The organism is Rhizobium sp. NXC24 (assembly GCF_002944315.1).
GTDB lineage: Bacteria > Pseudomonadota > Alphaproteobacteria > Rhizobiales > Rhizobiaceae > Rhizobium.
In genome coordinates this window covers 3879389-3994341 of sequence record NZ_CP024311.1, presented here as the reverse complement: position 1 = coordinate 3994341, position 114953 = coordinate 3879389, and the positions used below count along the sequence as shown (strand labels likewise).

The 114953-nt window shown below is 60.9% G+C and carries 104 protein-coding genes, 2 pseudogenes and 1 riboswitch (2 of these 107 running past the window's edge); of the genes and pseudogenes, 42 read left to right on the top strand and 64 right to left on the bottom strand.

The features are described 5' to 3' along the window. The 4 genes from NXC24_RS19585 to NXC24_RS19570 all read right to left on the bottom strand — a co-directional run. A protein-coding gene (locus tag NXC24_RS19585; protein WP_104824804.1) for a VWA domain-containing protein crosses the window boundary here: on the bottom strand, positions 1–490 show its 5' portion. The gene continues 698 nt to the left of window position 1, outside the view; only the first 490 of its 1188 coding nucleotides appear in the window; it begins with the start codon at positions 488–490; the stop codon falls past the left edge of the window. Between the two features lie 2 nt (positions 491–492). Then, positions 493–1419 (bottom strand): homoserine O-succinyltransferase, encoded by a 927-nt coding sequence (metA, locus tag NXC24_RS19580; protein WP_104824803.1) that lies wholly within the window; start codon positions 1417–1419, stop codon positions 493–495. Positions 1420–1466: 47 nt separating this feature from the next. Continuing rightward, positions 1467–1544, bottom strand: a riboswitch (SAM riboswitch). Between the two features lie 78 nt (positions 1545–1622). Further along, a complete protein-coding gene (locus NXC24_RS19575; protein ID WP_104824802.1) occupies positions 1623–2045 on the bottom strand; it encodes an NUDIX domain-containing protein in 423 nt (140 codons plus the stop codon). Then, positions 2045–2887 carry a MoxR family ATPase gene (locus NXC24_RS19570; protein WP_104824801.1) on the bottom strand — a complete coding sequence of 281 codons (843 nt, stop codon included), beginning with the start codon at positions 2885–2887 and terminating at the stop codon, positions 2045–2047. The genes NXC24_RS19575 and NXC24_RS19570 overlap by 1 nt, the downstream gene beginning before the upstream one ends. 168 nt (positions 2888–3055) lie before the next feature. On the opposite strand from NXC24_RS19570, the gene NXC24_RS19565 reads away from it, so the two are divergent. Further along, positions 3056–4909: an ABC transporter ATP-binding protein/permease gene (locus NXC24_RS19565; RefSeq protein WP_104824800.1), complete on the top strand. Its 1854-nt coding sequence runs from the start codon at positions 3056–3058 to the stop codon at positions 4907–4909. A gap of 131 nt (positions 4910–5040) precedes the next feature. On the opposite strand, the gene efp is transcribed toward NXC24_RS19565, so the two are convergent. Then, complete coding sequence (gene efp, locus NXC24_RS19560; RefSeq protein WP_104824799.1) at positions 5041–5610, bottom strand: elongation factor P; 570 nt, start codon at positions 5608–5610, stop codon at positions 5041–5043. A gap of 151 nt (positions 5611–5761) precedes the next feature. Here efp and epmA point away from each other — a divergent pair, with 151 nt between their 5' ends. The 7 genes from epmA (at position 5762) to NXC24_RS19525 (ending at position 14092) form a co-directional block, all read left to right on the top strand. Beyond that, positions 5762–6826 carry an EF-P lysine aminoacylase EpmA gene (gene epmA, locus NXC24_RS19555; RefSeq protein WP_104824798.1) on the top strand — a complete coding sequence of 355 codons (1065 nt, stop codon included), beginning with the start codon at positions 5762–5764 and terminating at the stop codon, positions 6824–6826. Beyond that, positions 6823–7875: a lysine-2,3-aminomutase-like protein gene (locus NXC24_RS19550; RefSeq protein WP_104824797.1), complete on the top strand. Its 1053-nt coding sequence runs from the start codon at positions 6823–6825 to the stop codon at positions 7873–7875. The genes epmA and NXC24_RS19550 overlap by 4 nt, the downstream gene beginning before the upstream one ends. Positions 7876–8227: 352 nt before the next feature. Continuing rightward, positions 8228–8479 carry an acyl carrier protein gene (locus tag NXC24_RS19545; RefSeq protein ID WP_104824796.1) on the top strand — a complete coding sequence of 84 codons (252 nt, stop codon included), beginning with the start codon at positions 8228–8230 and terminating at the stop codon, positions 8477–8479. After that, entirely contained in the window at positions 8479–9672 is a 1194-nt protein-coding gene (locus tag NXC24_RS19540) for an acyl-CoA dehydrogenase family protein (RefSeq protein ID WP_104824795.1), read from the top strand. Before NXC24_RS19545 ends, NXC24_RS19540 begins: the two co-directional genes overlap by 1 nt. 5 nt (positions 9673–9677) lie before the next feature. Then, complete coding sequence (locus tag NXC24_RS19535; RefSeq protein ID WP_104824794.1) at positions 9678–10586, top strand: amino acid--[acyl-carrier-protein] ligase; 909 nt, start codon at positions 9678–9680, stop codon at positions 10584–10586. 8 nt (positions 10587–10594) lie between these two features. Continuing rightward, positions 10595–11554: a DUF1839 family protein gene (locus NXC24_RS19530; RefSeq protein ID WP_199773589.1), complete on the top strand. Its 960-nt coding sequence runs from the start codon at positions 10595–10597 to the stop codon at positions 11552–11554. A 66-nt stretch (positions 11555–11620) separates the two neighbouring features. Next, positions 11621–14092 (top strand): glycoside hydrolase family 2 protein, encoded by a 2472-nt coding sequence (locus NXC24_RS19525; protein ID WP_104824792.1) that lies wholly within the window; start codon positions 11621–11623, stop codon positions 14090–14092. Positions 14093–14400: 308 nt separating this feature from the next. Here the strand turns inward: NXC24_RS19525 and ugpC (NXC24_RS19520) are convergent, their stop codons facing one another. The 6 genes from ugpC (NXC24_RS19520) to NXC24_RS19495 form a co-directional block, all read right to left on the bottom strand. After that, a complete protein-coding gene (ugpC, locus tag NXC24_RS19520; protein ID WP_104825267.1) occupies positions 14401–15480 on the bottom strand; it encodes a sn-glycerol-3-phosphate ABC transporter ATP-binding protein UgpC in 1080 nt (359 codons plus the stop codon). Between the two features lie 44 nt (positions 15481–15524). Beyond that, positions 15525–16595 (bottom strand): Gfo/Idh/MocA family oxidoreductase, encoded by a 1071-nt coding sequence (locus NXC24_RS19515; protein WP_104824791.1) that lies wholly within the window; start codon positions 16593–16595, stop codon positions 15525–15527. Positions 16596–16602: 7 nt separating this feature from the next. Then, positions 16603–17628, bottom strand: coding sequence for a Gfo/Idh/MocA family oxidoreductase (locus NXC24_RS19510; protein ID WP_104824790.1), 1026 nt, complete (start codon positions 17626–17628; stop codon positions 16603–16605). A 70-nt stretch (positions 17629–17698) separates the two neighbouring features. Continuing rightward, positions 17699–18472, bottom strand: coding sequence for a carbohydrate ABC transporter permease (locus tag NXC24_RS19505; RefSeq protein WP_245463999.1), 774 nt, complete (start codon positions 18470–18472; stop codon positions 17699–17701). 103 nt (positions 18473–18575) lie between these two features. Then, complete coding sequence (locus NXC24_RS19500) at positions 18576–19487, bottom strand: sugar ABC transporter permease (RefSeq protein ID WP_245463998.1); 912 nt, start codon at positions 19485–19487, stop codon at positions 18576–18578. A gap of 61 nt (positions 19488–19548) precedes the next feature. Then, on the bottom strand, positions 19549–20832 hold the full coding sequence (locus NXC24_RS19495; RefSeq protein ID WP_104824787.1) for an ABC transporter substrate-binding protein: 1284 nt from the start codon (positions 20830–20832) through the stop codon (positions 19549–19551). A 182-nt stretch (positions 20833–21014) separates the two neighbouring features. On the opposite strand from NXC24_RS19495, the gene NXC24_RS19490 reads away from it, so the two are divergent. The 4 genes from NXC24_RS19490 to NXC24_RS19475 all read left to right on the top strand — a co-directional run bounded on the left by NXC24_RS19490 (position 21015) and on the right by NXC24_RS19475 (position 26238). Then, positions 21015–21710 carry a TetR/AcrR family transcriptional regulator gene (locus NXC24_RS19490; protein WP_104824786.1) on the top strand — a complete coding sequence of 232 codons (696 nt, stop codon included), beginning with the start codon at positions 21015–21017 and terminating at the stop codon, positions 21708–21710. A gap of 165 nt (positions 21711–21875) precedes the next feature. After that, positions 21876–23021 carry a Gfo/Idh/MocA family oxidoreductase gene (locus NXC24_RS19485; RefSeq protein WP_104824785.1) on the top strand — a complete coding sequence of 382 codons (1146 nt, stop codon included), beginning with the start codon at positions 21876–21878 and terminating at the stop codon, positions 23019–23021. 267 nt (positions 23022–23288) lie between these two features. Then, entirely contained in the window at positions 23289–24710 is a 1422-nt protein-coding gene (locus NXC24_RS19480; protein WP_104824784.1) for a mandelate racemase, read from the top strand. A 262-nt stretch (positions 24711–24972) separates the two neighbouring features. Continuing rightward, positions 24973–26238, top strand: coding sequence for a Gfo/Idh/MocA family oxidoreductase (locus NXC24_RS19475; RefSeq protein WP_104824783.1), 1266 nt, complete (start codon positions 24973–24975; stop codon positions 26236–26238). Positions 26239–26278: 40 nt separating this feature from the next. Here NXC24_RS19475 and NXC24_RS19470 read toward each other — a convergent pair whose 3' ends face one another. The 4 genes from NXC24_RS19470 to NXC24_RS19455 form a co-directional block, all read right to left on the bottom strand. Next, positions 26279–26866, bottom strand: coding sequence for a hypothetical protein (locus NXC24_RS19470; protein ID WP_104824782.1), 588 nt, complete (start codon positions 26864–26866; stop codon positions 26279–26281). Positions 26867–26967: 101 nt separating this feature from the next. After that, complete coding sequence (locus NXC24_RS19465; protein ID WP_104824781.1) at positions 26968–27993, bottom strand: hydroxyacid dehydrogenase; 1026 nt, start codon at positions 27991–27993, stop codon at positions 26968–26970. Then, on the bottom strand, positions 27990–29846 hold the full coding sequence (locus tag NXC24_RS19460) for a DUF2264 domain-containing protein (RefSeq protein WP_104824780.1): 1857 nt from the start codon (positions 29844–29846) through the stop codon (positions 27990–27992). Before NXC24_RS19460 ends, NXC24_RS19465 begins: the two co-directional genes overlap by 4 nt. Positions 29847–29888: 42 nt before the next feature. Then, complete coding sequence (locus tag NXC24_RS19455; protein WP_104824779.1) at positions 29889–30911, bottom strand: LacI family DNA-binding transcriptional regulator; 1023 nt, start codon at positions 30909–30911, stop codon at positions 29889–29891. A gap of 161 nt (positions 30912–31072) precedes the next feature. On the opposite strand from NXC24_RS19455, the gene NXC24_RS19450 reads away from it, so the two are divergent. Further along, positions 31073–32368 carry an ABC transporter substrate-binding protein gene (locus NXC24_RS19450; protein WP_104824778.1) on the top strand — a complete coding sequence of 432 codons (1296 nt, stop codon included), beginning with the start codon at positions 31073–31075 and terminating at the stop codon, positions 32366–32368. Positions 32369–32549: 181 nt separating this feature from the next. Here NXC24_RS19450 and NXC24_RS19445 read toward each other — a convergent pair whose 3' ends face one another. From NXC24_RS19445 to NXC24_RS19380, 14 genes are all read right to left on the bottom strand, one after another. After that, on the bottom strand, positions 32550–32993 hold the full coding sequence (locus tag NXC24_RS19445) for an SRPBCC family protein (RefSeq protein ID WP_104824777.1): 444 nt from the start codon (positions 32991–32993) through the stop codon (positions 32550–32552). A 160-nt stretch (positions 32994–33153) separates the two neighbouring features. Next, complete coding sequence (locus tag NXC24_RS19440; RefSeq protein ID WP_104824776.1) at positions 33154–34884, bottom strand: ABC transporter substrate-binding protein; 1731 nt, start codon at positions 34882–34884, stop codon at positions 33154–33156. Between the two features lie 126 nt (positions 34885–35010). Beyond that, positions 35011–35298, bottom strand: coding sequence for a DUF2160 domain-containing protein (locus NXC24_RS19435; RefSeq protein WP_104824775.1), 288 nt, complete (start codon positions 35296–35298; stop codon positions 35011–35013). 12 nt (positions 35299–35310) lie between these two features. Next, the gene (locus tag NXC24_RS19430; protein WP_199773500.1) at positions 35311–36234 is read right to left on the bottom strand and encodes a carbohydrate ABC transporter permease; all 924 of its coding nucleotides are present in this window, start codon (positions 36232–36234) and stop codon (positions 35311–35313) included. Continuing rightward, positions 36231–37103 carry a sugar ABC transporter permease gene (locus NXC24_RS19425; RefSeq protein WP_104824774.1) on the bottom strand — a complete coding sequence of 291 codons (873 nt, stop codon included), beginning with the start codon at positions 37101–37103 and terminating at the stop codon, positions 36231–36233. Before NXC24_RS19425 ends, NXC24_RS19430 begins: the two co-directional genes overlap by 4 nt. A 2-nt stretch (positions 37104–37105) precedes the next feature. Then, positions 37106–38176: an ABC transporter ATP-binding protein gene (locus NXC24_RS19420; RefSeq protein ID WP_104824773.1), complete on the bottom strand. Its 1071-nt coding sequence runs from the start codon at positions 38174–38176 to the stop codon at positions 37106–37108. A 15-nt stretch (positions 38177–38191) separates the two neighbouring features. Further along, complete coding sequence (locus NXC24_RS19415) at positions 38192–39274, bottom strand: ABC transporter ATP-binding protein (protein WP_104825265.1); 1083 nt, start codon at positions 39272–39274, stop codon at positions 38192–38194. Positions 39275–39843: 569 nt separating this feature from the next. After that, positions 39844–40077 carry a hypothetical protein gene (locus NXC24_RS19410; RefSeq protein WP_245463910.1) on the bottom strand — a complete coding sequence of 78 codons (234 nt, stop codon included), beginning with the start codon at positions 40075–40077 and terminating at the stop codon, positions 39844–39846. A gap of 122 nt (positions 40078–40199) precedes the next feature. Then, a complete protein-coding gene (locus NXC24_RS19405) occupies positions 40200–40646 on the bottom strand; it encodes an OsmC family protein (protein WP_104825264.1) in 447 nt (148 codons plus the stop codon). Positions 40647–40648: 2 nt separating this feature from the next. After that, complete coding sequence (locus NXC24_RS19400) at positions 40649–41317, bottom strand: GntR family transcriptional regulator (RefSeq protein WP_245463909.1); 669 nt, start codon at positions 41315–41317, stop codon at positions 40649–40651. Positions 41318–41494: 177 nt separating this feature from the next. Beyond that, on the bottom strand, positions 41495–42538 hold the full coding sequence (locus NXC24_RS19395; RefSeq protein ID WP_104824771.1) for a CorA family divalent cation transporter: 1044 nt from the start codon (positions 42536–42538) through the stop codon (positions 41495–41497). 220 nt (positions 42539–42758) lie between these two features. Next, positions 42759–43400, bottom strand: a complete 642-nt coding sequence (locus NXC24_RS19390) for a ThuA domain-containing protein (RefSeq protein ID WP_104824770.1) — start codon at positions 43398–43400, stop codon at positions 42759–42761. 24 nt (positions 43401–43424) lie between these two features. Continuing rightward, positions 43425–44525 carry a Gfo/Idh/MocA family oxidoreductase gene (locus NXC24_RS19385; RefSeq protein ID WP_104824769.1) on the bottom strand — a complete coding sequence of 367 codons (1101 nt, stop codon included), beginning with the start codon at positions 44523–44525 and terminating at the stop codon, positions 43425–43427. A 42-nt stretch (positions 44526–44567) separates the two neighbouring features. Then, on the bottom strand, positions 44568–45773 hold the full coding sequence (locus NXC24_RS19380; RefSeq protein ID WP_104824768.1) for an ROK family transcriptional regulator: 1206 nt from the start codon (positions 45771–45773) through the stop codon (positions 44568–44570). Positions 45774–45992: 219 nt separating this feature from the next. On the opposite strand from NXC24_RS19380, the gene NXC24_RS19375 reads away from it, so the two are divergent. From NXC24_RS19375 to ugpC (NXC24_RS19360), 4 genes are all read left to right on the top strand, one after another. Further along, positions 45993–47303, top strand: a complete 1311-nt coding sequence (locus NXC24_RS19375; RefSeq protein ID WP_104824767.1) for an extracellular solute-binding protein — start codon at positions 45993–45995, stop codon at positions 47301–47303. A 72-nt stretch (positions 47304–47375) separates the two neighbouring features. Continuing rightward, a complete protein-coding gene (locus tag NXC24_RS19370) occupies positions 47376–48314 on the top strand; it encodes a sugar ABC transporter permease (RefSeq protein ID WP_104824766.1) in 939 nt (312 codons plus the stop codon). After that, the gene (locus NXC24_RS19365) at positions 48307–49155 is read left to right on the top strand and encodes a carbohydrate ABC transporter permease (protein ID WP_104824765.1); all 849 of its coding nucleotides are present in this window, start codon (positions 48307–48309) and stop codon (positions 49153–49155) included. The genes NXC24_RS19370 and NXC24_RS19365 overlap by 8 nt, the downstream gene beginning before the upstream one ends. 122 nt (positions 49156–49277) lie before the next feature. Further along, positions 49278–50348, top strand: coding sequence for a sn-glycerol-3-phosphate ABC transporter ATP-binding protein UgpC (gene ugpC, locus NXC24_RS19360; protein WP_104824764.1), 1071 nt, complete (start codon positions 49278–49280; stop codon positions 50346–50348). Positions 50349–50363: 15 nt separating this feature from the next. Here ugpC (NXC24_RS19360) and NXC24_RS19355 read toward each other — a convergent pair. Both NXC24_RS19355 and NXC24_RS19350 read right to left on the bottom strand, forming a co-directional pair. After that, positions 50364–50720, bottom strand: a pseudogene (locus NXC24_RS19355) (DUF427 domain-containing protein); the annotation flags it as partial. A 116-nt stretch (positions 50721–50836) separates the two neighbouring features. Next, complete coding sequence (locus NXC24_RS19350; RefSeq protein WP_245463908.1) at positions 50837–51460, bottom strand: TetR family transcriptional regulator; 624 nt, start codon at positions 51458–51460, stop codon at positions 50837–50839. Positions 51461–51775: 315 nt separating this feature from the next. Here NXC24_RS19350 and NXC24_RS19345 point away from each other — a divergent pair, with 315 nt between their 5' ends. From NXC24_RS19345 to NXC24_RS19330, 4 genes are all read left to right on the top strand, one after another. Further along, positions 51776–52243: a (2Fe-2S)-binding protein gene (locus tag NXC24_RS19345; protein WP_199773499.1), complete on the top strand. Its 468-nt coding sequence runs from the start codon at positions 51776–51778 to the stop codon at positions 52241–52243. Then, positions 52240–53223 carry a xanthine dehydrogenase family protein subunit M gene (locus tag NXC24_RS19340; RefSeq protein ID WP_104824762.1) on the top strand — a complete coding sequence of 328 codons (984 nt, stop codon included), beginning with the start codon at positions 52240–52242 and terminating at the stop codon, positions 53221–53223. The genes NXC24_RS19345 and NXC24_RS19340 overlap by 4 nt, the downstream gene beginning before the upstream one ends. Beyond that, positions 53220–55508 carry a xanthine dehydrogenase family protein molybdopterin-binding subunit gene (locus NXC24_RS19335; protein WP_104824761.1) on the top strand — a complete coding sequence of 763 codons (2289 nt, stop codon included), beginning with the start codon at positions 53220–53222 and terminating at the stop codon, positions 55506–55508. The genes NXC24_RS19340 and NXC24_RS19335 overlap by 4 nt, the downstream gene beginning before the upstream one ends. Positions 55509–55778: 270 nt before the next feature. After that, a complete protein-coding gene (locus NXC24_RS19330; RefSeq protein ID WP_104824760.1) occupies positions 55779–56702 on the top strand; it encodes an SMP-30/gluconolactonase/LRE family protein in 924 nt (307 codons plus the stop codon). On the opposite strand, the gene NXC24_RS19325 is transcribed toward NXC24_RS19330, so the two are convergent. The 3 genes from NXC24_RS19325 to NXC24_RS19315 form a co-directional block, all read right to left on the bottom strand. Beyond that, positions 56699–57127, bottom strand: a complete 429-nt coding sequence (locus NXC24_RS19325; RefSeq protein ID WP_104824759.1) for a GFA family protein — start codon at positions 57125–57127, stop codon at positions 56699–56701. The genes NXC24_RS19330 and NXC24_RS19325 overlap by 4 nt on opposite strands. A gap of 172 nt (positions 57128–57299) precedes the next feature. Continuing rightward, positions 57300–59129: a M23 family metallopeptidase gene (locus NXC24_RS19320; protein WP_104824758.1), complete on the bottom strand. Its 1830-nt coding sequence runs from the start codon at positions 59127–59129 to the stop codon at positions 57300–57302. A gap of 132 nt (positions 59130–59261) precedes the next feature. After that, positions 59262–60617, bottom strand: a complete 1356-nt coding sequence (locus tag NXC24_RS19315; RefSeq protein ID WP_104824757.1) for an Nramp family divalent metal transporter — start codon at positions 60615–60617, stop codon at positions 59262–59264. Between the two features lie 200 nt (positions 60618–60817). Here NXC24_RS19315 and mntR point away from each other — a divergent pair, with 200 nt between their 5' ends. Then, on the top strand, positions 60818–61273 hold the full coding sequence (gene mntR / locus NXC24_RS19310) for a manganese-binding transcriptional regulator MntR (RefSeq protein ID WP_104824756.1): 456 nt from the start codon (positions 60818–60820) through the stop codon (positions 61271–61273). A 19-nt stretch (positions 61274–61292) separates the two neighbouring features. On the opposite strand, the gene NXC24_RS19305 is transcribed toward mntR, so the two are convergent. Continuing rightward, on the bottom strand, positions 61293–62045 hold the full coding sequence (locus NXC24_RS19305; protein WP_104825262.1) for a tryptophan 2,3-dioxygenase family protein: 753 nt from the start codon (positions 62043–62045) through the stop codon (positions 61293–61295). A gap of 136 nt (positions 62046–62181) precedes the next feature. Here NXC24_RS19305 and NXC24_RS19300 point away from each other — a divergent pair, with 136 nt between their 5' ends. Then, on the top strand, positions 62182–62670 hold the full coding sequence (locus NXC24_RS19300) for an Lrp/AsnC family transcriptional regulator (protein WP_104824755.1): 489 nt from the start codon (positions 62182–62184) through the stop codon (positions 62668–62670). A gap of 34 nt (positions 62671–62704) precedes the next feature. Here the strand turns inward: NXC24_RS19300 and NXC24_RS19295 are convergent, their stop codons facing one another. The 7 genes from NXC24_RS19295 to NXC24_RS19265 form a co-directional block, all read right to left on the bottom strand. Further along, entirely contained in the window at positions 62705–63112 is a 408-nt protein-coding gene (locus NXC24_RS19295) for a type II toxin-antitoxin system VapC family toxin (RefSeq protein WP_104825261.1), read from the bottom strand. Between the two features lies 1 nt (position 63113). Next, entirely contained in the window at positions 63114–63347 is a 234-nt protein-coding gene (locus tag NXC24_RS19290; RefSeq protein ID WP_104824754.1) for an AbrB/MazE/SpoVT family DNA-binding domain-containing protein, read from the bottom strand. 177 nt (positions 63348–63524) lie between these two features. Continuing rightward, positions 63525–63779 (bottom strand): hypothetical protein, encoded by a 255-nt coding sequence (locus NXC24_RS19285; protein WP_104824753.1) that lies wholly within the window; start codon positions 63777–63779, stop codon positions 63525–63527. A 112-nt stretch (positions 63780–63891) separates the two neighbouring features. Next, on the bottom strand, positions 63892–64668 hold the full coding sequence (locus NXC24_RS19280; protein ID WP_104824752.1) for a molybdopterin-binding protein: 777 nt from the start codon (positions 64666–64668) through the stop codon (positions 63892–63894). Continuing rightward, entirely contained in the window at positions 64665–65522 is an 858-nt protein-coding gene (locus NXC24_RS19275) for a cytochrome b/b6 domain-containing protein (protein ID WP_104824751.1), read from the bottom strand. Before NXC24_RS19275 ends, NXC24_RS19280 begins: the two co-directional genes overlap by 4 nt. Positions 65523–65708: 186 nt before the next feature. Next, positions 65709–66332, bottom strand: coding sequence for a hypothetical protein (locus tag NXC24_RS19270; protein WP_104824750.1), 624 nt, complete (start codon positions 66330–66332; stop codon positions 65709–65711). Between the two features lie 207 nt (positions 66333–66539). Further along, positions 66540–67124: a TetR/AcrR family transcriptional regulator gene (locus NXC24_RS19265; RefSeq protein ID WP_104824749.1), complete on the bottom strand. Its 585-nt coding sequence runs from the start codon at positions 67122–67124 to the stop codon at positions 66540–66542. Positions 67125–67303: 179 nt separating this feature from the next. On the opposite strand from NXC24_RS19265, the gene NXC24_RS35140 reads away from it, so the two are divergent. Further along, entirely contained in the window at positions 67304–67456 is a 153-nt protein-coding gene (locus tag NXC24_RS35140) for a hypothetical protein (RefSeq protein WP_158704499.1), read from the top strand. A 109-nt stretch (positions 67457–67565) separates the two neighbouring features. Here NXC24_RS35140 and hutC read toward each other — a convergent pair whose 3' ends face one another. Further along, on the bottom strand, positions 67566–68285 hold the full coding sequence (gene hutC / locus NXC24_RS19260; protein ID WP_104824748.1) for a histidine utilization repressor: 720 nt from the start codon (positions 68283–68285) through the stop codon (positions 67566–67568). A gap of 83 nt (positions 68286–68368) precedes the next feature. Beyond that, positions 68369–69712: a formimidoylglutamate deiminase gene (locus NXC24_RS19255; protein ID WP_104824747.1), complete on the bottom strand. Its 1344-nt coding sequence runs from the start codon at positions 69710–69712 to the stop codon at positions 68369–68371. 101 nt (positions 69713–69813) lie between these two features. On the opposite strand from NXC24_RS19255, the gene hutI reads away from it, so the two are divergent. The 7 genes from hutI (at position 69814) to NXC24_RS19220 (ending at position 77649) form a co-directional block, all read left to right on the top strand. After that, entirely contained in the window at positions 69814–71070 is a 1257-nt protein-coding gene (hutI, locus tag NXC24_RS19250; RefSeq protein ID WP_104824746.1) for an imidazolonepropionase, read from the top strand. Then, the gene (hutH, locus tag NXC24_RS19245) at positions 71067–72602 is read left to right on the top strand and encodes a histidine ammonia-lyase (protein ID WP_104824745.1); all 1536 of its coding nucleotides are present in this window, start codon (positions 71067–71069) and stop codon (positions 72600–72602) included. The genes hutI and hutH overlap by 4 nt, the downstream gene beginning before the upstream one ends. 1 nt (position 72603) lies before the next feature. Further along, positions 72604–74289: a urocanate hydratase gene (gene hutU, locus NXC24_RS19240; RefSeq protein WP_104824744.1), complete on the top strand. Its 1686-nt coding sequence runs from the start codon at positions 72604–72606 to the stop codon at positions 74287–74289. Between the two features lies 1 nt (position 74290). Then, positions 74291–74854 carry a HutD family protein gene (locus NXC24_RS19235; RefSeq protein WP_104824743.1) on the top strand — a complete coding sequence of 188 codons (564 nt, stop codon included), beginning with the start codon at positions 74291–74293 and terminating at the stop codon, positions 74852–74854. A 77-nt stretch (positions 74855–74931) separates the two neighbouring features. Then, complete coding sequence (locus tag NXC24_RS19230) at positions 74932–75594, top strand: sulfite oxidase-like oxidoreductase (protein ID WP_104824742.1); 663 nt, start codon at positions 74932–74934, stop codon at positions 75592–75594. A 203-nt stretch (positions 75595–75797) separates the two neighbouring features. After that, on the top strand, positions 75798–77237 hold the full coding sequence (locus NXC24_RS19225) for an MFS transporter (protein WP_104825260.1): 1440 nt from the start codon (positions 75798–75800) through the stop codon (positions 77235–77237). A 103-nt stretch (positions 77238–77340) separates the two neighbouring features. Beyond that, on the top strand, positions 77341–77649 hold the full coding sequence (locus tag NXC24_RS19220) for a hypothetical protein (RefSeq protein WP_104824741.1): 309 nt from the start codon (positions 77341–77343) through the stop codon (positions 77647–77649). 16 nt (positions 77650–77665) lie between these two features. Here NXC24_RS19220 and NXC24_RS19215 read toward each other — a convergent pair whose 3' ends face one another. Both NXC24_RS19215 and NXC24_RS19210 read right to left on the bottom strand, forming a co-directional pair. After that, positions 77666–78061, bottom strand: coding sequence for a type II toxin-antitoxin system VapC family toxin (locus NXC24_RS19215; protein WP_104824740.1), 396 nt, complete (start codon positions 78059–78061; stop codon positions 77666–77668). After that, positions 78061–78285 carry a type II toxin-antitoxin system VapB family antitoxin gene (locus NXC24_RS19210; RefSeq protein ID WP_104824739.1) on the bottom strand — a complete coding sequence of 75 codons (225 nt, stop codon included), beginning with the start codon at positions 78283–78285 and terminating at the stop codon, positions 78061–78063. The genes NXC24_RS19215 and NXC24_RS19210 overlap by 1 nt, the downstream gene beginning before the upstream one ends. 193 nt (positions 78286–78478) lie before the next feature. Here NXC24_RS19210 and NXC24_RS19205 point away from each other — a divergent pair, with 193 nt between their 5' ends. Continuing rightward, entirely contained in the window at positions 78479–79669 is a 1191-nt protein-coding gene (locus tag NXC24_RS19205) for an acetyl-CoA C-acyltransferase (protein WP_104824738.1), read from the top strand. 38 nt (positions 79670–79707) lie between these two features. Here NXC24_RS19205 and NXC24_RS19200 read toward each other — a convergent pair whose 3' ends face one another. The 3 genes from NXC24_RS19200 to NXC24_RS19190 form a co-directional block, all read right to left on the bottom strand. Next, positions 79708–80025, bottom strand: a complete 318-nt coding sequence (locus NXC24_RS19200; protein ID WP_104824737.1) for a hypothetical protein — start codon at positions 80023–80025, stop codon at positions 79708–79710. Positions 80026–80471: 446 nt separating this feature from the next. Then, a complete protein-coding gene (cueR, locus tag NXC24_RS19195) occupies positions 80472–80858 on the bottom strand; it encodes a Cu(I)-responsive transcriptional regulator (protein ID WP_104824736.1) in 387 nt (128 codons plus the stop codon). A 91-nt stretch (positions 80859–80949) separates the two neighbouring features. Then, on the bottom strand, positions 80950–83460 hold the full coding sequence (locus NXC24_RS19190; protein ID WP_104824735.1) for a heavy metal translocating P-type ATPase: 2511 nt from the start codon (positions 83458–83460) through the stop codon (positions 80950–80952). Positions 83461–83631: 171 nt separating this feature from the next. Between NXC24_RS19190 and NXC24_RS19185 the strand changes: the two genes are divergently transcribed. From NXC24_RS19185 to NXC24_RS19165, 5 genes are all read left to right on the top strand, one after another. Further along, positions 83632–84738 carry an RHE_PE00001 family protein gene (locus tag NXC24_RS19185; RefSeq protein WP_104824734.1) on the top strand — a complete coding sequence of 369 codons (1107 nt, stop codon included), beginning with the start codon at positions 83632–83634 and terminating at the stop codon, positions 84736–84738. Positions 84739–84838: 100 nt separating this feature from the next. Next, entirely contained in the window at positions 84839–86002 is a 1164-nt protein-coding gene (locus tag NXC24_RS19180) for an amidase (protein WP_104824733.1), read from the top strand. A gap of 369 nt (positions 86003–86371) precedes the next feature. Then, complete coding sequence (locus NXC24_RS19175; protein WP_104824732.1) at positions 86372–87880, top strand: efflux RND transporter periplasmic adaptor subunit; 1509 nt, start codon at positions 86372–86374, stop codon at positions 87878–87880. After that, the gene (locus tag NXC24_RS19170) at positions 87877–90996 is read left to right on the top strand and encodes an efflux RND transporter permease subunit (RefSeq protein ID WP_104824731.1); all 3120 of its coding nucleotides are present in this window, start codon (positions 87877–87879) and stop codon (positions 90994–90996) included. The genes NXC24_RS19175 and NXC24_RS19170 overlap by 4 nt, the downstream gene beginning before the upstream one ends. Beyond that, on the top strand, positions 90993–94100 hold the full coding sequence (locus NXC24_RS19165) for an efflux RND transporter permease subunit (protein WP_104824730.1): 3108 nt from the start codon (positions 90993–90995) through the stop codon (positions 94098–94100). Before NXC24_RS19170 ends, NXC24_RS19165 begins: the two co-directional genes overlap by 4 nt. 129 nt (positions 94101–94229) lie before the next feature. Here NXC24_RS19165 and NXC24_RS35740 read toward each other — a convergent pair. The 4 genes and pseudogenes from NXC24_RS35740 to NXC24_RS19140 all read right to left on the bottom strand — a co-directional run bounded on the left by NXC24_RS35740 (position 94230) and on the right by NXC24_RS19140 (position 100215). Further along, positions 94230–94489: pseudogene (locus NXC24_RS35740) on the bottom strand (plasmid stabilization protein). A gap of 97 nt (positions 94490–94586) precedes the next feature. Next, a complete protein-coding gene (locus NXC24_RS19150; RefSeq protein WP_104824729.1) occupies positions 94587–95609 on the bottom strand; it encodes a zinc-binding alcohol dehydrogenase family protein in 1023 nt (340 codons plus the stop codon). Positions 95610–95749: 140 nt separating this feature from the next. Further along, positions 95750–98896, bottom strand: coding sequence for an efflux RND transporter permease subunit (locus NXC24_RS19145; protein ID WP_104824728.1), 3147 nt, complete (start codon positions 98894–98896; stop codon positions 95750–95752). Between the two features lie 8 nt (positions 98897–98904). Continuing rightward, complete coding sequence (locus NXC24_RS19140; protein WP_104824727.1) at positions 98905–100215, bottom strand: efflux RND transporter periplasmic adaptor subunit; 1311 nt, start codon at positions 100213–100215, stop codon at positions 98905–98907. A gap of 85 nt (positions 100216–100300) precedes the next feature. Here NXC24_RS19140 and NXC24_RS19135 point away from each other — a divergent pair, with 85 nt between their 5' ends. Next, a complete protein-coding gene (locus NXC24_RS19135) occupies positions 100301–100984 on the top strand; it encodes a TetR/AcrR family transcriptional regulator (protein ID WP_104824726.1) in 684 nt (227 codons plus the stop codon). Between the two features lie 134 nt (positions 100985–101118). Here NXC24_RS19135 and NXC24_RS19130 read toward each other — a convergent pair whose 3' ends face one another. The 7 genes from NXC24_RS19130 to NXC24_RS19100 form a co-directional block, all read right to left on the bottom strand. Further along, positions 101119–101361, bottom strand: coding sequence for a hypothetical protein (locus tag NXC24_RS19130; protein WP_104824725.1), 243 nt, complete (start codon positions 101359–101361; stop codon positions 101119–101121). A gap of 132 nt (positions 101362–101493) precedes the next feature. After that, on the bottom strand, positions 101494–102219 hold the full coding sequence (locus NXC24_RS19125) for a TfuA-like protein (RefSeq protein WP_104824724.1): 726 nt from the start codon (positions 102217–102219) through the stop codon (positions 101494–101496). After that, positions 102216–103469: a YcaO-like family protein gene (locus tag NXC24_RS19120; protein WP_104824723.1), complete on the bottom strand. Its 1254-nt coding sequence runs from the start codon at positions 103467–103469 to the stop codon at positions 102216–102218. Before NXC24_RS19120 ends, NXC24_RS19125 begins: the two co-directional genes overlap by 4 nt. Before the next feature lie 25 nt (positions 103470–103494). Then, positions 103495–103791 (bottom strand): hypothetical protein, encoded by a 297-nt coding sequence (locus tag NXC24_RS19115; protein WP_104824722.1) that lies wholly within the window; start codon positions 103789–103791, stop codon positions 103495–103497. A 28-nt stretch (positions 103792–103819) separates the two neighbouring features. After that, positions 103820–105733, bottom strand: coding sequence for a DNA-binding protein (locus tag NXC24_RS19110; protein WP_245463907.1), 1914 nt, complete (start codon positions 105731–105733; stop codon positions 103820–103822). A gap of 378 nt (positions 105734–106111) precedes the next feature. Continuing rightward, complete coding sequence (locus NXC24_RS19105; RefSeq protein ID WP_104824720.1) at positions 106112–106570, bottom strand: helix-turn-helix transcriptional regulator; 459 nt, start codon at positions 106568–106570, stop codon at positions 106112–106114. Between the two features lie 196 nt (positions 106571–106766). Beyond that, complete coding sequence (locus NXC24_RS19100) at positions 106767–107069, bottom strand: hypothetical protein (RefSeq protein ID WP_104825259.1); 303 nt, start codon at positions 107067–107069, stop codon at positions 106767–106769. A gap of 900 nt (positions 107070–107969) precedes the next feature. On the opposite strand from NXC24_RS19100, the gene NXC24_RS19095 reads away from it, so the two are divergent. From NXC24_RS19095 to NXC24_RS19085, 3 genes are all read left to right on the top strand, one after another. Further along, positions 107970–108983 carry an ABC transporter substrate-binding protein gene (locus NXC24_RS19095; RefSeq protein WP_104824719.1) on the top strand — a complete coding sequence of 338 codons (1014 nt, stop codon included), beginning with the start codon at positions 107970–107972 and terminating at the stop codon, positions 108981–108983. A 109-nt stretch (positions 108984–109092) separates the two neighbouring features. Beyond that, positions 109093–109911 (top strand): ABC transporter ATP-binding protein, encoded by an 819-nt coding sequence (locus tag NXC24_RS19090; protein WP_104824718.1) that lies wholly within the window; start codon positions 109093–109095, stop codon positions 109909–109911. A 13-nt stretch (positions 109912–109924) separates the two neighbouring features. Then, positions 109925–110806, top strand: coding sequence for an ABC transporter permease (locus NXC24_RS19085; RefSeq protein WP_104824717.1), 882 nt, complete (start codon positions 109925–109927; stop codon positions 110804–110806). 86 nt (positions 110807–110892) lie between these two features. Here NXC24_RS19085 and NXC24_RS19080 read toward each other — a convergent pair whose 3' ends face one another. After that, positions 110893–111483, bottom strand: coding sequence for a sugar O-acetyltransferase (locus NXC24_RS19080; RefSeq protein ID WP_104824716.1), 591 nt, complete (start codon positions 111481–111483; stop codon positions 110893–110895). Positions 111484–111831: 348 nt separating this feature from the next. Here NXC24_RS19080 and NXC24_RS19075 point away from each other — a divergent pair, with 348 nt between their 5' ends. Next, complete coding sequence (locus NXC24_RS19075) at positions 111832–112545, top strand: DNA helicase (protein WP_104824715.1); 714 nt, start codon at positions 111832–111834, stop codon at positions 112543–112545. Positions 112546–112585: 40 nt separating this feature from the next. Here NXC24_RS19075 and NXC24_RS19070 read toward each other — a convergent pair whose 3' ends face one another. The 3 genes from NXC24_RS19070 to NXC24_RS35735 form a co-directional block, all read right to left on the bottom strand. Then, positions 112586–114001, bottom strand: coding sequence for a sensor histidine kinase (locus NXC24_RS19070; protein ID WP_104824714.1), 1416 nt, complete (start codon positions 113999–114001; stop codon positions 112586–112588). Next, positions 113991–114659, bottom strand: coding sequence for a response regulator (locus tag NXC24_RS19065; RefSeq protein ID WP_104825258.1), 669 nt, complete (start codon positions 114657–114659; stop codon positions 113991–113993). Before NXC24_RS19065 ends, NXC24_RS19070 begins: the two co-directional genes overlap by 11 nt. Positions 114660–114721: 62 nt before the next feature. Then, positions 114722–114953, bottom strand: partial view of an alpha/beta hydrolase gene (locus tag NXC24_RS35735; RefSeq protein WP_104825257.1) — the final stretch only. 1562 nt of this gene lie beyond the right edge of the window; the window shows 232 of its 1794 coding nt (coding positions 1563–1794); its start codon lies off the right edge, out of view — the gene reads right to left on this strand; it ends in the stop codon at positions 114722–114724.

The following is a 114953-nucleotide window of genomic DNA, read 5'->3' as shown; positions in this document are numbered from 1 at the left end:
GGTGACGGGACGCGTCCTGGCCGATGCGCACGCCTTCGGGGTTATAGCCATACGCGCCGAACGGCGACGTGCCCGCCGTACCGATCCATTTCGAGCCGCCCTGGTGCCGGCCCTTCTGTTCGGCAAGACGCTGACGCAGCGTCTCCATCAGCTTTTCGAAGCCGCCGAGCGCCTCGACCAGCTTCTTTTCCTCGTCCGTCAGATGTTTTTCAGCGAGTTTGCGCAGCCATTCCTCGGGGATCGCGACCTGCTCGGCCGGCGGCGCATCGCTGCCGACCGCCTCGACACCGCGGAAGTAATCGGCAAAGACCTGATCGAAACGGTCGATGAAGCGCTCGTCCTTGATCAGCGCCGCACGGGCCAGATAGTAGAAGGCCTCGACGTCGTAATCGGCGATCCCTTCTTCCATCCCCTCCAGAAGCGACAGGAATTCCCGGAGCGTCACCGGAACCTTCGCTTCCTTCAGTTTCAGGAAGAAGGGAATGAACAAGCTCAGAACCTCTCTTGGCCGATCTCCTCGAGATCATAGGGCGTGGTCTGGTAGATCTCGTTGATCCAGTTGCCGAAGAACAGATGCGCATGGCTGCGCCAGCGGTTCTGCGGCGCGATTTCCGGGTCGTTATGCGGGAAATAATTGTGCGGCATCTTGATCGGCACGCCCGCGTTCACATCCCGAAAATATTCGTCCGCCAGCGAGGTGGAATCATACTCCACGTGATTGAACATGTAGAGCCGGTTGCAGGCCTGCTCGTGGACCAGACAGACGCCCATCTCGCTGGAGTCCATCAGGATCTGTAGCCCCGGCACCTTTTCGATGTCGGCACGGCGCACTTCCGTCCAGCGCGAGACCGGAATGGCGAAATCATCGGAGAAGCCGTTGAGATAGACCGAGGACGGCTTCAGGTTTTGGTGGCGATAGACCCCGAAGGCTTTTTCCTTCAGCGTATATTTCGGCACCCTATGGAAATGATAGGCAGCCGCCATCGCGCCCCAGCAGACGTTCATTGTGGAATGGACATTGGTCGCCGTCCAGTCGAAGATCTGCTGCATCTCGTCCCAGTAGGTGACCTCCTCATAATCCAGCAGCTCGATCGGCGCGCCGGTAATGATGAAGCCGTCGTATTTGCGGTGCTTCACCTCCTCCCAAGTCTGGTAGAAGGCGAGCAGATGCTCTTCCGATGTGTTCTTGGCCTTGTGGCCGCCGACGCGGATCAGCGAGAATTCCACCTGCAAGGGCGAGGCGCCGACAAGGCGCGCCATTTGCACTTCGGTCTTGATCTTGTTCGGCATGAGGTTGAGAAGCCCGATCTGAAGGGGGCGGATATCCTGCCGGATCGCCACCGTTTCGGTCATCACCCGCACACCCTCGCTCTGGAGGGCTTCGAACGCGGGCAGCGTATCGGGAATCTTGATGGGCATCGTTATCACTCGACAAAAACAAAAAACCGGCCGCGATAAGAATCGCTACCGGTCCGCACGCGGCCCTTTAGCGACTTTTTTAACGTGGCTGCAAGCCGGCCGGCCAAATCACCACGGGAGAAATTCAATAGACCTGCTGCCCCTGCGGGTCAATGGGCAAGCTTTTCCGGGAAAAGCGGGCGGTTGCGTATGTCGGTTGTCGCCTACAGATGACCAAGGAGCGCCTGCATGCCATAGCCGAGGCGTAGCCTGGCGTCCTCGATCGGCAGCCAGAAGAAACGGAAGCCAATCGGATCGCCGCCGCCGAACGGCGTCATTTCATAGTGAAGCCAGGTGGCGGGCGCCGTCTCGGAGATGCGGCAGCGGAAATAGTGCCGTTGGTGATGGTGCTGGCGCCCATCCTTTTCGAACCGATAGTCATGAATGCCGAGCGGATGGAGTTCGTCCGGCGCAAAACCGGTTTCCTCCTCGAATTCGCGCGCCGCCGCCGTTGCGATGCCTTCGCCGGGTTCGACAGTGCCGCCGGGAACCTGGAGTTCGACGGTGGGAAAATCCGGCTCGTCGAATACCAGCAAATGCCGACCGCTCAGCGCGTAGATCAAGACCTTCACGGCATCCGGCTGCATCATTTCCCCTGCCCGCGCGCCATGAAAGCAAGGCGTTCGAAGAGATGGACGTCCTGCTCGTTCTTCAGCAAAGCCCCATGCAGCTTCGGCAAGACGCTCTTTGCGTCGCCGCGCAGCGTGGCGGGATCGACGTCGTCGGCGACGAGGAGGCGGATCCAGTCGAGCGCTTCGGAGGTGGAGGGTTTCTTCTTCAGCCCCGGCACATCGCGGATCTCGAAAAATTGGGTGAGGGCCGCCCGCACCAGTGTCTGCTTGATGCCGGGATAGTGCACTTCGACGATGCGCGTCAGCGTTTCGGCGTCGGGGAAGCGGATATAATGGAAGAAGCAGCGGCGCAGGAAAGCATCCGGCAGCTCCTTTTCATTGTTCGAGGTGATGATGACGATCGGCCGGACGGCGGCGCGGATCGTTTCGCCGGTCTCATAGACATGGAACTCCATGCGGTCGAGTTCCTGCAGCAGATCGTTCGGGAATTCGATGTCGGCCTTGTCGATCTCATCGATCAGCAGCACGCATTTCTGCGAGGCCGTAAATGCCTGCCAGAGCTTGCCTTGGCGGATGTAGTTCCTGACGTCATTGACGCGCACGTCGCCCAACTGGCTGTCGCGCAGGCGCGAGACGGCATCATACTCGTAGAGACCCTGCTGCGCCTTCGTGGTCGATTTGATATTCCACTCGATGAGGTCGAGACCGAGGGCTGCGGCGACCTGACGAGCCAGTTCCGTCTTGCCCGTCCCAGGCTCGCCCTTCACCAAAAGCGGTCGTTCCAGCCGAATGGCGGCGTTGACGGCGACCATCAGATCCTTGTCGGCGATATAGTCCGCGGTGCCCTGAAATTGCATTGGAAGGCTTTCATCAATCTTTCGGGCGCAAGCTATCCCTTGGTCTAATTCGGTTCAAGGCGTGAAACGGTGTATATACCGAACGTGATCACGCTGATGTATCGCATGGATGGACATGTGAGCAGGTCATGATTAACTGAGGATTAAGTGCGTCGCAGGGAAGTGTTGATGGCAGTTGAAACGCAAGCCAAGCCGAATAATGAGGGAGCGGACCGGGTCGGATACGACTTCAGCGTTCTCTATCGGCTGCGCATGATGTTTTCCGCCTTTTGGAATTCGGCGGTACGCATCAAGATTATTTCTCTTACGATTGCTTTGTTCGCGATTATTCTTGTCACGGCCTATGTCCAGGTTCTGCTCAACAACTGGAATGCGCCGTTTTATGATTCGCTGGCGCGGCGCGATACGGGAGCGTTCTTCCATCAGCTCGGCGTCTTCGGCATTATTGCCGGCCTGCTTTTGGTCCTCAACGTCGTGCAGGCATGGCTCAATCAAATGACCGCGCTTTATATGCGCGAGGGCCTGGCGCGCGATCTCGTCGACCAGTGGCTGCAGGCCAAGCGCGCGCTTCGTCTGGCCTCCTCCGGCCTGATCGGCGTCAATCCGGACCAGCGGCTGCACGAGGATGCGCGTAATCTTGCCGAAAGCACGACGGGCCTTGCGATCGGTCTGGTACAGGCGACCATCCTGCTCCTGAGCTTCATCGGCGTGCTCTGGGAGCTGTCCAGCGGCATGGTCTTCAATTTCAAGGGCATGAGCTTTTCCATTCCCGGCTACATGGTCTGGGCGGCAATCATCTATGCCGGCTCTGCCTCGTTCCTGAGCCAGCTCGTTGGCCGCCGGCTGGTGCGGCTGAATGCCGACCGCTATTCCAAGGAAGCCGAGCTGCGCTTTGCCCTGATGCATGCCAACGAGCATATGCCGGCGATCACCATTGCGGGCGGCGAGGAGAATGAGCGCCGGCGGATCAATCTCGATATTTCCGCCGTGCTTGCCGTCATCCGTCAGCTCGCCATTGCCAACACCAATCTCACCTGGGTTTCGGCCGGTTATGGCTGGCTGGTGCTGATCATTCCGATCCTGGTGGCCGCGCCCGCCTATTTCTCCGGCGGGCTGACCATCGGTCAATTGATGGTGGCGGTCGGTGCCTTCAACCAGGTCAATACCGCCTTGCGCTGGTATGTCGCCAATTTCGGCCCGATCGCGGAATGGCGCGCCACGCTGATGCGTGTCACCGATTTCCGCCAGGCGCTGACCGAGATGGATGACGGCAAGGTCATGCCGCATACCATTGCTTTCGACCATGCTGCGCCCGGTGAAATGGTCTGGACGGATATGGAGATTTCCACCAAGACCAGCGAGGATATCATCGAGAACGGCTTCCGTATCCGCGAGGGCACGGTGACGATTGCCGCCGGCGAGCACATCATGGTCAACGGCGACCATGGCGTGAACCGCAGGCTGCTGTTCCAATCGCTGGCGCATCAATGGAATTGCGGCTCCGGAAAGATCAGCCTGCCGCTGATGGAAGACATGCTGTTCATGCCGCACACGCCCTATGTGCCTGGCGGTACGCTACGCGAAGCGATCAGTTTTCCCGAGGATCGGGATACCTATGACGATGCCGCCGTCGAGGCTGCGATGGACAAGGTCGGCCTCGGCCGCCTGAAGAGCCGGCTCGATACGCAGGCGCGCTGGGACCGGCTCCTTGACAATGACGAGCAAAAGGCGCTCGCCTTCGCGCATCTGCTGCTGGCGCAACCGAAATGGATCATCCTCGATGAAGTCATGGAAGGGCTGGAGCCGGATATTCAGGCCAAGTTCTCGGCGTTGCTGACGGAGTTCACTGACGCCACCGTGATTTATATCGGCCGGTCCGAAGCCTATCTTCAGGCAATGTCGCCACGCGTCCTGCATCTTCAGGCGCTGGTGCAACATGAGGAGGTCGTTGCCGCAGTCGTGCCGCGGGCGGCGGTGGTACCGGACGTAAGCCCCAAGAGGGCGAATGGGCCGTCGCGGTAGCTTTGTGGCGGAGCCCTATCTCGCCCGGGCGAGATAGGCCCGAATTCGCTCAGCATGCGAGATCATGCACAAAACAAAAACGCCCCATCCGTGAGGACAGGGCGTTTTCCGTGAAACGATAGGCTGATTCCTCAGTCCTTGGCGCGCTCGACGTAGGAGTTGTCTTCCGTGGCGATGACGACGCGGGTGCCGGCGTTGATGTGCGGCGGAACCATGGTGCGTACGCCGTTCGACAGCATGGCGGGCTTGTAGGACGAGGATGCCGTCTGGCCCTTCACGACCGGTTCGGTCTCGGTGATTTCCAGCGTGACATGGCGCGGCAGTTCGAGTGCCAGTGGAACGCCTTCGTGGATCGACAGGATGCAGGTCATGCCTTCCTGGAGATAGGCCTTTTGGTCGCCCATGGTCTCGACGTCGACGACGACCTGGTCGTAGGTGGCCGGGTTCATGAAGTGGAAGCCTTCACCGTCTTCGTAGAGGTACTGGAAGTTCACGTCTTCGACGAAGGCGCGCTCGACCTGCTCGGTGGTGCGCCAGCGCTCGGACACCTTCACGCCGTCAACGATGCGGCGCATGTCGACCTGGGTGACCGGCGTGCCCTTGCCCGGATGAAAGTTCTGAGCGGTGAGAACGACGTAGAGTTTGCCGTCGACATCGAGAACGTTGCCCTTGCGGACTGAAGAGGCGATGACCTTGACCATAAGACTTCCTTGTAACGCTGCCCTTTGCGTCGTAGAGGGACTGTCGAAATGCACCTCGAGACGCAGCTATTGTTTGCTTGGGGGCGCAAGTACCCTAAATCAGCAGAAATAGCCACCCCCATCCCCGGCGATCCCGAGAAGAAAGCGCGCAATGGAGCCAACGAGCAGCAAAGCGTCCCCCTGGTGGACCCGCAGCGTGCACGCGGACCGGCGGCCGTTCCTGATTGGCCGCAATGCCATCCAGGCGGCGCTGCGTGAATTCTTCATCCGCAACGGTTTTATCGAGGTCGACACGCCAACGCTGCAAGTATCGCCGGGCAACGAGGCGCATCTTCATGCCTTCGCCACCGAGGCGCTGACGACGGACGGCCAGAAGGCGCCCTTCTATCTCCACACCTCGCCGGAATTCGCCTGCAAGAAGCTGCTGGCTGCCGGCGAGGAGCGCATTGCCTGTTTCGCCCACGTTTATCGCAACCGCGAGCGCGGTCCGCTGCACCATCCGGAATTCACCATGCTGGAATGGTATCGGGCGGGCGAGACCTATGAGACGCTGATGGCCGATTGCGCCGCTCTGCTGGCGCTGGCGGCGAAGACGGTGGGGGCAAAGAAACTCAGCTATCGCGGCGCCGAAACCGATCCGTTCCTCACACCGGAGCGTATCAGCGTCGCTGCGGCCTTCGAACGTTATGCCGGGATCGACCTGCTCGGTTCGATCGGTCTCGACGGTTCGACGGATCGTGAGCATCTGGCGGCCGAGATGCGGCGTGTCGGCATGCGCGTTGCAAACGACGATCACTGGCCCGATCTTTTCAGCCGCGTGCTGGTCGAGAAGGTCGAGCCCTATCTCGGCTTCGGCCGGGCGACGATCCTCGACGAATATCCGGTCTCGGAGGCGGCTCTTGCTCGGCCTTCGGCTAGGGATCATCGGGTGGCCGAACGCTTCGAGCTCTATGCTTGCGGTGTCGAGCTCGCCAATGCTTTCGGCGAACTCACCAATGCCGTCGAGCAGCGGCGGCGGTTCGAGATCGAGATGGCCGAGAAAGCCCGTATCTATGGCGAGACCTATCCGCTGGACGAGGAATTTCTTGAAGCTCTCGCAGCCATGCCGGAGGCGAGCGGTATAGCGCTCGGCTTCGACCGGCTGGTGATGCTAGCGACCGGGGCCTCGCGGATCGAACAGGTGCTCTGGGCGCCGGTTTCGGAGTTCGGTTCATGAATGTGATGCGCCCGATCAGAAATGTCGACGACCTCGAACAGGCCGGTCTGATCGATGCCGGCGAGGCTCTTTCCCTACAGGCGGTGGCGGAGCGTTACGCCATCGCGCTGACGCCCACCATGGCAAAGCTGATCGACCGCAGCGATCCCGCCGACCCCATCGCCCGGCAATTCGTACCCGACACGGCCGAACTCATCGTCACGCCGGAAGAGCGGGCCGATCCGATCGGCGATCATGCCTATAGTCCGGTCGACGGCATCGTCCATCGCTATCCTGACCGTGTGCTGCTGAAGGCCGTGCATGTCTGCCCGGTCTATTGCCGCTTCTGTTTCCGCCGTGAGATGGTCGGGCCGCAGGGACTTGGAACACTTGATGCGGCGGCACTTGATGCTGCCTTCGCCTATATCCGCGATCACCGGGAGATCTGGGAGGTCATCCTGACCGGCGGCGATCCGCTGGTGCTGTCGCCGCGCCGGTTGGAGGAGATGCTCAGTGCGCTCGCAGATATCGATCATGTGAAGATCGTCCGATTCCACACCCGAGTACCGGTCGTCGATCCGCTGAAGATCGAAGGAGCGCTGATTGCGGCCCTGAAGGCGAGCGGCAAGACGGTCTATGTGGCGCTGCATTCCAACCATCCGCGCGAGCTGACCGCCGAGGCGCGCGCCGCCTGCGCGCGGCTTGTCGATGCCGGTATCGTCCTAGTCAGCCAGTCCGTCTTACTGAAGGGCGTCAATGACGATCCGGATGTGCTGGCGGCGCTGATGAAGGCTTTCGTCGAGACGCGGATCAAGCCCTATTACCTGCATCACCCCGATCTTGCCCCTGGCACCAGCCATTTCCGCCTGTCGATAGCGGAGGGGCAGAAGATCGTCGCGGCGCTGCGCGGCCGCATTTCCGGCCTATGCCAGCCCACCTACATCCTCGATATTCCAGGCGGCCACGGCAAGGCGGACATCGGCAGAAAAGCCGTCCGCGAACTCGGCGAAGGCTGCTATTCCATCTCGGACTATCGCGACGGCGAGCATATCTATCCGCCGGAGGGATAGTCTGTTCCCGAGCGGTTTCAGCTACTTCAGGATGTCTGAGGCGCCGCGTTTGTAAATGAATTTTGCTGGAAAATTGGCGCATTAACCTTGCGGCCAAGTACCATTTTTCCGCACATCCTTCGCTGCATATTTTAGAATTGTAAGATATCACCCTGCAAACGACAGCTTACATGGCTTAAATACCGTAAATTTCTTTTAGATAAAGCTAAAATATAAGATTTTCTTGCTAAGTATAGCGTGGTTATATTTACCACGTCGCTTAGCGGAATGTTCTATTTTACCTGTTACTTCTCGGCTCAGGATAAGACGGCGTTGCTGCCGTCGTGTTTGCGATTGCCTGGAGGGACTACAGATGAATGAGACGATTCGCGATTTGCTGGCCAAGTTTGGTGCGCTCCCCGTTACGATGGATCAGATTGCCGACGATGCCGATCTCTACGCGGCCGGGCTGTCTTCCTTTGCGTCGGTGCAGCTCATGCTTGGCATCGAAGAAGCTTTCGACATCGAGTTTCCCGACAACCTGCTGAACCGCAAATCCTTTGCCAGCATCGTCGCCATCGAAAAGACGGTCGCCATGATCCTGGATAGCCGAAAGGTTGCCTGATGAACGTGGCGGTCGCTTTGGTCGAAGCCGGAGCCGGAGATACGACGGCGGTGCGCGCCGCGCGCGTTGCGGCAATTGCCGGCAAATATGCTGATGCAGTCGACGCCGAAGGTCGATTCCCGCGCGAGGCCGTGGATGCGATGCGCGCCGAAAGGCTGCTGTCGATCCAGATCCCCACCGATCTTGGCGGCGAGGGTGCTTCGACCACCGAAATAGCCGAGCTCTGCTCCATCCTTGGTCAAGCCTGTGCGGCCAGCGCCATGGTTTTCGCCATGCATCAGATCAAGCTGTCGAGCTTGGTCGAGCACGGTGCCGGCAGCGACTGGCACTGCGATTTCATGCGCCGTATTGCCAAGGAGCAGCTTCTGCTGGCATCGGCGACGACGGAAGGCGGCATCGGCGGCAATCTCCGCAACAGCATCTGCGCCATCAAGGTCGAAGGCGACCGCTGCTTCCTGGAGAAAGACGCAACCGTCATCTCCTACGGCGCCCATGCCGATGCGATCCTGATTACCTCGCGCAGCCATGCCGAGGCGGCCTCTTCCGACCAGGTACTGACGGTTTTCCTCAGGGATCAATACACGCTGGAGCGCACCGTCGAGTGGAACACGCTCGGCATGCGCGGCACCTGCTCCGACGGCTTCCTCTTCAAAGGCGAGGCGCCGGCCATGCAGATCCTGCCGAAACCGCTTGCCGAAATTGCCGCGCAATCGATGCTGGCAAGCTCGCATCTGCTCTGGAGCGGCGTTTGGTACGGTATCGCGGCCGATGCGGTGGCCCGCGCCCAGGCTTTCGTGCGCGCTGCGGCCCGCAAGTCGCCCGGCACGCAGCCGCCCGGCGCGTTGCGGCTGGCGGAGGTCTCCAGCCTGCTGCAGATGGTGAAATCGAATGTCGTGGCCGGTCTGAAAGTCTATGAAGAGGCCAAGGCCGATGCCGACCGGCTCTCCTCGATGGCCTTTGCCGTCGCCATGAACAACGTAAAGATCGCGTCGTCGGAAATGATCCTGCCGATCATCAACCACGCCATGCTGATCTGCGGCATCATGGGCTACAAGAACGGCACGCCCTACAGCCTCGGCCGCCATCTGCGCGACGCCCATTCCGCTCAACTGATGATCTCGAACGACCGCATTCTCGGCAATACGTCGACCATGCTGCTCGTCCATAAGCAAGATACTAGCCTGTTAGGGTAACCGTCATGGATATGCAGACCTCGTTTCTCGACCGCCTTTTTGAATCCGGCCTTCTGATCGACACCGGCATTGATGGCCTTTATGGCCGCAGTGGCCAGTTCGAAGACGTCATTTCCGCTTTCGAACGGCTGATCGACAAGTTCGGCGGCGCCGATGGTGCTGAAGCCATCCGGTTTCCGCCCGGCATGAACCGCGCCTTCTTCGAAAAGAGTGGTTACATGAAGAGCTTCCCGCAGCTTGCCGGCACCGTGCACAGCTTCTGCGGCAACGAACTCGACCATATGAGCCTGCTGAAGTGCATGGAAGTCGGCGACGACTGGACGAAGGACCAGCAGGCGACCGATATCGTGCTGACGCCGGCCGCCTGCTATCCGCTCTATCCGACGGTTGCCAAGCGCGGCGCATTGTCCGACGACGGCGCACTCTTCGACCTGCAGTCCTATTGCTTCCGTCATGAGCCCTCCAAGGATCCGGCTCGCCAGCAACTGTTCCGCATGCGCGAATATGTCTGCATGGGCAGCGAAAAGCATGTGACTGATTTCCGCCAGAGCTGGATGGATCGCGGCGTCGAGATGATGAAGGCTGTCGGCCTTGAGGTAACCATCGACGTCGCCAATGACCCGTTCTTCGGCCGCGCCGGCAAGATGCTCGCCAACAATCAACGCGATCAGAACTTGAAATTCGAGCTGCTGATCCCGATCACCTCCGTCGCCAAACCGACCGCCTGCATGAGCTTCAATTATCACCAGGACGCTTTCGGCGCGAAATGGGGCCTGAACTTTGCCGACGGCAGTGTCGCCCATACGGCCTGTGTCGGCTTCGGTCTGGAGCGCATTGCGCTAGCGCTGTTCCACACCCATGGTCTCGATACCAAGGAATGGCCCGAAAGCGTGCGCAAGGCGCTGTGGGGCTGATCGCTTCCATGGCTGCCGTCTTTCAGGGACTGGATCCCGCCGCCTATAAGCCACATGCGCTGCACGACAGCGAGCGCATGTGGCCGGAAACCAATTGCTATATCGATCTCTGGATCGAGGTGCTTTCGAGCCTGAAGCTGCCGCCGGAAGCCATGCTTGGCTTCACGGTGCGCCAAGATTTCGAGGGGGATCAGTTCACCTTCTTCAAGGTGCCGCTCGAAGATCTGGAAGCGCTCTACGGCATCCGCTGCACCGAACTGGCAATCTACGACAAGGTCCAGCACCATGTCGCCGAGCAGATCGGCCGTGGCCGGCTCTGCCTCGTGGAGATGGACTCCTTCTATATGCCGGACACCCAGGGTGTCGGTTACCGCCGCGAGCACGGCAAGACAACCGTCGCCATCAACAGGCTGGATATGGCGGGCCGCGAGCTCGACTATTTCCATAATGGCGGTTTCTTCCGGCTGTCGGGCGAGGATTTCGACGGGCTGTTCCAACTGCATCTGGGTGACGAGGACCTGCCCTTCCTGCCCTATACGGAATTCGCGAAGTTTCCCGAGAACGGGCCGGGCGAGGCTGCCGTCCGGCAGACGTCCCGGCAACTTCTGGCCTTCCATTTCCGTCGCCGTCCCATGGACAATCCCATCCGTGCCTTCGCGGCACTTTTCCCGGCGCAGGTGGAAGCGGTGGCCGAGCGGCCCTTCGGCTTTTTCCATAAATATGCCTTCAATACGCTGCGCCAGCTCGGCGCCAATTTCGAGCTGGCGGGCAGCCATCTCGACTGGCTGTCGGGAGAATTTTCAGCGGCTGCCGGCGAGGCGCGGCGAATTTCGGAAGTGGCGAAATCGGTGCAGTTCCAGCTTGCCCGCGCCATAACCCGCAAGAAATTCGAGCCGCTGCGGACGGCCCTTGATCCGGCCGCGGATGCGTGGGATTCCATGATGGGGCTGCTTGAACAAAAGCTTTAGTTACACATGATCCTATCCAAAAGTTGCTTTGCACTTTTGGGATCATGTCTTGAGCCGGGAGATCCAATGCACGGGCGTTTGGCAAGCTTTGGCGGCGAGATGCTGCTGAGCGAAGGATGGAATCTGGTTCTGACGGATGCGGGCGCCTGCGCCTCGCCTTCGGATGTGCCGCTTTCGGCCGGTTTCATCCCGGCATCGGTGCCGGGCACCGTGGCCGGGGCGCTGGAAAAGGCCGGGCTTTTCAATCGCGAGCATCCCCACCCGCTGAACGACAAGGACGCCTGGTATTTTTGCCGATTGGTCGACGCCGACCCTGGCAATGCGGTTCTGCGGCTCGATGGGTTGGCAACGCTTTGCGAAGTCTTTCTCAACGGCAGAAAAATTCTCGTCTCCGAAAGCATGTTCGAGGCGCATGAACTCGCCGTCCATCTGCTGGGCGGCGATGAGCTGGCGCTCTGCTTCCGCGCGCTGGAGCCGCGGCTTGCCGAACCTGGCCCCAGAGCCCGCTGGCGACCGCAGATGATCACCCCGCAGGGGCTGCGCCTAGTGCGCACGACGCTGCTCGGCCATATGCCCGGCTGGTGCCCGGAAACTCACGCGGTCGGTCCCTGGCGGCCGATTTCGCTTTTGCGTCCGCATAGCCCCGTCATTCGCGATCTCTCCCTGCGTCCGGACCTGCTGGAGTACGGCGAGGGCCGGCTTTATGCCTCGCTCGTCATCGAAGGACCGGTCGGCGAGATTGTACTTCGTTGTGGCGACGCCGAACAGGCATTCGTGCAAGACAATAGCGGCCACTGCACCGCATTCCTGAAAATCCCGGGCGTGACGCCATGGTGGCCGCACACCCACGGCACGCCCTGTCTTCATGACGTCGCGCTGATCATCGATGGCGTTGAATATCCGCTCGGGCGCACCGGCTTCCGCCGGCTCGCGGTCGATCGCGGTGCGGACGGTAAGGATTTTGCACTTGTCGTCAATGGCGAGCGTATCTTCTGCCGCGGCGCCGTCTGGACGACTGCGGATATTGCCCGTCTGCCTGGCGGCCGCGAGGACTATGAGCCCTGGCTGCGACTGGCGGCGGAGGCGGGGATGAACATGGTCCGCATTGGCGGCACCATGGCCTATGAGACCCCGGAGTTTTTCCGCCTCTGCGACGAACTCGGCCTGCTGGTTTGGCAGGATTTCATGTTCGCCAATTTCGACTATCCGAAGAACGACAAGGCATTCAACGCCCATGTCGAAGCGGAGGCGGCGCAGCTTCTTTCCGGCACGCGCCTGTCACCCTCGCTCGCCGTGCTTTGCGGTGGGAGCGAGATGTATCAGCAGGCGGCGATGCTGGGATTGCCGGAGCGGTTTTGGGCAAGCCCGATCGTGGAGGAGATCATTCCGGCCGTCGTCAAGGCCATCCGGCCCGACGTTCCCTATGTCGTCAATTCTCCTGCGGGCGGCGCTATGCCGTTTTCGCCGAATGCGGGCGTGACGCATTATTACGGCGTCGGAGCCTATATGCGGCCGCTTGGCGATGCGCGCCGTGCCGATGTTCGCTTTGCTGCGGAAAGCCTGGCTTTCGCGCATGTGCCGCAGGCCCGGACTTTGGCACGGCATCTGCCGGTTCCGGCGGTCCATAGCCCGCTATGGAAAGAGCGCGTGCCGCGCGATCGTGGTGCTTCCTGGGATTTCGAGGATGTGCGCGACCATTATTTGCGCGAACTTTACGGCTTCGAGCCGGACCGGCTGCGGCGGGAGGATCCGGATCTCTATCTCGATCTGTCGCGGGCCGTTACAGGCGAAGTCGCGGAAGAGACCTATGCCGAATGGCGCCGGCAAGGCTCCGGCTGCAACGGCGCGCTCGTCTGGACCCTGCAGGATCTGCTGCCCGGTCCAGGCTGGGGCGTGATCGATTCCACCGGCGAGCCGAAGCCCATATGGTATGCGCTCCGCCGCGCCTTCCGGCCGGTACAGGTATTGCTCACCGATGAAGGCACGAATGGCCTCGATGTGCATGTCATCAACGAGGGCGATGTCGCCCTTGACCTCGATCTCGATGTGGTCTGCCTGCGGGACGGCCGGCAGACCGTGGTCAGCGGCAAGCGGGAATTATCCATCGAGGCTCGCGGCAAGCAAAAGATAGCCTGCACTGATCTTTTCGGCGCCTTCTTCGACACGACCTATGCCTTCCGCTTCGGCCCGCCGTCGCATGACGTCACGGTGGCGCGTCTTACGGCGCGCGAGACCGGGGCGCTGATCGCAGAAGCCTTCTATTTCCCGCTGGGCAGGACGAAAGCCTTCCATGCGGCTGAAATCACGGCCTCCATCACGCAGCAGGACGGTCATTGGTTCCTCGATCTGCGCAGCGACCGGTTGGTACAATCGGTGCAGATCGATTTCGAAGCCTATCGGGCGGAGCACGATTGGTTCCACCTGTCGCCGGGGGCGACCCGGCGGTTGAGGCTTCATCGACGAGACGGTGTTCCAGCCGATGTCATCCCGTCTGGCCAGATCCGTGCAATTGGCAGCCGGCGGATCGTGGAGGTCTGATTAAGCTGGTGGCAAATACGGAAACCTATCTCGCCCCTAGTGGGCGAGAAAGCAAATTTCACTGGCTTAGGAATTGTGGCACAGGAGACTCAGCATGTTCAAAAACCTTGCACAATTTCTAAGCCATTGAAATTGCAAGAGAGGGGGCCGCTTCTTGCGCTGATATGCCGGAGGCTGATTGCGTCCATACCTACCCCCGCTCTTGTAAAAACTAAGAATTAGACGAGGGATGAACCCTCGCCTAATCCTAAGTTTTTACTTTCTCGCCCGCCAGGAGCGAGATAATCCCGCGCGTGTTGCGGCTCCGGTCACAGCGTCACGCCATCCGGCCCGAACAGATGACAACGTTCGGGATCGATATGGATGCTGACCGTTTCGCCCGCGCGGATGGCCTGCTGATCTTCCAGCGCAACCGTCAATGCCTGACCGCCCTGCAGTGTGACGTAGAGGATCGTCTGGCCGCCGAGGTGCTCGACGAGATCGACGCGGGCGTTGCCGAGCGCCAGGCCGCGATCGCCGACGTTCAGGTGCTCCGGGCGTGCGCCGAGAGTGACCGGCTGTCCGGGCTGGAGGCCGCCCAGCCGCCGCGGCAGGCGTACCGTCTGGCCGTTAAGGTCGATGACGGCGGAGCCGTCGTCGGAGGCGACGATCTTGGCCTCCAGGAAGTTCATCTTCGGCGAGCCGATGAAGCCGGCGACGAACCTGTTCCGCGGCTTGTTGTAGAGATCGAGCGGGGCGCCGACCTGTTCGATGTTGCCGCCATTCAGCACGACGATCTTGTCGGCCATGGTCATGGCTTCCGTCTGGTCGTGGGTGACGTAGATCATGGTGTTGCCGAGCCGTTGGTGCAGGCGGGCGATCTCGACGCGCATCTGCACGCGCAGCTCGGCATCGAGATTGGAGAGCGGTTCGTCGAACAGGAAGATCTTCGGTTCGCGCACGATGGCGCGGCCGATGGCGACGCGCTGGCGCTGGCCGCCGGAGAGCTGCTTCGGCTTGCGCTGCAGGAGCTGCTTGATCTGCAGGATTTCTGCGGCCTTTTCGACACGCGGCTGGATCTCCTGCTTCTTCATGCCCGCCGTTTCCAGGCCGAAGGCGAGGTTCTCGTAGACCGACATGTGCGGATAAAGCGCATAGGATTGGAACACCATGGCGATCCCGCGCTTGGAGGCTGGGACATCGTTCATGCGGCTGCCATCGAGGTAGAGCGCACCGCCGGAAATCGGCTCCAGGCCGGCAATCATGCGCAGCAGCGTGGACTTGCCGCAGCCGGAAGGGCCGACGAAAACCGCGAATTCACCGGGCTCGATTTCCAGGTCGATGCCGTGGACGACCTGAAGCTCGCCATAACGCTTGATGACCTTCTGCAGCGAGACGCTTGTCGCCATGGGCGCTTCCTCCTTGTTCGTCCTGATGGCTCGCAGGGCCGTCGTCATGCCGGCCTCCAGCTCTTATATTTCGTGCTTTCCGGGCCGACTGGAAAGCGGACTTCGGCGCGCGTTTCCGACGATTCGTAGAATGCGGTGACAAGCTCCAGCGCCTGGCGGGCGTCGACCGTGGTCACAGGCAGCGGTTCGCCGGAAACCAGCGCCTCATGGAAGAGCTTCATCTGCGTGTTGAAGCGGACCGGCACCGGTGTCCAATCGGCAAGCAACGCATCGATCTTTGCAGCGACCTCGTCATTGGCCGGCACGATTTTCCAAGGGTCCTGGCCGGGACTGTAGGGCTCGTGGTTGCTTTCGATCAGGACGTTTTCGAAAGCGAGGCGCAGGCGGCTGATCTGTTCTTGCGAGCCAAGCGTCGCGCTGATCGTCGCTAGCGCGCCGTTCTCCATCAGCAGGCTGGCGCTGGCGCAATCTTCCACCTCGATATCGTTGACGCGGGTGGCGACGCGGCCGAAAAGGCCGGCGATCGGCCCCATCAGATAGGTCAGCATGTCGTGCAGATGGATCGAATGCGTCATCAGCACGCCGCCGAGTTCCGTTGCCCATTTGCCGCGCCAGGGAACGGCGTAATATTCCGCCGTGCGGACCCAATGGGTTTCAGAGGTGGCGACATAGGGCCTGCCAGCGATGCCGGCCTCGATGATGCGCTTGGCTTTCTGGATACCGTCGCCATAGCGATATTGGAAGATCGGCATCAGCTTGCCCTTTGCCGTCTTTTCCGCCGCGATGATTGCGTCCACGTCGGCGAGGGAGCCGACCAGCGGCTTTTCGCAGACCACATGCTTGCCGGCGGCAAGCGCCTGCAGGATCATTTCGAAATGCGAGCCCGGCGGCGTGCAGATGTCGATAATATCGATGTCCGGCATGTTCAGGACCTCGACGAAATCCTTGATGCGCCTCGTAATGCCGAATTCGTCGCCGGTGGCGTTCAGGCGCTCTTCGTTGAGATCACAGAGCACGGCGACTTCGAAGCGGTCTGGATGCGGCAGATAGCCCTCGACAATATGGGAGTGGCCGATACCGAGACCGATGACCGCAACTTTCTTTACGTCGGACATGTGCAAATTACCTTTGTACGCTGTTGAGCGATGTCGCTTCGGCCAGAGCCTGCGCCTTCAGCGCCAGCTCCATGGCCTTGAAGCAATGGTCCTGTCCCATCGCGGTTTCGGTGCGGTCCCTGATATCGCTAGCCAGTTGCCGGCCATAAGGCAGCTCGACACCGCTGCAATCGATATGCTGTATGCCCTTGCGGTCGGTCAGGAACAGGTGATCGGTGCCGGGGCGGCCGGCGACGTCGATGTATTTGCGCAGCTCGATGGTGCCTTCCGTGCCGACGATGAAGAGGCGGCCGTCGCCCCAGGTGGAAAGGCCGTCGGGCGTGAACCAGTCGACGCGGACATAGCCGGTGACGTCTGGCGTACGCACATGGAAATCGCCATAATCCTGCAGGCTGGGTGTCTCGGGATTGGCGCGGTTCGAGACCGTCGCCGACAGAACCTCGGCTTCGAGCGAACCGGCGAAGAACAGGAATTGCTCGCATTGATGCGAAGCAATGTCGGTGATGATGCCGCCATAGCGCGCGCGGTCGAAGAACCAATCTGGCCGGGTCGGCTTGCGCAGCCGGTGCGGCCCGAGGCCGGTCGTGTGGATCACCTTGCCGATGGCGCCGGCCTTGACCAACTCTCCGGCCTTTACGGTCGAGGCGGTTTCGAAATGTTCGGAATAGAGGATGGAGACGATGCGCTTGGTTTCGGCCTGTACCCTGCGCACTTCGGCGAGCTGATCCAGCGTTACCATGCCGGGCTTGTCGAGCATCACATCCTTACCATGCCGCATGGCATCGATCGCGACGCCCGAGCGTTCGCTGGAGATCGCTGCGCTGACGATCAGTGCGATGGAGTTGTCCTCCAGGATTTCTCGTCTGTCGGCAACGCGTTTTGCCTGCGGGAAGCGCCCGGAGAATGCGGCCGCAAGCTCGTCCTCAACGGCGTGGAAAGCGACCAGTTCCGCACCGGCCCGCAGCATGACGTTGACTTGGCCGTAGATGTGATCGTGGTTGAGACCGATGGCAGCAAAGCGCAGGGCGCTCATACGACATTTCCTTTCAAGTATATTCTTTGCAGCATGATCCCCGGACATCGTCAGGGATCGTGCTTTTGCGTCAGCGTTTGAGGCCGGCCGTGGCGATGCCGTCGATCAGCAGCCTCTGGAAGAACAGGAAGATCAGGAAGACGGGGATCAGCGAGATGCTCGACATGGCAAACAGGCTGCTCCAGTCGGAGCTTCCGGTCGAATCCACGAAGGAGCGCAGGCCGAGCTGCACCGTGTAGGTGTTGATGTCGGAGAGATAGATCAGCGGACCGAAGAAATCGTCCCAGGTCCAAATGAAGGAGAAGATGGCGGCGGTGGCGAGAACCGGCAGCGACAGCGGCATCATGATGCGCCAATAGATGCGCCACGGGCTGCACCCATCCATCATCGCCGCTTCGTCGAGTTCACGGGGGATGCCGCGGAAGAACTGCACCATCAGGAAGATGAAGAAGGCGTCGACCGCAAGGAATTTCGGCACGACCAGCGGCAGCATGGTTTTCACCCAGCCGAGCTTCAGGAACAGGATATATTGCGGGATCAGCGTCACATGATAGGGCAGCATCAGCGTGCCGAGCATCAGTGCGAACCAGAAATTTTTGCCCCAGAAATTCAGCCGCGCGAAGGCATAGGCCGCTAGGGAGCAGGAGACGACATTGCCGATGACGGAAAGGACGGCGATGACGACGGAATTCCACACGAACGAGCCGAAATTCACCTGCCCGCCGAACCAGCCGCGGGCATAGGCGCTGAAGTCGAACTGCGACGGGATTAGCGAGGCCGAGCCAAAGATTTCGTTCTGATCCTTGACCGAACCGGACAGCATCCACAGCAGCGGATAGAGCATCACGATCGATGCGCCGACCAGCGCGACATGGATGAGAACGGACAGGAACCAGGGACGCTCGCGCGGCGGGTTCAGATTGTCGGGAAAATGGGTGAGCTTCGCGTCAGTCATCGTAGTGAACCCAATAACGAGCGGAGAGGAAGGAGAAGGCGGTGAAGACCGCGATGATGATCACCAGGACCCAGGCGAGGGCTGCGGCATATCCCATGCGGAAATAGCCGAAGGCTTCCTGGTAGAGGTAGAGCGTGTAGAACAGCGTCGAGTCGATCGGCCCGCCGGTGCCGGACGAGATGACATAGGCCGGCGTGAAGGCCTTGAAGGCGTCGATGGTCTGCACGACCGCGTTGAAGAAGATGACCGGCGTCAAGAGCGGCAGGGTGATCTTGAAGAAGATTCGTGCCTTCGAAGCGCCGTCGAGGCTGGCCGCCTCATAGAGATCGGTCGGGATCTGCCGGAGGCCGGCAAGGAAGATGATCATCGGCGAGCCGAACTGCCAGATGGCCAGGATGATGAGGGTGTAGAGGGAATAGTTGGGGTTGGAGATCCAGCTTGGTCCGTTGATGCCGAGCACATACCAGAGCAGGGTATTGACGACGCCGTCGCCATCGAAAATCTGCCGCCAGAGCACGGCGATGGCGACGCTGGAGCCGAGCAGCGACGGCAGATAGAAGATGGCGCGATAGATCGGCAGGCCACGAATGCCGCGGTTGAGCAACAGCGCCACCATCAGCGCGAAGGCAAGCTTCAGCGGAACCGAGCAGACGACATAGAACAGCGTCACCTTCATCGACGAGATGAACTTGTCGTCACCGGTGGCGATGCGCGCATAATTGTCCAGCCCAACCAAATGCGGCGCCTGCAGCAGGTTATAGTCGGTGAAGGACAGGTAGAGCGACACGATCGCCGGTCCAAGCGTCAGGCCGAAGAAGCCGATGAACCAGGGCAGGAGAAACAAATAGCCCGGCGCGTTGCGCGCAAATGCACTCGGCGCCTTCTGATAAGTTTCGACGCGCAACGGCGCGCGCTCGCCGACGGCCAAGCCGCCGGCAACGCTCTTGCTGTTTGTACCCACGGTATCAGCCTCGCGTAATGTTTGCCGCCGCCTGTTCGGTGAACTTCGCTCCAGCGTCCTGCGCGCTGGTTTTGCCGAAAGCCACTTCCTCGGCGATTTTCTTCAGCAGGAATGCATTTTCACCGGCACCGTTCGGCGGAGACGGCGGGAGTGCTCCGACCTTCGGCGTCAATCGGCCGATGTAGTCGACAACCTGTTTGCTTGTCGCATCGAGATCCGGCGTCAGCAGATCGCGGATCTTCGGGGAGGCGGGAACGCCGCGCTCTACGCCGAGTATCTTTGCGCCTTCTGGATCTTCCACGAGATAATTGACGAAGGCGACGGCGGCGTCCTTGTTTGCGGAGGTTGCCGAAACCGACATCAGCATCGAGGGTTTCAGATACTGGCCGGGCTTGCTGCCGGGGTCGCTGGGATAGGCGATCAGGTCGATCTTTTCCTTGACGAGGCCCTGAATGGCGACGAACTGGTTGGAAAAGGCGTAGCTGACGGCCGCCTTCTTGGTCACCAGCATGTCAGTCTCGAGGGTCTGCTTGTAGAGCGCCTGCACGTCGGCCGGCACGCAGGCGCCGATTTCGCGCAGATGGTCCCAGAAGGAAAACCATTCGGCGGCATCCTTGGCCTCGAAGCCGAGCTTGCCGTCGCTCGTATAGAGCGCCTTGCCGCGCTGGCGCAGCCAGCATTCGAAGTCGGGCTCTCCGCCGCTCTGATCTGCGGTGCCGTAGAAGCCGCGGCGTTTCTTGGCGGCGGTGACCTTGGCGCAGGCCTCGCCGAGCTGCTCCCAGGTCATGCCGTCATGCGGCGGCTCGACGCCGGCTTCCTGCCAGGCTGCCACATTGACGACGACCATGGAGGAATTGACCCCGAGATTGACGCCGTAAATCTTGCCATCGACCTTGCCGGAATTGATATTGGGAGCCCCGAAATCCTCGATCGCCAGGCTCTTGCCGAGATAGGGCGTCATGTCGAGCAACGCGCCGCGGCGGGCATATTCAAAGATGTAGCGATAATCCATCTGAATGAGGTCGGGCGCATTGCCGCCGCCGGTCTGCGTGGCAAGACGCGTCCAGTAGCTGTCCCAGCCGAAGGATTCGCCGGCGATCGTGACGTCCGGGTTCTTGGCCTGATAGGCCTTCACTGCCGCAAACGTGCGATCGCTTCGCTCCTTCGATCCCCACCAAAGAAGGCGCATGGAGGTTGCCGCATTGGCGCGGTTAAGTCCGATACCGCTGAAAGCTAGCGTCGCTGCCATGCCGGCAAGCAACTGCCGGCGATCGATCGTCAAAGTCATCCTGGTCTCCTCCCCAGTTAACCGGTGATTTACGAACTGCTTTTGCATGATATAACTATTTGGTTACAAGTTGGATAGAAACGCGACCGCTGTCAAGCGCCAATCGTGTCACAATCAAACGACCTGCGCTGAGGCTGGAGAGGTCCGTTGCGGAAGAGATAGATCGGGGAGGAGGAATGTCCATGGTGACCAGAGCGACGCAAGGAACTGAAAAACCAGCGAAAGCCGGCGCTTACGGGAATGCGGAAACGAGGCCGGCGAAGGTGCCGCGCAATCCGCAACGCACCCATGCCATGATCCTGGAAGCGGCGACGGAGGAATTCGCCGCTCACGGTTTCGGTGGCGCGAGGGTGGATGCGATTGCGGCTCGGGCGCAGACCAACAAACGCATGCTCTATCACTATTTCGGCGACAAGGAGGGGCTCTATGTCGCCGTGCTGGAAGCCACCTATGCGGCAATCCGCAATGCCGAGAAAAATCTCGACCTTGCGCGCCGTGATCCCGAGGAAGGGATGCGCGAACTTGCGCTTTTCACCTGGCATCATTTCCTTGAGCATCCGGAATTTTTGAGCCTGCTCGTTACCGAAAACCTGCATGAAGCGCGCTATCTGAAACGTTCCGACAAGATCTTGGCGATGCATTCGCACTTCATCGGCGAACTCGCCGACGTACTGCGACGAGGTGAAGCAGCCGGCATTTTCCGGCCGGCCATCGACCCGGTGTCGGTTTACCTTACCATCGCCGCGCTCGGGTTCTTCTACCTGTCCAATCGCCATACGCTGTCGACGATTTTCGCCCGCAAGCTGACGGCCCCGGCGGCGCTGAAAGCCTGGGGCGAGCATATCGTTTCGGTGACCTTGGCTTCGATCAGGGCTTAGCATGAACTCGCGGCGCTCCGGCGATCACGAGAAATTTTCGAAAGGCGATTGACAAATCCGGACGTATCGCGCGATCGTGTAACTATATAGTTACATTGGCTGATCGACCAAGCCTTTGCTTTTCCTGACTCTGGAGGGAGTCGGCTCAGAAATTCAGGAGGGATCATGAAGCGCGTTGGTATCATCATGCACGGCGTCACGGGACGCATGGGGCTGAACCAGCATCTCATCCGCTCGATCGTGGCGATCCGCGCCGGAGGCGGCGTGTTGTTGTCGAACGGCGAGCGCGTCATGCCCGATCCGGTCCTTGTCGGCCGCAATGCGGCGCGGCTGGAAGAGCTTGCCCGTAAATACGGTATTGAGCGCTGGACCACCGATCTCGACGGTGCGCTTGCCGACCCTAATGACACGATTTTCTTCGATGCGGCGACGACGCAGATGCGCGCCGAGCTGATTTCGAAGGCGCTGGATGCCGGCAAGCATATCTATTGCGAAAAGCCGATCTCCGACGACCTCGACGCTGCGATTGCGCTCGCCCGCAAGGCCAAGGCATCGGGCCTGAAGAACGGCGTCGTGCAGGACAAGCTGTTCCTACCCGGCCTTCGCAAGATCGCCATGCTGCGCGACAGCGGTTTCTTCGGCAAGATCCTCTCCGTGCGTGGTGAGTTCGGCTACTGGGTGTTCGAAGGCGACTGGCAGACGGCGCAGCGGCCGTCGTGGAACTATCGCAAGAAAGACGGCGGCGGCATCATCCTCGATATGCTCTGCCACTGGCGCTATGTGCTCGACAATCTCTTCGGGCCGGTGAAGGCGATTAGCTGCCTCGGCGCCACCCATATTCCCGAACGCGTGGACGAAGCCGGCCGGCATTATGTCGCCGATGCCGATGATGCGGCCTATGCCACCTTCGAGTTGGAGGGCGGCATCATCGCCCATATCAATTCCTCCTGGGCGGTGCGTGTGCGCCGCGACGATCTCGTCACGTTCCAGGTAGACGGCACGCATGGCTCGGCCGTGGCGGGGCTGACACGCTGCTGGACGCAGCACCGTGTCAACACGCCGAAGCCGGTCTGGAACCCGGACCAACCGCAGACCATCGACTTCTACAACACCTGGGACGAAGTGCCGGACAACCAGGTTTACGACAACGGCTTCAAGATCCAGTGGGAGATGTTTCTGCGCCATGTGCTCGAAGACGCGCCCTGGCGCTACACGCTGACGGAAGGCGCCAAGGGCGTGCAGCTCGCCTCTCTCGGCCTGAAGAGCTGGGCGGAGCGCCGCTGGCTGGATGTCGAGCCGCTGGAGATTTGAGGGATGGTGGCTTCCCAAATATCGGGATGGTCAGGATATCTCGTGGGTGCTGCATCTATGTGCATGGCCCCTCAGCCTAGCCCTCTCCCGCCGAAGCGGGGAGAGGGGACGACCGAGCAAAGCGGTGTTTGCCTTAGCGGAACAGCGAAGGGTTGGCACGACAGAACTCCCTCGCCCCGCTTGCGGGGAGAGGGCTGGGGTGAGGGGCCAGGCGCAAATGTGCGGCATAGGCAGACTTGCCTGACGATCACAGGAGCCATCTGAAATATGACCGAACCGTTGAAAATCAGACTTGTCGAGGCCGAGACCTTCGAGCGGCCGGTGACATTGCGGCTTCCTTTCCGCTTCGGCGCGGCGACGCTGCGGGAGGCGCGGCAGATTTTTCTGCGCGTCCGCATCGAAGATGCCCGTGGGGGTTCGGCAAGTGGCATGGCTGCCGAGCTGATGGTGCCGAAATGGTTCGATAAATCGCCGGAACTCTCCAATACCGACAATGAAAACCAGCTTCGCCGCTCGCTGGCGCTGGCTCTCGACGCCCTGAAAAATGCGGGATTGGGCACGGCTTTCGCGCTGCATGCGGCCGTCGAAGCGGTGCACCATACGCGGGCAGCCGCCGAGGGGCTGAACGGACTGGTCGCGTCCTTCGGCCTGGCGCTCGCCAACAGGGCGGTTCTCGATGCGCTCTGCCGGCTGGAAGGGTTGACGGTTGCGCAGGCGATCAGAGCCAACCGCCCCGGCATCGATGTATCGACGGCGCCCGATCTGGCGGGCTTCGACCTGGCGGCTTTCCTCAAGGGATTGGCGCCGGTCGAAAGCCTCGCCGCGCGGCACACGGTCGGTCTGGTCGATGCTATCCGAGCGGGCGACATCCCGGCCGCCGACCGTTTGAATGACGGCCTGCCGGAAAGTTTTGAAGAGGCGATCGATGCTTATGGCCTGACCTTCTTCAAGGTGAAGGTATCGGGCGTTCCCGATGCTGATATCGACCGTCTCTGCCGCATTGCCGCTGTCATCGATGCCAAAATGCCGGCTTATTCGGTGACGCTTGACGGTAATGAGCAATTCGCGTCCGCCGAGGCGGTCGCCGATCTGCTGACGCGCATCCAGGCCGAACCGCGGCTTGCCCGTTTTGCGGCTTCGATCCTGTTTGTCGAGCAGCCGATCGCCCGCGCTTACGCCTTCGAGAAGCCGGTCACGGCGCTTGCGGCCTTCAAGCCTGTCGAGATCGATGAATCCGATGCCGATATCAACGCTTTCGTTGCCGCCAGACGGCTTGGCTATACCGGCATCTCCTCTAAATCCTGCAAGGGTTTTTATCGTTCGCTGCTGAACCGGGCGCGCGTCGCCAAGTGGAGCGCCGATGACGGTGTGGCCTATTTCATGTCGGCAGAGGACCTGACGACACAGGGCGGTCTCGCCGTACAACAGGATCTGGCGCTCGCCTCGCTGATCGGCATGACGCATATCGAGCGGAACGGCCACCACTATGTCGACGGCATGGCCGGCGCACCCCAGGCTGAGCAGGCGGCTTTCGCACGGGATCATGCCGATCTCTACGCCGTTCGAAACGGGCGGACGCGATTGAGGATCGAGGGTGGAAGGATCGCCATCGGTTCGGTGATCGGCGCGATCGGCCTCGGTTCATCCGTCGAGCCGGATTGGAGCGCGATGGAGACGCCGCCGACATAAGATTTCGGTAATGGCCAGGCATGCTCCGTTTTTGACGCGCTGTCGTGCATGGCCCCTCACCCTAGCCGTCTCCCCGTTCGGACGGGGAGAAGGGACTACGGAGCAAGCCAACCGATCCAACCACTCGGATCGAGGCAATATCATGCATGATAAACCCGCTCACCCCGCTGTGCGGGGAGAGGGTTGGGTGAGGGGCCACGCAAAAGGTGCGGTCGAGCCGGACCAACCTGACCATCGTTATTGCAGACTCTGGAGGAGAAACATGCAGTCGTCATCGAAGAAGCGCTATGCGCTGGTCGGCACGGGCAATCGCGGCGCGACCATGTGGGGCAAGGATCTGGTCGAGCGCTGGAGCAATGAGGTCGAACTTGTCGCCGTCTGCGATCTCAACGCGATGCGGGCCAGGCGTGCGCTGGACTATATCGGCGCCTCCGTGGCGGTCTATACCGATTTCGACGAGCTGTTGCGGGTCGAAAAGCCCGATCTCGTCATCGTTTGCACCCGCGATTCCACCCATGACGATCAAATTGTCAAAGCGCTGGAAGCAGGCGCCAATGTCATCAGTGAAAAGCCGATGACGACCACGGTCGGCAAGATCAAGCGTATTCTTAATGCCGAGGCTCGGACGGGCAAGCGGGTCGACGTGTCCTTCAACTATCGTTTCGCGCCGACGGCGGCGAAGATCAAGGAACTCATCAATTCCGGCGTTATCGGCGATGTGACCTCGGTCGATTTTCATTGGTATCTCGACACCAGTCATGGCGCCGATTACTTCCGGCGCTGGCACGCCTTTGTCGAAAATTCCGGCAGCCTCTTCGTTCACAAGGCGACGCACCATTTCGATCTTCTGAACTGGTACCTCGATTCCGATCCGGAAACCGTGTCTGCCTTTGCCGATCTCAAGCACTATGGTCGCAAAGGCCCCTTCCGTGGTGAGCGCTGTCGCACCTGTCGGTATAAGGACGAGTGCGATTATTATCTCGATATCAGCGCCACGCCGCTGCTCGAAAGCCTCTATGAAGACCCGTCGACGGTCGATGGTTATGTTCGCGATGCCTGCGTCTTCCGCGAGGATATCGACATTCCCGACACCATGGTCGCCTCGATCCGCTATCGCAACGGCGTCAACGTCTCCTATTCGCTGAACACCTATATGCCGATCGAAGGCCACCATATTGCCTTCAACGGCCACAAGGGGCGTATCGAGCTGCGGCAATACGAAAAGCAGCATTGGACGACGCCGCCGGCCGACGAAATCGTCGTCATGAAGAATTTCGGTGATGTCGAGCGCATCTGGGTGCCCTATTCCTCGGGCGGCCATTACGGCGGCGACGACCGGCTGCGCAACATGCTGCTGCGGTCCGGGCCAAACGACGAACTGAGACAGCGCGCCGGTTCACGCGCGGGCGCGCTTTCGGTTCTCTGCGGCATCGCGGCGTTGGAAAGCAGCCGGACCGGCCAGCAGGTATCGATCGCCGATATCTGGGGTCAGGATGACGGGCTCAACCTGCTCGAGGCGCGGCCTTAGAGCGGCTTAACTTTTCATGGAAAAGCAAAACCGCTGAGGCTCAATTGCAATTGCGCAACTGCGAGGCATAGAGCGCGGACATGTTGGCGACCTTCTGCGCCGTGCGCTGCAGGTCGCCATTGCCGCGCCAGCTTCCCTGCTGATAGCCCTTCCAACCGACATAATAAGCCAGATAAAGATTATAGGGATCGTTAAGTGGGATGCCGTTCCGCAGATGGCTCTGGGCGTGATACCAGCCGATGAATTCGATCGCGTCGGAGAAGTCGGAGCGGCGTGCGCCCCAGCGGCCCGTGTCGCGCTGATAGTGATCCCAGGCGCCGTCGAGAGCCTGAGAATAGCCATAGGCGCTGGAAGGTCGCGTCCAGGGAATGAAGCCGAGCAGTTTCCGGCGCGGCGGCCGGGCATGCGGCTGGAAGCCGGATTCGGCGTAAATCGTCGCCATCAGGATCGGCACCGGCACGCCGTATTCCCGTTCCGTACGTTCGGCGGCGCGCTGCCAATTGTTGAACCAGCCGTCGCGCTGATCGAAGATCGCGCAGACATTGCGGGTATGGGACGGTGCGGTGGCGCAGCCTGCTAGCATTCCGAGCAGCAGCACAGCGGCTATGGAGATGATACGGGTACGCATAACTAGAACCTCTTCGCTGAAGAGATTGCTAGCCCAGAATGATTAAAAACGGGTTTTCCGCATGTGCCGAAATGAGGCGGTTTGGTGATGATTCCGAGGCTTTACGCCATGCGCGCTAGGTCCTCGCGGCGGATTTCGTAGAGCAACGGCTCTCCCTCGATGAACCGGCTGACTTCATCGACGGCCATCTCGCCGAGGCGGGTGCGTTCCAGGCCGACGGCGCCGGCAATGTGCGGCGTCAGGAAGACATTCGGCAGATCGTAGAAGGCTGAGCTTGCCTCCGGAATTTCGGGATCGGTGACGTCGACGATCGCGTCGATGCGGCCAGTCTTCAGTGCTGCGAGCAGGGCGGCCTCGTCGACCAGCGCGCCGCGTGCCGTGTTGATGAAAGTGGCTCCGTCTTTCATCAGCGACAGGCGGCGGGCGTCGATCATATGCCGTGTCGCCGGCAGCGATGGGGCGTGCAGCGAGACGATGTCGGCCCGCGCCATCAGGAGGTCGAGTTCGGTCTTCTCGACGCCGAGTTGCCGTGCTTCCGCCTCTCCGACCATCGGATCGTAAAGCAGGATCCTATAGTCGAACGGCGCCAGCAATTCGATCACCCGCCGGCCGATGCGCGAGGCGCCGATAATGCCGACCGTTCGGCCGTAATTGCCGATCGCTTGGCTCTGCATCGGCTGCGTGCGGTTGCGATGACGGTCAGCGACATAGACGTCCCGGAAGCGGAAGACCTGCTTGCCGGCGAAGATGATGGCGGCGAGGGTGAATTCGGCGACCGGCAGGGCATTGGCCTGTGCCGCATGGCTTACCGATATGCCCCTGGCGAACAGGCTGTCCTCGATCAGCCCCTTCACGGTGCCGGCCGCATGCGCCACCAGTTTCAGATGCGGCGCCTGCGCCAATGCGGCGGCGTCGATATGCGGCGAGCCCCAAGCGGTGATCAGGATCTCCGTCTCGCTTAGCAGCTTTCGTGCTCTTTCGTCGTCAAAGCGCTCCATTGGCGCGGCGTCCAATACGCGGCCGATCACGTCGAGCCGCTGCATCAGCCCGGGCGTCAGGACATGCTGCGTCCGCGCGGGCTGCATGGCGAATGCGATGGCGGGGCGGTCTGGGGACGATTGGGTCATGCCGGTCGTCCCGGCACGTCGATGGCGCTGACGGTGACGCCTTTTTCGGCGATCAGTGCGCGCAAGCCATCGAGATCGGGTTTAGTGGGCGGCTTCGTCCAGGCGCCTGAGAGGGCAGCGGGGTCATGCTCTGCCAGGATGGCGGAAACGAGAATGGTTTCGCCTGCCGGAATCGCCCCGCGCAGTTGCGGCACCAGCGTCTTGGCAACGATAAGATTGGTATTCGGCGGCGCTTTCTGCGCCAGGCCGTCGCGCGGGATGGTCGAGCCGAGATCGAGAATGCCGCTGAAATCCGCCTCGCCGCCAACATAGGCAGCACCTTTTTGCGAAGCCAGCGTATCGGCCTCGAAATCCCGCCTAGCAATGGCAAAACCGCCTTCGGCCGTCTGCAGCGGGCGGGGCGTGGTGATCCTGTGCAGGCGGATATGCCAGGGTGCCACAGGGATCAGCCAGGTTTCGACGGTGACATCAGGCCAGGGCGACCACTTGGCGTAAAGCGTATCGCCGGCGAGCTTCGCCTCTTCATTGGTTTCGCGAACACGATAATGGAGGCCATCGTCGCTGAAGGCGAGCATGCTGTCGAAAGCGCCGCCGGCAAAGGCACGCTCGTCGCTTTCGACGCTGAAACCATAGCGGGCGGAATAGGCGAATTTGGCGTATTTTTCCGACCCGAAGCGCATCTGCAGGTTTTCCTGGCCTGAGGACAGCGCCACGACATCCGCTTTGCCATGCATCATCACCATGCCGGGGTGCTTAAGCGGCACGATCGCTGGCTCGGCGACATGCGGCTTTTCCTCGGCGGTCCAGAAGGGATGCGCCTCGGGGAGCGCCAACGGAAGGAAAGCCTTGAAGGCCCAATAGGGGGAGCCGGCTGAATTGTAGTTTTCCGACATCAGAAGATTGGGATAGCCGTAGCCGATCGGCAGCGTACCGTCGCGATTGGCGATCGGCTTGTCAGCCCACCAGCGCAGGTGCCGCAGGCAGAGCCCCTTGATCTCGCCCCAGGGCAGGGCCTCGACATCGGCGAAGGCCAGCGCCGACCAGAAGCCGGCGCAGGCGAAGCGGTAGGTGAGGCTGCGGCCGAAGGGCACGGTGGCGCCATCGGGCGCGAACCAGTGGCGAAAATCCTTGGCAAAGAGGACGGCGCGTTCGCGGTAGCGCTTGGCGCGGTCGTCATCGACGAGCCTGGAATAGATCAGCCCGTAAAAATGCATGGCGAAGGGAATGTAGTGATCGACGCGCCTGATATTGCCGTCGCGATACCAGCCGTCAGCAATGTAGAACCCGTCCAATTCCCTGAGATATTCTTCCGTCAGGCTGCGATCGAACGCCGCACCGAGCCGGTCGAGGGCGATATCGACGAGGACGCGGAAGAATTTCCAGTTGTTCTCGGCATAATCGAACGCGCGGGCATGCTTGAGATAGGCAATGAGATTGTCGCGCGCTCTGCCATCGAGCGGTTCCCAGATCTTTTCCGGCACTAGGGCAAGCGCAAAACCAAGGGCGGCGAGTTCGACCATACGCTGGTCGCGGCCGTTGACGGTGCCCCAATATTCCGGATGGCCGGGGTCGACGCCATTGGCAATCCCTTCGGCATAGCGGCCCCAATGCGCAAAATCGCCGCCGCCGGCGCCGAATGGTGCGAGACCCCAGAGCGGGCGGGCGAAGCCTTCGAGATCGGCGGCGGCGCGGTCGAAATGCGCGCCGGCGGCATCGATACGGACACGGGCATTGCCCCTGGAGAAGTACGGAAGCAGCGGATAGAACAGGTCGATCAGCGCTCGGCGCATGTCGGTGCGATTTTCCAGCGGATTGCCGGCGAGCGGGTTGGTGCTGGCGGGGTCGTAGGTCATCGGTCTGGCTCTTTTTCGGTCGTTGCCGCTAAAGAAACGGGCTCAGGTTTCGGGCGGGAGTGTGCCGCCGAGAACTGGGACGACGGCATGACAAACTTGGCGCGCGGGCGCCTCGCGGTCGCGGAAACGGGCCGTCATCAGGCCGATCGCTTCGCGTCCGATGGCCGCGCGGTCGACGCGCATGGTGGCGAGGCGCGGATTGGTCATCAGTGCGCAGGGCAGATCGTCAAAGCCGACGATGGCGAAATCATCCGGCACGCGCAGACCCGCCTCCATCACCGCTTCGAGCACGCCGACCGCGACGAAATCGTTCATGCAGAAGGCGGCGGTGAAGCTGCTATCCTCGGCAAGGACAGCGGTGGTGACGGCATGGGCCTCCGTGCTCGCACTGCCCCTAAACGTCAACGGCACGACGCGGCCTTCACCGCCTTCGACGGAGGCCATCGCCGCCTCGAAGCCACGGATGCGCTCGCGAATGGTCTGGCGATGCGAACCAGTCAGATGCAGGATGCGACGATGGCCGGCATCGATCAGGCGTCGCGTCGCGGCATAGGCGCCAAAAAAATTCGAAGGCGAGACGCCATCGAAGCGCAGTTTTGCATCGGTGCCGTTGACGAGCACGACCGGCGTGCCGCTGTCCTCCAGCCAGATGCGCAGCTCATCGGAGGGATCGATACCGACGAGGAACAGACCCTCAGCGCCGGCTGCCTGGAGATATTCCCCGATATGGTCTGGCGTGGTCCTGGCTTCGCGGACGAGGCGAATGTCGAAAGGCATGCCGCGTTCGGCTGCGCCGGCGCGCAGGCCCTCCAAAATACCCTCATAAAAGACGCTCAGGCCGCCGGTAGCGCTGTCGCTGGCGATCAGCGCGAGCGCGGCCGGCACGGTTTCCGCGGCCGGCTTCAGCGGGTAGCCGAGATCGCTCGCCACCTTGAAGATCTGCTGACGGATAGCTTCGCTGATTCCAGGCTCATTGGTTAGCACCCGCGACACCGTCGAGACGGAGACGCCGGCCCTGCTGGCAATATCGGCTTGCCTGACACGTTTGGATCGAACTTCACTCATGCGGCAATATTTCCGCAAATTATGCAAATTTGCAAGAAAAAGATTGTTTATTGCAATACGCAATAGAATTGCATATCCTATCCTCGAATTTGTCCGCACAAGGCGTCGGGAGGTCGCTGCGGATAACGCGCCATGGGCATCGCAAGAGAAGGAGGAATCTCATGCGGATGAATCGCCGTTCATTCATGATTGGAACTGCCGGGGCCGCTGCCGGTCTCGCTTTCGGTGCGGGAGGATCCCTGCCTGCTTTTGCCGATACGACACAATTGCGGGCGATGTGGTGGGGCTCGCCCGACCGCGGCAAGCGCACGGTCGCCGTCGCCGAGCTGTTCCACAGCAAAAACCCGGATATTTCCGTCGTCGGCGAGAGCATCAGCGGCGACGGCTATTGGGCCAAGCTGGCAACGGGAATGGCCAGCCAGACCATCGCGGATGTCTTCCAGCTTGAGCCGAGCACGATCTCGGATTATTCGAAGCGTGGCGCCTGCATGCCGCTCGATCAGTTCGTGCCTTCAACGTTGAATGTCGACAGTTTCGGCAAGGATGTGCTGAAGCTGACGACGGTCGACGGCAAGCTCTATGGCGTCGGCCTCGGGCTTAATTCCTTCGCGATGTTTTATGATGAGGACGTTTTCAAGAAGGCCGGCCTGACGCCGCCCGGCCCCACGACGACCTGGGCGGAATATGCCGACCTTGCCGTGGAACTGACCAAGGCTGCCGGCAAGCGCGCCTATTGGGGCGGCCCCTATGGCGCGCGCTACAACTATGTGCTGGATGCCTGGCTGCGCCAGCGCGGCAAGAGCCTCTATTCCGAAGACGGCGGCCTCGGTTTCGGCGTCGATGACGCCAAGGAATGGTATTCCTATTGGGAGGATCTCCGCCAGCGTGGCGGCACCGTATCGCCCGACGTCCAGACGCTCGATCAGAACACCATCGAGAGCAATTGCCTGGCACAGGGTAAATCGGCGATCGGTATGGCCTATTCCAACCAGCTCGTTGGCTATCAGCTCGTGGTCAAGAGCAAGCTCGCCATCACGATGCTGCCGCGCGAAGAGAAGGATGGACCTTCCGGCCATTACTATCGCCCGGCGTTGATCTGGAGCGTGGGCTCCTCCAGCAAGAACGGCGAAGCGGCCGCGAAATTCATCAATTTCTTCGTCAACGATCTCGATGCCGGCAAGGTCCTCGGTGTCGAGCGCGGTGTGCCGATGTCGCCGGCCGTGCGCGCGGCCATCCTGCCAACGCTCAACCCGGTCGAGCAGCAGACGGTGAAATATGTCGAGCTGCTGAAGGATCAGGTCGGCGCCTACCCGGCACCGGCGCCGCTCGGTTCCGGAGAATTCGACCAGAATGTCATGCGCCCCGTCGCCGATCAGCTTGCTTTTGGCAAGATCACGGTTGCTGAAGCCGCGCAAAAGCTGGTGGAAGAAGGGAAGACGAAGTTGAAGAGAGGGTGATGGGGTGAGGTTCGTTCAGAGGCGGTGGCATATGCCGCGCCTCTGACGCCGCTCCGTCCCTTTGGAACATCTCCCCCACTCGGAGGGAGACGTTCGGATTGGCAGGTCTGGATGCATCACCGGATCGCGAAGATCGTCAACGCGATCCGGTTCCGATCGATCTTGCCGCGCTCCCGATGCGCTATTCGTTGATATCGGGTTCGACGAGCTTTGCCAGATTGCGCAGCGATTCCTGCCAGCCGAGATAGCAGGCTTCAGGCGGAATGACGTTGGGCACGCCTGCCTGGGTTATGTTTACTTCCGTTCCGACCAGGACCTTCTTCAACGTCACGGTCACTGCCATTTCGCCCGGCAGGTTGGGGTCGTCGAACTTGTCGGTGTAGCGCACCAGCTCGCCGGGGATCAGCTCGACATATTCGCCACCAAAGGCGTGGCTTTTGCCGGTCGTAAAGTTGCGGAAGGACATTCTGAACGTGCCGCCGACTGTCGCTTCCAGATGATGCACGGTGCAGACAAAGCCGTTGGGCGGAAGCCACTTGGCGAGCGCGTCCGCCTCGATGAATGCGCGATAGACCTTTTCCGGGCTGGTTGCCAGGACGCGATGCAAACGTATGGTGTTCGGCATGGTTATGATCCTTCTGAATTGACGAATTGGACGACCTTAGGACGAACGATACTTCAGCAATCCGACATTGGATCGATATTCTCTTCAAATAAATTATTCATAACAAAAAATGCCGGAGCTCTTTCGAGCCCCGGCATTCCTGCCGCATGAAAGGTCGGGCTTACTTTGCTGCGTCAGCCCAGCTCTTGACCAGTTCGTCGTAGTTGACGGTGACCGGCTTTTCCTTCTCGTTCGCGATCTTCAACTGCGGAGCGAGATGGCCATTCTTGACGGCATCGGCATTCCAATAGTTGAGATCATGCTCTTCGGCGAGTTTCGGGCCGATGTCGCCCTGCACGCCTGCACGCTCGAGGCGCTGAAGCACCTTTTCCTGATCGGCGCACAGTGCATCCATGGCGCCCTGTGCGTCCTTCGCGCCGGATGCGGCATCGCCGATGGCCTGCCACCAAAGCTGTGCCAGCTTCGGATAGTCCGGAACGTTGGTGCCGGTGGGCGACCACTGAACACGGGCCGGCGAGCGGTAGAACTCGATCAGACCGCCGAGTTCCGGCGCGCGCTTGGTGAAGCTCTTGTCGCGGATGGTGGATTCGCGAATGAAGGTGAGGCCGATCTGGCTCTTCTTCACGTCTATGGTCTTCGACGTCACGAACTGCGCGTAGAGCCAGGCAGCCTTGGCGCGATCGACCGGCGTGGACTTCATCAGCGTCCAGGAACCCACGTCCTGGTAGCCGAGCTTCATGCCGTCTTTCCAGTATACGCCGTGCGGCGAAGGAGCCATGCGCCATTTCGGCGTGCCGTCCGCGTTCATGACCGGCAAGCCCGGCTTGACCATGTCGGCGGTAAAGGCGGTGTACCAGAAGATCTGCTGGGCGATATTGCCCTGTGCCGGAACCGGGCCAGATTCGGAGAAGGTCATGCCCTGTGCTTCCGGCGGAGCGTAAGCCTTCAGCCAATCGAGATACTTCTGGATCGAATAGACGGCGGCCGGGCCGTTGGTGTCGCCGCCGCGCGCGACGCAGGAGCCGACCGGACGTGAGCCGGCGTCGACCTTGATACCCCATTCGTCGACGGGCAGACCGTTCGGCAGGCCCTTGTCGCCATTGCCGGCCATGGAAAGCCAGGCGTCGGTGAAGCGCCAGCCGAGCGACGGGTCCTTCTTGCCGTAGTCCATATGGCCGAAGACTTTCTTGCCGCCGACGTCACGGCCGGTGAAGAACTGGGCGATATCCTCATAGGCCGACCAGTTGACCGGCACGCCGAGATCATAGCCGTATTTAGCCTTGAAATCGGCCTTGTTCTTCGGGTCGTTGAACCAGTCGTAGCGGAACCAATAGAGGTTGGCGAACTGCTGGTCGGGGAGCTGATAAAGCTTCTTGTCCGGAGCGGTGGTGAAGCTGGTGCCGATGAAGTCGGCGATGTCGAGATTGGGGTTGGTGACGTCCTTGCCTTCGCCCGTCATCCAGTCGGTCAGGTTGCGCACCTGCTTATAGCGCCAATGGGTACCGATCAGGTCCGAATCGTTGACCCAGCCGTCATAGAGGTTCTGGCCGGTCTGCATCTGCGTCTGGATCTTTTCGACGACGTCGCCTTCCTGGATGACGTCGTGCGTAACCTTGATGCCGGTGATGGCGGTGAAGGCCGGTGCCAGGACCTGCGATTCATACTGGTGGGTCGTCAGGGTTTCCGAAACGACCTTGATTTCCATGCCCTGGAAAGGCTTGGCCGCATCGACGAACCATTGCATTTCCTTTTCCTGGTCGGCGCGCGAGAGCGTCGAGAGATCGCCGATCTCCTTGTCCAGAAATGCCTTGGCTTCGTTCATGCCGGCATTAGCCGATCCGGCCAAAGCCAGCATCACGACTGCCGTCGTTGTTAAGAGATGCCGTCGCATATATTCCTCCCTACAGGTTGCGAGTGTATTGTCAGACGGCCAGACCCCCAGCCATCCGCATCGACTTATCTTACTGCGCCATGTGTCCGAGACGGGCAAAGGGCGCGGTAACTCCTTGAAACCGCGCTAGACCAGACGGAAAACGCCGATCGCGTAGACGACAGAAATGGCGACCGCCCACCACAGGTTCGGCCCTCCCAGGCCCAACCACGCAATATGAATGAAGGCAGCGCCGAGCAGCGAGACGAACAGCCGGTCGCCGCGCGTTGTTTCAAAATGCAGGATGCCGACGCGCGGATTACCGCCGGGCGAAAAATATTCCCAAATGGCCATGCCGAGCAGAAGCAGCAGAATGGTCACGAAAAACAGGACCGTCGGCAGCGTCCAGGCCATCCAGGAGAAATCGGTATTCATGGCGGTTTCCTCTTAGACGCGGCCGAGCGCGAAGCCCTTGGCGATGTAATTGCGGACGAAATAGATGACGAGCGCGCCGGGGATCAGCGTCAGCACGCCGGCGGCGGCAAGCAGGCCCCAGTCCATGCCGGCGGCCGAGACCGTGCGCGTCATGATGGCGGCGATCGGCTTTGCGTCGGTCGTGGTCAGCGTGCGGGCGATCAGCAGTTCCACCCAGGAGAACATGAAGCAGAAGAAGGCGGCGACACCGATGCCGCTTGCGATCAAGGGAATGAAGATCTTGATGAAGAAGCGCGGGAACGAATAGCCGTCGATATAGGCCGTCTCGTCGATCTCCTTCGGCACGCCGGACATGAAACCTTCAAGGATCCAGACCGCCAGCGGCACGTTGAACAGGCAGTGCGCCAGGGCTACCGCGATATGAGTGTCGATCAGGCCGAAGGCCGAATAGAGCTGGAAGAAGGGCAGCGCGAAGACCGCCGGCGGCGCCATGCGGTTGGTCAGCAGCCAGAAGAAGACGTGCTTGTCGCCGAGGAAGCGGTAGCGCGAGAAGGCGTAAGCTGCGGGCAGCGCGCAGGCAACCGAGATCACCATGTTCATGACGACATAGGTGATGGAGTTGATATAGCCCTTATACCAGGACGGATCGGTGAAGATGATCGTGTAATTGCGCAGCGTCGGCTGGTGCGGATAAAGCGTCAACCCGCTGACGATCTCCTCATTGGTCTTGAAGCTCATATTGACGAGCCAGTAGATCGGCAGCAGCAGGAAGATGATGTAGAGCGTCGGCACCACCCAGGACCAGCGCCCTTCCTCTTTATGTCGGCTCACCGGCTGCGTGCCGGTCGTCGCGGTAACACCGGCGACGGGGCTGGAAGCCGCTATCTTGTTCATCGTGTTATCGCCTGCGGAGGTCGTAAGAGGTTTGCCGCTCATCGCGTCTCTCCCGCATCATAATTGGTCATGACGGTGTAGAAGACCCAGGACAGCAGAAGCACGATCAGGAAGTAGATCAGCGACATTGCCGCTGCCGGGCCGAGATCGAACTGGCCAAGGGCCATCTTGACGAGATCGATCGACAGGAAGGTCGTTGAATTGCCAGGGCCGCCGCCGGTGACGACGAAGGGTTCGGTATAGATCATGAAACTGTCCATGAAGCGCAGGAGCACGGCGATCAATAGCACGCGGTTCATCTTCGGGAGCTGGATGTAGCGGAAGACGGACCAGCGCGAGGCGCCGTCGATCTTGGCGGCCTGGTAGAAGGCATCGGGAATGGAGGCGAGGCCGGCATAGCAGAGCAGCACGACGAGGCTGGTCCAGTGCCAGACATCCATGATGATAATCGTTGCCCAGGCATCGGCCGGATCGGAGACGTAGTTGTAGTCGATGCCGAGGCCGACGAGGACGTAGCCCATCAGGCCGATATCGCTGCGGCCGAACACCTGCCAAATCGTCCCGACGACATTCCACGGGATCAGCAGCGGCAGTGCCATCAAGACCAGGCAAACGGGGACGCCGATACCCTTCTTCGGCATGTTGAGAGCGATGAAGATGCCGAGCGGCACCTCGATCGCCAGGATGACGAAGGAGAAGATCAGGTTGCGGAGCATCGAATCCCAGAAGCGGCTGGAATGAAGGATCTCCTCAAACCACTGTGTTCCCGCCCAGAAGAAGACGTTGTTGCCGAAGGTGTCCTGCACCGAATAGTTCACCACCGTCATCAGCGGGATGACGGCCGAGAAGCCGACCAGCAGCAGTACGGGAATGAGCATGAACCAGGCTTTGTTGTTCCAGGTCTTGTCCATGATCAGGCTCCCATCTCGACGCGCCAGGAGTTGGCGTAGATATTGATGCCGGCGGGATCGAAGGCGATGTGCGGTTCGGCCGGCACGGTCTGGTCCTCACCGATGATTGCGGTGATCTCCTGCCCTTCCAGTCTGGCGCGCACCACCTTGCGGCGGCCAAGGTCCTCGACCTTGGTCACGGTCGCCGGCATGCCCTCGCGGCCGAGGCGGACGAATTCCGGGCGGATGCCAAGTTCGGTCTTGCCGCCCTGTCCATTGATGGGGGCGCCAGGCAGCGCGACGGTGCTGCCGGCGAGACGGGCGTTGCGGCCCTCGATCTGCACAGGCATGACGTTCATGCCCGGTGAACCGATGAAATAGCCGACGAAGGTGTGGCGCGGCCGCTCGAAGAGATCGTTCGGCGTGCCGATCTGCACCACCTCGCCGTTATACATCACCACGACCTTGTCGGCGAAAGTCAGCGCCTCCGTCTGATCGTGGGTGACATAGACCATGGTGAAGCCGAAGCGGCGGTGGAGCTGCTTCAATTGCGAACGCAGCACCCATTTCATATGTGGGTCGATGACCGTCAGCGGTTCGTCGAACAGGATGGCGCTGACATCGGAGCGCACCAGGCCGCGGCCGAGAGAGATTTTCTGCTTGGCATCGGCCGTCAATCCGCGCGCCTTGCGATGGGCACTGTCGGAGAGGCCGATCATCTCGATGATCTCATCGACCTTGCGCTTCACTTCGGCTTCCGGAACGTGTCGGTTGCGCAAGGGGAAAGCGAGGTTTTCATAAACCGTCATCGTGTCGTAGACGACCGGAAACTGGAAGACCTGGGCAATGTTGCGCTCCTGCGTCGACAGTTTGGTCACGTCCTTGCCGTCGAAGAGGATGCGGCCTTCCGAGGCGCGCACGAGGCCGGAAACGATGTTGAGCAGGGTGGTCTTGCCGCAGCCGGACGGTCCGAGCAAAGCATAGGCGCTGCCGTCCTCCCAGCTATGATGAACTTCCTTCAGCGCATAGTCCGCATCGGATTTGGGGTGGTCGTTATAGGCGTGTCGTATATGGTCCAGGTCGATGCGTGCCATTGGCCCTGTCTCTCCTCAGGCAGCCCGTTGCAGGGCGGGTGTGACTGCGGCGCCGTTGGTGTCGAACACCATGATGTGGCGCGGGTCGATGTAGACATCGATCGAGTCGTCGACATCGATGTCCTCGACGCCCTGGATCAGCATGACCCAGCGCCGGTCGGCGAAATCGATGTGGATGAAGCTTTCCGAACCGGTGATCTCGGTCACCATCACCCTTGCCGGCGCTGCGACCGCTTCGGAGGTCTGCGGCTTCAGCGCCAGATGGTGCGGCTGGAAGGCGATGGTGTAGGGGCCGTCCGGCTGGCTTTCTAGGCCCGGCGGTACGGGCAGGCTCATATCGCCGTTCAGCACGAAGAGATTGCCGCGCTTGTCGAGCGAGATCGTGTTCAGCGGCGGATCGGCGAAGGTGACGGCGGTGATCAGGTCCTTCGGCCTGCGGAAGACATCGATGGTCGGTCCGAACTGGGTGATCTTGCCTTCCGACAGGGTCGCGGTATTGCCGCCCAAAAGCAGCGCTTCCGAGGGTTCGGTCGTGGCGTAGACGAAGATGGCGCCGGATTCGGCGAAGATTTTCGGCAGTTCGGCGCGCAGCTCTTCGCGCAGTTTATAGTCGAGATTGGCGAGCGGCTCATCGAGCAGCACCAGGCCTGCATTCTTGACGATGGCGCGGGCAAGCGCCGTGCGCTGCTGCTGGCCGCCGGAGAGGCTGAGCGGCAGACGATCAAGGAAGGGGCCGAGCCGCAGAAGATCGGCCGCTTTCTTCACTTCGCGGTCGATCGTCGCCGCATCGATGCCGCCGAGGCGCATCGGCGATGCGATATTGTCGTAAACGGTCATGGCGGGATAGTTGATGAATTGCTGGTAGACCATGGCGACGTTGCGGCGCTGCACGGGCACGCCCGTGACATCGGCGCCGTCGACGTGGATCGTGCCCGAAGTCGGCTTGTCCAGCCCGGCCATCAGCCGCATCAGCGACGTCTTGCCTGAAAGCGTCGGTCCGAGGAGGACATTCAGCGTGCCGCGCTGCAGCGTCAGGTTCGTTTCGGCAATGTGCGTTTCGCCGCCGACCGCCTTCGACACGTTTCTGAGTTCAAGCACCATATGCTCCTTCCATGCATCGTATGGGGACGCTGCGACGGATTGCTGGCCGTAAGGCCTGTTTTGTTGCCCATTGGGTAGCGATCTGGAGGATATAAACCCGCCGCGATCGTTTATGCCTTTACTGTCCGAATGCCCCGTTCCTTCGACAGATTCGGGAGCGGCGGCGGGATGGTTGTGGAGAAGTAAATTGCGTCGATCCGGATGCGAGGGATTCGCGATGACGCAAACCGAGGCGAGCACGGTTCGGAACGCGGCAGACGCGCTCGACCGGACTGCGGCTCACGCAGCAACCAATGACATCCGTGACGTCGATTTGAGCTCTGGACAATTACCTCTCCCCTCGTTTCGATTTCTACCCCTCATGCGAAAACCGAAACTAGAATGACGATAAATGAAGATAAAGGAATGTCAAACGAAAATTGGGCGGGTCGCAATTTCCGGCCGAAACCGACATCAGGGTATGCGCCTTCATCCGCAGCATAACTGTTTAGGCGACACTGAAAATGGCTGAAAGTCACTCCGAATACAGAAAGCCGAGGCGGCGATTTTGTACCGCAGACCTGGCTTTACCGCACGAATAGGGCCGAAGAATCTGGCGAAAAAGTCGCGATCGTCCTCGGCAAGATAGCGCCTGGCCTTTTCCGGATTAAGATCGACGACCGATCGATGACATCGATGAAACCGTTCTTGACGATCACCTCCGACAGGCCTTCGGCAACGTCATACCACCAGTCGGGATCGCCTGTCGCGTATTCGAAAGCAATAAAGTTTGCCGGAAGCGTGGCCGAAACCTGGATCACGCGGCCTACTCGAGCAGACCGTTGGCTGTGCCGCGCGGGGCGAATAAAATGCAGATCAGGCTCGAAACCCGCAAGCCTGTCCGAAACATCCTCCGATCAATCGCCTTGGCGGAATGGATACCTCAAGCGGCGGCGACCTGGATTTCCGTCTTGACGGAATTGGCAATGAAGCACTGTTCATGCGCCAGGTGGTGCAGTTCTGCTTGCATTGCGGCGGTTGGCGGTTCCCCGGCATAGACGATGGTCGGATTGAGCTCAACGCGGCTGACGATCAATTTTCCGTCGACCTTTTCCATCACGCCGATCGCCTTGTCGGTATAGCTCTCGACGACGATCCGCTTGGGTGCGGCGAGCGAGAGAAAGGTCAACATGTGGCAACTGGAAATCGCCGCGATGTAGGCCTCCTCTGGATCGACATTGGCTTCCACGGAATAAGGAAGCGGAACGATATGCGGCGAAGCCGACGCCGGCACGACTTGGCCGCCGTCAAAGCGCCAAATGTGCGCGCGGCTGTAACGCTTGTCGGTGAAGACTGCTCCTTCGCGCTCCCAATGTACCTCGACGGTCATCTTCATATCAGATCATCCTTTGTCGGCATGGAAAGAAGTCTTGCAGTCGTTTGAGTGAGATGGTGGCGAAGATGCTGCGCGGCAGCGTCGACATCTCCCCTGACACAAGCGGCAACGATCGCGGCGTGTTCCTCGAAAAAATCAATGCGCTCCTGGGCGCCACGCTTTTGATGAAGGCATGCCCGCCGAGATTCTCGTCGAAGCGTTGCAATGGTTCTCAGCAATCGCGTATTTTCGCACCCGCTATACAGGGTCAGGTGAAACTGTTGGTCCAGCTCCTCAATCCCTACCGGATCGTACTCTGCGAATAGCCCATCGTTGAGCCTTTCAGCCTTCCGCAAGGCGGAAGGCAAAAGCAACGGCACCGACTGCTCCAAGGCGGCGACCTCCAGAATAGCCCGAAGCTCGGTAAGTTCACTTGCCTCCCCTTCCGAGAGGATCGCTACCGCCAGACTTCGATCCGGACGCCGCACGACCAAGCCACTCCCAAGTAAGCGGTCCAGGGCCTGCCTGACCGGTTGGCGGCTGACCCCGAAACGCTCGGCGATCGATTCCTGCTTGAGAACGGAGCCTGGTGCCAATTCACCTGACTCAATCTCGTCCCGCAGCTCGCTGAAAATAGACTTTGGATCCATGGATCCAAAGTAATGCTCTTTCCCGAAATTGGTCAAGCCTTAATCAGGAGGCGATCCCAGCCGCGTTCGTCGCAGGGCGGGGGCGAGGCGCGGCGTGTCGATGACCGGCGGTGATCCCGGGGATCGTGCATATGCTGTGCTGGTGCGGGTGCTGGAAGGATTGTCCTGTCGTCGACGGCGGCTCGGCGCGCTGACCGGCAGGACCAGAGTGGCCTAAAGCCAGTTGATACGCTTCAGCACCCAGAGGGTCGCGATCGAGGTGATCGTTACGAAGACGACGATGATAACGAAGGCCCAGGTGTCGTTGACGCCGGGGATGCCACCGACATTCATGCCGAAGAGGCCGGCCACAACGCTCGGCGGCAAAAGCAGGGCTGCGAGGGCGGCAAGGCGGTTGGAATTGCGGGCGATGCGCTCGCTGATGACGGTCGACAAGTCGTCGTGCAGGATGCTGGTGCGGTCGCGGATGGCGTCGAGATATTCGATGTAGCGCATCAGCTTGTCGATCACTTCGCGCATGCGCAGCTTGTCGCGCTCGGCAAGCCAGGGCGCATCGTCATGCTCGATGCGGTTTAGGGCATCACGTTGCGGCGCCAGATAACGGCGAAGCTGCACGGCTCGCCGGCGCAGCAGTTTCAGGCGCTCGCGCACTTGGCCGGCTTCGCCGTGAAAGATCAGTTCGTCGAGTTCGTCCACCTCTTCATCCATGGCGTCGAGCACGGGTTCGAGGTCGCGCACCAGCTTGTCGCCGATCAAGGCGAGCAGGTCGCCGGTGCGCTGCGGCCCTTTTTTCTTTTCCAACGACAGACGGATATCGCGCAGCGCCGTAATGTAGTGGCCGCTGTCGCGGAGCGAAACGATGCGCTCGCCATCGACCCAGAGATGCAGGGGCACAAGGTCGATATCGGCGGGTTTCTGCGTCGCGCCGTCCGGCGATGTCGCGCAGACGCCGCGCAGGATGATCAATAGCCCGTCGCCCACCGGTTCGACGCGAGGGCGCGAATCCTCCTCCAGCAGGGCTTCGATGACGAAGGGGTCGAAGCCGCTTTTATGCATGACCCAGTCGGCTGCGGCAGGATGGTCGCGCTCGAGATGTAGCCAAGTCACACCCTGCCCATGCTTCCACTCGCTGAGCTCTTCCATGCAGAGCTGCTTGCAGCCGCCACGTCCGTCGAGCTGGGAAGCGAAACGCAAACCCGGTTCGGTGCCGTAGCTGACCGTCGACGTGTTGGGTGCATCCGTGGCGCCTTGGTCCATCCGTCCTCCCCCGACAGCAAAAAAAGCGCAAGCAGCACAAGCGTTTGTGGCGTGCCGGCGATATTTTATCAGTTCGGGTCAAGGTGGCAAGGTGGAGGTGCGGAGAAGCCCCTCATCCGGCTCGTGAGCTTGTCGAAGGGCGGCCGCCCTGTCCCGCGTGCCGGGAGAGGGTTGTGTGAGGGGCAATTCTTGCTTGGAAATCAGATAGAGGCAGGTGCTCTCAACGCGCGGCCCAGTTGGCGCCGCGGCGGAAGATGGTTTTCATCTGCGGCACGTTGAATTCCTTGGCCTGGTGGCCGAGTGAGGAATAGAAGACGCGGCCCTTGCCGTATTTGCGCTTCCAGGCGACCGGCATGACGACGCCGTCGATCCAATAGGCATGATCGCCGGTAAATGTCGTGGTTGCCAGCACCTCGTTCGACGGGTCGACATGCATGTAATATTGCTCGGATGTGTAGGGGAAATCGGTGATCCCCTCCATGATCGGGTCATCCGATTTTGTGATGTTGACCGTGTAGTCGATGATGTTGCCGGGATGGGCGACCCACTGGCCGCCGATAATGAACTGATACTCGACGCATTCCCGGAAGCTGTCGCCTGCGCCGCCGTGATAGCCGGCGATGCCGACGCCGCTTTCGATCGCGGCGGCGAGGTTCTTCACCTCTTCCTTCTCGATCTTCGACATGGTGACGATCGGCACGACCAGGCTGAGGTCATGGATCGACGGGTCGGCAAAGGCTTCGGTGCTGTTTTCGAGGTAGACCTTAAAGCCATCCTCTTCCAGCACGTCGCGGATGATATGGGCGCATTCCTGCGGTTCGTGACCGCTCCAGCCGCCCCAGACGATAAGTGCTTCGCGCATGATATTCCTCCTGAAACTGTGTCGTTAGCGGCCGATCTGTCCATCGACCAGAGATTCGGACAGAGGGGCCGGACGCTCTGTTTGCGTCGTGATGGCGATCGTGCGGCCGGTGTCAGAGGCCGTCTGGAAGGCTTCCATGACTTCGAGCACATGCAGCGCGAGGCTGCCATCGGCGCGGTGCGGCCGGTTGGAACGGATGGCATGCGCCAGATCGGCGACGCCGAGCGAACGGTAGTTGCCGTCGGCATAGGGGGCCGCGACTTCGCGTTCCTCGAACTGGCCGCCTTTCTTGAGATATTCGACCGGGCCGCCGAAACGGTTCGGATCAGGCACGATCAGCGTGCCTTCGGTCCCATAGACTTCGAGCGGCACATGCTTGTGGCCGGCAACGTCAAAGCTCATGCCGATCTGCACGACAGCACCGTTGGCGAAGGCCATGACGCCGGCAACATGGGTGGCGACATGCACGGGGATGCGCTCGCCGTTGCGCGGCTCGCTGGTGATGATGCGCTCCTTGCGTGGCGTCACGGCAAAGCCGGCGACCTGGGAGACGGGGCCGAGCAGGTTGACGAGGTCGGTGATGTAGTAAGGTCCCATGTCGAGCATCGGGCCGCCACCGACTTCATAATAGAAAGCCGGATTCGGATGCCAGCGCTCGTGGCCGGGGCACATGAAGGTGGCGGTGCCGCCGACCGGGATGCCGATCGCGCCTTCGTCGATGATCGCGCGCGCCGTCTGGTGGCCGCCGCCGAGGAAGGTGTCCGGGGCAGCGCCGATGCGCAGGCCCTTGGCGGCCGCGGCATCCGCAAGCTTCTTGCCCTCCGCGAAGTTGATGCCGAGCGGCTTTTCCGAATAGGTGTGCTTACCGGCGTCAAGCGCTTGCAGGCCGACGGCGACATGTGCTTTCGGAATGGTCAGGTTGACGATGATCTCGATCGTGGGATCGGCAAACAGGGCCGCGACATCGACGGCCTTCAGACCAAATTCGGCGGCTTTGGCTTCGGCGAGTTCGCGATTGAGGTCGGCCACCCCTTTGATGTCGAGAATGGGGAACGATTTCATCGCGGTGAGATAGGCGCCGGAAATGTTTCCGCAGCCGATAATGCCAATGCCGACCTTTTCCATAAAGCTTCCTCCGAATGAAGTGTTCGTGCATGCCTTGCGGGGTCAGAGCGCCGGTGCCGGCCCTGTCGTTCCCCAAGGAGATTCGTAGAGTTCGCGCAGCGCCACAACGGCCGCGCCCTGCGCCCAGGTTTCATCTGTCGACTGGTCGAAGACGAGTTCGGTCACGCCCTTGATCGATGGCGGGATTGCCAGCGAATAGGCCTCTCTCAGGCTGTCGAGGAAGGGTTGGCCGAGCGCGAGGCTCGAGCCGACGAGGATAACGCGCGGCGGCGCAAACAGCGTGACGATATTGGCTAGCGCCATGCCGCAGGCTTCGCCGGCGCGGATCGCCGCGCCGATCAGCGCGTTGTCTTCGGCGGCAATCAATGTTTTGGCATGCGCCATGCCGCGGCCGAGGCGGATGGCTTCGGCAAAGCGGCCGCCGCTCGGCTGGTCGCCGAGGATCGCGCTTTCGCCCGCCAGGCTCGCGAGCCTGACCGTGCCCTGCGGCCCGATGCCGAGCGTGAGGTCGCCGAGATTATGACTCAAGCCGCCGGCGCCGCGAAACAATTGGCCGCCATGCAGCACGCCGAGGCCAAGCGTCTGTTCCAGCGACACCAGCACCATGTCGTCAAGATCTCTCGCCTCGCCGAACCAATGATGCGCCAGCGTGATCGCATGGGCATCGCTTTCGACGATGGTGGTAACACCCAGCCGCTCCGACATTTCCCTGGCGAAATCGACGCCGCTCTCGCGGAAAATCGGGCTAGAGCGCACATGGCCGGTGCGGTGTTCGATGACGCCGGGCAGGCCGAGGCAGACCGAATCGATTTCATCGAGCGCGAGATTGGCATCGACGACGCAGCGGCGCACCCCGTCCTCGATCAGGTCGGCGATGACGCTGATCGGCTGCCGGTCGACGCGAAGGGCGAGCGTCAGCGTCGACTGCACTTCGCCGCGGAAATCGGCGACGACGAAGACCATGCGGTTCGCGGCGATTTTTGCGCCGACGACGCGGGCGGCGTCCGGATTGAGCTCCAGCATGACGCGCGGCCGCCCACGGGCGGCGGCTTCACGCAGGTCGCCTTCGGTGCGCGCCAGGATCAGGCCGTCATCGAGCAGCGAAGCGGTGATCGCCGATACGGTCGTGGTCGAAAGCTGGGTGCGCTCGCTGATTTCGATACGCGCGATCGAACCCGCCCGCCGGATCGTATCCAGCACGTTGAAGCGGTTGATTGCCCGCATAAGCTCGGGGTCTGCTGTTTTCATGTGAATGGTGCCGAATGACGAATCCGCTCGGCTGCGGCCTGATATTTTTGACGGGATACGAATTAAATAACCTATGCTTATGGCCTGATGTCAAGCCGTTTCCCAGTCACTTCGCCGAAAATTTAGCGATGGTGGTTGACATTTCAGCAAAGCTCCGCTGAATTAATCCGCATAAGGGAAAAATTATTGAGGCTCTTGTTCCCTTGGGAGGAGAAAATCATGCTGTATGAACGCGGGGCGAAGGCCCTTCGCGGTGCGCGTGTTGCTGCGATCGCCGCTGCCACGGGGCTTGTCATGCTTGCCGGCGCCACGAGCGCTGCGGCGGATACGGTCGTCAAGTGGCTGCACCTGGAGCTCGATCCGAACTACATCGCCGTCTGGCGCAAGATCGCCGATCAATATGAAGCCCAGCATCCGGGCGTGAAGATCGAAATGCAGTTCCTGGCGAATGAAGCCTTCAAGGCCAAGCTGCCGACGCTGCTGCAATCGAACGACGCTCCCGATTTCTTCTTTAGTTGGGGCGGTGGTGTGTTGAAGCAGCAGCAGGCAACCGGCACGCTGATGGACCTGACCGCGGCGATGAACGCCAAGGATGACGCCTGGGTGAAGAGCTATAATCCTGCGGCAGTGAAAGGCCTGACCTTCGACAATAAGATCAGTGCCGTGCCTTACAAGCTCGGCACCGTTTCCTTCTTCTATAACAAGGCCTTGTTCGCCAAGGCCGGCGTCGACGCCAATGCTATCAAGAGCTGGGACGACTATCTGGCCGCCGTCAAGAAGATCAAAGCGGCCGGTATCGTGCCGATCGCCGGCGGCGGCGGCGAGAAGTGGCCGATCCATTTCTATTGGAGCTATCTGGTGATGCGTGACGGCGGCCAGAAGGTTTTTTCCGCGGCCAAGAGCGGCGAGGGCAATGGCTTCAATGATCCGGCGATCATCAAGGCCGGCGAGCAGCTTGCCGAACTCGGCAAGCTCGAGCCGTTCCAGCCCGGCTATCTCGGCACCACCTGGCCGCAGGCGCTCGGCGTCTTCGGCGACGGCAAGGCTGCGATGATCCTTGGCTTCGAAAACACCGCCGCCAACCAGCGCACCAATGCCGGCGACGGCAAGGGTCTCGCCGACGACAATATCGGCCGCTTCGCCTTCCCGGCGATTACCGGTGGCGCCGGTCTTCCGACCGATACGCTCGGCGGTCTGAACGGCTGGGCCGTGACCAAGAAGGCCCCGCCTGAAACCCTCGATTTCCTGGCCTATCTGACCAATGCCGAGAACGAACGCACCATGGCGCAGGCCGGCATGATCATCCCGGTCGCCGTCGGCGCGGAAGACGGCGTCAAGAGCCCGTTGATGCACGCCTCGGCCGACCAACTGGCGCATTCGACCTGGCACCAGAACTTCTTCGACCAGGATCTCGGCCCCTCCGTCGGCCGCGTCGTCAACGACATCTCGGTCGGCATCGTCTCGGGCCAGATCGCACCGAAGGATGGCGCGCAGCAGGTCCAGGACGCCTTCGAGCAGGACCAGCTCTAGCACCATCCGGCGCCGGCCTCTCCCTTGTGCCGGCGCCGGTTTTTCTTTGAACTGCAATTGTCGAGACCGCCCATGACCGATGTCAGCGCAACGACCGCCATACCGACCATCGCCAGAGCGAAACCCGCAGCGCGTCGAAAATCGCCGGCCGCGCGCGGCCGCATGCCCGTCATCCTGCTGTTTCTGCCGCCGGCGCTGCTGCTTTTCACCATCTTCGTCATCCTGCCGATGGGAGAGGCCGCCTGGTACAGCCTTTACAAATGGAACGGCTACGGCCCGCCGACGGAATTCATAGGGCTGCGCAACTTCCAGGTTCTGTTCAAGAACGGCGCCTTCCTGACCTCGCTGAAGAACAATGCGCTGATCATCCTGGTCTCGATCGCCCTTCAGGTGCCGCTTGCCATATGGCTTGCGACGATGCTGGCAAACCGCATTCGCGGCGTCGTGCTCTACCGGCTGATCTTCTTCCTGCCCTATGTGCTGGCGGAAGTGGCCGCCGGCTTGATCTGGCGCTTCGTCTATGACGGAGACTACGGCCTGTTTGCCGCGATCTCGCATTTTCTCGGCACCGCCACCCCCTATGTGCTCGCCGATAAGGATCTGGCGATCTATGCGGTGCTGGCGGTGATCGTGTGGAAATATTTCGGCTTCCACATGATGCTGTTCATCGCCGGTCTGCAATCCCTCGACAAAAGCGTGCTGGAAGCCGCCGAAATCGACGGAGCCACCGGCTGGCAGAAATTCCGCTACGTCACCCTGCCGCTGCTCGGCTCGACACTGCGCCTGTCCGTCTTCTTCGCCGTCGTCGGCTCGCTGCAGCTTTTCGATCTGATCATGCCGCTCACCGGCGGCGGACCGTTCAACTCGACCCAGACGATGGTGACCTTCCTCTACAATTTCGGCGTCACCCGCATGCAGGTCGGCCTCGGCAGCGCCGTCGGCGTGGTGCTGTTCGTGATCTGCGTCACCCTCGCCTTCGGCTACAAACGGATATTTATGCGCAATGACTGATATGGCCTCATCCGTTCGCATGACCACCGGCACGAAGATCTATCTCTACGTGTCGCTGACCATCATCGCCGCCATCGTGCTGATTCCGCTGTTGACCACGGCGCTCGGCGGTTTCAAGTCGCTCGGCGATCTCCGAACCAATCCCTTCGGCCTGCCGGCCGAGTGGCATTTCGAGAACTATACCGGCATCCTCTTCGGCGATCGCTATTGGCGGCAGATGATGAATTCGCTGATCATCGCCACCCTGACCGTGTTCCTGACGGTCACAGTCTCGGCCATGGCAGCCTTCGCCTTTGCGCATGTGAAGTTCTTCGGCTCGAACTTCCTGCTGAATTATTTCCTGATCGGCCTGATGTTCCCGGCGGCGACCGCCATCCTGCCGCTGTTCATCCGCATCCGCGATCTCGGCCTGCTCAATACTTATTGGGGCGTGGTGCTGCCGCAGGTGGCTTTCGGCCTCGGTATGAGTATTCTTCTCTTTAGAAACTATTTTCGCAACCTTCCGGAAGAATTGTTCCAGGCGGCTTTCGTCGATGGTTGCGGCTATATCCGCTTCTTCTGGCATATCTCGCTGCCGCTCTCCCGGCCGATCGTCGCCACCGTCAGCATCATCTCCTTCGTCGGCAGTTGGAACAGCTATATCCTGCCGCTGATCATGCTGAATTCGGATTCGATCTATCCCTGGCCGCTCGGCATGATGGTCTATAGCGGCGAATTCGGCACGGAATGGGAACTGGTGCTCGCCTTCATCACGCTCACCATCATGCCCACCATCATCGTCTTCTTCCTGGCGCAGAAACACATCATCGCGGGTCTCACCGCCGGTGCCGTGAAATCCTGAGCCTAGAGCGGTTCAGCTTTTCACGGAAACTCTGAACCGCTCTATTTCTTTGTTTTCCAGCAATTCCGGACGGAAAACCGCTATGCACTTTTCCTGGAATTGCTCTCATCGGAGCAAACAACATGGCATCCGTCGAACTGCATAACATCCACAAGGCCTATGGGGCGCTTCCGGTCATCCACGATATCTCGCTGGCGATCGATGATGGCGAGTTCATCGCGCTTGTTGGTCCCTCCGGCTGCGGTAAGTCCACGCTGCTGCGGATGATCGCCGGGCTCGAGGAAATTACCGATGGTGACGTTTCGATCGGCGGGCAGGTGGTCAACAGCATGACGCCGCGCGAGCGCAACATCGCCATGGTCTTCCAGTCCTACGCGCTCTATCCGCACATGACGGTGGCCGAGAATATGGGCTTCAACCTGAAGCTCTCGGGCCAGCCCAAGCCGGTGATCGAGCAGCGGGTCAACGAGGCGGCGCGCATGCTCGACCTCACCAAGCTGCTCGACCGCAAGCCGGCGCAGCTCTCCGGCGGCCAGCGCCAGCGTGTCGCCATGGGCCGCGCCGTGGTGCGCAATCCCGCCGTCTTCCTGTTCGACGAGCCCTTGTCGAACCTCGACGCAAAACTGCGCGTGCAGATGCGCTCGGAGATCAAGGCACTGCATCAGAAGGTGCAGACCACGTCGATCTATGTCACCCACGACCAGATCGAAGCGATGACGCTCGCGGACCGCATCGTCGTGCTGAACCAAAGGCGGATCGAGCAGCAGGGGACGCCGATCGAGCTTTATCGCCAGCCGGCCAATCTCTTCGTCGCCGGCTTCATCGGCTCGCCTGCGATGAATTTTCTCGATGGCATGGTGAATGGTGTTGACGGCTCACCGTCGGTGCGGCTCACAGACGGCACGCAGGTTCGCATCGCAGGCGAGCGCAGAGTGAAGTCCGGTCAGAGCGTGAAGATCGGCCTACGGCCGGAACATCTCAGCCTGACGGGCAGCGGCTCGCCGCTCACCGGCCAGACCTTGCTGGTCGAACCGACGGGCGCGCAGACCCATGTGCTGTTCGATCTGGCCGGCGAGCAAGTGACGGCCGTCGTCGACGGTGAGGCTCCGGTTCGCTATGGCGAGCAATTGAAGGTCAACGTCAATGCCGATCAGGTCTATGTTTTCGACAGCGGAAGCGGGATGGCGCTTTAGACATCGACCGGTGGCATCCACCCGATCCGGGTAGAAGGCCATGTAATCCTTGATCTGGCTGACGGCGGCGCGCGGATTTTCGTAGGTCCAGACCGCATTCACCGAGCGCTCGCCGCCGACGGGGATGCTGTAATAGGAGCAATCGCCCTTATAGGGACAGTAAGTGGCATGGTCGGTCCTCTTGAGCGCGGACATGTCGATATCTTTGCGCGGCACATAAATGACCGCGGGATAGGAGGCTTCCTTCAGGGACAGCGCCTCACGCGTATCGGCAATAACCTTGCCGGCGACGGAGACGGTGACATGGGCACGCTTGTTCTCGATCGTGATCGGATGATCGGGACCGGGAATCTTGACCAGCTTTTCGGACATTTTGCTTTCCTCAGCTTTGGTGAATGTTAAGGGAGTTTGGCTCTGCCGCAGCAAGAAACTCGCCTGACGATCTCAGCTCAAAAGCATATAGGAAGTGCCCCACCGATTATCAGGCCCTACGGCGCCCGCATTTTCGGTGCACCCCAGCGCAGGCCGTCCATCAGCAGGCGGACGAGGCGGCGGGAGCGGTCGTGCCATTCCAGTGAAGTGGGCATGGAATAGGTGCCGGACAGCGCATGCAGCACGTCGGTGCTGTCGACATCGGCGCGGATAGAGCCGTCGGCGACGGCCCGTTCGATCAGGCCGCGGAGCGCGATCGGCACCATGCCGTAGCTGTCGGCGAAGAGTTCGGAATTGCTGTTGAGCAGGATGCGCAGGCTGTCGGCCATGCCGCGCTTGGTGGCGATATAGCCGACGAAGCGGTGCATCCATTCCTCCAGCGCCTGATCCGGCGCACGCTCGCGCGAAAGCTCTTCGGCCGCGTTGCAGAGCACCTCGACCTCGTGGCGATAGACGACTTCGACCAGATGTTCGCGGGTCGGAAAATGGCGGTAGAGCGTTCCAACGCCGACACCGGCGCGCCGCGCAATGTCTTCGAGCGAGGCGGCGGTGCCGTGGCTGGCGAAGGCTTGCGCCGCGGCTTCGATGAGTTTGTCGCGATTGCGGCGTGCATCCGCACGCAGGGTTTTTGCGCCTGGCGGCGTTTCGTCCTTGAGCCCTGGCGATGGCTTCGAAGCCAATTTATGCTCCATGCGGATTGCGACTTGACGATACCAGACAAGTCTCTAAGTTAATAAACGGAGGCGCCTCCGTTTATTCTGGAGTACCGAAGGATTGTTACCGCATTAAGGGCTGGGACGCCATTGCCGTCTGATCGGAGGATTAGGGACGGCGAAAGCGCAGCCTCCCCTCGGGCGTCCCACCACAACCGCACGCGCCGGCGAAAGCGCTGTCGCCTGATTACCTGGCGCCGGTCGGGCCGACATCAAGAGCGGATGTCATGACCGGCAGATCCTGATGATTGCAAGATGATGACCCGAACAGGGAGTGACCTGATGACTATTGTCCATCTCGATATCAACGGACGCGAGCACGAGCTTTCGCTCGATCCGCGTGTCACGCTTCTCGATGCCCTTCGCGAGCATCTCTGTCTGACCGGCACCAAGAAAGGCTGCGACCAGGGCCAATGCGGCGCCTGCACCGTTCATGTCGACGGCGAGCGCGTGCTCTCCTGCCTGACGTTGGCCGCGCAGGTCGAAGGTCGTAAGGTGACGACGATCGAAGGGTTGGCGGCGGAAAACGGCGATCTGCACCCGGTCCAGGCCGCTTTTCTGGAGCATGACGCCTTCCAGTGCGGTTATTGCACGCCGGGACAGATCATGTCCGCCGTTGCCTGCATCCGCGAGGGCCATGCCGGCTCGGATGACGAAATCCGCGAATATATGGCCGGCAATCTCTGTCGTTGCGGCGCCTATCCGCACATCGTCGCCGCCGTGCGCGAAGCAGCGGAGGCCAGCCGATGAAAGCGTTTTCCTATCTCCGCGCCGGCTCCGTCGATGAAGCCCGGCAAGCCGCGGCCTCTTCCGCCACCATGCTGCTCGCCGGCGGCACGACGCTGCTCGACCTTGCCAAATGCGGCGTTGCTGAACCAGAGAGAGTGGTGGATATCAGCCATCTTGCCGGCCTCGATGCCATCTCTCTCACCGATCGGAGTGTAATGATCGGTGCACTCGCCAAGATGAGCCGGGTCGCCGACGATACCAACATCAAGGCGCAGTTCCCGGCCGTTTCGCAGGCACTGTCGCTCGCGGCCTCGGCGCAGATCCGCAACATGGCGACGATCGGCGGCAATCTGATGCAGCGCACGCGCTGCCCCTATTTCCGCGATCCGGCGACCTTTCCGGCTTGCAACAAGCGCGCGCCCGGTTCCGGCTGCTCGGCAATCGGCGGCGTCACGCGCAATCATGCCGTTCTCGGCACCAGCGAGGCCTGTATCGCTACCAATCCTGGCGATCTCGCGGTCGCTCTGGTGGCCTTCGATGCGGTCGTGCATCTCGGCGGCCGTCAGGTCGCGGTCGACGATTTCTTCCTTTTGCCGGGAACGACACCCGAGCGGGAACATGCGATCGAGCCGGGCGAGATGATCACGGCGATCACCATTCCGACATCCGCGGCCGCACGCCGTTCGACCTACCTCAAGGTGCGCGACCGGCAGTCCTATGAGTTCGCCGCCGCCAGCGCCGCGGTCGGGCTCGAACTGGAGGCGGACGGCCGGACGATCCGTGATATCAGGGTGGCACTCGGCGGTGTCGCCACCAAACCGTGGCGCGCCCGCGCCGTCGAAGAAGCATTGAAGGGGCAGGTGCTCGATGCCGCGGCTGTGAAGCGTGCCAGCCTGCTCGCTGTCCAAGGTGCCGTCTACCACGGTGCCAATCATTACAAGATTACGCTTGCGCCGCGTGTCGTCGAGCGTGCCATCCTGACGATGGGAGAATTGGCATGACCATCATGGAAACCAGAAAACACAGCGCCGCCGACGGCGCGCTCGGCGGACGACTGTCGCGCCTTGACGGAACGGCGAAGATCAAGGGCGAGGCCGACTATGCCGTCGAGCACGATCTTGAGGGTCTGACCCATGCGGTGATGGTGCAAAGCACGATCGCCGCCGGCCGCATCATCGGCATGGATATATCGGCGGCGGAGAAAGCACCGGGCGTGCTGCTGGTGCTGACGCCGGATATGATGCCGGACCTGAACTCGCCGACCACCTGGCTCGACACCCCTGGTCCGGAAGGCCCGTATCGGGCGCTTGTCACGGACATTACCTATAGCGGCCAGCATGTCGCCGTCGTCGTTGCTGAAACTTTTGAGCAGGCGACAGCGGCGGCGGCACTGGTCAAGGTCACCTATGAGGAGGCTCCGGCGATCTTTGGTCTTGAAGATTCGACGGGCGGCGAGGGTTTTCCGATCGATCCGATGACAAGGGAATGGGGCGATGCCGCAGCCGCCCTGGCCGCAGCTCCGGTCAAGATCGAGGCGGAATACAAGACGCCGCGCGAATACAATGTGCCGATCGAGCCGCATGGGCTGATTGCCAAGTGGGATGGTGACATGCTGACCCTCTGGGAGCCGAGCCAGTGGATCGACGGCATGGCGCGCACCTATGCCGAATGGTTCGGTATTCCCTTCGAGAATGTGCGGATGATCTCGCCCTATATCGGCGGCGGCTTCGGCTCCAAGGCGCTGGCCTTGCCGCATGGGGCTGTTGGTGTCATGGCGGCGAAGCTGCTCGGCCGTCCGGTGAAGCTGGTCATCACCCGGCCGCAGACCTTCACATCTTTCGGCGGTCGGCCCGGCACGCGGCAGACGATCGCGCTTGGCGCGACCAAGGACGGCAAGCTTCTCTCCATCGTTCACAGGAGCGCCAACGAGACTTCGGTGGGCGACGTGGCGGTCGAGCCGTTGGGTGTCGTAACCTCGATCATGTATGCGACGCCCAATCTCTCGTCGCGGCAGAACATCGTGGCGGTGAACACCGTAAAGCCCGGCGCATTGCGCGCGCCCGGCGAAAATCCCAGCGCCTGGGGCATCGAAAGCGCCATCGACGAGCTCGCCTACCAACTCGGCATGGACCCGCTGGAAATCCGGCTGAAGAACTATGCCGAGCGGGATCAGGAAGCGGACAAGCCCTGGTCGACAAGGCAATTGCGCGAGGCTTTCGAGGCCGGTGCCAGGGCTTTCGGCTGGGCGAAGCGCTCGCATGCGCCGCGCTCCATGCGGGACGGCAAGCATCTGATCGGCTGGGGGGTGGGCGCCGGCACCTATCCGGTGCGCCGCACGCCGGGCGAAGCGCTGGTGCGCATCCTCGCCGACGGCTCGGCGGAGGTGGCGAGCAGCGGCATCGACATGGGGCAGGGTACCTATACGATCCTGGCGCAGACGGCGGCCGAAACGCTCGGCATTCCGATCGAACAGATCCGCGTCAAGCTCGGCGATTCCGCCCTGCCACGCGCACCCGTCGCGGGCGGTTCGCAGCTTGCAAACCTGATGACCGGCGCCGTCTACAAGGCGGCGGTCGCGGCCCGTGAAGAGCTGGTGGGTCTGGCGATCAACGATCCCAACTCGCCGTTCCGAGATCTGCAGGCCAATACGCTGATCGTTTCGGAAGGCCGCATTCTGCCGCCACGCGACGGCGGCAATGGCATCGCTATTGCCGATCTGTTGCGGCAGATCGGCCGCGACAAGATCGAGGTGCTGCGCAATACCCTGCCGGAAGACAAGCAGAACAAGGCGGATCATTACCGCAACTTCTCGACCATCGCGACCATGCTGTCGCCGACGGAGGGCGACTATTCGATGCATAGCTGGTGCGCGCACTTCATCGAAGTGCGTGTCGACGAGGATTTCGGCACCGTGCGCGTCTCACGCGTTGTTTCGGCACTCGATTCCGGCCGGCTCTACAATCCGAAACTCGCCGAAAGCCAGTGGAAGGGCGGCATCATCATGGGCATCGGCCAGGCGCTGCTTGAAGAGGGCATTGTCGATGAGCGCTACGCGCGCGTCATCAACAACAACCTCGGCGACTATCTCGTGCCGACCAATGCCGATATTCCCGACATCGAAGTGATTTCCGTCGGCATCCCCGATCCGCATGCCTCCGTGCTCGGCGGCAAAGCGGTCGGCGAACTGGGGATCGTCGGCGTTGCGCCGGCGATTGCCAATGCGGTTTTCCACGCGACGGGCAAACGGATACGCGATCTGCCGATTACGTTGGAGAAACTGCTGTAATTTTTGAGGGATTTGGGGATGGTCGGGCAAACGTGGTTTCGCCGCGCTCGCCTGCCCGGCCACTCACCCTAGCCCTTTCCCGTATTGCGGAGAGCGGGGACGATGGAGCTGGCAGGATAGATCTTCCAGCAACGAAAAAGACGCCGGTAAAAAGCGTGTCATGTCCGCAGCTTGTTTTTGACAGCCGATGATTGCTGTCTCTAGATTGGTTTCCGACTACGGGAGGCCGGTCCGGAGGTTGGCTGGCTGTGAGGAACAGGGCGGAGCATCATGAGCCAGTATGATATTCTCGATCAGCGCTTCAAGGCGCTGATCAATGGTTCTGCGAAATTGGAGCAGCTTTGGACGGGCGGGCGTTGGACCGAGGGACCCGTCTATGTGCCGGCCGCGCGTCATGTCGTGTGGTCCGATATACCGAACGACCGAATCCTGCGTTATGACGAGGTGACGGGCGCAGCCGGCGTCTTTGAGAGCCCGGTTGGTTATCACAATGGCCATACGCTCGATTTCGAGGGCCGGATCGTCGCCTGCGAGCACGGCCGCCGCAGTGTCAGCCGGCTTGATCATGACGGCGTTTGGCGGTCGCTCGCCGAACATTTCGACGGCAAACGGCTGAATTCGCCGAACGACGTCGTCGTGAAGTCGGATGGCTCGGTCTGGTTCACCGATCCGACCTATGGGATCGACAGTGATTATGAGGGCTTTGCCGCACCATCGGAAATCAACGCATCGAATGTCTACCGCATCGATCCGGCGGACGGAACGGTGACGCTGGTCGCCAGCGACCGCGTCAAGCCGAACGGCCTTGCCTTTTCGCCGGATGAAAGCGTGCTCTACGTCTCCGATACCGGTGGTTCGCATGTGCCCGGCCTGCCGCCGACAATCACGGCCTATTCCGTCAATCCGGACAGGCGCAGTCTCAGCGAGGGGCGGGTCTTCGCCACCTGCGAAGTCGGCATGTTCGACGGTTTCCGGGTCGATCGCCATGGCAACATCTTTGCCTCCAGCGGCGATTCCGTCCGGGTTTACGCGCCGGATGGCACATTGATCGGCCGCATTCTCGTTCCCGAAGTCATATCGAACCTCTGCTTCGGCGGCCCGAAGCGCAACCGGCTTTACATCACCGCCACGAGCTCGCTCTATGCGATTTATGTGAATAGCGGACCTGCTGAGCCGGCTAATCGTTTGCGTTAAGTGGAGTCTCGATTCGAATTTTTTGCCGCACTGCTTTGTTGGAAATGTTCGACGGCGCCATCCATTTCAACCCAATGGTGTTTCGACTGCTCGAAAACCGATATAACGGGAGCCGGGAATTTGGGATCTGCCAGCGCGCCGACGGCAACGCCGATCAGCGACGGTAGTCTGTCGGCCTTCCAATAGACGGTTGAGCCGCAGTTCGGACAGAAGTAGGTGTGGACCTTCCCGCCGCTTGCCGCATCGCGGCTGAACTCTTTTGGAGTTCCGGAAATGGCGACGGCATCGGCGGCATAAAAGGCGCCGACGCTAAACGGCGCGCCGGTCCTGCGTTGGCAGTCAAGACAATGACAGGCGACAACCAATTTCGATGGTTCTGAAAGCGTCAGCGTGAGAGCGCCGCAACTGCATCGGGCATCAGCCATTGGAACATCCTCCGTTTTCTGAAGCGGGATCGTGTGGAGATTTCAAACCAGCGCTGCGACGCCCTCCCGCTGCGCATCGTTCAGCATGCATCCGAGGCTGGTTCCAATTTCCAGCCGCGAATCAAAACTTCGCTGTTCGGGGAATCTCGGTCGTGCCGCTATAGTTGCGGCATCAGGGCCTACCGGAATGACCGGTGCCTGCGCCTGGGCCTCGCTCCGGTCCCTGGTCGAAGGCGTTGAAGGGGCGGGCTTCGCTTTGCGGCGACGGCACGTCGAGATAGGTCATGATATTATCGACGTGGCTGACCTGCGAGCGCAGGCTGTCCAGCGACTTGCCGGTAAGATTGGTGCCGGCCGGCAACTGGGCGGTCAGCGGGTTTTCGTAGCGGCCGTTGACGCGCAGTTCGTAGTAGAGATGCGGACCGGTGGAATAGCCGGTCGAGCCGACATAGGCGATGACTTGGCCCTGGGTAACGCGCTCGCCGACATGCAGGTCCGACGGCGTCGAGGAAATGTGGGCATAGGTCGTCTCGTAGCCGCCGTCGTGGCGGATGCGGACATATTTGCCGTAGCCCGTTTCCCAGGAAATCTTTTCGACGGTGCCGTCGCCGGCTGCCATGATCGGGCTGCCCATCGGCGCGCGGAAATCGACGCCGTTGTGGAATTTCCGGACGCCGAGGATCGGATGAATGCGCCAGGCAAATCCGTCACCGAGCGTGCCGTTGGGCACGGGACGATGGGTCAGCACCTTGGCGACGGAGTGGCCACCCTCGTCGTAGAATTCTGAGGCGCCGTCGCCGCCGTCCTTGTGCAGATAGAAGCGATGCGTGTCGCCATCGGTGTGGAACTCGATGAACATCAGTTCGCTTTTGCCATTGTCCGCCTTGCGGAACAGCAGATCGACGCTGTCGGGCGCATCGTCGCCACCGGTTAGTGAAACGCCGTTCGCCTTGGCGAGCTTCAAGAGCTGATCGACGCTTTCATCGGAAAGCCCCGCCTTCTTCAGCTTGGCGCTGATCGTCGACCGATCGTTGCTGTCGATGCCCTTGAGGTCGACGGCAGCCACGTCCGAAGAGGACGGCGTGTCGGCCTGGCTCTCGCTATAGAGCGTGGAAAACAGCCGGTCATCGGTAAGAGGCACGAAGCCGTCGGCATCGTCGCGCGCCACAATGCGCTCGGGTGTCTTCTCGCCGCTGAGGCGAGCCATGATCAGCTTCGGCTGCGCATCGGCGGTCTTTTTCTCCAGCAGCAGTTCCAGGCTGTCGCCGGGCGAAACCGTATCGGTTTCCAAGGCACGCTGCAGCTCGTCGCCAGCATCTACACCAAGACCGGCGGAGGCGAGGATATCCTGCAGGTCCTGCCGGTCCTTGGGCATGGAAACCAGCCTCTTGAACTCGCGGCCTGCCTCGCCCGTGGTCGCCCTCGACACGCTGACATTCAACGGCACGCCGCGAACCGGGAAGCGCGAGCGGCGGACCGCGTCGTAGCGATTGACATGCGGATAGATGCCCTGGCGGATATCCGCGAGCGACGGTGGCGAAAACAGAGCGTTCTCAGTCCGTGTATCGCCGTCATAGGCCGCATTGATGGCCGCGGCATCACTGTCTGCGGGCTCGGTAACCTCGGCTTTGAAGACCAGTGTCGTGCGGTGATAGGTGAAGATACGGGTTTCGCCGCTCGAGGTCTTTTCCGCCACCTGCGCAAAACGGGCGCCGTCGAAACGCTGTTTCGTGGCAAGCCGGTCGCTCTTGTGCAACGCCGGCTGCGATTGGACGAGCTGGGCTGTGTGAATCGGAACGGCCTGCTCGATCGTATGGCGGGCAAGCAGCGGGTAGAGAACGGTCGCGAGAAGGCCGCAGGAGGCGGTGCCGGCAAGACCGATGGCGATCAGGTGGCGAAGATGGGCGGATCGGGGCAGAAAGGGAATATGAAATTCGTGATGCGGCCGCGCCTGAATCGCAGCCTCTGCAGGAAATTGGACGCGCAATGGACTTTCGACCATGAATTGAGGAACCCTGCAGACTGCGGTGGGCCCAAACTAGGGCAAATCATGTCAAAATCTGGGCAAATATTACGTATCTGTTAATTACCGTGATCTTCCAGGTTCGCAGATTCTCGCATCACGGGTGATTCGTCAACCGAAGATGGTGTCGTACAGCAGCTTGAAATTCAGCGCCAGGATGACGCCCGCAACCAGCCAGGAGAGAACGGCAACGCTCCTTGGGATGGTGAATCTGCCCATTTTTCTGCGATCTGTGACGAATTGGACAAGCGGAATGACCGCGAAGGGCAGTTGCATGGACAAAATGACCTGGCTCAGAACGAGCAAATCGGCAGTGCCTTTTTCACCATAAAATGCAGTAACAAAAACAACCGGAATAATTGCGAGGCCACGCGTCAAAAGCCGTCTGGCCCAGTGTGGAATACGCAGGCGGAGGAAGCCTTCCATGACGATCTGGCCGGCGAGCGTCGCCGTCACGGTGGAATTAAGGCCGGAGGCGAGAAGTGCGACGGCAAACAGTGTCGAGGCGATCCCAAGGCCGAGCAGCGGCGACAGCAACTGGAAGGCCTGGCCGATTTCGGCGACATCCGAATGCCCGCTATTGTGGAAGGCGACGGCGGCGACGATCAGGATCGAAGCGTTGACGAAAAGCGCCAGCATTAAGGCGATCGTGCTGTCGGTGGTCGCCCATTTGATCGCATCGCGGCGGCCTTCATCCGTGCGCTTATAGGCGCGCGTCTGCACGATCGAGGAATGCAGGTAGAGGTTATGCGGCATGACGGTCGCGCCGATGATGCCCATGGCGATGTAGAGCATCTCGTGATTGGTGACGATCTCGGGCGACGGGATGAAACCATTGAGGATAGCGGCGACCGGAGGAGCGGCGGCGGCGATCTGGATGGCGAAGCAGACGGCGATGACAATGAGGAGCGCGATGACGAAGGCCTCCAGGAAGCGGAAGCCCCTATTCATCAGAAGCAGCAGCAGGAAGGCGTCGAGCGCGGTGATCAGCGCGCCGCCGATCAATGGGATACCGAAGAGCAATTGCAGCGCGATCGCCGTGCCGATGACCTCGGCGAGATCGCAGGCGATGATGGCGAGTTCGCAGGCAAACCACAGGGCCAGATTGACCGGTCTCGAATAGTGGTCGCGACAAGCCTGCGCCAGATCGCGGCCGGTGACGATGCCGAGCCGGGCTGCAAGTGCTTGCAGCAGGATCGCCATCAGATTGGACAGCATGATGACCGCTAGTAGCGTGTAGCCGAATTGCGCACCACCAGCGAGGTCGGTCGCCCAGTTTCCTGGGTCCATATAACCGACGGAGACCATATAGCCCGGCCCGAGGAAGGCGATCAGCCGCCGGACCCAGGTGCCGGCGTGCGGAACATGAATCGTTGCATTGACTTCCGGAAGGCTCAGCCGCGCCTCTTCATCTGGGCGGGCAAATTTCCACGCTTGCGGCGCGGCTGCTTCCTGAATCTGCGTCATGCGGGGCTCCGGGATCGAATTACGATGTGACTAAAGAAATATGCTGGATATCAACATTATGCAATAGGCTATATTTTATAGTTGCGGCGTTGTGATGGCGATGATGGCGCGTCGCAAAAATCATCATCCGCTTTCAAGATTGAAGCTCGTGCTATAAAGATCAAAGCGAGTTTATTCGTGCGTCCAGGGAGCCAAACGCATTGCCAGCCAGAAAACCGCCGATCCATCGCGACGAACCGCTGCCGGATGCCGAGACGCATTCGGAGGGTTTTCGGCATACGCGGGAGGCCACCCGTGGCGCTCTGGTCGAAGATTATGTCGAGCTGATCGCCGATCTCATCGATGATGGCAACGAGGCCCGGCAGGTGGATATCGCGGCAAGGCTTGGCGTGTCACAGCCGACGGTCGCCAAGATGCTGGCACGTCTTTGCGAAGACGGGCTGGTATCGCGGCGGCCCTATCGCGGCGTTTTCCTGACGGAGGCGGGCAATAAGATCGCCCAGAACATCCGTGCCCGCCATCAGACGGTCGAAGCGTTCTTGCGCTGGATTGGCGTTAGCCCCGAGACGGCGCGGATCGACGCCGAGGGCATGGAACATCATGTCAGCGCCGAAACGCTGAAAGCGTTCCGTCGCACCATGCAGCGCGACGGATAAGTCAGCGGGGTCGCGTACCCTATTCCGCCGCGTCGTCGTGTCTGGAAATGGAATCGCGCACCACGCCGTATTGACTGCCCCAGCGGTCGGTCATCTCGGCGCGGATATCCCAGAGATCGGGGAATAAGCGATGGCGAGCGCCGGCCTGTAACAGTTCGACCGGCCGGCCCTTGAGGGATTTCGAGCCGAGCCCGATCGAGCGCTGGATCAGATAGATGTGGTTGGCGCGAAATTTCTGGAACAATTCGTCGTACTCGGCCAATGCCTCGGCGACGACATAGCTGTCGCCATGATCATATTTGCCGTCATAGACATCCTCGACCGTAAGCCCCAGTGCGTCGAGATAATGGGCCTTGAAGGCCCGCCAGAGATCCGGCGGTATGCGCAGCAGGAATTTGAAGCCGGGCGATTCCTGGCCGCTGCCATTGCCGAGCTGCAGGCGGATCTGCTGATATTCCTTCGGGGACATGGTTTCGAGCAGATCGAGCTGCGCCGTCATCATCCGCATCAGCCGATGCACGCGGCCCATCAGCGTCACCACGCGATGAGTGTTGTTTTCCTCGATGAAGGCGATCACGTCGACCAGCGTATAGGCGATGAGCTTCATCCAGAGCTCTTCCACCTGATGGACGATCTGGAACTGCAGCTCGTCGCCGTTGACCATCCCGTTTAGTGGCTTCTGGCAGGCGAGCAGCTTGTCGCATTGCAGATAAACGCCATAGTCGCGCATGTCTGGCGCCTCGATCCGCGCGTAATAGTCTTGCTTCTGCATCTTCGTTCCCTTTGTCCCGGCCTTTGCCGCTGGCATATTTGCCCTTTTGGAAGGATACGAAATTTTCCCTTGAACATTGTTCCTAATTGTCTTCTAAAATTGCCAATCAGGAGTACGATCAACCTTATGAAAGGCAATGGAGGGAACGCTGGACTTGGACGCGCTCGACCATAAGATCGTCTCTGCCCTGGAGGCCAATGCCCGCATCTCCTTTGCCGCGCTCGCCGATCTGGTCGGTCTCAGCAAGACGCCGTGCTGGAAACGGGTGAAGGCGCTGGAAGAGGCCGGTGTGATCCGCGGTTACCGGACGATCCTCGATCCGGCACAGCTCGGCTTTGGCCTGGAAGCCTTCGTGCAAGTGTCGATCGACGTCGAGCGCTTCGATGCCTTCGAAGCCGCGGTGCGCCGCCACCCGCTGATCTGGCGCTGCCATGCGACGACGGGGGAGGCCGACTATCTCCTGCACATATTGGCCGCCGACATGGCCGCCCTCGATCGGCTGCTGCGTCAGGAACTGAACCGGCTGCCGGGCGTGCGGCATACGGTAACGTCGATGTCGACACGAGAGATCAAGTCGGACATCTCGTTTGCCGACGCCGCGCGACATATTGGCGGTAGCCGCTAGGCTGCGGAAAGGCCGGCTGATCCGGTAGCGATAGTTATACTGTTGGCGGGCTAATGAGCGTTACCGATTTGAAGTAGGTCTGGAAACGCTTGGTGTCGCGCGTCAGTACGGAGAGGCCGCTGACGGTCGCATGAGAGCCGATGAAGAAATCCGGCAGAACGCCTGTGCGCGTTCCACCAGCTTTTCGATATTGGTCAAAAACCTTGCCAGCAAGGAAAAGTGCCGCTCGTGGAATCGATATGATGCTGACGCCAGTCCCGACAAGCATCTCATCGAGATCTTCAATGCGCTGGTAGCGAACGGATATTTCGGCGTAAACGACGTCGTTGATGTAGAGAGGACCCACGAGCGATGCTTTGTCGAGCTCGCCGATGGACCAGTCATACCAAATCGGATCGTCGGTAATAATATCCAGAAGTATGTTGGAATCGACGAAGATCACATCAATCGTCGCCACGCGTCAGTGCCATAATCTCGTCAGTGCTCAGGCCTTTTCCGGCATGTCCTCGAAATTTGGCAAAACGGCTGATTTGTCTGCCGGTTTCCACCGGGACAAGGACAATGCTGCCATCGGCAGCTCGGCGAAAATCGATCTGGCTTCCGGGGCCGATGCCGAGCTTGTCGCGAACGGCTTTTGGAATCGTGACCTGTCCTTTTGCAGTTACGGTCGTACTCATGGGAATCCCGGTAATGATTGCTAAAATAGAGGTATTACTTTTAACCGCGACTTTCAAGACAGGCCGGTTTCGGCGAGCTTATGGGTATCCAAACATCGGCTTCTCGCACCCCCAACAAACTTAAGGCCCGGAAGCCCGGGCCTTGTCCTCCGAATCCACCAAAGCAACGGCGAGCCGTTACATCTTGCTCATGCCCTTCTCGGCATTTTCCATGTGGGTCACACAATTTTTCATCTTGTGCGCCTTCATGGCGTCTTTTGCCATAGTCACCTGTTTGGTGGCGGCTGTCTTTTTCGTCTGGTCGGTCATTGCATCCACTTTGGTCTGCAAGGCCATAATGGAAGCATCGTCACATTTCACCGTGGCTGCGGCATAAACGGGCATGGTGCTCGCCGCTGCAAGCACGGCCGCGATCAAAATCGATCTCAGCATGTGCATTTCCTCCGAAAGGGCATAATTGCCCTTTGCGAGAACGTACCTGCACGCATAAGTGTTCCGGCCTGAAGCGACCTGCGACAAATTGAAACATGCTAAAGTAATGCCTTCAAATTCCGGCATACCATTCGTAGCCGCGATCTTCCCAGAAGCCACCTTTGCCGCCCCAGAGATCGTTGAATTTGTCGCGGATTTCGATGCGCATGACATATTTGGCGTGCTTGTAGCCGAGCTGGCGCTCGACGCGCAGACGCAGCGGCGCGCCGTGGGCGACTTCGAGATCCTTGCCGTTCATCGAATAGGCGAGGATCGTCTGCGGATGAAAGGCGTCGATCAGGTCGAGGCTCTCGTAGTAGCGGCCGCTGCCGTCGAGCGTCTGCTCTAATTCGTCGGCGCAATAGAACACCGCATAACGCGCGCCCGGCTTCAGCCCGGCGCTCTGCAGAATGAGGCCAAGCGGCACGCCGGTCCATTTGCCGATGGCGCTCCAGCCTTCCACGCAGTCGTGCCGGGTGATCTGCGTGCGCGACGGCAGTTTCTTCAGGTCGGCCAGCGAAAACTCCATCGGCTGGTTGACCATGCCGTCGATCTTTAGCTTCCAGGTGGAGAAGCCGTTTTCCACCATTGCGGCATAATCCGCAGTGCCGGGATTATCCGTGCCGTTCGAGCGGAAGGTCGGCGAGAGGTCCTTTTCGGTATATTCGCGGGCAAGCGTCTGCGGCGGGACGAGAAGGCGTTGTGTGCCCATGGTCAGACCTTCGGCCAGCGCGAGAACCTTCTGGACGTTCTGGTTCTCGGTGACGTCGTCGCAGCCGGTAAGGCCGATAGCGCCGAGGCTGGCGACAGAGCCGATGAGGAAGCCGCGGCGGCTGACGATCTTGCTCATGCGTCCTCTCCTTCCCTACGGATGGCGTAGCGGCCGGTCACCATGGAACGCATATTGTTCCAGAGACCGGACAGGATGACCATCGCCACATGGACCAGGACGAACAGAACGATCGTCCAGGCGGTGATGAAATGAATGCCGCGCGCCGTCTGCCGCCCGCCGAAGATATCGAGCAGGAACGGGTAGCCGGCATCGATGCCGGGCGACATGGTGAGCCCGGTCGCCAGCATCAGCGGCAGCAGGATGAAGATGACGATCAGGTAGCTGAGCTTTTGCAATGCATTGTAGCGCTTTGCCTTCTCGCCTTTCGGGAAGCGCAGGCGGGCGTGCTCAATGATTTCATGCCAGAGATTGCGCGGCGAGACCTCGGCACCCGAGGGCGCCAAGTCGCGGCGGAAATGGCCGGCAATGAAGCCATAGAGCAGATAGATCAGGCCGTTGAAGACGAAGAGCCAGGCAAAGAAGAAATGCCAGCGCCGGCCGGCGGCCAAGTCCTGGTAGCTCGGGATCGTTGCCCAGGCGGGAAAAGCGCGTTCGGTCCATTCGCCATCCTCTTTCGAGGCGCCGAGAACGCCGGTCGTCGGGATCGTCAGGCCGCCGATGCGGAAGGTGCCGTAGGGCTGGTTGTCGCCATCGGTGGCCGATATCTGCAGCCAGGATGGATCGGCATTGGCGCCGTACTGCCCCCAGTAAAGGGCAGGATGGGCGTTGAAAATCTGCATGCCGCTCATCAGCAGCAGCGAAAGACAGAGCACATTCAGCCAGTGCGTCAGGCGGGTAACGATCGAATGCCGGCGAATGTAGATCGTCCGGGGAGGCGCAGGTGGTGCACCGGTCGTATCGATGTCGGCCATGGCTAGGCTCCTCTCGAAATCTTCAATGAACCCTTTGGAAACCCTGGCTGCAGAGTACCACAAATCCACCGGGAAAGTGGCGGCGCCCCATCAGCGAGGGAACTGAATCTGGAGCGCCGCATGGCAGGCTACGGCGGGGGCGGGTGCCGATTGGCCTGCAGGCTTCCCTTGGGCGGGAAGGGAAGATCACATCGGCGGAACAGTGCCGTTGACGCCGACGGCAACGAGATTGGTGGAAACGATGCCGTCACCTGTGGTTTGGCCGGTGATGAAGACACCGGCGCCTGCCTTCAGATCGTCCTTGGTGGCCGAGGTGAAGGTCACGACCGGAGTTCCGTCCGGAATGTTGATTTTCTTCTCGCCGCCCTTATAGGTCAGGGTGAGCGTCGGGCCATTGACCGACTTGACGGCATTGGCGACCGTGGCATTGGTCATCGAGCTGTTCGGCTTCGAATCCCAGGGGCGGTCGCCTTCGCCGGTGCCCTTCATCGAGGCGGGGAAGATCACGACTTCGATGGCGCCGGCAACGCCGCTGGCGGTTGGCTCATTGGCGATGCCGACGAAATCGCCGGGCTTGATATTGGCGGCTGAGGCCTTGGTGACGCCGGCGACGGCCCAGCCGGATTTCAGCATGACGGCGATGTCCTTGCCGTCGCGGGACTTGACGTTGAGGGTGTCGCCATCGAGGCTTTCGATCGTGCCGCGTACGCGGACGGGGTCGGCGGCATTGGCGCCCTGTAGCGCGGCGAGCGTTACGACAGCGCCGGTGGCCAGTGCCAATATGCCCTTCGTCAGATGCTTGCGATCCATGAATAGTCTCCTTTGATCTACCTACTAATCGGTAGGTTTTTTCGACAGAGCGGCCAAGGTCGGCCAACAGAATTCCTTGCATGAGAGAACCGGAGGAAGTCATCTCGATTGCAACGAAGGCGATCCTATCTACCACTCGGTAGCTCCGCCAATCAAACAAGCGTGAGAGCCGCGTTATCGGTCCACATCACGAAAATCTGAATAATTTCAATGGAGAGTGGCCAGCCGATCGAACAGCGGTTCGACGATGGTGGCAAAGACTGACGGGTCGCCATAGGCTCGCGCCGAGAGCATGGCGCCATGCACGGTTGCCATGAAGGACAGAGCTTCCCCCGCTGCCGGGCGCGGCAAAATAAGACGGCCTTCGGCCGCCCCTTTTTCCATCACGGCGGCAAGCCAACTCGAGAGATCCCGGAAATGCCCTCGCACTTCGGCGGCAACATCGGCCGGCAGCACCGGCAGTTCGGCGGCAAGCATGGCGCAGATGCAGAAGGGTGCGGTATTGTCTCGGATGCATGCTTCCCAGAAGCCCGTATAGGCGCGAAGGCGTGCAACGGGATCGGCAATATTGGCGTCGACCCCGGCGAGACCCTGCCGAGCCTCTTCCCGATAACGCGCCACGACGGTCCTGACGAGATCGGCCTTGGTCGGAAAATGGTGATGAATGCTGGCTTTGCGAATGCCGACCTCTGCCGAAATATCAGCGAAGCTGAAGCTGTTATAGCCGCCCGCGATGATCAGGCCGCGTGCCGATTGGACGATCTCGTCCGCTTTGGTCGAAATATTGCTCATTCACTTTGCCTACCTATTGGTAGGGTGTCTGTCAAGTCCGAGCCAAAACTCCGATCAATTCGGGGATTGAGGTTGAAATTTTGCAGTTTGGCGCAATGTTTAAGCGCAAAAAAGCTGGTTGCCTCAAAATCCCCTTCCTGTCACGTTATGGCTAGGACACGAAAGATTGGAGAACCGAAATGATCGCGATTCGTCCACTTTTGATCGGCCTTACCCTCATCCTTGCGTTGGTGCTGATTGCGCTCAGCATTTTGCTGGTCAATCCCGTAAAGCCCATCCATCAATCCGACAACCTTATCCCGATGCAGACCGAGCCCGCCCAGCGCCAGTAGCGGCTAAGCAATTCCAGGAAAAGTGCGAAGCGGTTTTCCGTCTGGAATGCGTAGAAACAAAGGGATAGAGCGGAAAGCGATTCCGTGAAATGCTTTCCGGTCTACGGTTTCAGCTTGACGGCGTGAAGCGCGCCACCAGCGTATGACGATCGCCGGGATAGGTGAGGCGGACATGTGTGATCGGTCCGAGGTTGCTCCAGGTGCGCCGTTCGATGACGAGGCAGGCGGTGCCTTTGGCAATGTCGAGGCTCGTGGCGGCCTCGCCCTCGGCGGGGATGGCGCGGATCTGGTGCTCGGCCGTGCTCCATGGCACCTGATTGATCAGCCACGGTCCCGGCGGCAATGCGTCGAAATCGACCTGAGCCGCCTCCGGTACGGCGTCGAGATTGATGACGCGGTCTTCCAGACAGAAAGGCCGGCGGCCGGCGTAGTGAATGCAGGTGATGTCCAGCACCGAGACCGCGCCGGCAAATTGCAGCCGCCGCGCATCCTCGGGACGACCCTTGCGCTTGGCGCGTTTCACGATCTTATGGGAGTAGGGCAGGTTCAGCGACAGGATTTCCGACTTGATGTCGTGGATTTCCAACACTGCCGATTGCGCCTGTGGCTGAGTGACGAAACTCCCTGAGCGCTTCCGCCGCTCGATCAATCCGGCCCGGGCAAGCTGCGTCAGCGCCTTGTTCACCGTCATGCGCGAACAGTCATATTGTTCGGCCAGGGCAAGTTCGAAGGGAATCCGATGGCCGGGCGGCCAATCGCCGGAAACGATCCGGCTCTCGATATCGTTCAGGATACGCTGATGGAGCGTCGCCTCTTTACCTGTGGTCATGCCGCCGACCGCTTCCTCGTGAGACCTGGGTAATCGTCACTTTGTTTATTTAGGATTTCATTGTCGCGAGGAAAAATTCTTTTTCAACCGATTAGTTCGCTCATCACAGCGCGGAATCGAGCGGAGATTGCTTCCCGTCTGTTGTGCCGCCCGCCTTCGACCTGTTTGCGGCCCTGCGCCCAGACGCTGTCGACGGCAACGCCGCCGGCAAACATCCACTGATCCAGGATTTGATCGCCGGAGAGATAGGGAACGGCGCTGACATCGAGGGAAACCACATCGGCGTAACGGCCGATGGCGAGCCCGGCCGGCGCCTTCAATGCCACACCGCCGCCGGCGATTGCGTGATCGAACAGTGCGCGCGCCGTCGAGCCGCCCGATGAAGCGATGACATTGCGGGCCCGCAGCGCCAGGCGCTGCGAATATTCCAACTGCCGCAGCTCTTCCGGAACGGAAATCAGGATATTGGAATCCGAGCCGATGCCATAGCGGCCGCCTTCCTCCAGAAACAGCGGTGCCGGAAAGGTGCCGTCGCCGAGATTGGCTTCCGTCACCGGGCAGAGGCCGGCGATCGCACCGCTTTTCGCCATCCGCCGGGTTTCGTCATCGGTCATGTGGGTGGCGTGGATTAGGCACCAGCGCCCGTCGACCGGGGCGTGATCGAGCAGCCATTCGACCGGTCGCGCGCCGGACCAGGCAATGCAATCCTCGACTTCCTTCACCTGCTCGGCGACGTGGATATGGATCGGTCCGTCGCCGGCGAGCGGCACGAGTTTTGCCAGCTCCTCGGGCGTTACTGCCCGCAGGCTGTGCGGGGCAAGGCCGAGTTCGGCACCCGGCACCCGATCAACGATCGTCCGGCAGCCGGCCATCAGGGCCTCGAATCGATCGAGCGAATTGATGAAGCGTCGCTGGCCGTCGATGGGGGCTGCGCCGCCGAAGCCGGAATGGGCGTAGAAGACCGGCAGCAGCGTCAACCCAATGCCGGTTTCAGTGCTTGCCGCGCCGATGCGCTCGGCAAGCTCGGCAATGTTGGCATAGGGGCTGCCGTCCTTGTCGTGATGCAGATAATGGAACTCGCCGACCCGGGAAAAACCGGCTTCCAGCATTTCCATGTAGAGCTGCGCGGCCACCGCCTCGACATGATCGGGGGTCATCGAGAGCGCGAACTTGTACATGACGGTCCGCCAGCTCCAGAAGCTGTCGTTCGCCGGGCCTCGGACTTCGGCAAGGCCGGCCATGGCGCGCTGAAAGGCATGGCTGTGGAGGTTGGGCATGGCAGGAACCAGAACGTCGTGCCGCTCGTCACCGGCCTCTGCCGCAACATCAGCCTCGATGCCGGCAATGCGGCCATCCTCCAGAGTCAGTCGGACATTTTCCCGCCAGCCATCCTGAAGCAGTGCCGAACGTGCATGGAGTTTCGTCATGACCTAGCTCTTTCCTTTTGGATACCGAGTCCAAAATCCCTCTTGTCAGTTCTTTTAATATGTATATACATTATGAGCCCATAAGGAAAGGCGTAAAGCTGATGAGTGGGAACAATTTTTCCGGCGATAGCGTAAGATCCGAGGGCGAAAGCCGCCTTTGGCGCAATGCCCGTCTGGCGACCTTGCGAGAGGATGCGCCGGGGCTCGGCATTGTCGAGAAGGGTGCGATCCTGACCAAGGGTGGCCGCATCCTTTTCGCGGGCAGCGAAAGCGATGCGCCTGAGATCGGCGATGCCGAAACCATCGATCTCGAAGGCCGCTGGGTTACGCCCGGTCTCGTCGATTGCCACACGCACATCGTTCACGGAGGTAACCGCGCCCGCGAATTCGAGATGCGTCTGGAAGGCGCGAGTTACGAAGAGATTGCGCGGGCCGGCGGTGGCATCGTTTCCTCCGTCAACGCAACGCGCGCGCTTTCCGTCAACGATCTTATTGCGACGGCCTTGCCGCGCCTCGATACGCTGCTTGCCGAAGGCGTCACCACGATCGAGGTGAAATCCGGCTATGGCCTCAGCATCGAATCCGAATTGAAGATGCTGCAAGCCGCCCGGGCGCTGGAAGACGCCCGTCCGGTTCGCGTCGTCACATCCTATCTCGCCGCGCATGCGACGCCGGCGGATTACAAGGGCCGCAACGACGACTATATTTCCGATGTCGTGTTGCCGGGTCTCAAGCAGGCGCATGCCAAGGGCTTGGCCGATGCCGTCGACGGCTTCTGCGAGGGGATCGCCTTTTCGCCGGCTGAGATTGCCCGCGTCTTCGATCTTGCCAAGTCGCTTGGCATCCCGGTGAAACTGCATGCCGAGCAGCTTTCCAATCTCGGCGGCGCCAAGCTTGCCGCCTCCTATGGCGCGCTTTCCGCCGACCATGTCGAATATCTGGATGAGGACGGCGTGAAGGCGATGGCGGATGCCGGCACGGTCGCGGTCCTTCTGCCCGGCGCCTTCTACGCCATTCATGAGAAGCAGAAGCCGCCGGTCAAGGCGCTGCGCGAGGCGGGTGTTCCAATCTCCATCGCCACCGACTGCAATCCCGGCACCTCGCCGTTGACCTCCATGCTGCTGACGATGAACATGGCAGCAACCCTCTTCGGCCTGACGGTCGAGGAATGCATCGCGGGTGCCACCCGTGAAGGCGCCCGCGCGCTCGGCCTGCTTTCCAAGACCGGCACGCTGGAGGCCGGCAAATCGGCCGATTTCGCCATCTGGAATATCGAAAGCCCTGCCGAGCTTGTCTATCGCATCGGCTTCAATCCGCTCCACGCCCGCATCTTTAAGGGGGAAAGATTCGACCGATGACTGTCACTCTCCATCCCGGCTCCGTTTCGCTGAAACAATTGGCCGCGATCTATTGGACCGGCGAGCCTGCCAAGCTCGATGCCTCCTTCGATGCCGGCATTCTCAAAGCTGCAGCGCGTATCGCCGAGATTGTCGCCGGCAATGCGCCGGTCTACGGCATCAATACCGGCTTCGGTAAACTGGCTTCCATCAAGATCGACAGCGCCGACGTCGCCACCCTGCAGCGCAACCTCATTCTTTCGCATTGCTGCGGCGTCGGCCAGCCGCTGCCGGAGAACGTCGTTCGCCTTATCCTGTCGCTGAAGCTGATCTCGCTTGGCCGCGGCGCTTCCGGCGTGCGTCTGGAACTGGTGCGGTTGATCGAGGCGATGCTGGAAAAGGGCGTCGTGCCCGTCATCCCCGAGAAGGGTTCTGTCGGCGCTTCCGGCGATCTCGCCCCGCTCGCGCATATGACCGCCGTCATGATGGGTCATGGCGAGGCCTTTTATGCTGGCGAGCGGCTGGACGGCGCTGCTGCGCTGAAAAAGGCTGGACTGACGCCGGTCGTGCTTGCCGCCAAGGAAGGGCTGGCGCTGATCAACGGCACGCAGGTCTCGACCGCACTTGCTCTGGCCGGTCTCTTTCGCGCCCATCGCGCCGCGCAGGTAGCCCTCATCACCGGCGCGATGTCGACGGATGCCGCCATGGGCTCCTCGGCACCGTTCCATCCCGATATCCACACGTTGCGCGGCCATAAAGGCCAGATCGATACCGCCGCTGCCCTCCGCGGCCTGCTTACCGGTTCGGTGATTCGTCAAAGCCACATCGAAGGTGATGAGCGCGTACAGGACCCCTATTGCATCCGCTGCCAGCCGCAGGTCGACGGCGCCTGTCTGGATCTCCTGCGTTCGGCCGGTCGCACGCTTGAAATCGAGGCCAATGCGGTCACCGACAATCCGCTTGTGCTCTCGGACAATTCCGTGGTGTCCGGCGGCAACTTCCATGCCGAGCCGGTGGCTTTCGCCGCCGACCAGATCGCGATTGCCGTCTGCGAGATCGGCGCGATCTCGCAGCGCCGCATCGCGCTGCTGGTCGATCCGGCACTGAGCTATGGCTTGCCGGCTTTCCTCGCCAAGAAGCCCGGTCTGAACTCCGGACTGATGATTGCCGAGGTCACCTCCGCAGCGTTGATGTCGGAAAACAAGCAGATGTCGCACCCGGCTTCTGTCGATTCGACGCCGACCTCCGCCAATCAGGAGGACCACGTGTCGATGGCCTGCCATGGCGCCCGCCGGCTCCTGCCGATGACCGACAATCTCTTCGGCATCGTCGGCATCGAGGCGCTGACGGCCGCACAGGGCGTCGAGCTACGTGCGCCACTGACCACCAGTCCCGAACTGACCCTTGCCATTGCCACCATCCGTGCCGCAGCGCCTACGCTGGATGAAGACCGCTACATGGCAAACGACCTCAAGGCCGCCAGCGACCTGGTCGCTTCCGGCGCACTCAACGCATCCGTATCCGCCGGCATCCTGCCCTCTTTGGAGATATGACATGACCAACCCACGCCATAATATCCGCGAAATCCGCGCTCCTCGTGGCCCGGAGCTCAACGCCAAGAGCTGGATGACCGAAGCGCCGCTGCGCATGCTGATGAACAATCTCGATCCGGACGTTGCGGAAAACCCGAACGAGCTGGTTGTCTATGGCGGCATCGGCCGCGCCGCCCGCACCTGGGACGATTTCGATCGTATCGCCGCGACGCTGAAGACGCTGAACGAAGACGAGACGCTGCTGGTGCAGTCCGGCAAGCCGGTCGCCGTATTCCGCACCCACAAGGATGCGCCGCGCGTGCTGATCGCCAACTCCAACCTCGTGCCACACTGGGCGACCTGGGATCACTTCAACGAGCTGGATAAAAAGGGCCTTGCCATGTACGGCCAGATGACGGCCGGCTCGTGGATCTATATCGGCACGCAGGGCATCGTGCAGGGCACCTACGAGACCTTTGTCGAAGCCGGTCGCCAGCACTATAATGGCAACCTGAAGGGCAAGTGGATCCTGACCGGCGGTCTCGGCGGCATGGGCGGCGCACAGCCGCTGGCCGCCGTCATGGCTGGTGCCTGCTGCCTCGCCGTCGAATCCGACGAAACCCGCATCGATTTCCGCCTGCGCACCCGTTATGTCGACGAAAAGGCGAAGACGCTCGACGAAGCGTTGGCCCTGATCGACAAGTGGACGAAGGCTGGCGAAGCCAAGTCCGTCGGCCTGCTCGGCAATGCTGCCGAAATCTTCCCGGAACTGGTGAAGCGCATGAAGGCCGGCGGTCCGCGTCCGGATATCGTCACCGACCAGACTTCTGCCCACGACCCGCTGAACGGCTACCTGCCGGCCGGTTGGACGGTGGCCGAACACCGGGCCAAGCGCGAGAGCGATCCGAAAGCCGTCGAAGCTGCCGCCCGCGCTTCGATGAAGGTGCATGTCGAAGCCATGGTCGCCTTCTGGGATGCTGGCGTGCCGACGCTCGACTACGGCAACAACATTCGCCAGGTCGCCAAGGATGAAGGCTTCGAAAATGCCTTTGCTTTCCCGGGCTTCGTGCCGGCCTATATCCGTCCGCTCTTTTGCCGCGGCATCGGTCCCTTCCGCTGGGCTGCTCTCTCGGGCGATCCGGAAGATATCTACAAGACCGACGCCAAGGTGAAGGAGCTGCTGCCCGACAACAAGCACCTGCACAACTGGCTGGACATGGCGCGCGAGCGTATCGCCTTCCAAGGTCTGCCGGCACGCATTTGCTGGGTCGGTCTCGGCGATCGCCACCGTCTCGGCCTTGCCTTCAACGAAATGGTCAGGAATGGCGAGCTGAAGGCGCCCGTCGTCATCGGCCGCGACCATTTGGACTCTGGCTCGGTTGCTTCGCCGAACCGCGAAACGGAAGCCATGAAGGACGGCTCGGATGCCGTTTCCGACTGGCCGCTGCTCAACGCCCTGCTCAACACCGCATCCGGCGCTACCTGGGTATCGCTGCATCACGGCGGCGGCGTCGGCATGGGCTTTTCCCAGCACTCCGGCATGGTCATCTGCGCCGACGGCACCGATGATGCGGCCAAGCGCCTGGAGCGCGTTCTCTGGAACGACCCGGCAACCGGCGTCATGCGCCATGCCGATGCCGGCTACGACATCGCCCTCGATTGGGCCAAGAAGCAGGGCCTGCGCCTGCCGGCCATCCTGGGGAACTAAGATGAAGCTGCTGCGCGCCAGTGACCACAAGCGCATGCCCTGGAAAAACGGCGGCGGGGAGACGGTGGAGATCGCCGTTTCGCCCGACGGCGCCGGGCTTGCAGACTTCGACTGGCGCGTCAGCATGGCGACCGTTGCCACGGATGGGCCGTTCTCGGTCTTTCCGGGCATCGATCGTACGCTATCCATTCTTGATGGCGAGGGTATGACCCTCTTTATCGAGGCGCGCGCGCCTGAACGCCTGACGCAGGCGAGCGAGCCGCTGCCCTTCGCGGCCGATGCGCCGACCTCGGCAACTTTGATTGACGGGACGATCACGGATCTCAATGTGATGACGCGGCGGGCGCGCTTTACGCATTCGGTGCGGCGTGTCTCGGTCGACGGAAATAGCGAAGTCGCTTTCGAGGGCGGGACCAGCCTTGTTCTTTGCCATCGCGGCGATGTCGAGATTGACGATGCTGTGCTTGCCGCGGGCGATTGCCTTCTTGTTTCGAATGACGTCGCCGTACGACGCTCGATCTCTGGCAAGGCGGAGCTGTTCTGCATCGCCATCGAGGCAATATAGTCGGCTATTAACTGCCCCTGACTTGACACGGACATACCTCGGCTATCCTATTTCTGCGCCGCAGAGAGGATGCCTGCATGAGCGACGATCAGATCCCCGCCGATAGCAAGCTCACCACGTCAAAGCGCCGCTGGGCGGCGGAGGGCAAGTTTCTGACGGGGCGCATCAGCCGACCCGAGACCGAGCGGCTGCCGCCGGGGCAGCATCTCGTCAAGAACTGGCCGGTGCTCGATCTCGGCGTGCAGCCACATGTGTCCTTGTCGAGCTGGCGGCTCGATGTGGTCGGTTTCGTGGAAACGCGGCTCAGCCTCGATTGGGCGGCTTTCCAGGCGATCGAGCAAAGCACCCGCGTCAGCGATATCCATTGCGTGACGACCTGGTCGCGCTACGACAATCGCTGGGAAGGGGTTTCGACGCGCGATATGCTCGATCTCGCTATGCCGACGGCCGAAGCGCATCATGTGCTGCTGACGAGTTATGACGGCTACACCACCAACCTCCCTCTTTCGGATTTCGCGGCCGAAGATGCGATCCTCGCCACTGCCTGGGAGGGCCAGCCATTGACCGGCGAGCATGGCGGCCCGATGCGTCTCGTCGTGCCACATCTTTATTTCTGGAAGAGCGCGAAGTGGCTGAACCGCATCGAACTCATCGATGCCGACAGGGCCGGCTTCTGGGAGAAGAATGGCTATCACATGTATGGCGATCCCTGGCGGGAGCAGCGCTATTCGGACGATTGACGCCCGTAGGATCCTGTCGGCGGAGATATAGCTTAGGTAAACTCGGCAGGAATCGCGGTTTCTTATGTCACCGTGTCAATTTTTGATGGCTGCGGCGCGGGTTTGCGGCTTTGCAATCCATGGCGATGGGCGTATTCAATGATCGTATGATTGTTGCCGGAAGCGCCCGGTCCCTTGAACGCCATTCTCTGAAATTTCATGTCATGACCATTGCCCGGACCACAGATCAGCCTTCCGAAGCAAGTTTCGGCCGGCAGTCCCGCATCATCGCCTTGGTTGTCGCCGTCTCCTTCTTCATGCAGATTCTGGACGGCACCATCGTCACGACCTCATTGCCGCAGATGGCTATGACCTTCGGCATCCAGCCGGTGTCGATGAGCATCGGCATTACGGTCTATCTGTTGACGATGGCGGCCTTCGTGCCGCTGGCGGGCTGGGCCGGCGACCGCTACGGCGCGCGGCGGGTGTTTTTGGCGTCGATCGCCATCTTCACCGTGGCGTCGCTGTTCTGCGGCCTCTCCGGCAATCTCTTCGAATTCGTCATTGCCCGCGCCGTACAGGGCGTCGGCAGCGCGTTGATGACGCCGGTCGGTCGCATCATCGTGCTGAAAAACGCGCGCAAATCCGATCTGGTGCATGCCGTGTCGATGATTACCTGGCCGGCGCTGACGGCTCCGGTCATCGGCCCGGTGCTCGGCAGCTTCATCACCACCTATTTCAGTTGGCACTGGAATTTCCTGATCAATATTCCGATCGGGATCATCGGCCTCGGCCTCGTCCTGCGCTTCGTGCCGGATCAGCGGGAGGAAAAGGTCGCGCGGCTCGATTTCATCGGCTTCCTGCAATCGGCGGCGGGGCTGACCTTCCTGCTGGCCGGTCTGGAGTTCGTGGTCCAGGGGACGACGGGATTGGCGCCCAGCATCGGGCTCATTGCCGCCGGCGTGGTTTTCTCCGTCATCGCCACCCGGCATTTCATGAGGGTCGATGCGCCCTTGCTCGATCTCTCCGCCTTCAAGGTGCAGACCTTCGCCATGTCGACGCTTTCGGCGGGAACGGCAAGCCGGGTTGCGATCAATGCCACGCCCTTCCTGATCCCGCTGCTTTTCCAGGTCGGCTTCGGGCGTACGGCGATCGACGCCGGCACCTATCTGCTCTTCTACTTCGCGGGCAATCTCGGCATGAAGGCGATCACCACGCAGATGTTGAAAGTCTTCGGCTTCCGCAACGTGCTTGTTGTCAATGGCCTGATCTCGTCGGCCAGCATCGGTGGATGCGCGTTTCTGTCGCCGTCGACGCCGGATCTGCTGATATATTGCCTGCTATTCATTGCTGGCCTGTCGCGTTCAATGAACTTCACGGCGCTGAATACGCTCGGCTTTGCCGATATCCATGCGGCGCAGCGCAGTTCCGCCTCGACGCTCTCGAGCATGCTGCAGCAGGTCTCGCTGTTGCTCGGCGTTGCCGTCGCCGCCGCCGTGCTCAATCTCTCGCGCATCATCCATGGGGGAGAGACGCTTTCCCTTGTCGATTTTCACTGGGCTTTTCTGGTCGTTTGCCTCATTGGCGCGGTCTCGTCGCTGCGCTTCCTCCGCTTGCCGCATGATGCGGGTGCGGAGGTGTCGCGGCATCGCATCAAGACATGAACATGGCTTTCAAATAATTGCGATATTTGACCTGCCCGCCGCTGTAAATCGGGTTACAGGCTCCCATATGAATAGAGGTTCAACGCCCATGGGAGGCAGTCTTATGCTGCTTAAAGCTCTTACCATTTCGGCCCTCGTCATCGGAATGTCCAGCGTCGCCATGGCGGGGCCGGCGCATAAACATCGCACCACAACGTTCGACGCACAGGCAATCCAGACCGACGTCGGCAATTTTGACCATTCCAAGGACGCAATCCTTCCGGATGGTACGATCAACACCGATCCGTCTGTGACCGGCCCGATCAGAGCGGGCGATGCGATATCGAGGCTGCAATGCGCGGCGGCGCCAAACGCCGTTGGCGTTTCGAACACATACGCCGCCGGTCCCACCTCGCTTTGCCCTGGGCAGTAGTTTCGAAGCAGACAGGTTAGACCACCTCGATATCGGTCTGGGCGAATGCATCGCTCCGGAACAGAAGCGGCTGGCGATAATAGCGGGCGCAGGCATAGGTCATGCAGTCGTCGAGGCTGAGAGCCGCCGGATGGCGACCCTCGCCGTACCGCTCATGAGCTTCGATCGCCAGAAAGGCGGCCCGCGGCGGAATTGCGAGAAGCTGGATGTTCATCAGCTCCAGAAACGTCCGGACCGCATTCCCGGCGTCGACGATTGTGAGGTCAAGACGGCCGGCGACGCTGATCGCCGCCTGGGTTACCGCTAGCGGCGACGTCATGCGCGCGGTCGCAGCCTGCATGCGGGCGGCAAAGTTGCGGGCTTCTTCCTCATCGGTCATCATTGCGGAAAGCACCGAGGCATCGACAAACATCAGGCATCCCCTTCCGAAAGAGCATCCGCCTTGGTGCCGGCCTTCTGCTTCAGGTTACGACAGAAAGTGACGGCGATATCGACAAGCGACGGCTTGGCAAGCTCCTCGTTCAACGCCTTTTGCAATGCCAGCCGCACGGCTTCGGTTTTGGTGGACGTTTTGGTCAGCGCCTGGTAGCGCCGGGCCAATCGATCGATGGCATCGTCTTTGATGTAGAGAGGCATGGGATATCCATTTCTTTAGTGATGGATATCCTTAGAATATATCCACGAGGAGGACAATCATCGCGGTAGTCGGGATCGGGCAATAGCGGGCACTTCGTCCGAAGAAATGTTTCCGCGATATTTACATGACGAACATCATCTAACGTGATAGCAATAGCTTGATCCCTTAACTTGCAGATTGCGAGGAGCCATCATGTCCGTTACCGATCCTGTCGTTATCGTCTCCGCTACGCGCACGCCGCTCGGCCGTTTCCAGGGCGAATTGTCATCGTTGCAGGCGCCGGAACTCGGCTCCCATGTCATCCGTGCTGCCTTGGAGCGTGCCGGATTGTCGGCGGAGAAGGTGGACGAGGTGCTGTTCGGCTGCGTCCTGCCGGCGGGGCAGGGGCAGGCACCGGCGCGGCAGGCGGCGCGCGGCGCGGGAATGCCGGATGCGGTTGGCGCCACCACGATCAACAAGGTCTGCGGTTCCGGCATGAAGGCGACCATGCTGGCGCATGACCTGATCCTTGCCGGTTCCGCCTCGATCGCGGTCTCCGGCGGCATGGAGTCGATGTCGAATGCGCCCTATCTGCTCGCCAAGGCGCGGGGCGGCTATCGCATGGGCCATGACCGCATTTTCGACCACATGATGCTCGACGGGCTGGAAGACGCCTATGAGAAGGGCCGCTCGATGGGCGACTTCGGCGAGTTGGCGGTGGAAGCCTATCAGTTTAGCCGTGACGACCAGGATGCCTATGCCGTCGAGACGCTGACGCGGGCGCGCAAGGCGATCGAGACGGGGGCATTCGAGGCCGAGATTACGCCGATTTCCGTTGCTGCCAAGGGCGGACCGGTGACGATCGCTAAGGATGAGCATCCGCAGAAAGTCTCGCCGGAAAAAATCCCCGCGCTGAAGCCGGCTTTCCGCAAGGACGGTACCATCACCGCAGCCAGTGCCTCGGCCAATGCGGACGGCGCGGCTGCGCTGGTGCTGACGCGACGCTCGATCGCCGAGCGAGAGGGACTGCCGATCCTCGCCGAGATCAAGGCGCATGCCGCCCATAGCCAGGAGCCGGCGTGGTACACGACCGCGCCGATTCCGGCGATCCGCAAGGTGTTGGACAAGACCGGCTGGAAGGTCGGCGATGTCGACCTCTTCGAGATCAACGAAGCCTTCGCCGTCGTCGCCATGGCCGCCGCTAAGGACCTCGGCATTGCCCGCGACCGCCTCAACGTCAATGGAGGCGCCTGTGCGCTGGGCCATCCGATCGGGGCTACGGGCGCGCGGCTGATCGTGACGCTGCTGCACGCGCTGGAGCGTCAGGGTGCAACGCGGGGCGTCGCCGCACTCTGCATCGGCGGCGGCGAGGCGACGGCGATTGCGGTGGAGAGGATTGGGTGAGGAGAATCCTGCTGCCAACACCACGGTAGGGGAGCGGATTATGTTGCTAGCACAATGAGCAGGCCAATTATGCCGACTATGCTAAGGAACGTAATCACTAAGGTCTTGGTTGCGGTTTCGAATTCGCCGGCGATTGCCAATGCCCGGCCCAAGAATCCGCCAAAAATGCCGAGCATCAGAGCAACAAGCGTGGGTAAAACTAGCGCGGAACCGGCCCCTTCAAAGCTGCTCCCCAAAATCATCGAAAGGCACGCCGCAATCAGTGAAAGAGAGACTAGCATCAGAGGCCACGCTCGCTCGATAAGAGCGACGAGAAAAAAACCGATCGTGTACGGCACCAGCAGGCTGACGATCAAATCACACCCCCAAGTTCATGCGGAGGTATATCCTCGCGTAATGCGATAATACTTGGTGGTTCTTGCCAGTCAAATCTGTGCGTTATTTTCCGATCGTGACGCCGCTGCATGCGCTGCCGCGCCAGGGCGCTATGCGCGGCGTCGCAGTACTCCGCATCTGCGACGGCGATTGCGGTGGATCTGGTTGGGTGAGTGGATCGGGCAAGTCAGGAGCATCTGCCGATGCCGCGCTTGCGTGCCTGGTCCCTCATCCTAGCCTTCTCCCCGCTCATGCGGGGAGAAGGGACGACGGCGCAAAATAACGAGCCTCTTCGCTCCGCTGACCGAGGGTGGCGCGAGGCACCTTAAGCTCCCTCGCCCCCGCTTGCGGGGGAGAGGGCTGGGGTGAGCGGCCAGGCACATTGCCGCTGCATTGATGTATTCGCCTGACCCGCCGCCAAAAATTCTCACCCCTCCGATAGCTCCTCCAGGATCGGGCAGTCCGGCCGCTCATTGCCCTGGCAGGCATGCACGAGATGTTCCAGCGTGCGGCGCAGCTCGGTCAGTTCGCGGATCTTGCGGTCGATTTCGGTGAGTTTCGATGTGGCGATTTCCTTGACGTCGGCGCTGGCACGGCTTTTGTCTTCGTAGAGCGCCAGCAGTTGCCGGCACTCGTCGACGGAGAAGCCGAGGCTGCGGGAGCGGTGCAGGAAGCGTAGCTTGTGCACGTCGTCGGAGCCATAGTCGCGGTAGCCGTTGTCGCCTCGATCGGGGCGGATCAGGCCGATATCCTCGTAGTAACGGATTGTCTTTGCCGGCAGGCCGGAGCGGCCCGATGCTTCGCCGATATTCATGTGAACCCTCCTTATTTCGGTAGAGCGCTGTGCGTTCGTTTGAACGCACAAAGGTCGCTCTAGTCTTTTGAATCTAGAGCATCTTATCCGCTTACAGGCGGTTCCGCCTGAAAGCGGGATGCTCTAGTCTCAGCCGCAGCGCGTTGGCGATGACCGAGACCGAGGACAGGCTCATGGCCGCCGCCGCGATCATCGGCGATAGAAGCAGGCCGAAGACCGGGTAAAGCACGCCCGCGGCAAGCGGCACGCCGAGAGCATTATAGCCGAAGGCGAAGGCCAGGTTTTGTTTGATGTTGCGGATCGTGGCTTCCGAAAGGTGCCGTGCCCTGACGATGCCATTGAGATCGCCCTTCACCAGGGTGATGCCGGCACTTTCCATCGCGACATCGGCGCCGGTGCCCATGGCGATGCCGACATCGGCTGCGGCCAGCGCCGGCGCGTCGTTAACGCCGTCACCGGCCATGGCAACCACATTGCCCTTGGCCCGCAACTCGTCGATCAGCGCCTTCTTGCCTTCGGGCAACATATCGGCGCGGATTTCGTCGATGCCGAGACGCGCAGCGACGGCCTTGGCGGTCTGAGCGTTGTCGCCCGTTGCCATGATGATCTTCAGCCCGCTATCGTGCAGCGCCTTGATGGCGGCCGCTGTCGTCGGCTTGATCCGGTCGGCAACGGCGACGATGCCGGCCAACCGGCCATCGAGGGCGACGAACATCACGGTCTTGCCTTCACCGCGCAGACGTTCGGTTTCAGCCTGCAGCTCGTCGGTCGCAACGCCGAGATCGGTCATCATCGCGACATTGCCGAGGGCGATCGCCATATCGCCGGCGCGGCCCTCGACGCCCTTGCCGGTCTTTGCCGCGAAGCCGGATATGTCGAAAAGGCGCGCGCCGCGCTCCTGCGCGCCGGTTACGATCGCTTCGGCCAGTGGATGTTCGGAGCCGCGTTCCAGGCTGGCTGCGAGCGACAGCAGGCGCGCTTCGTCGACGCCGGCGGCGGGGACGACATCGGTCAGGTTCGGCCTGCCCTCGGTCAATGTGCCGGTCTTGTCGACGATCAGCGTGTCGACCTTGGCGAAGCGCTCCAGCGCCTCGGCGTCGCGCACCAGTACGCCCTCCTGCGCGCCTCGGCCGGTGGCGATCATGATCGACATCGGCGTCGCAAGCCCCAATGCGCAGGGGCAGGCGATGATCAGGACGGCGACGGCGGCGAGCAGTGCATGCGCCAGCCTCGGCTCCGGTCCGACAAAGGCCCAGACCGCAAAGGCGATGATGGCTGCAACCACGACGGCGGGCACGAAGACGGCCGAAACACGATCCACCATCGTCTGGATCGGCGCGCGGGACCGCTGCGCCTTGGCGACCAACTCGACGATGCGCGATAGTGTCGTTTCCACGCCGACCTTTTCGGCGATCATGATCAGCGTGCCGTTCTTGTTGATCGTGCCGCCGGTCAGCGCATCGCCCACGGTCTTTTCGACCGGGAGCGGCTCGCCCGTGATCATCGATTCGTCGATGGTCGACTGTCCCTCGGCAACGGAGCCGTCCACCGGCACGCGCTCGCCGGGCCGAATGCGCAGTCGGTCGCCGGCCTGGATATGATCGACAGGAACGTCGGTCTCGCTGCCGTCGGCGCCGATGCGGCGGGCGGTCTTGGGCGCGAGGTCGAGCAGCGCGTGGATCGCCGAGCCGGTGCGCTCGCGCGCCTTCAGCTCCAGCACCTGGCCGACAAATATCAGGGCGACGATGACCGCAGCGGCTTCGAAATAAACGGGCACAGCCTCGCCATGGCCGCGAAAGCTCATAGGGAAAATGCCGGGCACAAGCGTCGCCACGAGGCTGTAGAGATAGGCCGTGCCGACGCCGAGGCCGATCAGGGTCCACATGTTGGGGCTGCGGTTGCGAACTGAATTCCACGCCCGGCGGAAGAAGGGGAGAGCGGCCCAGAGCACGACCGGGGTCGCGAGCGCCAGCTCGATCCAGGTGGCGGTGGGCTCGCCGATTTGGTCGCGCAGAGGGAGGCCGAACATCGGCCCCATAGTGAGGATCAACAGCGGCAGCGACAGGGCAGCGCTCATCCAGAGGCGTCGTGTGAAATCGACAAGCTCCGGGTTCGGGCCTTTATCGGCGGCTGGCACCCCCATCGGTTCGAGGGCCATGCCGCATATCGGGCAATCGCCGGGATGATCGCTGATCACCTCGGGGTGCATTGGGCACGTATAGAGCGTGCCCTTCGGCATCGGCCTCGGTGTTGGCTTTTCGTCACCAAGATAGGCCGCCGGCTCGGCTTCGAATTTTGCTTTGCAGTCTGCGGAGCAAAAATAGAATTTCTCGCCCTCATGCTTCAGGAAATGTCGCGCGGTGGCGCGGTCGACATCCATGCCGCAAACCGGGTCTTTGGCCGTCAGGTAATTTTCGGGCGTTGCTTCGAATTTGTCGCGGCAACCTTCGCTGCAAAAGTGGAATGTATGGCCACGATAGTCCAGCGATGGTTTGCCCGCCTTGGGATCGACGGTCATGCCGCAGACGGGATCGCGGATCACCGCATCCTGTGGCGCATCGTGATGATGATGGTGGTGGTCATGTTCGTCGTGGAATGCCATCGGAAACTCCAGCGCTTGGAAGCGAGCGTGGCTAGGTTTATGAACCTTCCTGTTACTGGAAGGTCAAGAGGAAAATAGGAAGTACCGTCCACAGTTGAAAGAGGCTGCTTTCTATCCCGATGCCGTTAGGGGTGTTAACTTCCGTTAGATCAAATCAATCATGGGATTCCAATGCGATATGATCTTGCGAACTTGCCGCTGACGACACTTCTGCCCGCGATGACCAGGGCAGAGGATATGCTGGCGCGGCTGGATGAGCGAGCGTTGCGGCATGCTGTCGGCAACGGTTTTCGTGAGCGCGGGCATTTTTTCGATGCCGTTGGCGCGCTCTGGGTCGGCGGCGAACTGGTGCATGTCGAGGATCTGGTACTGCATGATGCACATGTCGACGCTCGCGCGCCGACGCATGAGCTGGTCATTGCGCATGCCGTGCTGCGCGCCCGGCGACGGCTGTGGAGCGCCGAGCCGGACTGGGGGCTGGGGATGGCCGGCATTGCCGCCCTGCGCGGCGACGTCGGCGACGCCGAGGAAACGGCCACTCCGCGCCCCATCTCTATCGAGACGGCCGAAATGGAAGAGGAGGAGGATGACGATGATGATGATTTCGGCATGGACTTTGCCGAGATCGATGCCGTCATCGCCCGCTCCGGCCAGGTGCTGGATGGAAAGATTCCCGAAGCCAGGATGGTGATGGCAGACGATCCGCTCGGCCTGATTCGTGACGACGATTGGGACGAGAACGAGCGGCTGGAGACCTGGCGCGCCGTCATCCACCAGGCCGATCTCCTGCCGCCGGCTTTGGGTGGTGCCGTGCTGTTCGATGCATGGGAGCGGATCGAGCCGCTGCGGCGGCAGCATTGGCTCGGCAGCCTGCTCGTCAGCGCCTATCTTCGCAGTCGCGGCAAAGTCACGTCGCACCTCTTCTGCCTCAATACCGGGCTGAAGTCCGTACGGCGGGAGCGCCGCCGCTCGCCGGATGGCACCATGCGATTGACCGCTTTTCTCGAAGCCATGGCACTATCGGCCGAAGCGGGGCTGAAGGAGCTCGATCGCCTGTCGCTCGCCAAGATACAGATGGAACAGCGGCTCAAGGATCGGCGGTCGAACAGCAGTTTGCGCGGCGTCATCGAGATCGTGCTTTCCCGGCCCATCGTCTCCGCCAGCATGGTTGCCCGCCATGTCGGCGTCACTTCCCGTGGCGCCCTCAATCTGGTGACGGAACTCGGTGTGCGCGAGATGACCGGACGCGGGCGTTATCGCGGCTGGGGTGTCCTTTGATGCGGTGAGCGCTAGATTGCTCATCGGAAGGTGGTGCCGTCATTGTTAGTAGGACGGAATGGGGCTAGCCTGATATTCCCGCCTTCACGGACATGCACCCATGCCTCTGATCGATACCGCCAATGCCTTCATCGAGCTCTTCGCACAACCCGTCCGTGCCACGGATAGCGGCTCGGTGGCGGGGCTGACCTTTGCTGCCAAGGACAATATCGATGTCGAAGGGCGGATCACCGGCAACGGCAATCCGATCTGGCGGCGCGCCCATGGCCCGGCGGTAGCGCATGCGCCTATCGTCGCCCGACTGCTGGCAGAGGGGGCAGTGCTCGCCGGCAAGACGCATATGGATGAATTTGCCTATAGTCTGATGGGCACCAACGCGCATTACGGCACGCCGCTGAACAGCGCGGCGCCCGACCGTGTGCCGGGTGGTTCCTCTTCCGGCTCGGCTGCGGCGGTCGCCGCCGGCCTGGTGGAATTCGCGCTGGGGACGGATACCGGCGGCTCGGTACGGCTGCCGGCCTCCTTCAACGGTATTTTCGGCATGCGGCCCAGTCATGGGGCGATCGACATGGGCGGCGTGGTGCCGCTCAGCCCCGGTTTCGATACGCTTGGCTGGTTTGCCCGCGATGTCGAAACGCTGGTTCGCGTCGGTCGCGCCCTTGGTCTTGCCGGCGAGGCGAATTTTTCGACGGCCTGGCTGCCTTCGGATATCTGGACGGGCGTCGATCCGGGACTTGCCGCATTGCTGCGGCCGATGACGGAAAAGATCGCGGCGTTGTTCGACAAAACCGTTACCGATCCGTTGCCGATCGTCGGGCCGGAAGAAAGGTCAGAAGCCTTTCGCTTCTGGCAGGGCTATGATGCATGGAAAGCGCTGGGCGGCTGGATCGAGGCGCATGATGTCGACCTCGGGCCTGACATCGCCTCGCGTTTCGCCGTGGCGCGATCCGTCAGCGACGAGACCTTTGCCAAGGTCGATGCGGTGCGCCACGAAATTGCTACTGCAATGGACGCGGCACTTGCCGGCGGTTTGGTGATGATCATCCCCACGGGCCCGGGTCCTGCGCCGCGCAGGGATTCATCGCAAGAGATATTCGACGCCTACCGGCAGCAGGCCATAGGCCTCCTCTCCATCGCCGGCCATGCCAGCCTGCCGCAGATTTCCATGCCGGCCGGGAAGATGGACGGCGGACCGGTAGGGCTGTCGGTCATCGGCCGCCGTGGTTGCGATGGCGGGTTGTTGGATCTGCTGAAAAGGCTGTGATGCCTGCCCTCGCGGCCCCTGTTGCCTGATTTTCAGCCCGCATTCGTTGGATAATCGATGGCTGCGCGGCTTGGCAGGAGCCATTTTCCAGTATGCCGACGACGGCGGGAATGATCTCGTCCAGCGGCTGCCCGAACCATAAGCGTCGCTCAGAGTTTGTAAGACAGCGAGGACATGGTGTGCCTTTGCTCATTTGCAACCACAACCCTGGTTTTCGTCCAATGTAACAGTTTGTTGCGCTAAGCCACACAAAAATGGACAAAATTTAATGGCCCTACCAAATTCCTAAGCGACAAGCTGCAAGCTAAAGTCGCGCCTATATCGCACCGGTAGATCATTGAAGCCGGAGCTGTGAAGGAAGGTATGTTGATGGCTCGGACATTTCGGGTCCTGATGTCGGTAGCAGTGATTGGCGCCGTGGCCTACGGCGCCTATGTGACACGCGATCGCTGGCTTGGCAGTGCCGAGCGTCTGCTCGGCTATCAGAGCGCGGCCGCGCCCGGCGAGCAGGCCCAGGGCGAACACCGTGGCAATCAGGGGCAGGGTTTTGGCCAAGGCGGCGGACGGCGGCGTGGCAGTCTTTCGCAATTCACCGGTCCGGTTCCAGTGCTGGCGGCGGATGCGAAATCCGCCGACGTCCCGGTCTATATCGACGGTGTCGGCTCGGTAAAGGCGCTGAACACGGTGACGGTTCGCGCCCAAGTCAGCGGCAAGATTGTCGAAATCGGTTTCGAGGAAGGCCAGGACATCAAGAAGGGCGACGTCATCGCCCGCATCGACGATGCCGTCTATAAGGCCCAGCTCGACCAGGCCATTGGCAAGAAGGCGCAGGACGAGGCATTGCTGGCCGGCGCGAAACGCGATCTCGATCGTTTTCAGCGCATGGTGCAGAGCGCTTCGGGCACGCAGCAGCAGGTCGATACCCAGATATCGCTTGTGGCGCAATATACGGCGGCGATCCAGTCCGACCAGGCAGCCATCGAAAGCGCGCAGGCGACGCTCGACTATACGACGATCGAGGCGCCGATCGACGGGCGCACCGGTATCCGCAATGTCGATGTCGGCAATCTCGTCAGCTCGTCGGACGCGACGGGCATAGTGACGCTGTCGCAGATCAAGCCGATTTCCATCCTGTTCTCCATTCCGCAGCAGCAGCTTGCCCGCGTCAATGCGGCGAGCGCGGCGGGTGCGCTTTCCGTCCAGGCGATCGCAAGCAACGGTCAGACGGTGATCGACAACGGCACGCTGGCGGTGGTCGACAACCAGGTCGATCCCACCACGGGTACGGTGAAGCTGAAGGCCAATTTTCCGAACGACAAGCTGGCGCTCTGGCCCGGCGCCTTCGTCAACGCCCGCCTGCTTGTCGAGACGCTGAAGGGCGTGACGGTCATTCCGACCGCTGCCGTGCAGCGTGGCCCGAACGGCACCTTTGTCTACATCGTCCGACAGGATCAAACGGTTGCCATGAAGCCGGTAACGGTGCGCCAGCAGGACGATGTACAGGCCGTCATCGCCGATGGCGTAGCCCCGGGCGACAAGGTGGTGACGACGGGCTTTGCGCGCCTACAGGACGGTTCGAAAGTACAGATTTCCGAAGGGGCCGGCGCGGGCGCACCGCCTGCAACGACGCCCGCGGTCGATGGGCAGCCGGTTGCCGAAAACGCAAACCAAACCAATCAGACCCAAACCAACGGCAATACGGCCAGTGATGGCCAGCGGCCGCATCGCCAGCATAATGGCCAGGGCGGTGGCAATGGTGGTCACCGCAGGCAGAAGGCGGATGGTGCCGGCGGCAATGATGCCAATCCCAACGCCAATACCGGCGGGGGCGATGCCGCTTCCACCAATCCACCCGCTACGTCAACTCAACAGCAATGAACGTCTCGTCGCTCTTCATCTCCAGGCCTGTCGCCACCTCGCTTCTCGGGGTCGCGGTGCTGTTGGGCGGCATTCTCGGCTTTCTCTTCCTTCCGGTCGCTCCGCTGCCGCAGGTGGATTTTCCGACGATCCAGGTGACGACGCAACTGCCGGGCGCCGATCCCGATACGATGGCGGCATTGGTGACCGCGCCGCTGGAGCGGCCGCTCGGGCAGATCCCGTCGTTGGCGTCGATGACCTCCTCGAGTGCCTTCGGCATCAGCCAGATCACCCTGCAGTTCGATCTCGGCCGCGATATCGATGGCGCGGCCCAGGATGTGCAGGCGGCGATCAATGCCGCCGGTTCGACATTGCCGCGCACGTTGCCCTATCCGCCGACCTATTCGAAGGTGAACCCCGCCGATACGCCGATCGTCACGCTGGCGCTGCGCTCCAACAGCTATTCGATCCGCGAACTCAGCGATTTCGCCGATACGATGATGGCACAGCGACTAAGCGAAGTTTCAGGGGTCGGCGATGTCAACATCCAGGGCGGCGTCAAGCCGGCGATCCGCATCCAGGCCGACCTGCCGCGGCTTGCCTCTTATGGTCTGGCGCTGGAGGATCTGCGCACCGCAATCACCAATGCCAGCGTTGCCGGCGCCAAGGGCGCGCTCGACGGCACGCAGCAGAGCTTCACGCTCGCCGCCAACGATCAGATCGTCGATCCCGACATCTACAAGTCCGTGATCGTCGCCTATCGCAACAATGCGCCGGTGCAGTTGAAGGATGTCGCCACCGTCGTCGAAGGGCTGGAGAACAACCGGGTCGGCGCCTGGTATCAGGGTCAGCCGGCTGTCATCCTCGACATCATGCGCCAACCGGGCGCCAACGTCATCCAGACGGTCGAGGGCGTGCAGAAGCAGATCCCGCGGCTGAAGCAGGCGCTGCCGGCCGGTATCTCGCTCGACATCGTCAACGACCGCACCGAGACGATCCGTGCTTCGATCCATGACGTACAATGGACGCTCGTCGTCAGCATCGGCCTGGTCATCCTCGTCGTTCTCCTGTTCCTGCGGACGGTGACGGCGACTTTCATCGCCGGCGTGGCCTTGCCGCTGTCGCTGATCGCGACCTTCGGCGTCATGTGGTTCGCCGGCTTCAGCCTCGATAATCTATCGCTGATGGCGCTCACCATCGGCACCGGTTTCGTCGTCGACGATGCCATCGTGATGATCGAGAACATCGCCCGCCATATCGAGGAGGGCGAGAGCCCGATGCAGGCGGCGCTGAAGGGCGCCGGCGAAATCGGCTTCACCATCATCTCGCTGACGTTCTCGCTGATCGCCGTCTTCATCCCGCTGCTGTTCATGACCGGCATCGTCGGGCGTATGTTCCGCGAGTTCGCGTTGACGCTGACCATCGCCGTGGTGGTGTCGGCGGTGATTTCGCTGACGTTGACGCCCATGATGTGCTCCCGCATCCTGCGCAAGCCGAAGGAGCATCGCGGCGGTTTGCTGGCGGGCACCGATCGCGGCATGGGACGGCTGGTCGAAGGCTACCGTCGCAGCCTCGTCTGGGCGGTGGACCGCAGCGGATTCATGCTGCTGGTCACGGTGGCAACGCTTGCCGCTACGATCGCCCTTTACATCGTCATTCCGAAAGGCTTCCTGCCGCCGCAGGATACCGGCCTGATCACCGCCGTCGTCGAAACCGAGCCGACCATCTCCTTCGAAGCGATGAAGCAGACGCAGGAGATCGTGGCCGAGCGGTTACGCAAAGACCCTGACGTAACCGGTATCGTCTCGGTTGTCGGCACCAGCGCCACCAACCTGACGCCCAACACCGGCAATCTCAGCCTGGTACTGAAGCCCAGGAGCCAGCGCGCGGCGTCGGCGGCCGATATCATCGACCGCATGCGTGGTGAAGTGGCCGATCTGCCCGGCATCCACGTTACGTTCCAGAGCGTGCGAGGCATCTCGATCAGCACGCGCGTCAGCCGTGCGCCCTATCAATATACGCTGACAGGCACGGATACGGCGACGGTGGTGGAGTGGGCGGAAAAACTGGCGCAGCGGCTGCAGCAGAGCCCGAAGCTGATCGACGTCGCCTCGGAAGTCGAGATGGGCGGCGGCCGCATCTTCGTCAATGTCGACCGCGAAACCGCTTCGCGACTCGGCGTCTCGATGCAGGCCGTCAGCGACACGCTGAACGACGCTTTCGGCCAGCGCCAGATCGCCACGATCTACGGGCAAGTCAATCAGTATCGCGTCATCCTCGAGGCTGCACCGCAATATCAGTCCGATCCGAAATCTCTCGACAAGCTCTACGTCGCCGGCGCCAGCGATACACAGGTGCCGCTCAACGCCTTTACGACGGCGTCGTTCATGACGGCACCGTTGGTCATCAGCCATGACGAACAGTTTCCGGCCGTGACGCTCAGTTTCGATCTCGCCAAGGGCGCGTCGCTCAGCGAGGCCGTCACCGAGATTCAGGCGGCGGAGCGCGATATCGGCATGCCAAGTTCGATCCAGCGCAATTATTCCGGCGATGCAGAGGAATTTGCCTCGTCGCTTGCGGGCGAGCCCTGGCTGATCCTGGCGGCTGTCGTGACGATCTATATTGTCCTTGGCCTGCTTTACGAGAGCGCCGTGCATCCCGTGACGATCCTGTCGACTTTGCCGTCGGCGGGCGTCGGTGCGCTGCTGGCATTGATGCTGTTCGGACAGGACCTGTCGATCATCGCACTGATCGGCATCGTGCTGCTGATGGGTATCGTGAAGAAGAACGCGATCATGATGATCGACTTCGCGCTGGAGGCCGAACGCAAGGAGGGGTTGGCGCCGCGCGAGGCGATCCTGAAAGCCTCGATCCTGCGTTTCCGCCCGATCATGATGACGACGCTTGCGGCGCTCTTCGGCGCACTGCCATTGGCGTTGGCGCAAGGTACCGGAGCGGAGCTGCGCATCCCGCTCGGCATCACCATCATCGGCGGCCTGGTGCTGTCGCAGCTTCTGACGCTCTATACGACGCCGGTGATCTATCTTGCTTTCGAAAGCCTGCGTGCCCGGATCGTCGGGCGTCCGACGGGCACGCCGGCTCCGGAACTGGACGAAGTCGCGGGTGGCGGGACATGAGCCTCTCCGAGCCTTTCATCAAACGTCCTGTCGGAACGACGCTTCTGGCGATCGGGCTGATGATCCTCGGCATCGTTTCCTATCGTTTTCTGCCGGTGGCGAGCCTGCCGACTGTTGATCTGCCGACGATCGTCGTCTCCGCCAGCCGCCCCGGCGCCGACCCCGCCAGCATGGCGGCAAGCGTCGCGGCGCCGCTGGAGCGACATCTCGGCACGATTGCCGGCATCACGCAGTTGACTTCGGTCAGTTCGCTTGGATCGAGCAGCATCGTCGCGCAATTCGATCTGTCGCGCAGCGTCGACGGCGCGGCGCAGGACGTGCAGGCAGCGCTGAACGCGGCGGCGACCGACCTGCCCGGCGATCTGCCGACCTTGCCTTCCTTCCGCAAGATCAACCCGGCGGCGGCGCCCGTGCTGATCCTGGCGCTGACATCGGACAATGTGTCGCCAAGCGCCATCTATGACGCGGCCGATACCGTGGTGGTACAGCGCATCTCGCAGGTGGACGGCGTCGGCGGCGTCACGGTCAGCGGCGCCGACCAGCCGGCCGTGCGCGTCAGGCTCGATCCCGACAGGCTCTCCGCCATGGGTCTGTCGCTAGACAGCGTTCGCACGGCAATCGTCAACGCCAATGTGCTCGGCCCCATCGGCTCGATCGACGGCAGCAATGCCGCCTTCTCCATTTCCATGAATGGCCAGCTCCGGACGCCGGAAGATTATGGCCGGATCATCGTGCAGAGCGGCGACGGCACGGCCGTTCGTCTCTCCGATATCGCCACCGTCGAGCCCGGCGTGCGCAATAGCCGCTCGGATGCCTGGTATGACGGCAAACCGGCCGTGCTGCTCAACATCACCAAGGAAGCGAACGCCAACGTCATTGCCACGGTGGATGGCGTCAAGGCGCTGATCCCCGAATTGCAGAGCCTCATTCCGTCCGGTGTCCACATCTCGGTTCTTTCCGACCGCACCACGACGATCCATACCAGCGTCACCGATATGCAATGGACGCTGCTTGCTACCATCTGCCTGGTCATGGCCGTGGTCTTCGTCTTCCTGCGGCGCGCCACGACGACTTTCGCAGCCGGGGTCACCGTGCCATTGTCGCTCTGCGGCACCTTTGCCGCCATGTGGCTCTTCGGACTGTCGATCGACAATCTGTCGCTGATGGCGCTTGCCGTTTCCGTCGGTTTCGTCGTCGACGACGCCATCGTGATGATCGAGAACATCTATGCCAATCTCGAAACCGGCGTGAAGCCGATGCGGGCCGCACTTGAGGGCGCGAAACAGATCGGCTTCACGGTCGTTTCGATCAGCCTTTCACTGCTTGCCGCCTTTATTCCCCTGTTCTTCATGGGCGGCATTGTCGGCCGCTTCTTCCAGACTTTCTCGCTGACGCTCGGTTTCACCATCGTCGTCTCGACCCTGGTGTCCCTGACGCTGACGCCGATGATCTGCGGCCACCGGCTGCGGGCGCGCGACATGGAGGCCCGGCCGGGCCTGTTCGGCCGGATCGTCGAAGGAACGCTCGGCGCAATCACCAATTTCTACGGTCGGACGCTGAAGGCGGTGCTGCATCATCGCGTGCTCTCCGTCCTCGTCATCCTCGCTTGCGTCGTCATATCAGCCTATCTTTATATCAAGGTGCCGAAGGGCTTCATTCCGCAGGATGATACCGGCTTCATTCAGGGCGGCACGCAGGCGGCGACCGACATCTCCTATCCCGCCATGGTCAAGCTGCAGCAGCAGGCGGCCGATATGGTCGCCAGGGATCCGGCCGTCTCCGGTGTCGGCTCGTCCGTGGGCGGCGGCGGGTTTTCCAGTTCGATCAATCGCGGGCAATTGTTCATTTCTCTGAAGCCCGAATCGGAACGCGTCTCGACCTCCGAGGTGATAGACCGGCTGCGCAAGCAACTGATGGCCATTCCCGGTCTCAGCACCTTCCTGTTTTCGCCGGGCGATATTCGCGCCGGCGGGCGCCAATCGCAGTCGCAATATCAGTTCACGCTCTGGGGCGCGAATTACGACGAGCTGGTGGATTGGGCGCCGAAAGTGCTGGCACGCCTGCAGACGCTGCCGGGGCTGACCGATGTCGCCACCGACCGGCAGCCGAACGGCTTGCAGGCGACGGTCAATATCAATCGTGATGAAGCCTCGCGGCTCGGCGTCAGCATCCAGTCGATCGACGCGGCGCTCAACAACGCCTTCGCGCAGCGGCAGGTGTCGACCATCTATACCCAGCGCAATCAATATCGCGTGGTGCTGGAGGCCGATCCCAGCTATGCCCGCGATCCCAATGATATTTCCAAGCTTTACGTGCCGGCGTCTGGCGGCATCCAGATCCCGCTCAGTGCGGTGGCCTCGGTCGAACGGACTCTAGCGCCGCTGGTGGTCAATCATCAGGGGCAATATCCTTCCGTCACCATCTCCTACAATCTGGCGCTCAATACCACGCTGGAGGCAGCAAACGATGCCATTCAACAGGCGGTGCTGCAAATGCATCTGCCGGATACGCTGCATGCGGATTTTGCCGGCGATGCGGCCAGCATCACACAATCTTCGAGCAGCCAGCCGCTGTTGCTCCTGGCGGCGCTGCTGACGGTCTATATCGTCCTCGGGATCCTCTACGAGAGCCTGGCGCACCCGTTGACGATCATCTCGACGCTACCATCAGCCGGTCTCGGGGCGCTGCTGGCGCTGGTCATCAGCGGCACGGAACTGACAATCATCGCCTTCATCGGCATCATCCTTCTGATCGGCATCGTCAAGAAGAACGGCATCATGATGGTGGATTTCGCGCTGCAGGGCGAACGCAAGCTCGGCCTGCCGTCGGAGGAGGCGATCTACGAGGCTTGCCTGAAACGCTTCCGGCCGATCCTGATGACCACGCTCGCCGCCTTGATGGGCGCCATCCCGCTGATCATCGCCACCGGCCCCGGCGCCGAGCTTCGCCGCCCCCTCGGCATCACCATCGTCGGCGGCCTGATTGTCTCGCAGGTGCTGACACTCTACACGACGCCAATCATCTACCTGATGCTGGCAAAGCTGCACAGTCGGTGGTCGACGAAGCAACCGGCAGAGACGCCTATGTCCTCGACGTCGGCATGATTGGGTGTCGGGGTTCAGCCGCGATGGTCCCATGGTTGACCATCGCAATTCCGGTGTTCAGAAAATCCGGCACGTTGCGTGTGGCCAGCATTGCTCCTCGCGATCCTGTGATCGCTGAATCGAGGATGATCATGGGTCAAGTTCGACCGGTCGGATCGGTTCGCGTGGCGCGATCTCCAATACGAGGCCGCCGGTTGCAGCCATCCGACGGCGAATTGGCTCCGCTAAATTTGGCTGCCGTGTTTCCTCAGTCGACAATGCAGCTCGCAGGATATCGCGTGCCTCATCTTCCATCGATCGTCCATATGCTGCCGCGCGCGCAGTCGTGCCTTCAGATGATCATCGATATTGCGGATCGTCATGCTGGCTAAAGGGGCCTCTCCTATCATCAATGATTGCACATTAATCATCGATGGCAGATTTTTAAATTGGGAATTTGGCCCTCATCATTCCGTGGGCGAATCGGAGACGCCATTCGCCGCAGCGCTAAGCGCCGCGCTCAATCACAATCTTGAGCGCATTGCGGTGGCTATCCCAATAGGGCAGCGCTTTTTCCGCTTCTTCAAAAGGGAAGACCTTCGAGATCAGCGCATCGGCCTTGTCGCCGATCTCCTCGAGATGGCTGATGACGTTTTGAAAATCGCGCATCAGGGCGTTGCGGGAGCCCATGATGTCGAGTTCCTTCAGGTTGAAGAACTGTGTCTGGTAGGTGACCGGCGCCTTGGAATAGCCGACATAGACGACACGGCCGCCGAAGCAGGCGAGATCGATGGCTTGGGTGAAGGTCGCGGCCAGGCCGACCGCCTCGAAAGCGACATCCACGCCATCGTCACCCGTCAATTCGCTGACCCTGGCGACGACATCCTCGCTGCCCGCATCGATCGCCTCGACGGCACCGAATTGCCGGGCAAGCGCGCGTTTTTCCTCGCTGAGATCGACGGCGATGACCTCGGCGCCGCGAGCGACGGCGGCGATCAAGACGCCCATGCCGATCATGCCGCAGCCAAGCACAACGACGCGATCGCCTTTCGCCACCCGTCCGCGTTCAACCGCATGAAAACCAACGGATAGCGGCTCGACCAAAGCCAGATGGCGCGGCGGCAGTGTATCGTTGAGGATCAGCTTTTCAGCCGGCAGCACGATCTCCTCGGCCAGACCGCCATCCTGCTGCACGCCGAGCGTCTTGTTGTAGCGGCAGGCATTGAGCCGGCCCTTGCGGCAGGAGGTGCACTCGCCGCAATTCGTGTACGGCATGACGATGACACGGCGGCCGGGCGCATAGGCGGGATCAACACCGGGGCCGACGGCAAGGATCTCGCCGCCGATTTCATGGCCGGGAATGCGCGGCAGCTTCACCAGGGGGTTGAGGCCCTTGAAGGTGTTGAGGTCGCTGCCGCAGAGCCCGATGTGCCGGACACCGACGCGGACCTGGCCGGCGCCCAACGGTCCTTCCGGGACCTCGTGGAAGCGCGTCACGTTTTCCGCCTCGATCATCAAAGCCCTGATCACAGCATTCTCCTCCCTTAAAAGCCATGCAAGTGACGCTTCTTAAAGCAATTCCAGGAAAAGTGCGAAGCGGTTTTCCGTCCGGGATGCGTAAAAACAAAGGTGTAGAGCGGGAAAGCGATTCCGTGAAACGCTGAACCGCTCTAGTGCGCCGTGTCCGGGGTTGGCTCGGATGTAGTGGTGCTTGTCGGCCGCTTCCCGCCCTTGAAGATGCGACGCACGGAGACGAAGAGCAAGGGGATGAAGAAGATGCCGAGTACGGTCGCCGAGATCATGCCGCCCATGACGCCGATGCCGATCGAGTTCTGGCTGCCGGAGCCTGCGCCGTTGGCGATCGCCAGCGGCATCACGCCGAGGATGAAGGCGAGCGAGGTCATCAGGATCGGTCGAAGGCGCTGACGGGCCGCTTCCAGCGTCGCCGGGATCAGATCCTTGCCGTTCGCCTGCTGCTCGATCGCGAATTCGACGATCAGAATGGCGTTCTTGGCCGCCAATCCTATGGTCGTCAGCAGGCCGACCTTGAAATAGACGTCGTTCGACTGGCCGAAAATGGTGGCGGCGAGAAGGGCACCGAAAATGCCGATCGGCACCGACAGCATGACGGCAAGCGGGATCGACCAGCTTTCGTAGAGGGCGGCCAGCGCCAGGAAGACGACCAGGATGGAGATGGCATAGAGCTGGGTCGCCTGATTGCCGGAAAGCTTTTCCTGGGCCGAGAGGCTCGTCCATTCATGGCTGAAGCCCGGCGGCAAGCTTGCCATGATCTGGTCGATCTGGTTCATGGCGTCGCCGGAGGAGACGCCGGGAGCGGCGGAACCCTGGATTTCGACGGCGGACGAGCCGTTGTAGCGTTCGAGACGCGGCGAGCCATAGGTCCATTCGCCCTTCGAGAAGGCGGAGAAGGGCACCATGGCACCATCGGAATTGCGCACATACCAGCGGCCGAAGTCCTCCGGCTGCATGCGGAAATTCTTATCCGCCTGAACATAGACCTTCTTGACGCGGCCACGATCGATGAAGTCGTTGACATAGGTACCGCCCCAGGCGGTCGAGAGCGTCGTGTCAATGTCGGAGAGTGCGATGTTCAGCGCGCTCGCCTTTTCCTGATCAATGTTCAGCGAATATTGCGGCGTGTCTTCCTGGCCGTTGGGACGCGTGCCGAAGAGCTTCTTATTCTGCGCTGCTGCGCCCAGCAACTGGTTGCGGGCGGCGATCAGGCTAGCATGGCCTGCGCCGTTGATGTCCTTGATGAAGAAATCGAAACCGCTGGAGCTGCCGAAGCCGGGAATGGCCGGCGGCGCGAGCGCAAAGACGCTGCCATCCTTGATTTTCGAAAAGGCGCCCATGGCGCGGCCGGCAATCGCCTGTGCTTTCGATTGTGGCGTCTTCCGCTCGGCAAAGTCCTTCAATCGGACGAAAACGATGCCGACATTCTGGCCCTGACCGCTGAAGCCGAAACCGGCGACGGCGAAAGCGCCTTCGACATAGTCTTTCTCATTGTTGAGATAATAGTCCTTCACCGTGTTAAGTACGGTCCAGGTGCGGGAATTCGTGGCACCCGGCGGAAGCTGGATGGCGGTCAGGAGGATGCCCTGATCCTCATCTGGCAGGAACGAGCTCGGCAGGCGGTTGAACAGATAGCCGACGGCGCCGCCGATCAACACGAACACCAGCAGGAAGACCGCCGTCAGGCGGATCATGCCGTGAATGCCGCTTTGGTAGCGAAGCGTTGCGCGCTCGAAATTGCGGTTGAACCATCCGAAGGCGCCACGCTGCTTGGAACCGTGCTCGGGCCTCTTCAGAATGGTGGCGCAGAGTGCCGGCGTGAGGATCAGCGCGACGATGACCGACAGGATCATCGCCGAGACGATCGTCACCGAGAACTGCCGGTAGATGACGCCGACTGAGCCCGAGAAGAAGGCCATCGGGATGAACACGGCAGAGAGAACCGTCGCGATGCCGATCAAAGCACCGGTAATTTCCTGCATCGACTTGATCGTCGCCTCGCGCGGCGAAAGACCTTCCTCCTCCATCACGCGCTCGACGTTTTCGACGACAACGATGGCGTCGTCGACCAAGAGGCCGATCGCCAGCACCATGCCGAACATTGTCAATGTGTTGATCGAATAGCCAAACAGCGACAGCACGCCGAAGGTGCCGAGCAGCACGACGGGAACGGCGAGCGTCGGGATCAAGGTAGCGCGGATGTTCTGCAAGAAGACGAACATGACGATGAAGACGAGTACGATAGCTTCGAACAGCGTCTTGACCACGTCTTCGATCGATAGCTTGACGAAGGGCGTCGTGTCGTAGGGATAGACGATTTCGACATTCGGCGGGAGAGTCTGGCTCAAGCTGCTGATGGTCGATCTCACCGCTTCCGCGGTATTGATGGCATTGGCGCCGGAAGCGAGCATGACGGCGAGACCGGCCGAAGGATGGCCGTTATAGGTGCTCGACGTGGTGTAGCTTTCCGCTCCAAGCTCGACCGTCGCGACATCGTTGAGGCGGACCAGCGAGCCATCGGACTGGCTCTTCAGGATGATGTTGTTGAACTGCTCGGGCGTCTGCAGGCGGCTCTTGGCCGTGACCGTTGCATTGAGCTGCTGGCCCTTTCGCTGCGGCAGCGCGCCGAGCTGGCCGGCCGAGACCTGCGAATTCTGCGACTGGATCGCGTTGGTGACGTCGCTGACCATCAACTGGTATTTGGCCAGCTTATCCGGATCGACCCAAATGCGCATGGCATAGCCGGCGCCGAAGATCTGAGTGTTGCCGACGCCTTCGATGCGCTTCAGCGTGTCATTCAGCGTGCTGGAAACATAGTCGGCAAGGTCGTTGGAATTCAGCTTGCCGTCCTTCGACACGAAGCCCACGACCATCAGGAAGTTCGATGTCGACTTGGAAACGGTGATACCCGTCGACTGCACCGTTTGCGGCAATTGCGCGGTGACGAGCTGCAGCTTGTTCTGCACCTGCATCTGCGCGACGTCGGAATCGGCCTTGTTGGTGAAGGTCAGCGAGATGGAGGCCTGGCCCGTCGATGTCGACGTCGATGTCATGTAGTCGAGATTGTCGATGCCGGTCATGCCCTGCTCGATGACCTTGGTCACCGAATTCTCGACGGTTGCGGCATCCGCGCCGGGATAGTTCGCGTTGATGCTCACCGTCGTCGGTGCGATCTGCGGATATTGCGAGATCGACAGCGTCAGGATCGACAACGCTCCGGCCAGCATGATGACGATGGCGATGACCCAGGCAAAGATCGGCCGGTCGATGAAAAAACGCGACATCGCTTACCTCACTTCTGGGCGCCAGAGGCGGGCTGGGTTTCGGTCTTTTCCAGCTTGGCCTGTTCAGCGGGCTCGCCGGCGACCTGCTTTACTTCGCCGGTCGCGTCATCGATCGTGACGGCGGCGACATTGACTTCCTGGCCGTCCCGGACGCGCTGGCTGCCTTCCACGACCAGACGGTCGCCATCCTGCATGCCTTCGTTCACCAGCCAGCTATTGCCGACGCTGCGTTGCACCTTCAGCACACGCTGCTGTACCTTGTTGTCGGCGGTCACGAACATCGCCGTCGGTTCGCCTTTGGTGTTGCGGAAGACGGCGCGCTGCGGCAGGAGATAGCTGTTTTCCGCGACAGCTTCCTCGATGCTTGCGCGAACATACATGCCGGGCAGCAACACGCGTTCCGGATTGGGGAAGACAGCGCGTACGGTGATCGTTCCGACGGTCTCGGCGACAGAGGCCTCCGAAAATTGGAGTTTGCCGGTCTGCTTGTAGTCGGAACCGTCTTCCAGCGTCAGGTGGACGGAGACGTTGTCACCACTCGTCTTCAATCGGCCTTCCGCAATGGCGCGGCGGAACTCAAGCAGGTTGGTGCTTGACTGCGTCACGTCGACATTCATCGGGTCGAGTTGGCGGATGGTGGTCAGCGCCGTCGTCTGGTCGGCGGTGACGAGCGCGCCGACCGTGACCGTCGAGGCATCGACACGGCCGCCGATCGGTGCGCGCAGCTTGGTGTAGTCGAGATTGATCCGTGCGGTCTCGAGCGCGGCCTTGGCGGAGGCGACATCGGCCTGCGCCTGGACAAGCGTCGCCTGCGCAGTGTCGTAGTCCTGCTGGCTGACAGCGTTCTGGGCGCTCAATCCCTTGTAACGATCCATCTTGGCCTGTGCGCTCGGTATGGCGCCTTCTGCCTTCTGCAGAGCGGCGGCGGCGCTGTCATAGGCGGCCTGATAGGTGGCGGGGTCGATTTCGTAGAGCACGTCGCCCGCCTTGACCTCGCTGCCTTCCTTGAAATTACGGCTGCGGATGATGCCGCCGACCTGCGGCCTCACTTCGGCGATCAGGTAGGCGCTGGTGCGGCCGGGCAGCTCCGCGGTGATCGCAACCGATTGCGGGTGCAGCGTCATGGCGCTGACTTCGGTCTTGACGGCCGGTGCATTGTTTTGCGCGGCCTTCTGCTCGTTGCAGCCCGCCAGCAGCAACGTGGCGGCGATCCCTGCGGCAACCAATGAGATGCGTGTGGCTGGGAGGCGTTTGGATGCCGCCGGACGTACGAATACAGGGGTAGAAGAGGCGCGCTTTTCCACGTTGCTATTTCCCATTGCCTTATTTACAGTACCAATTAGTACAGAAAATATTTGTACCGCTATAAATGTCAATGTCATTTGGCTTTTTTTGAGGTTGGGAATGGAAGCACGGACGGGGGCAAGAGCTAGGGAAGCAGAGCAAACTGCCGCTCGCCGCCCGCGCGGCCGTCCGAAGACCGCGAGTGACGACGCAAAGCGGGCGGAGATCGTCGCGGAAGCCCGCGCGACGTTTCATGAGCTTGGCTACGGCGGCACGACCATGGATCTCGTCGCGGCGCGGTGCAGGATTTCCAAGCAGACCCTCTACCGCTTGTTTTCGAGCAAGACCGAGCTGTTTATGGCGATCATCGCCGAGCATCGTGCCTCGATGCTGGCCCTGCCGCGCGACCCCAAGGAAAATCTGCCGCTCGACAAAGCGCTGGAACAGATTTTCATGATCGACATCGATGAAGTGGCGGAGCGGGACCGCGAGGCCTTCATTCACTTTGCCGTGAACGAAGCGCAGCGGTTTCCCGAAATGGCGTCGCTGCTGCGCACCTACGGTGCCGAACAGTCGCGGCAGATGCTGGCCGATTGGCTCCGCCTGCAGCAGAAACGCGGCCTGATCGAGATTGCCGATGCCGCAAGCGGCGCGCGCATGCTGATGAACATGATCTTCGGCGCGATGATTTCGCATCCCGGCAAGCTGAACGACTGGCCAGACCGCGAAACCCGGCTGCGGCATCTGCGTCATTGTATAGCAATCTTCCTGGCGGGTGTGCAGGCGCATCGGAAGCGCCGATAGGCTTTCAGTCGTTCGCTAAACGACGCCGGACGTTTCGAGATCAGCTCCCGCCACAAAAGCGATGCCGGCATGGCTCCGAAGAACCACACCGGCATCTTTCTCCGGCCCCCCGCCAGAAAACCTAAAAACTGCGCTTAGTGTGCGACAGCCCTATTCACTTTGTCTACGCCTTCTTCGAAGAGCGGCATCTGCAGGCCATTTGCGTACATTTCCTGCAAGACGGCTCCGAGCGCGAGATCGAGGCACCAGACCGGGAATTCGGCGTTCATGCTCTTGGCGCTTTGACGCGCATAGGTGATCAACCGTGCGATCGACGCCAATTCTTTCAGTGAATCCGAATCGTGATGTGCCATTTCGATAGGAAGTATTGCTGTCATGTCATGCCCCTTTGCCCCCGTTCCTGGCGAACTAGATACTCATCGCCAGGAACATGAGCAGACATTAACTCAAGTCGGACACCTTGGCGCGTGACATACAGCGTGACACGAGCGGGGATTGCGAGCTGCTTTTTACGGCGCAATTTCAAGGCGGTGGAAGGCGAACCGCCACAAACTATTGGCCTGGAACGTCCAGTCGTGCGGTGGTTGTTGCCGTTCGTCCGGGCAATCGGCAAGGATGCGGAGCAGGTCCAGGGCATCCGCTCGCTTCTGGTTGACCGCATTGGCGCGCAGCAGGCGAGCGATTTCGCTGCGCCGCGAGGGGTCCGGCAGGTCGGCCGTTTCCGCGAGGGAGCGATAGGTCAGCGATTTGAAGAAGATCGATTCCGCGCATGTTCGCAGGACGTCTCGCTCCATCTCGCTGATCGCGCCGGTCTCCGCCAGCGCCTGCAAGGTTGCCTGCACGTTGACGAGCGGTTCGCTGAGGGGCAGATGGCCAAGTTCCTGCGGCGCATGGATTTGCGCTACCGCCGAATCGTCCGCCAGCGCACCGGAGGCATATGCCTCGAAGATGCGGCCGATGCCGATCATGCCGAAAGCGGCGCATTCGGCGGCGCGCAGCGCGCCCATGCTGGCGGCGCCATAGACGCGGACGCCTTTCGACAGGGCAAAGAGGATTTCCTTGTGCCAGACGGGCGCGACATTTTCGAAAAGTCCGTCGATCAGGCCGATGACGTTCGCGCCATTCTCGAGGGCTTCGACGATATCGCCTTGCTTTGCCGGCGGACGGAGAGCGATGCCGGGATCGGCGATCTCGGCGGCATCGGGAAGCGTTGGGCCGACGAACAGGATCTTCATAGCAGTTGCAACGTTTTCGAGATGGCGCGATAGCCGAAGCGGCGCTTGCGGTCCCCAGCCGGATTTTCCAGTTGCGGCACCACGAGTTTGGCGACCGCAAAGGGAAGCGAGGCGTCGCCAAGGGAAAGGGCAATGGCGGAATTGATGCCCGCCTGGCGCAAACGGACGATGGTCAGATGCAACAGGGCTTCAGCGTCATGCGGCAGGACTTCATTCGGTCTTGCCGCTGGCTTCGGCATGGCGTCGAAGCAACGGCGGATGCTCTCCGGTAGTTCCCGGGTGAAATTCTCGGGACGGATATCGTCGCGGGCGCCGCTGATGAAGGTCAGGCGCGATTGCGCTGCTTCCGTCACGGCACGGATCGCCGCTCGCACCGGCGATAGATGAGCGCCGCTGCCGATCGTAACATCGAGGTAGCGGATACGCCGCGCTTCTGCGATTTCTCCAGGACCGAGGAGGGCCACGATAACAGGTATACCAATGTTGCTGGTGATATCGAAGAGCCGCAGCGTCAGGCCGGCGGCAGTAATCTTCACGATAAGTTCGTCCAGCACTGGATCGGCGAACGAGGCAGGATCGATGCAGGCGCCCATGCGCAGCTTCGGCTCGGAAATATCCCAGAGGACTTCGGCATCACGCTCGATGCGTTCGAGTAAGCCGTGCAGGATGGCTTCGGCCAGTACATTCCCCGAGGCGAGGCCATCGGAAGACTGCCAGAAGCGCGAACTGCGGACAGTGCGGTCAAGCGTGACTGCGTCGAAGGGAACCCAAGCTTTTTGGGCGGCGATCAGATCATAGCCTTCGGCCCAGGTGATCTCTTCGTCGTCGGCGATATCGGCCTGACTCTTGGCAATCAGCGATGGCAAGAGATCGGCATGAAGTCCTTCGGCCATCAGTTGCCGGCGACTGGTAATAACGGTTTTGACGGCGGGTGCGCCTGCAACAGTCCGCTCCAGTGCCTCCATGGCCGCTGAGACCTTGGCATCGAGATCGGTGATGCCTTTGCCATTGTTGATGACGATCGAGCGCGCGTTCGGACTGACCGCCTGCCAGACGGGAATGCCGACCTTGTCGAGCCCCGTCAAGCGGCCGAGGCGGGTGACGCCATGAGCCGCAAGACAAGGTTCGATCCGCCGAAACGTCTCCTCGGCGGAACAGGTACGGTCTGAATAAGGCGATGAGGCGGCGACAAATTCCTTCCGACCTGAATTCCGGGTGAGGAATTCAACCAAAGATGGATCTGAAGTCATTACCGCCGCCACGACGCCTCTGGTGTTACTCGTCGAGCCTGCCACCCGCAGGAGCTTCGTCGAGCCTGCCGCTTGCCGGGCCCTCGTCCAATCTGATGCTCGCTGCTTCATCGAGCCTACCATTAGCGGCATCAGCCGAACTGCCAACGGCAACGGCAAGGTTGACACCCTTAATGATAGTTGCGCCGGCATTACGCAACTGATCGGCAGTGCCGAGATCGCTGCCCGCTGGCGCTGCGAGCGGAGATATAGTACCTGCGCCTAGATCGGCGAGGTAAAGTTGTGAATTGCCGGGAACGCCGATTACTACAAAATTTGTCATGCCCAAATCCCCTCAATGGTTAAATATCTCAGTCAAATCCTGCTCTTCGCAGCCCTTCGCGATATTGGTCTTTCTGCCATTGTTCTCGTAGGGGAACGATGGAAAGCCAAGTATCGATCTTAAAATCAGGATAGGTCTCTTTAACTTTGCGCACCAACGCTTTGGCCTTGCGCATGTCGCCCGCCATTGCCGCCGTTGCCGCGGCAAGTCGCGCAGCCTGAGAAGGATCGGCCATACGCGAGATATAGGCGCCGGCATCCTCATAACGTTGAAGAGAGTAGTTAGCGCTTGCTGCTGTCCAGAAATAGAGGTCCGGGCTCAACGGATTGAGCTTGATGGCGCGTTCAACCTTTTCCAAAGCCTCACTTGGTTTCGAAGCATGCATCAGCGTGTCGGCATAGTCGGCGATGACGTCGGCATAATGCGGACTGATAGTCTCGGCTAGTTCGAAGGCCTCGATACTTTCATCAAAAGCTCCCTGGTAGAGCTTGGCGACGCCGAATTGATGATAGCCGCCCACGATATCCTGACCGGTCGCAATCGCCTTGCCGGCCTCTTCCTCGGCAAGCTTCAACAGCCTTGCGTCGCCCTGCGCCGTCACCAACCACTCGAGATGGTAGGTGCGCGCGACGCCGCTGAGAGCAGGCGAGAAATAGGGGTTCTCCTTCAGGGCTGCTTGGAATGCCTTGCGGGCCCGACGGATGTCCGGCAAATCGAGATGTTTCAGATGACGCTGGCCGAGCAGATATTGACGATAAGCTTCCGGATTCCGCTCGAAATAGTCGCGGGAAAATTCGTTGCGCTCGATATAGCTAGCGACCGACGCCACGACGCGTTGACCGATTTCGCGATGCTGGCGCGGCAGATCCTGGGCCTCCATGCTGAAGCGCTCGGCCCAGATAACTTCGTCATTGCCAGCGTAAACCAGTTGCGCGAAAAGCCAGTAGGCGCTGCCGTCGAAGCTGAGCCTTGTATCCAGCACATAGTTGATGGCGTATTTTTCCAGCATTGCACCCCGGTCGAGATTGAGCGCAATCTTTTCCGCCGTGTAATGCGCTACCATCGTCACGGTCTTCAACACGCAAAGACCGACGGTGATATCTTCCAAAAGCGCTGCCGAGAGAAAGACGGCAGGCTGATAGTTGCTGGAGGTGTTTACCGGCGGCAAAAGCGCGAGCTTGGGTGGCCCACGAGGCACCGGCGGAATGACTTCCAACTGCGACGGCGCTTTCTCCCGAAGCTGCGGCGCGATGCTGCGCTGACGTTCGAACAGCCGCCGCGCAACGCTTAACGTCTGCGGATCGGGATCGACCGGCAATTCGCCCCAGCGATATTTTCTGCGGCTTTCAAAAATATGGCGGGCGCTTTCGAGCTGGGGTTCGCCGGCATAGGTCTCTCCCAATATCTGGTAGACCGTCTCATCTTCGGGATGAGCCTCGAACAGCCGCAGCGCCGCCTCCTTGACAATGGTGGCGTCCGCGTCCTTGCCCATGGCCGCAATGGCATCGCGAAGTGTTGTCAGCATCTTTGTCTTGATGCGATCCCGCTGTGTACGCAGCCACATTCGGGCCGTGCCACCGATGACTTCGGTGCGGGCAAGAAAATCCCAGCGGCCGAGTTGCAGCAACTCTTCCAGGGCGGTGTGGGGGTTAGTTTGCGACACCGCATCCAGCAGCGCGAGATCGGTGGTGAAGGCTTGGAGATTCGCGCTGACGGTCGCCTGCTCGATCAGCAGCAGCCCGATTCCGAGCTCGTCCTGGCGGTTTTTGACACGCGACAGGGTCTGCCGCAGATTGGCAAGCCCCTTATCCAGGGGAATGTCGCCCCAAAGAAATTCCGCAAGCTCCGCACGGTTTTTTTGCGGCGAGGGGCTTGTCAGCAGAAAGCAGAGCGACAGCAGACCCTTTTCGGGAAAAGGCACTGTCGCGCCTGTTCCGTCCACGAGACGTAGGTCTCCGAATGTCAGCAGTCTGAAATCCATATGCCCCCACTGCATCTAGCAGCGTCCCGATATCGCAATCATGGCTTTCGGCATCGCTTGCGATCACGTCATGTGATCACAGGTATCTTTTTGAGAATTCACACTACGACGACTGCTATCCTATCGCAATCGCTAGAACATCTTTGTTTTCGGTTAAATAGCTAGAAGCGGACAAGGTGCCCTGGATTCAAAAAGCCGGAGCCACTCGTCTGCGCTTGAATGAACGCGCCGCACTCAAGCATTTTCTGCGATGGCGGGTTCCGCGATCGTCGATGGGGGGACAATCTAGCATTCGATCAAGATCCGCGCCTCACCCATTTTTCGGGCGAGGCATGGAGATCAGTTTCTGAGGCCGAAAGGAACTTCGGCTGCAGGCGGCGCATGTACGACGGCGGGCTCGGAGGCGTTGGCCAGCGATTTGATGAGCATCAGCACGGATTGGCGGACACTGGGATCGTTGATCTTCATGAAGGCCTTGTTGAGGCTGAGACCTTCCTTGGACGTCAGAAAATCGGACAGGTCTTCAAGGCCACTGATCGCCCCCAACCCTTCCGTCGTCAACGGCTGTGAGTTGTCCTGCTGGAAGAAGAAAGCGACAGGGACAGCCAGAACCCCTGCGATCGCCTGCAACCGGCTGGCGCCGATGCGGTTGGTGCCTTTTTCGTACTTTTGCACCTGCTGAAAGGTAACGCCGATCTGTTCGGCGAGCCGTTCCTGGCTCATGCCGAGCATTAGCCGGCGCATGCGCACGCGTGAGCCGACATAGGCGTCAATCGGATTTGGTACTTTTGCACTCACTGCGCAATCTCCTCATTCGAACGGGGGAACCCCAGCGGGCGCCACCTTACAGATGCCCGGGGAGGAGGCAAGGAACACGTCCCCAATCTGCCCGTTCAGTGTGTATTAAATGTTGGTAAATTTCAACCAAAAGTCCTGGCGCCAGAGATTTTCCCCCGAACGTCAAAGAGATAATCGGCTGAAAAGAACCTTCGCGTCAATGTGGACTAAAGTCTGAGGACGATCTGCAATTGTATAAGGGACACACCGGATTGTCTTTGGTCGGTACGCGGGCGGGAGCTGCGTAGTGGCCGGTTCCGCATTGTCCGTCGCCGGCTACATAGCGGTCATAGAGCACCACATTGCCGCTCTTCGAGGGGTAGCGAAGCAGCGCCGCGCGCTCCCGCGAAATTATCTGCTGCATCGATGCGCAGGTTTGCTTGAGTGAATCATAGCGCGAGATCGCCAATGCCGGATCGGCAGTCGCCAATAAAAGCAAAGTTGCGCCCACGATGTTCATGGATGTTCCCTCGATGAACATAGCTCGTCTCAGATGCGCCACTCAGAAATCTTCAGGGATCTGGGCTCGAGATTTTACGGGTGCAAGAGCCGGCGGCCCAGCAGGCGCCGATCTTTCGTCGGCGATCCCAGGAGCAGTCTGCTGCTCACGGCGTTTACTACATTAATTTTTTCTTAAATAACGCAAGGTTAGTCTTTTCAACCATGTGATTATGGGAATTGGTCATTCTCGGGAGGAGCGGAGTGGGGCCGGAAGCAAAAATTTTTTGCTATAACGCTCATTTTTTTCGAGAGAAGCTTGGTTATATTTCCTATTATAAAATCAACGAACTAGCGTATTGCGCGACACGAAACTCTAACACTGGTTGAGTGAGAGAACCAAAATTGGTCGAAATCGCGTCTTGACCCTGTTATATTAGGTGGTCTTAATGCCCTTCGTCCGGTCGTGCCCGCGCCCGGACAAGTTGCTGGAGTATTAGGCCCGCTGCACCAAGAACAGCGGGTCCTTTTTTCACTTCCATTTTTTTGTTTTTTTGCGGGGCCCGCCATGCTGATGCAGCAGGGGGGTCAGCGAGCCCCGGCCGTCCAAGCACGGCGGCACGACGATCAACCAGAACTCCGCTGCCGTCCACAAACCGCTGCTTTAATTGCTGCTGATGCAACTCGCACAAGCATTGCAAAGCGTGGGTACTCGCAAATATTTGCATTGGGAACACCGGCACTTCCCAACTTCAAAAGGTCTGCTGGCGGTGGTTGAGAAAAAAATCGCGATGCCGTTCTGCGGGAATTCCGCTGAAAGCTGACTGAAAGGTTGCCCGCGCTAGGCTTGCCCAGCTTCGTGGAGGAAGCACATGCCGTGCGCGAACATCTGACGCAGGCATCCTAACAGGAGGAGACACTCATGCGTTCATCGCGCACGCTTTTTCATACCGTTGCCCTTTCCCTCGTCATGACCGCCGCTTCCCTCGGCGCCACGGCAGCGCATGCTGCCGACAAAATTTCCATCATGGTGGGCGGCTATGAAAAGCAGATCTATCTGCCGGCCAAGCTTGCGGAAGGCCTCGGCTACTTTAAGGACGAAGGCCTCGATGTCGAGCTTCTGAACGAATCCGCCGGCGTCGATGCCGAAAACCAGCTCCTCGCCGGTGCCGTCCAGGGCGTCGTCGGTTTCTACGATCACTGCGTCGACCTGCAGGCCAAGGGCAAGTTCATCGAATCCGTCGTGCAGTTCAGCCAGGCACCGGGCGAGGTGGAACTGGTGTCGGCCAAGCATCCGGAAATTAAGTCCTTCGCCGATTTGAAGGGCAAGAGCGTCGGCGTTACCGGCCTCGGTTCTTCCACCAACTTCCTGACGCTCTTCATGGCGTCCAAGGCGGGCCTGTCGCCGGCTGACGTCACCCCGGTTCCGGTCGGTGCCGGCCAGACCTTCATCGCAGCCATGCAGCAGGACGCCATCCAGGCCGGCATGACCACCGAACCGACGATCTCGCGCATGCTGAAGACCGGCGAAGCTTCGGTTCTCGTCGATCTCAGAACCTTGAAGGGCACCGAGGCCGCTCTCGGCGGCACCTATCCGGCCGCGTCGCTTTATATGGACGCCGCCTGGGTCGATGCTCATAAGGAAGAAGTGCAGAAGTTCGCAAACGCCTTCGTCAAGACGCTGCGCTTCATCAACACCCATTCGGGTGCCGAAATTGCCGAGAAGATGCCGAAGGATTTCTACGTCGGTGACAAGGAGGGCTACATCAAGGCTCTCGACGCCGGTAAGGAAATGTTCACGGCTGATGGCGTGATGCCGGAAGATGGTCCGAAGACGGTTCTCGCCGTGCTCTCGCAGTTCTCCAAGAACGTCAAGGGCAAGACGATCGACCTGTCGAAGACCTACACGACTGAATTCGTCAAGAACGTCAAGTAAGCAGTCATAACGCCGCTTCCGGAAGGTTCCGGAAGCGGCAGTTCAAGAGACTTTGCATTTCACTGGGCTTTGCGTGCACGCCCCGAAGGCACGCGTCAGGATCAGCACCATGCAACAGGATGAACGCCGCACCCCGGCGATCGAACTCATTAATGTCAGCCGCCGTTTCGTATCGCCGACGGGCAAGTCGCTGACCGCACTTCGCGATTTCAACATGACCGTCGAGCGCGGCGAATTCGTCGCCGTCGTCGGTCCGACGGGCTGTGGCAAGTCGACGACCCTCAATCTTGTCACCGGCCTTGCCAAGCCAAGCGCCGGCGAAGTCCGACTGATGGGCGGCCCGGTCAACGGCATCGACCCGCGCGTCGGCTTCGCCTTCCAGACGGATGCGCTCTTCCCCTGGAAGAACGTCATCGACAATGTCATGTCCGGCCCGCTGTTCCGCGGCAAGTCCAAGGCGGAAGCCGAAAAGAGCGCCAAGGACTGGCTCGCCCGCGTCGGGCTTTCAAAATTCCTGCATCATTATCCGCATCAGCTCTCGGGCGGCATGCGCAAGCGCGTTTCGCTGGCACAGACCTTCATCAACGAGCCGGAAATCCTGCTGATGGACGAGCCGTTCTCGGCGCTCGACGTGCAGACCCGCACGGTCATGCATGAGGAGCTCTTGAAGCTCTGGGCCGAACGCCAGGCTTCCGTCGTCTTCGTGACGCACGATCTCGAAGAGGCCGTGGCACTCGCCGACAAGGTCTATGTGCTGACCGCCGGCCCGGCGACGGTGAAATCGGTCTATACGATCGACCTGCCGCGCCCGCGCGTCGTCTCCGAGATCCGCTACGAGCAGAACTTCATCGATTATTGCAAGACGATCTGGGATGACCTTCGCGAAGAGGTCGAAACCAGCTATCGCCGTGCCGCTGAAGCGGCATAAGGGAGGATTGATCATGGCAAACACAGCCCTCGAAACAGGCAATGCCCCGATCTTCCGCGCCGGGACTTCGGATGCGGAAATCGAAGCCGCAGCGCTGAAGGCGCTCACCCGCCGCAAGTACGTTGTCGTGGCATGGCAGGTCGGCATTCTGCTCGCCATCCTTGGTCTCTGGCAGGTCGCCTCCGATCTGCACTGGATCGACCCGTTCTTCTATTCCAGCCCGTATGGCATCGCGTTGCGCCTGTGGGACTGGATCACCGAGGGCACCGAGAGCGGCTCGCTCTGGTATCATCTCGGCGTCACCATGGAAGAAGCGCTGATCGGCTTCGTCATCGGCTCGGTGACCGGCGTTCTCGTCGGCGTCGCTCTCGGCCGCAACAAACTCGCTTCCGATATCCTGTCGATCTACATCAAGGCGATCAACTCGATCCCGCGCGTCGTTCTCGCGCCGATCTTCGTGATGATCATGGGCCTCGGCCTTGCCTCCAAGGTCGCGCTTGCCTTCATCATGGTGTTCTTCGTGGTGTTCGCCAACGCTTTCCAGGGCGTTCGTGAAGCCGACCGCAACATGATCGCCAATGCCCGCATTCTCGGCGCTTCCAACTGGCAGGTGACCCGCAACGTCATCCTGCCGTCGGCAATGAGCTGGATTTTTGCAAGCCTGCACATCTCCTTCTCCTTCGCCATCATCGGCGCGATCGTCGGCGAATTCGTCGGATCGCTCGCCGGCATCGGCTACCTGATCTCGATCGCCAAGGGCACCTATGACGCAGCCGGCCTCTATGCCGCGATCATCCTCGTGATGGTGGTCACGCTCGGTGCCGAATACGTGATGACGCTCGTCGAAAACCGCATCACCAGATGGCGTCCGCAGCAGCACATGGACGTGCAATAAGCCCTCGAGGCACTCAGTTAACTCCCAAGGCCGGGCACCCCCACCCGGCCTCTTTTTTTGTCTGCCGGTCAGGCCCTACCGTATGCTCAGGGCTGAAAACCCGTTCTGTCCATCTCGGTGATCTCTCTAATTACCTTGCAAGGAACGCCCGCTGCAATCACACCTGCTGGAACGTCTTTGGTCACGACGCTACCTGACCCAATTATCGCGCCATCGCCAATGGTCACGCCCTGGTTGATGTGTACCCCGGCGCCAATCCACACCCCGTTCCCGATCCTCACCGGCTTCGCGTAACACGCACCCGCCGCGCGCTCGGAAGCATCAATTGCGTGGTTGGAGGTGTAAATGCCGACACGGGGACCGAACAGCACGTCATTACCGATCTCGATGCCGCCACCGTCCAGCAAGACGCAGTCGAAGTTGGCGTAGAAGTTGTTGCCGATAACGACGTTCCGACCGAACTCGCAACGGAACGTCGGCTCGAAAAGCACGTGCTCGCCCACCTTGCCCAACAGCTCACGAAGGATGCTTTCCCGTTCTGCGGACGTCTTGCCGAAGCTTGCATTGTAGCGGTTGGTCAGTAGAACGGCCTCCTCTCGAGCCTTGATCAGCTCGGGCGTCAGATCGTTGTACATTTTTCCAGAGCGGATGATTTCCAACTGGTCAGCAAGCGTCATGGGCACTCTCCCCTCAGGTATTGTTTGTGTTTTATTTGCTTAGTTAATACGCATGAACCGTCCATGAATGATTGCTGATGGGTGTTTCGACGACAGCTATGGCGAGCGAGCTTTGCTTGCGCCAAGTTGCCATATAAGCCGGGACGGCCGGGCGGCCGTTATTGTCCTATCGCGCAATTTCCTCCGGATGAGAATCAGCTTATGGTCCGATTCCGGCAAAGCCCATGCCTCCCCCCTCCATCCGGGAAAGTATCGTTCATGCGGGGCTGATCGATCATCGAACCGACTGTTCGAGCGCCAAGCATAAGGAGGGGTTGCAATCGTTGCTCGCGATAGGAGGTTTTACAGATGAGGCTTTCTGGCCCAATTTATCGCTTGAAGCGTAAAGCCCGGCTCATGTCGCGCGAGGAGAATATTCCCTTGCATGAAGCGCTGGACCGAATTGCAGCCGAGGAAGGTTTCCGCGGCTGGAGCTTGCTTGCAGCTCGTGCGGACGCGACGACGCCCGCCGGTGAGATGTTCGCGCAATTGGATCCTGGCGACCTGGTGCTTCTGGGTGCCCGTCCGGGCCACGGCAAAACGCTGATGAGTCTGAGGCTGGCGGTCGAGGCGATGAAAGCCGGCAACCGTGGCATCTTCTTCACACTGGAGGATACCGAAAGGGCCGTTCTCGATCGTTTCCGCATGATTGGCGCTGAGTTCGAGTCTTTCAAAGACCGGTTCGAATTTGACTGTTCAGACGCGATCAGCGCCGACTATATCGTCGAGAGGCTGGCGTCGATGCCCAAGGGAACGCTGGTGGTCATCGATTACCTGCAAATCCTCGATCAAAACCGGCAGAAGCCGGAATTGATGGTGCAGGTCCTGACGTTGCGATCCTTTGCGCGTGAGAGAGGTCTGATCCTCGTCTTCATCTCGCAGATCGATCGGTCCTACGATCCGTCGATGAAAGCCTATCCCGATCTCAAGGATGTCCGTCTGCCCAATCCGCTGGATCTGGCGCTGTTCGACAAGACATTTTTCCTGAACAAGGGCGAAGTCCAGCCTCGGGCGGCAGGATAACGGTCCTGCTTCTTTCTGGTTGCTGGCGGTTGGGACTCGGTCAAACCGCCGGCAGCCTTACGGTCACTAACAAGCCGCCGCCGGGCGCGTCGCTGAGCGCGATCGTGCCGCCGGCGCCGTCGACGACTTCGCGGACGATGGCTAATCCGAGGCCGCTGCCTTCGGGCTCCGTGCCGATGATGCGGTAGAAACGCTCGAATACTTGCCCGCGTTCGGCCTCGGGAATGCCCGGACCGTTGTCCTCCACCGACAGTACGGCGTTGTTGTCATCAAGCCGGACCCCGACCGTGACGCGGCCATTGGCCGGGGTATAACGCAGGGCATTGTCGACGAGATTGACCAGCATCTCGCGCAGCATGGTGCCGTCGCCTTCGACATGGACCGGCGCGCCATCGGCCTCCAGTCCCAGGTCGATGTTGCGTCTCAGCGCTTCTTCCGCCAGGTTTTCCAAGACTTGCCGGGCGGTGGCAACGAGGTCGATCGTGTCGCTACGTGGACGGCGGCTGCCGGGTTCGGCCCGCGACAGGGTGAGAAGCTGGCTCGCCAGCCGTGTCACCTGCCTTGTACTGGAGCGTAGTGCCGTCAGGGCTTCGTCACGTCTGGCATTGTCGTCCTCGCGCGCCGCCACACTTGCCTGCGTCGAGATGAGCGCAAGCGGCGTGCGCAACTGATGGGCAGCGTTGGAGACGAATCGGCGCTGTGCCGCCATCTGGTTCTGCACCCGCTCCATATGATCGTTCAGCGCATGAACCAGGGGGCGTAGCTCGCTCTGCACCATATCCGGCTCCAGCGGGTCCAGCCGCTGGCGGCCGCGTTCGCGCACAGCATCACGTAGCCGCAGCACCGGTGTCAGACCGCGCTGCAGGCCGATAATGGTCACCAGGCCGGCGAGCAGCACGAGCACGAGCTGCTTGGTGAAATCCGAGAGCCACAGCCTGCGGCGCATGGCGTATTGGCTTTTGTGGGTGACGGCGACGGTGACGGAGATCGTGCTGTCTTCGCTAAGGCCGACGATCGGATGGTTCAGCATCATCAGCCGAACCTGATCGGCGCGGAATGTGGTATCTTCACCGACCTGCTGTTTCTTCGGTTGCGGCAGATCGGGATAGCCGGCGACGAGGTTCCCCCACGCGGTCACCACCTGATAGAAGACGCGGTCGCCATAACCGGTATCGAACATTTCCAGCGCCGCCGGTGGGAGATCGACTTGGACAGTGCCGTTTGCATCGACATGTACGGCTTCGGCGATGACGCGGGCCGATGCAAGCAGCGTGTGGTCGGTGACGAGGTCCGAGGTGGCGTTCGCCGAGTGGAAACTGAGGTACAGATTGACGCAGATCGCCCCGATCAGCGTCAGTACCACCCAGGCAAAGAGTTGCGCCCGCAGGCTGGAGGTCAGCCCTGCGATGGCGCGGCGCAGACGTCCCTTGCGTGCTTGGCTTTCGTCATTGCGCATGGCGAAGGAGATAGCCGAGGCCACGCAGCGTGGCGATCTGCACGGCGCTGCCTTCGAGTTTCTTGCGGACGCGGTGCACGTAGATTTCGATGGCGCTGGTGTCGGCGAGATCGTCGAAGCCAAAGACGCTTTCGGACAGCGCGGTCTTGGTGACTGTCGTGCCGACCTTCATGACGAGATGTTCGAGCACGGCATGTTCGCGCGGCGTGAGCGCCAGGGTTTCGCCGCCAAGAAAGAACTGCCGCGTGCCGCCGTCGAAGAGCAGGTCGCCCACGGCGATTTCGGGTGCGGCGCGATCATGGCCGCGGCGGACAAGGGCGCGGATACGGGCTTCCAGCTCGGCGATTTCGAAAGGCTTTGCCAGATAGTCGTCGGCGCCGCTGTCGAGCCCGGCAACACGGCCGTCGAGGCTGGCATTGGCGGTCAGGATGATGACCGGCACCTTGTTGCCGCTTTGGCGCAAGCGCTTCAACAGCGTCAACCCATCGATTTTCGGCAGTGACAGATCGAGGATGACGACCGCGTAACCCGCCACTTTCAACATATGTTCGGCGTCCTCGCCGTCATAGGCGATGTCGACGGCATATTGCGCCTGACGCAGCGCCTTGCCGAGCCAGGACGCCAGTTCGCGGTTGTCTTCGACGATCAGGAGCCTCATGGAGCAACTATACAGCAAGTACCCGATAGTGCGAGTGTTTCCGGAATTGCCGTGGCCCTATTTCAGCGCCGCCACAGCCTCAATCCCATCTCCTTCACCTCTCGCAAATATACTTTGCGCGCATAGGGCGGCGTCAGATTGTGGTCGGTATCGGGAATGATGGTGAGGCGGATGTCGGGGAAATTCTTGAGGCCGGCGGCATCTTCGCCGAAATGTTCGCGGAAATGATCGAGACCAATGTCGTGGGCGCTGTAGATCAGGGAAATATCGACTTGGCGTTTGACGAGCGAGCGG

Bases quoted from the DNA above. Each gene is read 5' to 3' on its own strand.
- NXC24_RS19085 (WP_104824717.1), top strand. From the start codon at position 109,925: ATGGCAAACACAGCCCTCGAAACAGGCAATGCCCCGATCTTCCGCGCC.
- NXC24_RS19285 (WP_104824753.1), bottom strand. From the start codon at position 63,779: ATGCTGAGATCGATTTTGATCGCGGCCGTGCTTGCAGCGGCGAGCACC.
- NXC24_RS19575 (WP_104824802.1), bottom strand. From the start codon at position 2,045: ATGCAGCCGGATGCCGTGAAGGTCTTGATCTACGCGCTGAGCGGTCGG.
- NXC24_RS19420 (WP_104824773.1), bottom strand. From the start codon at position 38,176: ATGGCACGCATCGACCTGGACCATATACGACACGCCTATAACGACCAC.
- NXC24_RS19455 (WP_104824779.1), bottom strand. From the start codon at position 30,911: ATGAGTGAAGTTCGATCCAAACGTGTCAGGCAAGCCGATATTGCCAGC.
- NXC24_RS19220 (WP_104824741.1), top strand. From the start codon at position 77,341: ATGCTGCTTAAAGCTCTTACCATTTCGGCCCTCGTCATCGGAATGTCC.
- NXC24_RS19385 (WP_104824769.1), bottom strand. From the start codon at position 44,525: ATGGAAAAGGTCGGCATTGGCATTATCGGCTGCGGAAACATTTCCGGC.
- NXC24_RS19235 (WP_104824743.1), top strand. From the start codon at position 74,291: ATGAAGCTGCTGCGCGCCAGTGACCACAAGCGCATGCCCTGGAAAAAC.
- NXC24_RS19210 (WP_104824739.1), bottom strand. From the start codon at position 78,285: ATGCCTCTCTACATCAAAGACGATGCCATCGATCGATTGGCCCGGCGC.
- NXC24_RS19470 (WP_104824782.1), bottom strand. From the start codon at position 26,866: ATGCGTACCCGTATCATCTCCATAGCCGCTGTGCTGCTGCTCGGAATG.
- NXC24_RS19225 (WP_104825260.1), top strand. From the start codon at position 75,798: ATGACCATTGCCCGGACCACAGATCAGCCTTCCGAAGCAAGTTTCGGC.
- NXC24_RS19510 (WP_104824790.1), bottom strand. From the start codon at position 17,628: ATGAGCGCCCTGCGCTTTGCTGCCATCGGTCTCAACCACGATCACATC.
- NXC24_RS19270 (WP_104824750.1), bottom strand. From the start codon at position 66,332: ATGGATCGCAAGCATCTGACGAAGGGCATATTGGCACTGGCCACCGGC.
- NXC24_RS19335 (WP_104824761.1), top strand. From the start codon at position 53,220: ATGACCATCATGGAAACCAGAAAACACAGCGCCGCCGACGGCGCGCTC.
- NXC24_RS19290 (WP_104824754.1), bottom strand. From the start codon at position 63,347: ATGAGTACGACCGTAACTGCAAAAGGACAGGTCACGATTCCAAAAGCC.
- NXC24_RS19300 (WP_104824755.1), top strand. From the start codon at position 62,182: ATGGAGGGAACGCTGGACTTGGACGCGCTCGACCATAAGATCGTCTCT.
- NXC24_RS19275 (WP_104824751.1), bottom strand. From the start codon at position 65,522: ATGGCCGACATCGATACGACCGGTGCACCACCTGCGCCTCCCCGGACG.
- NXC24_RS19215 (WP_104824740.1), bottom strand. From the start codon at position 78,061: ATGTTTGTCGATGCCTCGGTGCTTTCCGCAATGATGACCGATGAGGAA.
- NXC24_RS19165 (WP_104824730.1), top strand. From the start codon at position 90,993: ATGAGCCTCTCCGAGCCTTTCATCAAACGTCCTGTCGGAACGACGCTT.
- cueR (WP_104824736.1), bottom strand. From the start codon at position 80,858: ATGAATATCGGCGAAGCATCGGGCCGCTCCGGCCTGCCGGCAAAGACA.
- NXC24_RS19475 (WP_104824783.1), top strand. From the start codon at position 24,973: ATGCAGTCGTCATCGAAGAAGCGCTATGCGCTGGTCGGCACGGGCAAT.
- NXC24_RS35140 (WP_158704499.1), top strand. From the start codon at position 67,304: ATGATCGCGATTCGTCCACTTTTGATCGGCCTTACCCTCATCCTTGCG.
- NXC24_RS19525 (WP_104824792.1), top strand. From the start codon at position 11,621: ATGCACGGGCGTTTGGCAAGCTTTGGCGGCGAGATGCTGCTGAGCGAA.
- NXC24_RS19375 (WP_104824767.1), top strand. From the start codon at position 45,993: ATGCTGTATGAACGCGGGGCGAAGGCCCTTCGCGGTGCGCGTGTTGCT.
- NXC24_RS19255 (WP_104824747.1), bottom strand. From the start codon at position 69,712: ATGACGAAACTCCATGCACGTTCGGCACTGCTTCAGGATGGCTGGCGG.
- NXC24_RS19365 (WP_104824765.1), top strand. From the start codon at position 48,307: ATGACTGATATGGCCTCATCCGTTCGCATGACCACCGGCACGAAGATC.
- NXC24_RS19095 (WP_104824719.1), top strand. From the start codon at position 107,970: ATGCGTTCATCGCGCACGCTTTTTCATACCGTTGCCCTTTCCCTCGTC.
- NXC24_RS19505 (WP_245463999.1), bottom strand. From the start codon at position 18,472: ATGCTCTATCCGCTGCTGTGGATGCTGTCCGGTTCGGTCAAGGATCAG.
- NXC24_RS19140 (WP_104824727.1), bottom strand. From the start codon at position 100,215: ATGGGAAATAGCAACGTGGAAAAGCGCGCCTCTTCTACCCCTGTATTC.
- NXC24_RS19465 (WP_104824781.1), bottom strand. From the start codon at position 27,993: ATGACCCAATCGTCCCCAGACCGCCCCGCCATCGCATTCGCCATGCAG.
- NXC24_RS19330 (WP_104824760.1), top strand. From the start codon at position 55,779: ATGAGCCAGTATGATATTCTCGATCAGCGCTTCAAGGCGCTGATCAAT.
- NXC24_RS19345 (WP_199773499.1), top strand. From the start codon at position 51,776: ATGACTATTGTCCATCTCGATATCAACGGACGCGAGCACGAGCTTTCG.
- NXC24_RS19405 (WP_104825264.1), bottom strand. From the start codon at position 40,646: ATGACCGTCGAGGTACATTGGGAGCGCGAAGGAGCAGTCTTCACCGAC.
- NXC24_RS19180 (WP_104824733.1), top strand. From the start codon at position 84,839: ATGCCTCTGATCGATACCGCCAATGCCTTCATCGAGCTCTTCGCACAA.
- NXC24_RS19130 (WP_104824725.1), bottom strand. From the start codon at position 101,361: ATGACAGCAATACTTCCTATCGAAATGGCACATCACGATTCGGATTCA.
- NXC24_RS19325 (WP_104824759.1), bottom strand. From the start codon at position 57,127: ATGGCTGATGCCCGATGCAGTTGCGGCGCTCTCACGCTGACGCTTTCA.
- NXC24_RS19570 (WP_104824801.1), bottom strand. From the start codon at position 2,887: ATGCAATTTCAGGGCACCGCGGACTATATCGCCGACAAGGATCTGATG.
- NXC24_RS19390 (WP_104824770.1), bottom strand. From the start codon at position 43,400: ATGCGCGAAGCACTTATCGTCTGGGGCGGCTGGAGCGGTCACGAACCG.
- NXC24_RS19320 (WP_104824758.1), bottom strand. From the start codon at position 59,129: ATGGTCGAAAGTCCATTGCGCGTCCAATTTCCTGCAGAGGCTGCGATT.
- NXC24_RS19185 (WP_104824734.1), top strand. From the start codon at position 83,632: ATGCGATATGATCTTGCGAACTTGCCGCTGACGACACTTCTGCCCGCG.
- NXC24_RS19445 (WP_104824777.1), bottom strand. From the start codon at position 32,993: ATGCCGAACACCATACGTTTGCATCGCGTCCTGGCAACCAGCCCGGAA.
- NXC24_RS19340 (WP_104824762.1), top strand. From the start codon at position 52,240: ATGAAAGCGTTTTCCTATCTCCGCGCCGGCTCCGTCGATGAAGCCCGG.
- NXC24_RS19205 (WP_104824738.1), top strand. From the start codon at position 78,479: ATGTCCGTTACCGATCCTGTCGTTATCGTCTCCGCTACGCGCACGCCG.
- epmA (WP_104824798.1), top strand. From the start codon at position 5,762: ATGGAGCCAACGAGCAGCAAAGCGTCCCCCTGGTGGACCCGCAGCGTG.
- NXC24_RS19230 (WP_104824742.1), top strand. From the start codon at position 74,932: ATGAGCGACGATCAGATCCCCGCCGATAGCAAGCTCACCACGTCAAAG.
- NXC24_RS19125 (WP_104824724.1), bottom strand. From the start codon at position 102,219: ATGAAGATCCTGTTCGTCGGCCCAACGCTTCCCGATGCCGCCGAGATC.
- NXC24_RS19265 (WP_104824749.1), bottom strand. From the start codon at position 67,124: ATGAGCAATATTTCGACCAAAGCGGACGAGATCGTCCAATCGGCACGC.
- hutU (WP_104824744.1), top strand. From the start codon at position 72,604: ATGACCAACCCACGCCATAATATCCGCGAAATCCGCGCTCCTCGTGGC.
- NXC24_RS19370 (WP_104824766.1), top strand. From the start codon at position 47,376: ATGACCGATGTCAGCGCAACGACCGCCATACCGACCATCGCCAGAGCG.
- NXC24_RS19530 (WP_199773589.1), top strand. From the start codon at position 10,595: ATGGCTGCCGTCTTTCAGGGACTGGATCCCGCCGCCTATAAGCCACAT.
- NXC24_RS19175 (WP_104824732.1), top strand. From the start codon at position 86,372: ATGGCTCGGACATTTCGGGTCCTGATGTCGGTAGCAGTGATTGGCGCC.
- NXC24_RS19430 (WP_199773500.1), bottom strand. From the start codon at position 36,234: ATGAGCGGCAAACCTCTTACGACCTCCGCAGGCGATAACACGATGAAC.
- NXC24_RS19100 (WP_104825259.1), bottom strand. From the start codon at position 107,069: ATGAACATCGTGGGCGCAACTTTGCTTTTATTGGCGACTGCCGATCCG.
- NXC24_RS19305 (WP_104825262.1), bottom strand. From the start codon at position 62,045: ATGCAGAAGCAAGACTATTACGCGCGGATCGAGGCGCCAGACATGCGC.
- NXC24_RS19440 (WP_104824776.1), bottom strand. From the start codon at position 34,884: ATGCGACGGCATCTCTTAACAACGACGGCAGTCGTGATGCTGGCTTTG.
- NXC24_RS19075 (WP_104824715.1), top strand. From the start codon at position 111,832: ATGAGGCTTTCTGGCCCAATTTATCGCTTGAAGCGTAAAGCCCGGCTC.
- efp (WP_104824799.1), bottom strand. From the start codon at position 5,610: ATGGTCAAGGTCATCGCCTCTTCAGTCCGCAAGGGCAACGTTCTCGAT.
- NXC24_RS19540 (WP_104824795.1), top strand. From the start codon at position 8,479: ATGAACGTGGCGGTCGCTTTGGTCGAAGCCGGAGCCGGAGATACGACG.
- NXC24_RS19380 (WP_104824768.1), bottom strand. From the start codon at position 45,773: ATGAAAACAGCAGACCCCGAGCTTATGCGGGCAATCAACCGCTTCAAC.
- NXC24_RS19535 (WP_104824794.1), top strand. From the start codon at position 9,678: ATGGATATGCAGACCTCGTTTCTCGACCGCCTTTTTGAATCCGGCCTT.
- NXC24_RS19065 (WP_104825258.1), bottom strand. From the start codon at position 114,659: ATGAGGCTCCTGATCGTCGAAGACAACCGCGAACTGGCGTCCTGGCTC.
- hutH (WP_104824745.1), top strand. From the start codon at position 71,067: ATGACTGTCACTCTCCATCCCGGCTCCGTTTCGCTGAAACAATTGGCC.
- NXC24_RS19495 (WP_104824787.1), bottom strand. From the start codon at position 20,832: ATGACTTTGACGATCGATCGCCGGCAGTTGCTTGCCGGCATGGCAGCG.
- NXC24_RS19460 (WP_104824780.1), bottom strand. From the start codon at position 29,846: ATGACCTACGACCCCGCCAGCACCAACCCGCTCGCCGGCAATCCGCTG.
- NXC24_RS19435 (WP_104824775.1), bottom strand. From the start codon at position 35,298: ATGAATACCGATTTCTCCTGGATGGCCTGGACGCTGCCGACGGTCCTG.
- NXC24_RS19080 (WP_104824716.1), bottom strand. From the start codon at position 111,483: ATGACGCTTGCTGACCAGTTGGAAATCATCCGCTCTGGAAAAATGTAC.
- NXC24_RS19190 (WP_104824735.1), bottom strand. From the start codon at position 83,460: ATGGCATTCCACGACGAACATGACCACCACCATCATCATCACGATGCG.
- NXC24_RS19315 (WP_104824757.1), bottom strand. From the start codon at position 60,617: ATGACGCAGATTCAGGAAGCAGCCGCGCCGCAAGCGTGGAAATTTGCC.
- NXC24_RS19565 (WP_104824800.1), top strand. From the start codon at position 3,056: ATGGCAGTTGAAACGCAAGCCAAGCCGAATAATGAGGGAGCGGACCGG.
- metA (WP_104824803.1), bottom strand. From the start codon at position 1,419: ATGCCCATCAAGATTCCCGATACGCTGCCCGCGTTCGAAGCCCTCCAG.
- NXC24_RS19280 (WP_104824752.1), bottom strand. From the start codon at position 64,668: ATGAGCAAGATCGTCAGCCGCCGCGGCTTCCTCATCGGCTCTGTCGCC.
- NXC24_RS19070 (WP_104824714.1), bottom strand. From the start codon at position 114,001: ATGCGCAATGACGAAAGCCAAGCACGCAAGGGACGTCTGCGCCGCGCC.
- NXC24_RS19145 (WP_104824728.1), bottom strand. From the start codon at position 98,896: ATGTCGCGTTTTTTCATCGACCGGCCGATCTTTGCCTGGGTCATCGCC.
- NXC24_RS19550 (WP_104824797.1), top strand. From the start codon at position 6,823: ATGAATGTGATGCGCCCGATCAGAAATGTCGACGACCTCGAACAGGCC.
- NXC24_RS19170 (WP_104824731.1), top strand. From the start codon at position 87,877: ATGAACGTCTCGTCGCTCTTCATCTCCAGGCCTGTCGCCACCTCGCTT.
- NXC24_RS19450 (WP_104824778.1), top strand. From the start codon at position 31,073: ATGCGGATGAATCGCCGTTCATTCATGATTGGAACTGCCGGGGCCGCT.
- NXC24_RS19115 (WP_104824722.1), bottom strand. From the start codon at position 103,791: ATGACAAATTTTGTAGTAATCGGCGTTCCCGGCAATTCACAACTTTAC.
- NXC24_RS19395 (WP_104824771.1), bottom strand. From the start codon at position 42,538: ATGGACCAAGGCGCCACGGATGCACCCAACACGTCGACGGTCAGCTAC.
- hutI (WP_104824746.1), top strand. From the start codon at position 69,814: ATGAGTGGGAACAATTTTTCCGGCGATAGCGTAAGATCCGAGGGCGAA.
- NXC24_RS19515 (WP_104824791.1), bottom strand. From the start codon at position 16,595: ATGTCCGACGTAAAGAAAGTTGCGGTCATCGGTCTCGGTATCGGCCAC.
- ugpC (WP_104825267.1), bottom strand. From the start codon at position 15,480: ATGGCGACAAGCGTCTCGCTGCAGAAGGTCATCAAGCGTTATGGCGAG.
- NXC24_RS19425 (WP_104824774.1), bottom strand. From the start codon at position 37,103: ATGGACAAGACCTGGAACAACAAAGCCTGGTTCATGCTCATTCCCGTA.
- NXC24_RS19545 (WP_104824796.1), top strand. From the start codon at position 8,228: ATGAATGAGACGATTCGCGATTTGCTGGCCAAGTTTGGTGCGCTCCCC.
- NXC24_RS19135 (WP_104824726.1), top strand. From the start codon at position 100,301: ATGGAAGCACGGACGGGGGCAAGAGCTAGGGAAGCAGAGCAAACTGCC.
- NXC24_RS19120 (WP_104824723.1), bottom strand. From the start codon at position 103,469: ATGACTTCAGATCCATCTTTGGTTGAATTCCTCACCCGGAATTCAGGT.
- NXC24_RS19490 (WP_104824786.1), top strand. From the start codon at position 21,015: ATGGTGACCAGAGCGACGCAAGGAACTGAAAAACCAGCGAAAGCCGGC.
- hutC (WP_104824748.1), bottom strand. From the start codon at position 68,285: ATGACCACAGGTAAAGAGGCGACGCTCCATCAGCGTATCCTGAACGAT.
- NXC24_RS19485 (WP_104824785.1), top strand. From the start codon at position 21,876: ATGAAGCGCGTTGGTATCATCATGCACGGCGTCACGGGACGCATGGGG.
- NXC24_RS19480 (WP_104824784.1), top strand. From the start codon at position 23,289: ATGACCGAACCGTTGAAAATCAGACTTGTCGAGGCCGAGACCTTCGAG.
- NXC24_RS19090 (WP_104824718.1), top strand. From the start codon at position 109,093: ATGCAACAGGATGAACGCCGCACCCCGGCGATCGAACTCATTAATGTC.
- ugpC (WP_104824764.1), top strand. From the start codon at position 49,278: ATGGCATCCGTCGAACTGCATAACATCCACAAGGCCTATGGGGCGCTT.